Source organism: Thioalkalivibrio sp. ARh3 (assembly GCF_000377265.1).
Taxonomy (GTDB): domain Bacteria; phylum Pseudomonadota; class Gammaproteobacteria; order Ectothiorhodospirales; family Ectothiorhodospiraceae; genus Thioalkalivibrio; species Thioalkalivibrio thiocyanoxidans.
Map to the genome: position 1 here is coordinate 55,223 of NZ_KB897947.1, position 114,856 is coordinate 170,078.

The 114,856-nt window shown below is 65.7% G+C and carries 102 protein-coding genes, 1 tRNA gene and 1 pseudogene (2 of these 104 cut by a window edge); 59 read left to right on the forward strand and 45 right to left on the reverse strand.

The window, feature by feature from the left end:
* The 4 genes in view from rfaP to C995_RS13715 are tightly spaced (at most 3 nt apart) and all read left to right on the forward strand, a layout consistent with a single transcriptional unit that may run on beyond the window.
* Positions 1-721 carry the 3' portion of a lipopolysaccharide core heptose(I) kinase RfaP gene (rfaP, locus tag C995_RS0100300; RefSeq protein ID WP_018863019.1) on the forward strand. 137 nt of this gene lie to the left of the window's left edge, so only the last 721 of its 858 coding nucleotides appear in the window; its start codon lies off the left edge, out of view; it ends in the stop codon at positions 719-721.
* Positions 709-1,530 (forward strand): lipopolysaccharide kinase InaA family protein, encoded by an 822-nt coding sequence (locus tag C995_RS13705; RefSeq protein ID WP_081618853.1) that lies wholly within the window; start codon positions 709-711, stop codon positions 1,528-1,530. The genes rfaP and C995_RS13705 overlap by 13 nt, the downstream gene beginning before the upstream one ends.
* Before the next feature lie 2 nt (positions 1,531-1,532).
* Complete coding sequence (locus C995_RS13710; RefSeq protein WP_081618854.1) at positions 1,533-2,324, forward strand: lipopolysaccharide kinase InaA family protein; 792 nt, start codon at positions 1,533-1,535, stop codon at positions 2,322-2,324.
* A gap of 3 nt (positions 2,325-2,327) precedes the next feature.
* Positions 2,328-3,386 (forward strand): glycosyltransferase family 9 protein, encoded by a 1,059-nt coding sequence (locus tag C995_RS13715; protein WP_231362390.1) that lies wholly within the window; start codon positions 2,328-2,330, stop codon positions 3,384-3,386.
* Here C995_RS13715 and C995_RS0100320 read toward each other — a convergent pair.
* Positions 3,376-4,209 carry a hypothetical protein gene (locus C995_RS0100320; RefSeq protein ID WP_231362391.1) on the reverse strand — a complete coding sequence of 278 codons (834 nt, stop codon included), beginning with the start codon at positions 4,207-4,209 and terminating at the stop codon, positions 3,376-3,378. The genes C995_RS13715 and C995_RS0100320 overlap by 11 nt on opposite strands.
* Before the next feature lie 88 nt (positions 4,210-4,297).
* Here C995_RS0100320 and C995_RS0100325 point away from each other — a divergent pair, with 88 nt between their 5' ends.
* The 4 genes from C995_RS0100325 to C995_RS13725 all read left to right on the forward strand — a co-directional run bounded on the left by C995_RS0100325 (position 4,298) and on the right by C995_RS13725 (position 8,481).
* Positions 4,298-5,476, forward strand: a complete 1,179-nt coding sequence (locus C995_RS0100325; RefSeq protein ID WP_018863024.1) for a glycosyltransferase — start codon at positions 4,298-4,300, stop codon at positions 5,474-5,476.
* 38 nt (positions 5,477-5,514) lie between these two features.
* Positions 5,515-6,756 (forward strand): glycosyltransferase, encoded by a 1,242-nt coding sequence (locus C995_RS13720; RefSeq protein WP_156015464.1) that lies wholly within the window; start codon positions 5,515-5,517, stop codon positions 6,754-6,756.
* A gap of 165 nt (positions 6,757-6,921) precedes the next feature.
* Positions 6,922-7,599 (forward strand): sulfotransferase family protein, encoded by a 678-nt coding sequence (locus C995_RS0100340; protein WP_018863027.1) that lies wholly within the window; start codon positions 6,922-6,924, stop codon positions 7,597-7,599.
* 15 nt (positions 7,600-7,614) lie between these two features.
* Positions 7,615-8,481 carry a sulfotransferase family 2 domain-containing protein gene (locus tag C995_RS13725; RefSeq protein ID WP_081618855.1) on the forward strand — a complete coding sequence of 289 codons (867 nt, stop codon included), beginning with the start codon at positions 7,615-7,617 and terminating at the stop codon, positions 8,479-8,481.
* Here C995_RS13725 and C995_RS0100345 read toward each other — a convergent pair.
* Complete coding sequence (locus tag C995_RS0100345; protein WP_018863028.1) at positions 8,372-9,622, reverse strand: O-antigen ligase; 1,251 nt, start codon at positions 9,620-9,622, stop codon at positions 8,372-8,374. The genes C995_RS13725 and C995_RS0100345 overlap by 110 nt on opposite strands.
* A 35-nt stretch (positions 9,623-9,657) precedes the next feature.
* The gene (locus tag C995_RS0100350) at positions 9,658-10,497 is read right to left on the reverse strand and encodes a glycosyltransferase family 2 protein (protein ID WP_018863029.1); all 840 of its coding nucleotides are present in this window, start codon (positions 10,495-10,497) and stop codon (positions 9,658-9,660) included.
* Between the two features lie 233 nt (positions 10,498-10,730).
* Here C995_RS0100350 and msbA point away from each other — a divergent pair, with 233 nt between their 5' ends.
* The 3 genes from msbA (at position 10,731) to C995_RS0100365 (ending at position 14,722) form a co-directional block, all read left to right on the forward strand.
* Positions 10,731-12,515, forward strand: a complete 1,785-nt coding sequence (gene msbA / locus C995_RS0100355) for a lipid A export permease/ATP-binding protein MsbA (RefSeq protein ID WP_018863030.1) — start codon at positions 10,731-10,733, stop codon at positions 12,513-12,515.
* A 111-nt stretch (positions 12,516-12,626) separates the two neighbouring features.
* On the forward strand, positions 12,627-13,589 hold the full coding sequence (locus C995_RS0100360; RefSeq protein ID WP_026278860.1) for a lipid A biosynthesis acyltransferase: 963 nt from the start codon (positions 12,627-12,629) through the stop codon (positions 13,587-13,589).
* Positions 13,590-13,603: 14 nt separating this feature from the next.
* Complete coding sequence (locus C995_RS0100365) at positions 13,604-14,722, forward strand: glycosyltransferase family 9 protein (protein WP_018863032.1); 1,119 nt, start codon at positions 13,604-13,606, stop codon at positions 14,720-14,722.
* Here C995_RS0100365 and C995_RS0100370 read toward each other — a convergent pair.
* From C995_RS0100370 to glnE, 7 genes are all read right to left on the reverse strand, one after another.
* Positions 14,692-15,435, reverse strand: a complete 744-nt coding sequence (locus tag C995_RS0100370) for a 3-deoxy-D-manno-octulosonic acid kinase (RefSeq protein WP_018863033.1) — start codon at positions 15,433-15,435, stop codon at positions 14,692-14,694. The genes C995_RS0100365 and C995_RS0100370 overlap by 31 nt on opposite strands.
* 2 nt (positions 15,436-15,437) lie before the next feature.
* A complete protein-coding gene (locus C995_RS0100375; RefSeq protein WP_018863034.1) occupies positions 15,438-16,358 on the reverse strand; it encodes a Kdo hydroxylase family protein in 921 nt (306 codons plus the stop codon).
* Positions 16,359-16,414: 56 nt separating this feature from the next.
* The gene (gene rfaD, locus C995_RS0100380) at positions 16,415-17,368 is read right to left on the reverse strand and encodes an ADP-glyceromanno-heptose 6-epimerase (RefSeq protein ID WP_018863035.1); all 954 of its coding nucleotides are present in this window, start codon (positions 17,366-17,368) and stop codon (positions 16,415-16,417) included.
* 88 nt (positions 17,369-17,456) lie between these two features.
* The gene (hldE, locus tag C995_RS0100385) at positions 17,457-18,890 is read right to left on the reverse strand and encodes a bifunctional D-glycero-beta-D-manno-heptose-7-phosphate kinase/D-glycero-beta-D-manno-heptose 1-phosphate adenylyltransferase HldE (protein WP_018863036.1); all 1,434 of its coding nucleotides are present in this window, start codon (positions 18,888-18,890) and stop codon (positions 17,457-17,459) included.
* A gap of 76 nt (positions 18,891-18,966) precedes the next feature.
* Positions 18,967-19,194, reverse strand: a complete 228-nt coding sequence (locus C995_RS0100390) for a zinc-finger domain-containing protein (RefSeq protein ID WP_018863037.1) — start codon at positions 19,192-19,194, stop codon at positions 18,967-18,969.
* Between the two features lie 302 nt (positions 19,195-19,496).
* Positions 19,497-20,417 carry a branched-chain amino acid transaminase gene (locus C995_RS0100395; protein WP_018863038.1) on the reverse strand — a complete coding sequence of 307 codons (921 nt, stop codon included), beginning with the start codon at positions 20,415-20,417 and terminating at the stop codon, positions 19,497-19,499.
* A gap of 13 nt (positions 20,418-20,430) precedes the next feature.
* Positions 20,431-23,358: a bifunctional [glutamate--ammonia ligase]-adenylyl-L-tyrosine phosphorylase/[glutamate--ammonia-ligase] adenylyltransferase gene (gene glnE / locus C995_RS0100400; RefSeq protein ID WP_018863039.1), complete on the reverse strand. Its 2,928-nt coding sequence runs from the start codon at positions 23,356-23,358 to the stop codon at positions 20,431-20,433.
* Positions 23,359-23,506: 148 nt separating this feature from the next.
* Here glnE and C995_RS0100405 point away from each other — a divergent pair, with 148 nt between their 5' ends.
* The 5 genes from C995_RS0100405 (at position 23,507) to C995_RS0100425 (ending at position 33,591) form a co-directional block, all read left to right on the forward strand.
* Positions 23,507-24,544, forward strand: coding sequence for a Fe(3+) ABC transporter substrate-binding protein (locus tag C995_RS0100405; RefSeq protein WP_018863040.1), 1,038 nt, complete (start codon positions 23,507-23,509; stop codon positions 24,542-24,544).
* A 206-nt stretch (positions 24,545-24,750) separates the two neighbouring features.
* Complete coding sequence (locus C995_RS0100410) at positions 24,751-26,430, forward strand: iron ABC transporter permease (RefSeq protein ID WP_018863041.1); 1,680 nt, start codon at positions 24,751-24,753, stop codon at positions 26,428-26,430.
* A gap of 1 nt (position 26,431) precedes the next feature.
* Entirely contained in the window at positions 26,432-27,547 is a 1,116-nt protein-coding gene (locus tag C995_RS0100415; RefSeq protein WP_018863042.1) for an ABC transporter ATP-binding protein, read from the forward strand.
* Between the two features lie 111 nt (positions 27,548-27,658).
* On the forward strand, positions 27,659-29,446 hold the full coding sequence (locus C995_RS0100420) for an autotransporter assembly complex family protein (RefSeq protein ID WP_231362393.1): 1,788 nt from the start codon (positions 27,659-27,661) through the stop codon (positions 29,444-29,446).
* A complete protein-coding gene (locus C995_RS0100425; RefSeq protein WP_026278861.1) occupies positions 29,443-33,591 on the forward strand; it encodes a translocation/assembly module TamB domain-containing protein in 4,149 nt (1,382 codons plus the stop codon). The genes C995_RS0100420 and C995_RS0100425 overlap by 4 nt, the downstream gene beginning before the upstream one ends.
* 70 nt (positions 33,592-33,661) lie before the next feature.
* Here the strand turns inward: C995_RS0100425 and C995_RS0100430 are convergent, their stop codons facing one another.
* From C995_RS0100430 to C995_RS0100450, 5 genes are all read right to left on the reverse strand, one after another.
* Positions 33,662-34,162 carry a thioredoxin fold domain-containing protein gene (locus C995_RS0100430; protein WP_018863045.1) on the reverse strand — a complete coding sequence of 167 codons (501 nt, stop codon included), beginning with the start codon at positions 34,160-34,162 and terminating at the stop codon, positions 33,662-33,664.
* 187 nt (positions 34,163-34,349) lie between these two features.
* A complete protein-coding gene (locus tag C995_RS0100435) occupies positions 34,350-34,991 on the reverse strand; it encodes an OmpA family protein (RefSeq protein WP_026278862.1) in 642 nt (213 codons plus the stop codon).
* Between the two features lie 414 nt (positions 34,992-35,405).
* Positions 35,406-37,067 (reverse strand): chaperonin GroEL, encoded by a 1,662-nt coding sequence (gene groL / locus C995_RS0100440; protein ID WP_018863047.1) that lies wholly within the window; start codon positions 37,065-37,067, stop codon positions 35,406-35,408.
* A gap of 49 nt (positions 37,068-37,116) precedes the next feature.
* The gene (groES, locus tag C995_RS0100445) at positions 37,117-37,407 is read right to left on the reverse strand and encodes a co-chaperone GroES (protein WP_018863048.1); all 291 of its coding nucleotides are present in this window, start codon (positions 37,405-37,407) and stop codon (positions 37,117-37,119) included.
* 136 nt (positions 37,408-37,543) lie between these two features.
* A complete protein-coding gene (locus tag C995_RS0100450; protein ID WP_018863049.1) occupies positions 37,544-38,029 on the reverse strand; it encodes an FxsA family protein in 486 nt (161 codons plus the stop codon).
* A 191-nt stretch (positions 38,030-38,220) separates the two neighbouring features.
* Between C995_RS0100450 and C995_RS0100455 the strand changes: the two genes are divergently transcribed.
* The 6 genes from C995_RS0100455 to C995_RS0100480 are packed head-to-tail and all read left to right on the forward strand — an operon-like array spanning position 38,221 to position 44,332.
* Complete coding sequence (locus C995_RS0100455; RefSeq protein WP_018863050.1) at positions 38,221-38,775, forward strand: thioredoxin family protein; 555 nt, start codon at positions 38,221-38,223, stop codon at positions 38,773-38,775.
* 8 nt (positions 38,776-38,783) lie between these two features.
* On the forward strand, positions 38,784-40,178 hold the full coding sequence (locus C995_RS0100460; protein ID WP_038080499.1) for a TolC family protein: 1,395 nt from the start codon (positions 38,784-38,786) through the stop codon (positions 40,176-40,178).
* A gap of 39 nt (positions 40,179-40,217) precedes the next feature.
* Positions 40,218-41,045, forward strand: a complete 828-nt coding sequence (locus tag C995_RS0100465) for an efflux RND transporter periplasmic adaptor subunit (protein ID WP_018863052.1) — start codon at positions 40,218-40,220, stop codon at positions 41,043-41,045.
* A 16-nt stretch (positions 41,046-41,061) separates the two neighbouring features.
* Positions 41,062-41,406 (forward strand): divalent-cation tolerance protein CutA, encoded by a 345-nt coding sequence (cutA, locus tag C995_RS0100470; protein WP_018863053.1) that lies wholly within the window; start codon positions 41,062-41,064, stop codon positions 41,404-41,406.
* Entirely contained in the window at positions 41,394-43,769 is a 2,376-nt protein-coding gene (dsbD, locus tag C995_RS0100475; protein ID WP_018863054.1) for a protein-disulfide reductase DsbD, read from the forward strand. The genes cutA and dsbD overlap by 13 nt, the downstream gene beginning before the upstream one ends.
* A complete protein-coding gene (locus tag C995_RS0100480) occupies positions 43,766-44,332 on the forward strand; it encodes a peroxiredoxin (RefSeq protein WP_018863055.1) in 567 nt (188 codons plus the stop codon). The genes dsbD and C995_RS0100480 overlap by 4 nt, the downstream gene beginning before the upstream one ends.
* A gap of 10 nt (positions 44,333-44,342) precedes the next feature.
* On the opposite strand, the gene C995_RS0100485 is transcribed toward C995_RS0100480, so the two are convergent.
* On the reverse strand, positions 44,343-45,206 hold the full coding sequence (locus C995_RS0100485) for a PfkB family carbohydrate kinase (protein WP_018863056.1): 864 nt from the start codon (positions 45,204-45,206) through the stop codon (positions 44,343-44,345).
* A gap of 127 nt (positions 45,207-45,333) precedes the next feature.
* Here C995_RS0100485 and C995_RS0100490 point away from each other — a divergent pair, with 127 nt between their 5' ends.
* Positions 45,334-45,744 (forward strand): nuclear transport factor 2 family protein, encoded by a 411-nt coding sequence (locus C995_RS0100490; RefSeq protein ID WP_018863057.1) that lies wholly within the window; start codon positions 45,334-45,336, stop codon positions 45,742-45,744.
* Positions 45,744-46,181 (forward strand): nuclear transport factor 2 family protein, encoded by a 438-nt coding sequence (locus C995_RS0100495; protein ID WP_018863058.1) that lies wholly within the window; start codon positions 45,744-45,746, stop codon positions 46,179-46,181. The genes C995_RS0100490 and C995_RS0100495 overlap by 1 nt, the downstream gene beginning before the upstream one ends.
* A gap of 27 nt (positions 46,182-46,208) precedes the next feature.
* Here C995_RS0100495 and C995_RS0100500 read toward each other — a convergent pair whose 3' ends face one another.
* The 6 genes from C995_RS0100500 to C995_RS0100525 form a co-directional block, all read right to left on the reverse strand.
* Positions 46,209-46,751 carry a shikimate kinase gene (locus C995_RS0100500; RefSeq protein WP_018863059.1) on the reverse strand — a complete coding sequence of 181 codons (543 nt, stop codon included), beginning with the start codon at positions 46,749-46,751 and terminating at the stop codon, positions 46,209-46,211.
* Positions 46,752-46,858: 107 nt separating this feature from the next.
* Complete coding sequence (pilQ, locus tag C995_RS0100505) at positions 46,859-48,979, reverse strand: type IV pilus secretin PilQ (RefSeq protein WP_196800143.1); 2,121 nt, start codon at positions 48,977-48,979, stop codon at positions 46,859-46,861.
* A gap of 33 nt (positions 48,980-49,012) precedes the next feature.
* The gene (locus tag C995_RS0100510; RefSeq protein ID WP_018863061.1) at positions 49,013-49,555 is read right to left on the reverse strand and encodes a pilus assembly protein PilP; all 543 of its coding nucleotides are present in this window, start codon (positions 49,553-49,555) and stop codon (positions 49,013-49,015) included.
* The gene (locus tag C995_RS0100515; protein WP_018863062.1) at positions 49,555-50,136 is read right to left on the reverse strand and encodes a type 4a pilus biogenesis protein PilO; all 582 of its coding nucleotides are present in this window, start codon (positions 50,134-50,136) and stop codon (positions 49,555-49,557) included. The genes C995_RS0100510 and C995_RS0100515 overlap by 1 nt, the downstream gene beginning before the upstream one ends.
* The gene (locus C995_RS0100520) at positions 50,136-50,699 is read right to left on the reverse strand and encodes a PilN domain-containing protein (RefSeq protein ID WP_018863063.1); all 564 of its coding nucleotides are present in this window, start codon (positions 50,697-50,699) and stop codon (positions 50,136-50,138) included. The genes C995_RS0100515 and C995_RS0100520 overlap by 1 nt, the downstream gene beginning before the upstream one ends.
* Complete coding sequence (locus C995_RS0100525) at positions 50,696-51,763, reverse strand: pilus assembly protein PilM (protein WP_018863064.1); 1,068 nt, start codon at positions 51,761-51,763, stop codon at positions 50,696-50,698. The genes C995_RS0100520 and C995_RS0100525 overlap by 4 nt, the downstream gene beginning before the upstream one ends.
* 143 nt (positions 51,764-51,906) lie before the next feature.
* Between C995_RS0100525 and C995_RS0100530 the strand changes: the two genes are divergently transcribed.
* Positions 51,907-54,279: a penicillin-binding protein 1A gene (locus C995_RS0100530; RefSeq protein ID WP_018863065.1), complete on the forward strand. Its 2,373-nt coding sequence runs from the start codon at positions 51,907-51,909 to the stop codon at positions 54,277-54,279.
* On the forward strand, positions 54,279-54,908 hold the full coding sequence (locus C995_RS0100535) for a hypothetical protein (RefSeq protein WP_018863066.1): 630 nt from the start codon (positions 54,279-54,281) through the stop codon (positions 54,906-54,908). The genes C995_RS0100530 and C995_RS0100535 overlap by 1 nt, the downstream gene beginning before the upstream one ends.
* A 46-nt stretch (positions 54,909-54,954) precedes the next feature.
* Here C995_RS0100535 and hemE read toward each other — a convergent pair whose 3' ends face one another.
* The 4 genes from hemE to rpsU form a co-directional block, all read right to left on the reverse strand.
* A complete protein-coding gene (gene hemE / locus C995_RS0100540; protein WP_018863067.1) occupies positions 54,955-56,013 on the reverse strand; it encodes a uroporphyrinogen decarboxylase in 1,059 nt (352 codons plus the stop codon).
* An 8-nt stretch (positions 56,014-56,021) separates the two neighbouring features.
* Complete coding sequence (locus C995_RS0100545; RefSeq protein WP_018863068.1) at positions 56,022-57,425, reverse strand: FAD-dependent oxidoreductase; 1,404 nt, start codon at positions 57,423-57,425, stop codon at positions 56,022-56,024.
* A 390-nt stretch (positions 57,426-57,815) separates the two neighbouring features.
* A complete protein-coding gene (locus tag C995_RS0100550) occupies positions 57,816-58,259 on the reverse strand; it encodes a GatB/YqeY domain-containing protein (RefSeq protein WP_018863069.1) in 444 nt (147 codons plus the stop codon).
* 43 nt (positions 58,260-58,302) lie between these two features.
* A complete protein-coding gene (gene rpsU, locus C995_RS0100555; protein ID WP_012981683.1) occupies positions 58,303-58,518 on the reverse strand; it encodes a 30S ribosomal protein S21 in 216 nt (71 codons plus the stop codon).
* 176 nt (positions 58,519-58,694) lie between these two features.
* Between rpsU and aroB the strand changes: the two genes are divergently transcribed.
* From aroB to C995_RS0100590, 7 genes are all read left to right on the forward strand, one after another.
* Positions 58,695-59,819 carry a 3-dehydroquinate synthase gene (gene aroB, locus C995_RS0100560; protein WP_018863070.1) on the forward strand — a complete coding sequence of 375 codons (1,125 nt, stop codon included), beginning with the start codon at positions 58,695-58,697 and terminating at the stop codon, positions 59,817-59,819.
* A complete protein-coding gene (locus C995_RS0100565; protein WP_018863071.1) occupies positions 59,809-60,999 on the forward strand; it encodes a deoxyguanosinetriphosphate triphosphohydrolase in 1,191 nt (396 codons plus the stop codon). Before aroB ends, C995_RS0100565 begins: the two co-directional genes overlap by 11 nt.
* Positions 61,000-61,010: 11 nt before the next feature.
* Positions 61,011-62,861 carry an SPOR domain-containing protein gene (locus C995_RS0100570; protein WP_018863072.1) on the forward strand — a complete coding sequence of 617 codons (1,851 nt, stop codon included), beginning with the start codon at positions 61,011-61,013 and terminating at the stop codon, positions 62,859-62,861.
* 161 nt (positions 62,862-63,022) lie between these two features.
* Entirely contained in the window at positions 63,023-67,486 is a 4,464-nt protein-coding gene (gene gltB / locus C995_RS0100575) for a glutamate synthase large subunit (RefSeq protein WP_018863073.1), read from the forward strand.
* Between the two features lie 435 nt (positions 67,487-67,921).
* Positions 67,922-69,709 carry a DNA primase gene (gene dnaG / locus C995_RS0100580; protein ID WP_018863074.1) on the forward strand — a complete coding sequence of 596 codons (1,788 nt, stop codon included), beginning with the start codon at positions 67,922-67,924 and terminating at the stop codon, positions 69,707-69,709.
* A 199-nt stretch (positions 69,710-69,908) separates the two neighbouring features.
* The gene (rpoD, locus tag C995_RS0100585; protein WP_018863075.1) at positions 69,909-71,798 is read left to right on the forward strand and encodes an RNA polymerase sigma factor RpoD; all 1,890 of its coding nucleotides are present in this window, start codon (positions 69,909-69,911) and stop codon (positions 71,796-71,798) included.
* Between the two features lie 104 nt (positions 71,799-71,902).
* Positions 71,903-71,979, forward strand: a tRNA-Ile gene (locus C995_RS0100590).
* 175 nt (positions 71,980-72,154) lie between these two features.
* Here C995_RS0100590 and C995_RS0100595 read toward each other — a convergent pair.
* On the reverse strand, positions 72,155-72,583 hold the full coding sequence (locus tag C995_RS0100595; protein ID WP_018863076.1) for a hypothetical protein: 429 nt from the start codon (positions 72,581-72,583) through the stop codon (positions 72,155-72,157).
* 577 nt (positions 72,584-73,160) lie between these two features.
* Between C995_RS0100595 and ddaH the strand changes: the two genes are divergently transcribed.
* Entirely contained in the window at positions 73,161-73,973 is an 813-nt protein-coding gene (gene ddaH / locus C995_RS0100600) for a dimethylargininase (RefSeq protein WP_369771641.1), read from the forward strand.
* A 20-nt stretch (positions 73,974-73,993) separates the two neighbouring features.
* Here the strand turns inward: ddaH and C995_RS0100605 are convergent, their stop codons facing one another.
* The 6 genes from C995_RS0100605 to C995_RS0100630 all read right to left on the reverse strand — a co-directional run bounded on the left by C995_RS0100605 (position 73,994) and on the right by C995_RS0100630 (position 80,367).
* On the reverse strand, positions 73,994-74,695 hold the full coding sequence (locus C995_RS0100605; protein ID WP_018863078.1) for a hypothetical protein: 702 nt from the start codon (positions 74,693-74,695) through the stop codon (positions 73,994-73,996).
* Between the two features lie 19 nt (positions 74,696-74,714).
* A complete protein-coding gene (locus C995_RS0100610) occupies positions 74,715-76,850 on the reverse strand; it encodes an adenosylcobalamin-dependent ribonucleoside-diphosphate reductase (protein ID WP_018863079.1) in 2,136 nt (711 codons plus the stop codon).
* A 107-nt stretch (positions 76,851-76,957) separates the two neighbouring features.
* Complete coding sequence (locus tag C995_RS0100615) at positions 76,958-77,677, reverse strand: 2OG-Fe(II) oxygenase (RefSeq protein WP_018863080.1); 720 nt, start codon at positions 77,675-77,677, stop codon at positions 76,958-76,960.
* A 118-nt stretch (positions 77,678-77,795) separates the two neighbouring features.
* Complete coding sequence (locus C995_RS0100620) at positions 77,796-78,575, reverse strand: molybdopterin-binding protein (RefSeq protein WP_018863081.1); 780 nt, start codon at positions 78,573-78,575, stop codon at positions 77,796-77,798.
* A 6-nt stretch (positions 78,576-78,581) separates the two neighbouring features.
* The gene (gene hemH, locus C995_RS0100625; protein WP_018863082.1) at positions 78,582-79,676 is read right to left on the reverse strand and encodes a ferrochelatase; all 1,095 of its coding nucleotides are present in this window, start codon (positions 79,674-79,676) and stop codon (positions 78,582-78,584) included.
* 109 nt (positions 79,677-79,785) lie between these two features.
* On the reverse strand, positions 79,786-80,367 hold the full coding sequence (locus C995_RS0100630) for an HNH endonuclease (protein ID WP_018863083.1): 582 nt from the start codon (positions 80,365-80,367) through the stop codon (positions 79,786-79,788).
* Between the two features lie 392 nt (positions 80,368-80,759).
* On the opposite strand from C995_RS0100630, the gene C995_RS0100635 reads away from it, so the two are divergent.
* The 8 genes from C995_RS0100635 to C995_RS0100670 all read left to right on the forward strand — a co-directional run bounded on the left by C995_RS0100635 (position 80,760) and on the right by C995_RS0100670 (position 93,803).
* Positions 80,760-81,893 carry an NAD(P) transhydrogenase subunit alpha gene (locus tag C995_RS0100635; RefSeq protein WP_018863084.1) on the forward strand — a complete coding sequence of 378 codons (1,134 nt, stop codon included), beginning with the start codon at positions 80,760-80,762 and terminating at the stop codon, positions 81,891-81,893.
* Positions 81,890-82,201: an NAD(P) transhydrogenase subunit alpha gene (locus tag C995_RS0100640; protein ID WP_018863085.1), complete on the forward strand. Its 312-nt coding sequence runs from the start codon at positions 81,890-81,892 to the stop codon at positions 82,199-82,201. Before C995_RS0100635 ends, C995_RS0100640 begins: the two co-directional genes overlap by 4 nt.
* Positions 82,198-83,586, forward strand: coding sequence for an NAD(P)(+) transhydrogenase (Re/Si-specific) subunit beta (locus tag C995_RS0100645; RefSeq protein ID WP_018863086.1), 1,389 nt, complete (start codon positions 82,198-82,200; stop codon positions 83,584-83,586). The genes C995_RS0100640 and C995_RS0100645 overlap by 4 nt, the downstream gene beginning before the upstream one ends.
* Positions 83,587-83,963: 377 nt before the next feature.
* Positions 83,964-86,159, forward strand: coding sequence for a primosomal protein N' (locus tag C995_RS0100650; protein ID WP_018863087.1), 2,196 nt, complete (start codon positions 83,964-83,966; stop codon positions 86,157-86,159).
* A 75-nt stretch (positions 86,160-86,234) separates the two neighbouring features.
* A complete protein-coding gene (gene argS, locus C995_RS0100655; RefSeq protein WP_018863088.1) occupies positions 86,235-87,998 on the forward strand; it encodes an arginine--tRNA ligase in 1,764 nt (587 codons plus the stop codon).
* 3 nt (positions 87,999-88,001) lie between these two features.
* Positions 88,002-88,586, forward strand: coding sequence for an SPOR domain-containing protein (locus tag C995_RS0100660; RefSeq protein WP_018863089.1), 585 nt, complete (start codon positions 88,002-88,004; stop codon positions 88,584-88,586).
* Positions 88,586-92,521 carry an ATP-dependent RNA helicase HrpA gene (hrpA, locus tag C995_RS0100665; protein ID WP_018863090.1) on the forward strand — a complete coding sequence of 1,312 codons (3,936 nt, stop codon included), beginning with the start codon at positions 88,586-88,588 and terminating at the stop codon, positions 92,519-92,521. Before C995_RS0100660 ends, hrpA begins: the two co-directional genes overlap by 1 nt.
* A gap of 25 nt (positions 92,522-92,546) precedes the next feature.
* Positions 92,547-93,803: an FAD-dependent oxidoreductase gene (locus C995_RS0100670; protein ID WP_018863091.1), complete on the forward strand. Its 1,257-nt coding sequence runs from the start codon at positions 92,547-92,549 to the stop codon at positions 93,801-93,803.
* Positions 93,804-93,920: 117 nt separating this feature from the next.
* Here the strand turns inward: C995_RS0100670 and C995_RS0100675 are convergent, their stop codons facing one another.
* From C995_RS0100675 to C995_RS0100685, 3 genes are read right to left on the reverse strand one after another with little or no spacing between them, the layout of a single operon-like run.
* The gene (locus tag C995_RS0100675) at positions 93,921-95,243 is read right to left on the reverse strand and encodes a HAMP domain-containing sensor histidine kinase (protein WP_018863092.1); all 1,323 of its coding nucleotides are present in this window, start codon (positions 95,241-95,243) and stop codon (positions 93,921-93,923) included.
* A 40-nt stretch (positions 95,244-95,283) separates the two neighbouring features.
* Positions 95,284-96,000, reverse strand: a complete 717-nt coding sequence (locus C995_RS0100680; RefSeq protein ID WP_018863093.1) for a response regulator transcription factor — start codon at positions 95,998-96,000, stop codon at positions 95,284-95,286.
* Positions 95,997-96,323: a PepSY domain-containing protein gene (locus tag C995_RS0100685; RefSeq protein ID WP_018863094.1), complete on the reverse strand. Its 327-nt coding sequence runs from the start codon at positions 96,321-96,323 to the stop codon at positions 95,997-95,999. Before C995_RS0100685 ends, C995_RS0100680 begins: the two co-directional genes overlap by 4 nt.
* Positions 96,324-96,419: 96 nt before the next feature.
* On the opposite strand from C995_RS0100685, the gene C995_RS0100690 reads away from it, so the two are divergent.
* Positions 96,420-96,734: a DUF2288 domain-containing protein gene (locus tag C995_RS0100690; RefSeq protein ID WP_018863095.1), complete on the forward strand. Its 315-nt coding sequence runs from the start codon at positions 96,420-96,422 to the stop codon at positions 96,732-96,734.
* A gap of 7 nt (positions 96,735-96,741) precedes the next feature.
* Complete coding sequence (locus tag C995_RS0100695) at positions 96,742-97,134, forward strand: DUF3775 domain-containing protein (RefSeq protein WP_018863096.1); 393 nt, start codon at positions 96,742-96,744, stop codon at positions 97,132-97,134.
* Positions 97,135-97,167: 33 nt separating this feature from the next.
* On the opposite strand, the gene C995_RS0100700 is transcribed toward C995_RS0100695, so the two are convergent.
* Positions 97,168-97,479: a PilZ domain-containing protein gene (locus C995_RS0100700; protein WP_018863097.1), complete on the reverse strand. Its 312-nt coding sequence runs from the start codon at positions 97,477-97,479 to the stop codon at positions 97,168-97,170.
* Between the two features lie 226 nt (positions 97,480-97,705).
* On the opposite strand from C995_RS0100700, the gene C995_RS0100705 reads away from it, so the two are divergent.
* Together C995_RS0100705 and C995_RS0100710 are read left to right on the forward strand one after the other, a co-directional pair.
* Complete coding sequence (locus C995_RS0100705) at positions 97,706-98,020, forward strand: c-type cytochrome (RefSeq protein ID WP_018863098.1); 315 nt, start codon at positions 97,706-97,708, stop codon at positions 98,018-98,020.
* A 19-nt stretch (positions 98,021-98,039) separates the two neighbouring features.
* Positions 98,040-99,335 carry an NAD(P)/FAD-dependent oxidoreductase gene (locus C995_RS0100710; RefSeq protein ID WP_018863099.1) on the forward strand — a complete coding sequence of 432 codons (1,296 nt, stop codon included), beginning with the start codon at positions 98,040-98,042 and terminating at the stop codon, positions 99,333-99,335.
* Positions 99,336-99,413: 78 nt separating this feature from the next.
* Here the strand turns inward: C995_RS0100710 and C995_RS0100715 are convergent, their stop codons facing one another.
* Positions 99,414-99,614 carry a YdcH family protein gene (locus C995_RS0100715; RefSeq protein WP_018863100.1) on the reverse strand — a complete coding sequence of 67 codons (201 nt, stop codon included), beginning with the start codon at positions 99,612-99,614 and terminating at the stop codon, positions 99,414-99,416.
* A gap of 389 nt (positions 99,615-100,003) precedes the next feature.
* Between C995_RS0100715 and C995_RS0100720 the strand changes: the two genes are divergently transcribed.
* Entirely contained in the window at positions 100,004-100,774 is a 771-nt protein-coding gene (locus C995_RS0100720; protein ID WP_018863101.1) for a carboxylesterase, read from the forward strand.
* Positions 100,775-100,879: 105 nt separating this feature from the next.
* Here the strand turns inward: C995_RS0100720 and C995_RS0100725 are convergent, their stop codons facing one another.
* On the reverse strand, positions 100,880-101,620 hold the full coding sequence (locus C995_RS0100725; protein WP_018863102.1) for a ferredoxin--NADP reductase: 741 nt from the start codon (positions 101,618-101,620) through the stop codon (positions 100,880-100,882).
* A 149-nt stretch (positions 101,621-101,769) separates the two neighbouring features.
* Between C995_RS0100725 and C995_RS0100730 the strand changes: the two genes are divergently transcribed.
* Positions 101,770-102,351: a thioredoxin family protein gene (locus C995_RS0100730; RefSeq protein WP_018863103.1), complete on the forward strand. Its 582-nt coding sequence runs from the start codon at positions 101,770-101,772 to the stop codon at positions 102,349-102,351.
* 109 nt (positions 102,352-102,460) lie between these two features.
* Entirely contained in the window at positions 102,461-102,991 is a 531-nt protein-coding gene (locus tag C995_RS0100735; RefSeq protein ID WP_018863104.1) for a hypothetical protein, read from the forward strand.
* A gap of 94 nt (positions 102,992-103,085) precedes the next feature.
* On the opposite strand, the gene C995_RS0100740 is transcribed toward C995_RS0100735, so the two are convergent.
* On the reverse strand, positions 103,086-103,463 hold the full coding sequence (locus tag C995_RS0100740; RefSeq protein ID WP_018863105.1) for a hypothetical protein: 378 nt from the start codon (positions 103,461-103,463) through the stop codon (positions 103,086-103,088).
* Positions 103,464-103,819: 356 nt separating this feature from the next.
* Between C995_RS0100740 and C995_RS0100745 the strand changes: the two genes are divergently transcribed.
* A complete protein-coding gene (locus C995_RS0100745) occupies positions 103,820-104,026 on the forward strand; it encodes a hypothetical protein (RefSeq protein ID WP_018863106.1) in 207 nt (68 codons plus the stop codon).
* Between the two features lie 106 nt (positions 104,027-104,132).
* Here C995_RS0100745 and nadA read toward each other — a convergent pair whose 3' ends face one another.
* Positions 104,133-105,215 carry a quinolinate synthase NadA gene (gene nadA, locus C995_RS0100750; RefSeq protein ID WP_018863107.1) on the reverse strand — a complete coding sequence of 361 codons (1,083 nt, stop codon included), beginning with the start codon at positions 105,213-105,215 and terminating at the stop codon, positions 104,133-104,135.
* A gap of 134 nt (positions 105,216-105,349) precedes the next feature.
* On the opposite strand from nadA, the gene C995_RS0100755 reads away from it, so the two are divergent.
* Both C995_RS0100755 and C995_RS0100760 read left to right on the forward strand, forming a co-directional pair.
* On the forward strand, positions 105,350-105,781 hold the full coding sequence (locus C995_RS0100755) for a hypothetical protein (RefSeq protein WP_018863108.1): 432 nt from the start codon (positions 105,350-105,352) through the stop codon (positions 105,779-105,781).
* A complete protein-coding gene (locus C995_RS0100760; protein WP_018863109.1) occupies positions 105,778-106,317 on the forward strand; it encodes a protein disulfide oxidoreductase in 540 nt (179 codons plus the stop codon). The genes C995_RS0100755 and C995_RS0100760 overlap by 4 nt, the downstream gene beginning before the upstream one ends.
* 97 nt (positions 106,318-106,414) lie before the next feature.
* Here C995_RS0100760 and C995_RS0100765 read toward each other — a convergent pair whose 3' ends face one another.
* The 3 genes and pseudogenes from C995_RS0100765 to C995_RS0100770 form a co-directional block, all read right to left on the reverse strand.
* On the reverse strand, positions 106,415-106,714 hold the full coding sequence (locus C995_RS0100765; RefSeq protein WP_019592239.1) for a HigA family addiction module antitoxin: 300 nt from the start codon (positions 106,712-106,714) through the stop codon (positions 106,415-106,417).
* A gap of 364 nt (positions 106,715-107,078) precedes the next feature.
* A pseudogene (locus tag C995_RS13750) lies at positions 107,079-107,288 on the reverse strand (type II toxin-antitoxin system RelE/ParE family toxin); the annotation flags it as partial.
* 140 nt (positions 107,289-107,428) lie between these two features.
* On the reverse strand, positions 107,429-108,295 hold the full coding sequence (locus tag C995_RS0100770) for a formylglycine-generating enzyme family protein (RefSeq protein ID WP_018863111.1): 867 nt from the start codon (positions 108,293-108,295) through the stop codon (positions 107,429-107,431).
* Positions 108,296-108,458: 163 nt separating this feature from the next.
* Between C995_RS0100770 and C995_RS0100775 the strand changes: the two genes are divergently transcribed.
* Complete coding sequence (locus C995_RS0100775; protein WP_018863112.1) at positions 108,459-108,992, forward strand: Tfp pilus assembly protein FimT/FimU; 534 nt, start codon at positions 108,459-108,461, stop codon at positions 108,990-108,992.
* 32 nt (positions 108,993-109,024) lie between these two features.
* Here C995_RS0100775 and C995_RS0100780 read toward each other — a convergent pair whose 3' ends face one another.
* Positions 109,025-109,453, reverse strand: coding sequence for a type IV pilin protein (locus C995_RS0100780; protein WP_018863113.1), 429 nt, complete (start codon positions 109,451-109,453; stop codon positions 109,025-109,027).
* A 190-nt stretch (positions 109,454-109,643) separates the two neighbouring features.
* Between C995_RS0100780 and C995_RS0100785 the strand changes: the two genes are divergently transcribed.
* The 6 genes from C995_RS0100785 to C995_RS0100810 all read left to right on the forward strand — a co-directional run.
* A complete protein-coding gene (locus tag C995_RS0100785; RefSeq protein WP_018863114.1) occupies positions 109,644-110,195 on the forward strand; it encodes a Tfp pilus assembly protein FimT/FimU in 552 nt (183 codons plus the stop codon).
* Positions 110,189-110,974, forward strand: a complete 786-nt coding sequence (locus tag C995_RS0100790) for a prepilin-type N-terminal cleavage/methylation domain-containing protein (protein ID WP_081618856.1) — start codon at positions 110,189-110,191, stop codon at positions 110,972-110,974. Before C995_RS0100785 ends, C995_RS0100790 begins: the two co-directional genes overlap by 7 nt.
* Positions 110,961-112,199, forward strand: coding sequence for a PilX N-terminal domain-containing pilus assembly protein (locus C995_RS0100795; protein WP_018863116.1), 1,239 nt, complete (start codon positions 110,961-110,963; stop codon positions 112,197-112,199). Before C995_RS0100790 ends, C995_RS0100795 begins: the two co-directional genes overlap by 14 nt.
* Positions 112,200-112,248: 49 nt before the next feature.
* Positions 112,249-113,967, forward strand: coding sequence for a prepilin-type N-terminal cleavage/methylation domain-containing protein (locus C995_RS13665; RefSeq protein WP_018863117.1), 1,719 nt, complete (start codon positions 112,249-112,251; stop codon positions 113,965-113,967).
* A 368-nt stretch (positions 113,968-114,335) separates the two neighbouring features.
* A complete protein-coding gene (locus C995_RS0100805) occupies positions 114,336-114,647 on the forward strand; it encodes a nucleotidyltransferase family protein (RefSeq protein WP_018138981.1) in 312 nt (103 codons plus the stop codon).
* Positions 114,637-114,856, forward strand: the 5' portion of a protein-coding gene (locus C995_RS0100810) for a DUF86 domain-containing protein (protein ID WP_018875235.1). 128 nt of this gene lie beyond the right edge of the window; only the first 220 of its 348 coding nucleotides appear in the window; its start codon is at positions 114,637-114,639; the stop codon falls past the right edge of the window. Before C995_RS0100805 ends, C995_RS0100810 begins: the two co-directional genes overlap by 11 nt.

The window sequence follows — 114,856 nt, forward strand, 5'->3', positions numbered from 1 at the left end:
GCGCACGTTCCGTTTCGAACTGGGCGGGCAGCCCTACTTCGCCAAGGTGCACAACGGCATGCCGTGGCGACGCATCCTGCGCAAGCTGAGCCAGTTCCGCATCCCGGTGCTGGGCGCCGAACCCGAATGGCGTGCAATCCACCGACTGCGGAAGCTAGAGATCCCGACCACGCCACCGGTCGCATTCGGCATCCGGCGCGGACTGAACCCGGCACGGGAACGCTCGTTCGTGATTACCCGCGACCTGGGGCGCACCCGCACCCTGGAACAGGAATGCCTGAGCTGGCCCGAACAGCCACCGGCCTTCGCCTTTCGCCTGCAGTTGATCCGAGAGGTCGCCCGCATTGCCCGCACCCTACACGGGAGCGGCATGAATCACCGCGACTTCTACCTGTGCCACTTCCGACTCGACCTGAACACGGACGAGAACGCCATCCGGTCCGGCCGCATCCCGCCGCGCCTGCACCTGATGGATCTGCACCGCGTTCAGTTCCACGCCCGCCTGCCGGCCCGCGCGCAAATTAAGGATCTCGGAGGTCTGTACTTCTCCGCCATGGATATCGGCCTCAAGCCACGAGATATCCTCCGTTTCATGCGCCTCTATCATGGCACCAGACTCCGTGCCACCTTGCTGGAAAGACACACGCTCTGGGCTCGGGTGGCACAGCGAGCCCGAACGCAATACCGCAAGGAACACGGGCGCCTCCCATGTCACGGCTGATGCAATGGCTCGCAGGCATCGGGCGAGGCTCAAGCGTGAAAGGAGTCGCCCCTCTTGACGAAGACCTGAAGAACGCCGGCCTCACCCTCCTGGAAAACCAACCAAAGGCGGGCTGGACCGTCCTGGACAGCTCGGCGCAGGCCCGCGTCGCGCGCGGCCAGTGGCAAAGTCAGGCAGTTGTAATAAAGATCTTTCTTCCAAGGGGGCCATGGGAATGCGTCAAGTCCATCGGCCGGGGCAGTCGCGGCATGCGGGCCATTCGGCATGGGCGCCAAATGAGTGAAGATGGTTTCGATACACCACGCGCACTCGCCTATGGCTGGATCGGGGTGAACGAGTGCCTGGTAATGGAGGACATCAATGGGTCCAGCCTTTCACAGCTGATCACTTCCCGCCGCGGGGAACCGCTCCTGACCATTGCCGACCGTCATATTGTTCACCGACGACTCGCGGAAACTGTTGCTCAACTCCATGAGTCCGGATGGACCCATGGCGACCTCCGGCTTGGGAATGTCCTCGTGTCGCCCCCCTCCGCGACCGGGCGCTTCGTGTTCCTGGACAACGAAAGAAGCAAGAAACAGGGAAGACCATGTGACGGCCAGAAAAACCTGGTCCAACTCAACATGACTCATCCGTCATTTCTACCTCGAACCAGTCGTGTCCGATTTCTGAGCCACTATGCAACACAGCGCGGCATGGGGCGGGCCGCATTCCGCCGCCTTGCTATCCGGATTGCCCAGGCAACCGAGGCACGCCACCAGGAACGGCTTCGACGTGGTGGTTCAAAACCGCGTTTTTCAGCCAAATAGCAATGAACTCGAACAGCCAAAGCATTCGGCTCGCTTCCGGGTTTTGCGGTGCCGGCAATCCCGACCACCCTGTCGTGAAAGCGCTCCAGGCGGGGCACCCCGTACTCGACGGGGCTCGGCGCGAATGCCTGAAGGCCAATGCCCAGGCCGAGAGCGGGCTCCTTTTCTCGGACTTCTCGCCCGAACCTGTCTTTTACAAGCGGTATCCATCCCGATGGAGAAACCGAATTCTTGGGCATCTTGGCATTCACTCCCGTGCCCGCCGGGTTTGGGAATTCTCGACCTACCTGAAAGGACATAACGCACCGGTTGCCAAACCTCTGGCCTACCTGGACGGCATGGCGGAAAGCTGGTTCTTCTGCGAGGCCCTGCCCCAACACCCAAGCCTGAATCAATGGCTAGAAGACGATGCGCTCCCGGACGCGGCCATACTCAGTGAACAGGCCGCTCAAGCGATCGCCACGTTGCACAATGCGGGGGTTGTACACCGTGATTTCAAATGGGGAAACGTGCTGTTCTCAGCCACGGGAGACGTCATCATCGCTGACCTGGATGGCGCGCGGTTCCGTCACCCGCCGCGCCGAGCGGATCTCGCCCGCGACCTGGCCCGTTTCGTCGTTAACGGGCTCGAGGTTGGCCTGCCGCAAAGCTGGGCGCGGTCCTTCGTCGGCCGTTATTGCCAAATTCGCGGCATTCCCGTTGAACGCCTTCTGCCCGCGGTCGCCCGCTCCGTCACCCTCATTAGCAAACGGCACCAGAAGCGCTATCGTCGCCCCCCTGTCAGCCTGACCTGAACTTTGGACATCGAAGTGAAAAACCAAGATCGACTTGTACAACTCATGCTGGATCGGCACCTAGGAAATTTTCTCGTCGCCACACCGGTCCTCTCTGCTCTGGCACAGCACAAGAAGAGCCTCCTCGTCATTCATGAACCTCACGCCGAACTCGCGAAACGGATCCCAACCCTAAAGGGCCCAATCGCCACACTGCCCAGAGCGGGCAGCCCGGCAAGGGACTTCATCGGATTCATCAAGCTACTCCATACAATCCGCTCCTCAAGACCCACGATTGCCCTCGATTTCGGTGGCAGCGGTAGCGGGGGCTGGCTCGGAGCCATGAGTGGCGCCCCACGGCGCATCTGTCGAGACAGCGCGCCGTATGCTCGGCGCTTCAGTGAGCACGTAGCAAAGCCAGAGGGGATGGAACACCGCATCGAAATCTACGGCGCCATAGGGCGAGCTGTCGTCCCCGAACTGGAATGGGGATGGCCCACGCTTGAGCCACTGCCTTCGGACCACGCAAACCTTGAAGAGACCTTGCGTGCTCACGAGATAGACTCGGAGCGCCCTATGATCTGCCTGCATGTAGCCGGCGGGAAGGAATACAAGCACTGGCCGCTGCCGAAATATGCTCAGGTAATCGACACATTACACCGCGAAGGAAAACAGCCCATCCTGATCGGTGCGAGGCCTGACCGCGCAGCGTCGCAGGAGGTTCAGGCTCTGTGCGAGCACCCGCCGATCAACCTGGTGCAGAGACTCAGCATTGGAAGCCTCATCGCTCTGTTCGAGCGCGCGTCCCTTTTCATTGGCAACGACAGCGGCCCCATGCACATGGCCGCCGCCACGGGCACACCGATTGTTGCGCTGTTTGGACCGACGGATCCCGTCCGCTGGGGCCCTCTAACCAACCGGGCTCTGATCGTTCGCGGCACGAAACACATACCGCCGACACAAGGAAAGAAGACGTTTGCCGACGGCCGCCGAATGGACAGCATCCGGGTCGAAGACGTGGTAAGCGCCATTAGCCAGTCCGAGAAGCGCTTTGCGGAAAGGCCGGAGAGCCTCAGGTCCTAAGCCCAAGCGCATGGCCACCACTCGCCAGGTTCTCTTGTAGCGGATCTTGGACCGCGCGGCGGATCCCGGGGAGGTATTTTCGCTGGATCAACCTGGCTGCCCGCGGCCAAATCCGTGGAATCCGTGAGGCCTGAACAAGCCCGAGAGTGCAATACATTCTCTTGCGAAACGCCACGTCCCGAAAGGTGCGGCGCGGAATGCCAGCCAGCCGAGAGCTCTCGTCCCGAACCCCTTCCAGGAAGGCTCGCTGAGCTTCCACCGGATCCCCTTCATCGAGATGAACTAGCGGGTCCAGAAGCAAACGACGGTACAGGTACCCCAGCAGGCGGTGGCCGGCAAAAGTCCGACGCCAGAGGGGTTCAGCGAATGCGGCCGCATAATCCAGATGCATCGCGCGGCCGCAGCTGACATCGAAGAGCACATTGTCTAGATTGCGGTCCTTCATTCCCGCAACGAATGCCGCCGGAAGCGATTGCCCCAGACCATAAAACAGCTTCCCTCGTTCAAGGCCACCAGGCGCCCGATCGACAATGGCAGCGACCGAGCTTGCCGGGCTGTAAGGCATGGACACCCAGCCAGCATCGATCACCTGAACCGGGAGAGCGGGCACCTCCAGCGCGGAGAACACCTCACTAACGATGGCTTCCTTGTCAGCATCACCCGTCCTCTTGACCACCAGGATCTCCTGGCCAGCTCGCACCAGAAACACCTCGCGAACCAGACGCTCCACCTGAATAGTCGGGGTACAGAGTTGCTCGGACAGCCGATCGCGAACGTCAGATGGTAAACTCTGCATTCGACCCATTCGCGTTGACGATTGCACGTTCTCTCCCAAGACGACCTGGCTGCCACGGGACCCCCGCAAGAGCGCACACGGATTATAGCGGGCAACCAGGCCACTACATGATTTTATGACCGATACATCAGAAGAACGGCCCCTCGCCAACCAGCATATCCTCATCGTGCTGGAGAAAAAGGGCCATGTAGGTGCCAACGTCCGGGAGCACTTTCGCGTCTACCGCGAGGCAGGCGCCCGCCTCACTCTGTGCTTTTTGACCGGCGACGGCTCGGAGTACGAGTCTGACTGCCCGGATGACAGCGTTACCGGACTGCGTCTCAGCGACAAGGCAAGCAAACGGAACCGAATCGCAACCGCATGGCGCCTCGCACGAATCCTGCGAAGAGACCGGCCAGACGTAATGATTGGGGATCAGTACAAATGCGTCGCGAGTCTGCTACTTGCCAGCGTCATCGCTCGCCATGGTCGCCCGATCTACGCACTGCTGCGCGGATACTATGCAACGGATTCCAGAAGCCGTCAGCGCTACTACCAAGCCTTCCGCAAGCGCCTCACGGGCATACTGACCCTGACCGACGCGCAGAGAGATCGCTTCATCGCGAACATGCCATGGTATCCAAGAGATAGCATCTCCGTCGTCCATAACTATATCGACGCCAACCGCCTGCGCACGACAATGCTGTCCAGAACAGAGGCGCGCGCAAGACTCGGACTGGATCAAGACCAGTTCGTCTTCGGCTGTGTGGCGCGCTTTGACAGCTACAAACGCATCACTGATCTATTGAAAGCCTTTGCGAAGCTGCAAACACGAGACGCCGCTCAGGCCCGACTCGTCGTTATAGGGGACGGAAAAGAGCGTACAACCCTTCAGGCCGAGGCGCGCGATCTGGGTATTCACTCACGCACCCTGTTCACTGGATTTGTCGCCAACGCCAACCTCTACATGCGGGCCTTCGACGTATTCGTACTGCCATCCGAAGGCGACAACTTCGCCAGAGTCTTCCTCGAAGCGATGGCGGCCGAGATCCCCATCGTAGGAGTACGCGGGGGCGGAACACCCGAGGTCCTCGGAACGACTGGCTACCTCGCCCCTCCCCGCGATCCGACCGCGCTATCCGAGGTCCTCGACCAACTCATCCAACTTTCTCCGGACGAGCGACTCGCTACGGGGCGGAAGGGGCGGGAGGAGTCGGAGATCCGATTCACGCGCGACGGGCTCCGAAATCAGCTACTGGGCGCCCTGCGCGGAAGCGTGATGGAAGCCCGAGCGCTTCAGCCTAATGGCGCGTAGATGCCTGTCGATCACTTGTGCCTCCACTCGCTCCAGAGATGAAACTTCCTGAAAAAGGGCTGCAAGGGCCTGATCAAGACGCCGAGCGTGTCGGGATCGTATTTGCCCACATGCGCCACCTTTACGGCGCCGGGGGAGGACTCGAACGAAATCGCTGGAACCTCGCCAACGAGTTCCTCCGTATGGGCATCAAGGTGGACTTGCTTGTCTTGAATCCGGACGGGCTGGAACACCTTGCCGACCAACCCGATCTGCATACCATTCGTCTGCGGCGCGAACACCCAATAGCAACGCGCATCCGCGCGCTCAACAGCGCGCCCGACAGCTGGAAGGAATTACTCAAACCCGTGATCCTCCCGGCCAAAGGGGCCAAGCCGCTTCGCTATCTAAGAAGCGTCCAGCAATATATCGAAGGGTATCGCCCAGATCGGATAATCGGAGGAGGAACCCAGGAAAACCTGACACTTGCCATCGCTCGATCCGGAACAACGCACAAACCTCGCCTGACCCTGAGCGAACATAATCCTTTGTCGAACACGCTTACGACTGAAAAACATCGTCGACTCTGGCGCTGGCGGCACCTGCGCCCCCTGCTGCGCCGCATGTATTTGCAGGCCGACTCGCTCGTGGCGATTTCTGACGCAGTAGCCGATGATCTGGCGAGCACGCTCGATCTGCCAAGAGAACGCATCAAGACCGTCTACAACCCGGTAGTCACGGATGTCCTGTGGGAACGGATCCGCGAACCATTCGATCACCCTTGGTTCGCCGAAGGCTCCCCTCCAGTGATCCTGAGTGTCGGGCGGATGACCGCTCAGAAGGACCAGGCTACGCTCATCCAGGCATTCGCGGCCGCGCGAGAAACGCGCCCCCTCAGGTTAATGATCCTGGGTGACGGGCCAGAGCGCGCCAATCTGGAGAGATTGGCTGACGATCTCGGTATTCGACAGGATATCCACATGCCGGGGTTCGCCGCGAACCCGCTAAAGTATATGGTTCGGGCATCAGCCTTCGTGCTCACCTCGCGGTGGGAAGGTTTCGGTAACGTACTTGTCGAAGCGCTAGCAACTGGCTGCCCTGTTGTTGCCACCAACTGTCCAGGGGGACCCGCTGAAATCCTGGATCACGGTCGCTTCGGCACCATGGTGTCATCCGACCCGGTACAGATTTCAGAGGCCTTGCTGGCCACGATCGACGCCCCCCCCGATCGCTTACTCCTGAAAGAACGGGCCTCCCAGTTCACCTCCGCCCGGGCCGCAGCACAATACCTGTCCCCCTGATCGGCGACACCACGAACCTGATCGAGTTTATTTCCAACTGTTGCGCCAGATGAAGCAAAGGTACCGACCATGGGGTTGCGAACATATCTGAAAGTCCACGTGTCGCCTTTCTTTCTTCGCTATCCGTGTCGATACGGAACCACCAAGGTCGACACTCGAATTGCCGTGGACCGAGAACGGCGTTTCATCTATTTCCGCATACCCAAAGCGGCCAATTCCACTGTCAGCTATGCCATCAGCAATATCGAAACCGAAAACGGCGACAGCGCCGGAGCCTATAAATCCGGATACAATCGTGCGAGCTCATTGGGGCTCTTGGAGACCTACCGCCTTCACCAGCGGTTCTTCCTCTTTTCGGTTGTTCGAAACCCATATACCCGCGTAGCGTCAGCATATTTGGACAAAATCCAGGGGCAGAAGCGTCAAAGGGTCCCCGTCGCGAGAGCGCTGGGTCGCGCGAGCACCGCGCCAATCACCTTCAACGAGTTCTGCGCATACCTCGCGAAAGGCGGGTATCGCGACGACGTCCACTGGTTTCGCCAAACGGACCTGATTCCGTGCGGAATCGACCACCTGGACTACTTGGGCTCCGTCGAAACACTCACGAAGGATCTGAACGCCATCCGCACCCGACTCTCGCTTCCGCACCACGCCGAACGGTCTGACTGGGCACATGGAAGAACAGGAGCGTCATCTCGGATCTTCGAACTCTACGACAACGCTAGCCTGGAGTACGTCTCACAAACGTACAGAAAAGACTTCGAGACTCTCGGATACTCGAAAGCCCTCGACCACCATGCCGAACCGCCTTCACAAGCGCTAGAGCCCAAGTGGCAGCGATAAACAAAACGACACCACATGACGATCATCTCCCACCAGCACCGATTCATATTTCTACGAACTCGAAAAACCGCGAGCTCCAGCGTGTTTGCATCACTTGCCCGTTACGCGGGACCAAGCGATCTCATTGCGCATGTACCGGACGCCAGAAACAAATACGGGGTCTTGCCGAAAAACAACCTCCGTCCCTGGGCATCGTTATCCGTGAGCGACAAAATACGCGGCTGGCGCGCATGGTGCCTGGACCGAATCCGGCCACAAAATGATCGCCGCCCGAGGCTGGAGCGTTTTCTTGAAGTAATACCCGAACACATGACCGCGCAAGAGGTTCGGGATTTTCTGCCGCCATCGATGTGGGATAGCTACTACAAGTTCTGCTTCGAGCGTAATCCGTTCGACAGGGCTATCTCCCTTTGGGTCTGGCGACAGCACGTCAAAGGGACCCAATTCCCTTTCGACCGGTTCCTGGACGCTATGGAATCGGACCGCCGTGAGACACAGAAACGCTATGGCGCCTCCCATGGAAGCAACTGGCCGATCTACACCATCGAAAACGAGATCGTGATGGACCGGGTATATCGTTACGAAGAGCTCGGCCAGTCGTTGGACCATGCAGCGCAGATGATCGGCATCCCATTTGACGGCTGGCTTCCCAGTCTAAAAAAAGGCCATCGAAATACGAAGACCGGCCCTCTCCATGAATTTATTAGCCAAGAGCAGAGGCAGCGTCTGCGCCAAATCTTCGCGCGCGAGATAGAAGCGTTTGGCTATGATTTCAACGCCTGGGGTTCTGCAGAGCCCGCCGACGGCGAAGCTCATGACCAACAAGCAGCGCAAGAGGGAACCACAGACCTAGCCAAAAATGCGGGTTCACCTGATAAATGATCTCATGACCCGCAAATGACAGCAGAAAGACACCGGCAAAAAACGTCGATATGCCCAGGACTGCAGTGGCTCGCCCACAGAACTCACGACGCGACTGGTGAAAGGCCTCCCGGATGGCGACCAGGGCCAGCAGCAGCCAAGCGGCAACTCCGAGGATCCCCGCCACAAGCGTCGACATCAGCCAGATACTGTGCGGGCTGTAATATGTTCGGCCATCACCGCCCATGACGGCACGATCGAGGATGAGCCCCTCCCCGTACCAGGGATTCTGCATGATGCGTTCGACAACGGCCGACCAGACAGTGAAACGATTAGCATCCGCACGTTCGATGAAGCTTCGGAACCCAAAATCCATGACATGGGTTACGACTACAAACGCCCCCACCCCGAAGACGAGCCCCAACAGCACCTTCCAGTAGCGAAAATATGCAAGCTGGACGACCGCCCCGACCGAGAATCCGAGCAGTAGCGCACGGCTTTGCGCCAGGAGAATAAAAGCCAATCCGACTGCAACGCCGATCCAGCCCAGAATCCGCAGATACCCCTTGTCTCGATTCAAGGCGACGGCCAATCCGATTAGCGCCACCAGCAAGAAGCCGACGGAACCGCGATTCGGACTGTCGCGGTAAAAGACCATGTTGTTCAGTCGCGCCGAGGGGAACGGATGCTCCGCGTAGTAGCTCGCTATGGAATACACGAGAACAACGGCCGCTATGGGTATCAATACCAGCACCAGACGATCGAACCAGTCGTCTCGGGTCGCTACAACCCAAGCTGTCGCCGAGACAAAAATGAGGGTCAGAAGCGCATAGCGGACCTTGTCATAGACTTCGTCGGCGTCGACCAGACTTGGGTCACTCCACAACATCGAGGCCGAGAGCACCCCGACCCACAGGATCAGAAACTGGAAGACTCGAGAAGAGAGGAGGAGGCGCCAGTCCTGCCACCTCATGGCTAGCAGGAACGGCAGCACTATCAGGAGGTAGAGAACATCGCGATGAAAGCGGGTACTCCAGGCGGCAAGGAACCCCGCAAGGAATATAGCCAGCGCCCAGCCGAGCCACCGGGAATCCCTGACCCAGACGCGGAACCGGGCAAAAGACCAGAACCCGCGCCCCCGGAAGAGTGCGCCAGTATTCACTGCATCAGCCTCGCCCGATCAACGGGATTCTGTGCTCATCGATCAAGAGCTGTATTGGTTTGCAGCTCCTGCACCCAAGCCTCGTCAAACAGCGAATCACGTCGGGTCTCGAGCTTCTGCTGGTTCCGGCGATGGGTCTTCTCGGGGGAGACAGCAGCAGTGCCATGCCCAAGGTGGACGATGCGCGGCATCATGGTACGCACTGGAACAACTTTGGTCGGGTACCCCTTGTCCCAGAGCTGGGCGGAAATCGAGTAGCCACCACTCTGGTCGTAGAAACCCTTTTTGCCCTCAACACTGCGGAAAGTGAGTCCCTCGTCCAGCAGAATCTCGCGGCGATACATCGCACAGAAGTCCTTGGGATAGTGACCCTGCTTCCACACGTAGCGCTTCTTGCGCAGCCCAAGAGCGTACTTGATGTTGCTGCGGATCACGTGAAAGACACGCTTCTGGAACTCATAAATGGGGTTCTTCAGCTCCAGCTTCCATGTGCCCACGCCACCAAGGCGGGGATCATCCCCCATCGCCTTCAGGTATTCGTCCAGCCAGTCTTCGCGCTTTACAAACAGGTCCGTATGCATCGTGACCAGAAACTCGCCTGTGGCCTCTTTCAACGCGATATCGTGCGAGGTCCAGACGTTGTGCGGGAAATTGAACAGCCCCTCTTCCGGTCGTTCGATCAACCGGATCCATTCCAGCGAACGCAGGTACTCCAGGCTTTCGTCTTTCGAACCATTGTCGATGACGATGACCTCCACATCCTTGCCGCGCGTGTTTTTGCGGATCGAACGCAGGCACGGCTGCAGCAGAGGCAGCACCTGCCAGTGAGGAATCGAGATGCTGATACGACCGGGAACAATGGTATGGCTCGACATAAACTACTCCGGGTAGGCTGCGCACAAGCGCCCACATCAGGGGGCATGGCAGGTCAGGCGCGCATGCTACCATGCGGCCAGTATCGCGTCCCTGATCCTGGGGCGGATCCGGACGTCTGTTATCATGCGCACCATCTCGGCTTACTGACCCGGCTTGCGCTCCGCTTGCCCAGGTGTGCCGCACATCAATGCAGTGTCGCCAAGCCTAGCACCTAGCCTGCCAAGGAACCCAGATGGGCGCCCGCTCGATCGATCAGAACCCGAACCACCCGACCGCTGGCGAGTCCTGGCACCTCTACAAACGCATCTTTGCGTTCATCAAGCCCTACTGGCGCCTGGGCGTCCTGGCGATCACAGCGATGATCCTGGCCGCCGCCGGTCAGGCCGCGTTCGCCTGGATTATCCAGCCACTCGTTGACGGCACCTTTATCGAGCAAGACCCCGGCGCTCGCCTGTGGGTACCGGCTGCCCTGATCGGGATTTTCCTCTTTCACGGCTTGACCACCTTCGCTTCGGATTACAGCGTCGCCTGGATCGGGCGCAAGGTCGTAAAAGACATCCGCCAAGCGGTGTTCGAACATTATCTCCGTTTGCCATCGTCGTTTTTCGACCGGCACTCGCCCGGCACCCTGCTGGCCAAACTCACGTACAACGTGACGCAGATCAGCTCGGCCGCGTCCAAGGCAATCGTTGTCCTGATTCGGGACAGCTTCACCGTAATATTTCTTCTGGCCTACATGACCTACCTCAGCGGGTGGCTCGTGCTCATCGTCTTCACCGTGGCACCCATCGTCGGCCTGGTGATTACCGGTGCCAACCACAAATTCCGGAAGATCAGCCGCCGCATGCAGCAATCGACCGGGGATTACGCGCAAATCGCCGAAGACGGGATTCGAGGCCAGACGGAGGTCAAAATCTTCGGCGCGATGGACTATGAGGCCCGCCGCTTTGGTGATACCAACGAGCGTTTTCACCGTCAGGCCATGCGCCATAAGGCCGTACAGGCCGCCGCCCAGCCGTTATCGCAATTCGGCGCCATCATTGCCCTGGCCCTCATCGTCTACCTCGCAACCATGGATTTGGTGCTCGAGACGATTTCGCCTGGAGGGATGGTCTCGTTTGTCGTCGCCATGCTTCTGCTGCTACCTCCACTGAAGCGCATCGTGGGGGTCAATGCCGAGATCCAGAAAGCACTGGCCGCAGGCGAGAGCGTATTCGAGATCCTGGACACCCCTCCGGAGGCAGATCACGGGAAACGCCCCTTGCACCGCGCCACGGGACTGATCGAATTCGATCACGTGGGGTTTCAGTACCCGACGAGCCACCAACGAGTACTCCAGGATATCAACCTGGTTATCCAACCAGGCCAAACCGTGGCACTAGTAGGCCGCTCAGGCAGCGGCAAGACGACGCTGGCTCGGCTCTTGCCCCGGTTCTACGAGATTGATGAAGGTGAAATCCGCCTGGATGGACACCCGATTCAGGAATACCGCCTTCAGGATCTCCGGTCCCAAATAGCTGTCGTCAGCCAGCACGTGGTCCTGTTCAACGACACACTGGCACACAACATCGCCTATGGGATGAAGGAACCCCCCTCGGAAGAGCAGCTCCGAGAGGCGGCGCGAGCGGCCAATGCGCTCGATTTCATCGACAAGCTCCCAGATGGCTTTGACACGGTCGTTGGCGAAAACGGCATCATGCTGTCTGGCGGACAACGCCAGCGTGTCGCCATTGCGCGTGCGCTCCTGAAAAATGCACCCATTCTGATCCTTGACGAGGCCACGTCGGCACTGGACTCCGAATCGGAGCAAAAGATCCAGCTCGCACTGGAGACCCTGATGCGCGATCGCACCACTCTCGTGATCGCTCACCGCCTCTCGACCATTGAGGATGCCGATTGCATTGTGGTGGTAGATTCCGGGCGCATCACAGAAGCCGGCACCCACACCGAGCTGCTGGCCCGCAATGGAGCATACGCTGCATTGCACAAGGTTCAGTTCGAAGACGGAGAAGAGTAGCCCCGGTGAAGAAACATCCGCGCGGAACGTCACCTCATCCCTGCAACACACCAAGGGTCCGGATGCCCCTGATATACTGAGCGGCTCTGCCGGAAACTCCCACTTGATGCCATCCCTGTGAGCACTCACCTGGCACTTTTTTCCAACTGGGGCCACAGGCTCGGCGTAGGCCTGCTATGGCTTATCGCTCGTCTGCCCTCGCCGCTCGTGCTGCGTCTGGGCGAGGCGCTCGGGCCTGTTACCTATATGTTGGCACGCGAGCGACGGCTGATCATCCGTCGCAACCTCGAACTGTGCTTTCCTGAACTGGAGGCCCGCGAACGCGAGGCCTTGGTACGCTCCAACTTCCGTTATACCGGTCGTGGGTTTGCCGAACTGGCTCTGGCATGGTTCGGTGGACCACGCGTAGACAACATCCCACTGCGCGTCCGCGGACTGGAGCATCTGGAAGAAGCACAGGCTGACGGCTCGCCCGTGATCCTGCTCTCGGGTCATTTCACGCCAATCGAGATCGCCGGCCGCCTGCTGAGTCGGCAAGTCGACATGGCCGTGATCTACAAACCCATGGATCGTCGCCCCCAGGCGGATGCCACCATGCGGCAGGGAAGGGCCAGGATCGGGCCCGTACTGTCCAAAGATGACCTGCGCGGCATCGTGCGCAAGCTGCGCAGCGGACTGCCCGTATGGTACGCGGGCGATCAGAACTATCGCAGCCGCCAGAACGTATTTGCTCCGTTCTTCGGCATCCCTGCCGCCACCGTGACCGGGCTCCCGCGTCTTGCCCGAATGAGCAAAGCACGTGTCGTGCCGCTTTTCTATCACGCCCTGCCCGGACACGAGGGCTACGAAGTGGTGTTCGGTCCGAGGCTGGAGAACTACCCTTCCGGAGACGACCAAGCGGACGCCGCGCGTATGAACCAGATTATCGAGCAGGCCGTACGCGAGCACCCGGAGCAGTACTTCTGGGCACACCGCCGCTTCAAGAGCCAGCCCGACCCCGAGGTAGACATGTACCCCGGCGTCAAGGATCACCGCCGAGCCCGTCGCTCCGGGCGCCGCAAATCCCACAAGTGAGTTCGCCAGCCATCATGGCCCCCGTACTACCCCTGACCAGCCCACCCGAGTCCCTGTGCATCCTGCGCTTCTCGGCGCTGGGCGACGTGACTCACATGACACCGGTGGTCCGTACCCTGCAGCGCGAATGGCCGGACACCCGGCTGACCTGGGTCGTCGGGCGCGCCGAACACGCCCTGGTAGGCGACATCCCGGGTGTGGAGTTTCGGATCTTCGACAAGACCGCCGGCTGGGCCGGTTACCGCGAACTCTGGCGGCAACTGCACGGCGAGCGCTTCGACGTGCTGCTGCACAACCAGTTCGCCCTGCGCGCCAATATCGCCAGCCTGGGCATTCGGGCTAACCTGCGCCTGGGCTATGACCGCGCCCGTTCGCGCGATCTGCATGGTTTGTTCATCAACGCGCGCATCCCGCCGCACCCCGGTCAGCATGTGATCGACATCTATTTCAGCTTCATCGAGACGCTGGGGATCCGCCGTCGCCACATGATCTGGGACATTCCCGTACCCGAGGACGCCGCAGCGCGCGCCCGCGACGAGATTCCCGACGGTACCCCGACGCTGGTGATCAGCCCCTGCTCCAGTCACCCCCTGCGCAACTGGACCGCCGAGGGCTGCGCGCAGGTGGCCGACCACGCGTTTCGAACACACGGCTTGCAGGTACTGATCACCGGGGGACCTTCCGAGCTGGAGCGCCAGATGGGCGAGGCCGTCCTAGAGCACAGCCAGTTCTCTCACCGGAGCCTGGTCGGGGCCACATCGATCAAGGAGATGCTGGCCATCCTCGGCCGCGCGACCGCCGTGGTCAGCCCGGATTCGGGCCCAGCCCACATGGCGAACGCGATGGGTACCCCAGTGATCGGCCTCTACGCCTGCACCAACCCGGGCCGTGCTCGCCCCTACTACAGCGGACAGTGGTGCGTGGATCGTTACGATGAGGCCGCCCGACGGGAACTGGGCAAACCGGCCCGCGCGATCCGCTGGGGCACCAAGATCGAGCAACCCGGTGTAATGGAGCTGATCCGGCCCGGAGACGCAATCGAACGCCTGGATGCATTGATGGCAGCCGGCGCACCCCGCGCCCGGCCGCCGATGGCCGCGGCTCAGTCGCCCGAGAACGCGCCCGCCTCATAGCCGGCACGCAGGGCCACAAAGCAGGCATCGGTGTAGACCCAGCGGCTGCGAATCCGCAGGCGCTTCTCCAGGTCGCGGCGCAGCCGCTGCAGATTGGCCTCGCGCCAGTCCGGGTCCGTTCCGGCTCGATGCCGCCCACGATCCCAGTCGATGACGCTGACCCGTCCATCCGGGGCGATGAGGATGTTGCGGCTATTCAAGTCCGGATGCCAGTGCCCGGCATCGTGGAAGCGCCGGATGCAGGCGCCCACCGCCCGCCACGTAGCATCGGGAACCCCGTCCTCGCCAAGGTTCTCATCCAGTGAACGCGCCCCCGGTACCCGCACCGTAATCAGATCGGCCGCATACAGCGGCCCGGAACGCACCACGCGCCCGGCCACCGGGCGCGGCACGGGCAGTCCTTCATCATACAGCCGGGCCGTGTAGGTCCATTCGCGCCAGGGACGAGTCTCGGCGAGACCCTGCCACAGGTAACGATCGCCCAGAATGCGCGCAACAGTCCCGCCACGCATGTAGTGGCGCAGCACCCATTGCTCGTCGGGATCGAAGGGGCTGCGGAAGAACACCACACTGCCACGGCCACCGCCGCGGCCCGTCACCAGACCTCGACGCTCCAGCTCGCCGAAATCGAACCACCAAGATTCCGGGACGGCGGACAGAGCCGCGTCATGCAGCACGCGGACCCGCCCGCGACGCCAGTGGCGGGCCTCCACGCTCAGGCAGCCCGGCCGGCGGCCTCCAGCACTCCCCAGGGGGAACGCTCGGGCATATGACAGGCCTCGGGACGCACGTAGAAGGTGGCCACCAGCGCGTGCTGGCCGGACAGCGCCGCATGACTGACCTGGTCGGTCAGCACGCACCAGCTGTAATACGGCTCAAAGACCAGCTCGGTGCCACGCCCCGGGGCATTCTGGAATTCGTCGCTGTCCTTCATCCAGTTGTGCATGCGCCGCATCGCGCGATCGTAGGGCGAGGTATCACCGACCACTTCGAGCTGCGGCAGCTTGAGGGCCGACAGTGCACGCAGACTGCCCGTCCAGGCGCGCTCCGCCAGCCCCTGGCGCAAGCGCGGTGGAGGGGCAATGCCGGCGGCGGCGCCGAACTGGCGATAGAGCTCGCCGAACTCCTCGGCCACCCGCCAGATGCGCGCCTCTTCCGGGTTGATGTTGGTAAAGAAGCGCAGCGGCCGCCATCCGTGGGTGGCCCCGGCCGGGAAGGCGTCCACATGCAGAAGTTCGTTGTTGGAGTGCCGCTTGATCACCCGGCCCTTCTCCTGCACCGGACGGAAGTTGATCTTGCGCGGGCTCCAGCCGCTGGTGAATCCCGGTAGCAGATGCCCCAGGAACCCCTCCACCCGCTGGCCGTACTCGCGCAGGATACGACGCACGCGCTCGCCGGCATCACCTTCGTTCTTCAGGCCACTGATAAAGTCACCGTGCGGGTGGTAGCTGATGTTCTTCAGGCTGAGCAGACGTCCGACCTCGTCGCGCAGAAAGGCCAGGTCCTGCTCATCCGGCAGCGGCAGGCGCCCCGGCTCGAACAACAACACGCGCCCCTCCTCCAGCGAGCGCTCCAGGCGATCACCGGGGGTTTCGTACTCGTCCGCGCGGACGCGATGCAGGGGCTGGTCGCTCATGTTGCTGCTCCAAGGGAAACACTGACCAATGTACAAACTCGCGTTGGTACCCCAGGTCAGTCGGCCTGATCGGCCGCGACCGCATCAAGATAGGCGCGCACGCCGTCCTCGACATCGTGAAATTCCAGGTCGCAGCCGGCCGCGCGCAGCTGCGACAGATCGGCCTGGGTATAGCTCTGGTAACGGCCCTTCAGGTGATCCGGGAACGGGATGTATTCGATCTCGCCGCGGCCGAACCAGTCGATCGTCGCACGCGCCATGTCGTTGAAGGTCCGCGCGTGGCCGGTCCCGCAATTGTAGATCCCGTTGACCTCCGGATGTTCCAGCAACCACAGCTTCAGGTTCACGCAGTCGCGCACATCGACGAAGTCGCGGCGCTGTTCGCCATCGGCGTAACCATCACAACCCTCGAACAACCGGACCGTATTGCCCTCGCGCAGCTGGTTGCTGAAGTGATGGATCACGCTGGCCATCCCGCCCTTGTAGCCCTCGCGCGGGCCGTAGACATTGAAGTAGCGCAGCCCCACCACCTGGGCGGTCAGCTGATCCATGTGCCGGCGCAAATACTGGTCGAATGCGAGCTTGGAATAGCCGTATGCATTCAGCGGGCGCTCGTGAGCCGGGTCCTCACGGAAGGTGTCGTTACCGCCGTACACCGCAGCCGACGAGGCATAGATAAACGGGATGCGTCGATCCTGGCACCAGTGAAACAGCTCGCGGGTGTAGGCGAAGTTGTTACGCATGATGTAGCGCCCGTCCCACTCGGTCGTCGCCGAGCAGGCGCCCATGTGGAACACAGCCTCCACTGGCCCCAGGTGGGCGTCGCCCTCGACCAGGTCGCGGAAGTCTTCCTTGTCGTGATAGTCGGCGATGATGCAGTCGGTCAGGTTCAGCGCCTTCTGCCCATGGGTCAGGTTGTCGACCACAATGATGTCGGTGCGACCACGACGGTTGAGCTCCTTGACCAGATTGCTGCCGATGAATCCGGCACCGCCGGTAACAATAATCACGGGGACGACTCCTGAAAAAGGCTGGGGATGCGCCGCATTGTACGCGGCGCACGGAAGACGGGGAAAGCGAGGCGCAGGACGGTGGGCGTCAGGGCTCCGAGGGCTTGCGCATGCGGTCGATCATCGACGAGGTCGAGCACCCACCGAGGAAGTCGAGGATCTCCACGCGTCCGCCGTGTGCCACCACGGCATCGTGCCCGGCGATGTCCTTCGGGCGGTAGTCCCCGCCCTTCACCAGCCGATCCGGAAGGACCTCTCCGATCAGGCGCGCCGGGGTGTCCTCGGAGAACGGCACGACCCAGTCCACCGAGGCGAGCCCGGCGAGGACCGCCATGCGCTGCTCGACGGGGTTCACCGGGCGTCCCTCTCCCTTCAGGCGGCGTACCGAGTCATCGTCATTGACCGCCACAATCAGGCGATCGCCCAGACTGCGAGCACGTTCCAGATAGGCGACATGCCCGGCATGCAGCAGATCGAAACAGCCGTTGGTCATCACGATGCTCTCACCATGTACGCGAGCATCCGCCACGGCGTGCAGCAACTCTTCCTCGGTCAAAACCCCACGCCCGGTCTGTTCCTGATCCTGCAGGGCCCGCCGCAGCTCCGCCACACTGACCGTCGCGGTACCCAGCTTGGCCACCACGATACCGGCAGCAATATTGGCCAGGGCCATCGCCTGAGGCAGCTCCAGGCCGGTTGCGAGCCCGGCCGCCAGCGTCGCAATCACGGTATCGCCGGCACCCGTCACATCGAACACCTCCCGTGCCCGGGCCCCCAGATGCACCGGCACGGCGCCCGTGCGAATCAGGCTCATGCCGTCTTCGCCACGCGTCACCAGCAGCCCTTCGATCCCGCAGTCACGGGCAAGTGCCTCGCCGCGCGCGACCAGTTCGGCCTCGTCGGCGCAGCGCCCCACCACCGCCTCGAATTCGGTCAGATTGGGGGTGATCAGCGTGGCCCCACTGTAAAGGGAGAAGTCGCGGCCCTTGGGATCGACCAGCACGGGGACGCCGGCGGCGCGGGCGGCCTGGATCAGGGGTTGCGGGTCGCGCAGCGCGCCCTTGGCGTAGTCGGACAGGACCACGGCGCCGCAGTTGGCCAGCAGGGGCTCGACCTGCGGCAGCAGGTCGGCGGCGCGGGTGCCGGGGAAGCCGTCCTCGAAGTCGAGGCGGATCAGCTGCTGGTGGCGGCTGATCACGCGCAGCTTGGTGATGGTGGCCGCACCGGGCTGACGGCGGAAGTGACAGGCCACGCCCGACCCCTCCAGCAGGCCGGCCAGTTCGGCCGCGGCCTCGTCCTCGCCGGTCACACCGACCAGATCGGCGTGACCGCCCAGGGCGGCGAGATTCAGCGCGACGTTGCCGGCCCCGCCCGGGCGCTGTTCGATGTCGCGCACATGGACTACCGGGACCGGGGCCTCGGGCGAGATGCGGTCGGTGCCACCATGCCAGTAACGATCCAGCATCAGATCGCCGACCACCAGCACTCGGGCCTGATCGAACGGGGGCAGGGAGAGCTTCATCGGATGCGTACGCGGGAACGCCCGGGGCGGGCAGGATTCGCCCCGGCATGTGCGCCGGGGCGCGGGTGCCCGGTGCTCAGGCGTCGTCCTTCTTCAGGATGAACTGGGTGCCGCAGTACGGGCACTGAAAACGGCCGTCCGGGGTCTCGTCGATCGGCAGGAATACGCGCGGGTGCGAGGCCCACAGTGCCATCTTCGGCGTCGGGCAGTGCAGCGGCAGGTCTTTCTGGGTGACCGTGATCTCCGGCTGCGCGTTTGCGGTCTCGTACTGGTCCTGGTGATGAGCGGTATCGGGATTGACCATGGTTTTCGTCTCGCGTGTTGAGGAAACACTGATTAATGCACGCGCTCGCGCTCGAGTCGCTTTTGCGTGCGAACAAGGCGCGGTGACTGCCGTGCAGTCATTCTGCACAAGGGAACCGCAACGCCGTGCGCGCGCAAAAGCGGCCGAGCCCCGTCTTTCAATAGCTTGTGGGGGTTGGCACCCCAGGTTCCCCGATCCTGCGTTGCGCCGCTTGCGGGTAGAACCACTACCCGCTGCACGACGCGCCTTGTCTCGGAAAACCTGGGGTGCCAACGCGAGCGTGTGCATTAATCAGTGTTTCCCTAGAGGTAGGTCAGCCACCCGTCGTGCTGACGGTCGCGGCCCTGTACGACATCAAAATAGCGCGATTGCAGGCGTTCGGTAATCGGTCCGCGGGTGCCGGAGCCGATCGGGCGGTCGTCGACCTCGCGGATCGGGGTCACCTCGGCGGCGGTACCGGTGAAGAAGGCCTCGTCGGCGATGTAGACCTCGTCGCGCGTGATGCGCTTCTCCACTACGCGCAGGCCTTCCTCCTCGGCCAGGGTAATGACCGTGCGGCGGGTGATGCCGTCCAGCGCGGAGGTCAGATCCGGTGTGTAGAGCACACCGTCATGAACCAGGAAGATGTTCTCGCCACTGCCCTCGGCCACGTAACCCTCGGTATCCAGCAGCATGGCCTCGTCATAGCCGCAGCGGGTCGCCTCCTGCAGGGCCATCATCGAGTTCATGTAGTTGCCGTTGGCCTTGGCCTTGCACATGGTCACGTTCACATGGTGCCGGCTGTAGGACGAGGTGCGAATACGGATGCCCTTCTGGAGCCCCTCGTCGCCCAGATAGCTGCCCCAGTGCCAGGCCGCGACCATCGCGTGCACCTTCAGGTTGTCCGCGCGCAGGCCCATGCCCTCGGAACCGAGGAAACACATCGGGCGCAGGTAGGCGCTCTCCAGGCCGTTGTCGCGCACCGAGGCGATCTGCGCATCGTTCAGCTCGTCGGCCGAGTACGGGATGGTCATGCCGAGGATCTTGGCCGAGTTGAACAGGCGCCGGGTATGGTCCTGCAGCCGAAAGATCGCCGGACCGCGTTCGGTCTGGTAGGCGCGTACGCCCTCGAACACGCCCATGCCGTAGTGCAGGGTGTGGGTCAGTACGTGGGTCTGCGCCTCGCGCCAGGGCACCATCTGCCCGTCCAGCCAGATCACCCCGTCGCGGTCGGCCATCGACATGTCTTGTATCCCTCTAGGCGTTCTTGTTCGCGGCCGGCTCAGGCGCGCCGAACAGGTCATTCCAAGTTTCGATTACGCGGTCCCGCACCGCCAGCAGCTCGTCGTCCGGCTCCTCGACCCGGGCGTCCCGGCCCGCCAGCGTCAGACGGTGGATGCGGTTGCGCAAATCCCGATAGGCATCCGCCAGCGCCTCGCTCAAGTCCTCGCCGATCACGCCCTCGCGCCCGAGGGTCTCCAGCGTGCGGATCTTGTCCGGCCAGTCACAGACGGCGGGATGGTCGTGGGCGGATACCAAAACCCAGTATTGAACCATGAATTCGATATCAGTGATACCGCCCCGGTCGCGCTTGAGATGGAAGCCCTGGCCCTTTTTCGAGGCATGCTCTGTCAGCATGCGCTGGCGCATCTCGACGACCTCGGCACACAGGGCATCGGCGTCGCGCTTGCGCGTCAGCACCTCGCGGCGCAGGTCATCGAACCGTTCCCCCAGCTCGGCATCGCCGGCGACGAAGCGGGCGCGCACCAGTGCCTGATGCTCCCAGGTCCAGGCGGACTCGTCCTGATAACGCCGGAAGGCCCGAAGCCCGCTGACCAGCAGACCGGACGTGCCGCTCGGGCGCAGTCGCGTATCCACCTCGTACAGCCTGCCGGCGGCGGTAAACGCCCCCAGAAGGTGGACCACACGCTGCGCGACCCGCGCGAAGAATTCGGTGTTGTCGATCGACTTGGGCCCGGCAGTCTGCGCATCCTCGCCCTGGGAGTCATGCAGGAACACGACATCCAGGTCGGAGCCATAGCCCAGCTCGAAGCCGCCCAGCTTGCCGTAGCCGATCACCGCGAAACGCGCCGGACGCATGTCGGCACCCTCGCCACAGCGCGGCTCGCCGTGACGTTCGATCATCTTGTCCCAGGCCAGCTGGAGCACCCGTTCGAGCATCACCTCCGCCAGCCAGGTCAGGTGATCGGAAACCTTCATCAACGGCAGAAACCCCATGATGTCGGCCGCCGCCACGCGCAGCGTCTGCACCTGCTTGAACTGGCGCAGGCGGTCCAGCATCTGCTCGTGATCCTCGCCCGGGAACTGCGCAAGCTCGGCCTCCAGTTCCTCGCGCAGCCCGTCCCGGTCCGGCGGGGCATACAGGGCGCGCGGGTCGAGCAGCTCGTCCAGCAGGACGGGGAAGCGCGTCAGCTGCTCGCTGATCCAGGGACTGGCCGCGACCAGCTTGACCAGCTGTGACAGCGCCAGCGGATTCTCGACCAGCAACGACAGATACACCGAGCGCCGGGCGATCGTACGCACCATCTGCAGGGCGCGGGGCAGCACCGTGTCCGGGGCATCCATCTCGGCCAGGGCCCCAATCAGCAGCGGCATCAGGCGGTCCAGTCGCTGGCGCCCGGTGGTGCTCATCGCACGCACGCCGGGGCTGTCGCGCAGGTCCACCAGCCCTACCAGGGCCGCTCCGGGATCGTCGAAGCCGAGGGAGGACAGGGCCTCCCGTGCCACGTCATCGTCCAGCGAGCCCTGCCACAGGCGATGCGACTGCTGTTCGCGGTCCGCCTCGGGCGAGCTGTCCATGGACTCGGCGTCGTCACGCTGCGGGGCGGTAAACACCTGCTCGAAGTGCGCATGCACCCGGCGCTGCTCGCGTACCAGTGCCGCCTCGAACGTCACCTCGCTGTCGAATCCGAGTGACAGGGCAAGGCGGGTCCGGTCGCCAGTGGCACGCGGCAGCCGGTGCGTCTGCTGATCATTGAGCATCTGCAGGCGATTCTCGATCCGGCGCAGGAAGCGATAGCCGCGCTCCAGCTGGTCGACCGCGTAGGCCGGCAGCAGCTCGCGCTCGCGCAACACCTCCATCACCCCCAGCAGGTCCCGCCGCTGCAGGGCCTGGTCACGTCCGCCACGAATCAGCTGGAACGACTGGGCAATGAACTCGATCTCGCGGATCCCGCCCTCGCCGTGCTTCACGTCCTCGTAGCGCCCGCGCCGGGCGGACTCGTCGTTGATCATCTGCTTGAGCTCGCGCAGGTTCGCGAGCGTGCCGTAGTCCAGATAGCGGCGGTAGATGAACGGGCGCAGGCGCTTCATCAGCGCATCCCCCGCGGCCGCGTCCCCTGCCAGCGGGCGCGCCTTGATCAGGGCGTAGCGTTCCCATTCGCGGCCATGCGCCTGGTAGTAGTCCTCCATCGCATCGAAGTGCATCACCAGCGGGCCCGAGTCGCCGAACGGGCGCAGGCGCATGTCGACGCGATAGCAAAAGCCATCCGCGGTTACCTCGGACAGCGCCGCGATCAGGGCACGCCCCAGCTTCTGAAAGTAGGCACCGTTGTCCAGCACCCGTTCGCCATCGGTCTCGCCGGACTCGGCGTAGGCGAAGATCAGGTCGATATCGGAGGAGAAGTTGAGCTCGCCCCCGCCGAGCTTTCCCAGCCCCAGCACGACCAGCGACTGCGCCGCGCCGTTGGCCCCCCGCGGCTGCCCGTGGCGGCCCTGGTAGTGACGGTCGAGCCAGTCCAGTGCCCCCTGGATCAGGCCCTGGGCAAGACGGCTGAGGTCGTGCATCACCTCGTCCAGGTCCGCACGCCCCTCCAGGTCCCGCCAGGCGATGCGAATCATCTCGCGATGGCGGAGCTCGCGCAGCGCCTGCTTCAGTTGCTCTTCGCTGTCGACGTCCTGCAACGCGGTGCTCAGCATCGCGGCAAACGCGTCGTCGTCGCGCTCGGGCACGCGCCCCTCGTCATCCAGGGTATCGAGCAGATAGTCCGGATGCCGCCCCACCGTCTGGGCGAGGTAGTGGCTGAAGGCCAGCGGGCTGGCCGACTGGCCCGACAGGCTGCCGGGCCAGTCGGCCTTTTCGCCAAGGTCCTGCAACAGGTGCCCGACCTCCTCCTCCAGGAAGGGGGGCAGGGCTTCGGGGGTCTCGGGCAGGGGCTTGTCCATGGGCCAAGCTTAGGGAAACAGTGATCAATGTGCATACCGGCCCCCGAACGTGGCGCAAAGCACCAAGGCCGCGGCAGGGAATCGTTGACACGGATGCGAACACAAATAACAATCGTTCTCGTCTAATTAATCACATGGAAGATTCAGCATGTCGTTTCGCCCCCTTTCCTGGTTGGTGATGGCCGCTGCGGCCGTCGCCGTCTCCATGCCCCTGGTCGGCTGCAGCCCGGCCGACGAAGACGAAGTCAACCTCTACTCGGCGCGGCAGGAAAACCTGATCCAGCCCCTGCTCGAGCAGTTCACCGAGGAGACGGGCATCCAGGTCAATCTGGTGACCGGCAGCGCGGACAGCCTGCTGCAGCGCCTGCGTCACGAGGGGCGCAACTCGCCGGCCGATGTACTGATCACGGCCGACGCCGCCCGCCTGCACCAGGCGAAGCAGACGGGTGTGCTGCAGGCCATCGAATCCGATGTGCTCAACGAGAACATCCCCGAGCGCTACCGCGACCCGGAGGGCGAATGGTACGGCCTGTCGCTGCGCGCGCGCCCGATTCTCTATCACAAGGACCGGGTCGATCCGGAGGACCTGTCCACCTACGAGGCCCTGACCGACGAAAAATGGGAAGACCGCATTTGCGTGCGTTCCTCCGACAACGTCTACAACCAGTCGCTGGTGGCCGCGATGATCGCCACCGAGGGCGCGGAGGCCGCCGAGGCCTGGGCCGAGGGCATCGTGAACAACATGGCACGGCGCCCGCAGGGCGGCGACCGCGACCAGATTCGCGCGGTGGCGGATGGCGTGTGCGATATCGCCATCGCCAACACGTACTATCTTGGCCTGATGCTGGACGGCGACGGCCGCGATCGCCAGGTCGCCGAACAGATTGGCGTCTTCTGGCCCAACCAGGACGACCGCGGCACGCACGTCAATATCAGCGGTGCCGGTGTCACCGCCCACGCCCCGAATCGCGAGAACGCCATCCGGCTGCTCGAGTTTCTGACCTCGCAGGAGGCGCAGCAGTGGTACGCCGAGGCCAACCAGGAATACCCGATCCGGGACGACGTGCCGGCCAGCGAGATCCTGCAGGGCTTTGGCGAGTTCGAATCCGACGACATCGAGCTGCACCTTCTGGGTGACAACAACAGCGAGGCCGTGCGGATCATGGACCGCGTCCGCTGGCGCTGATGCCCTGAATTCACGAGCCCCCGGCCCTGGCCGGGGGCTCGTTGTTTATGCGAAGTCGGTAGCCCAGGAACGGTCTTGGTGGTATTCGAAACAAGAACCTTTATTATTCGCACTCCATGAGCGCCCAGCCCTCCAACCCAGCCGCGCCCGGTACGCGCACCACGTCCCGGGGCAGGCCGCGACTGTCGTTCAGCCCGTGGTCCGTGGTGGCGATCACGGTGGCGCTGGTGCTCGCGCTGCCGGTGCTGGTGATCTTCGGGCATGTATTCATTCCGGCGGGCGAGGTCTGGGAACACCTGCGCCAGACGGTACTGGCCGACTACGTCACCAACTCCCTGGCGCTGGTGGTCGGCGTCGGCATCGGGGTGCTGCTGATCGGCGTCCCGGTCGCCTGGCTGGTCAGCATGTGCGAGTTCCCCGGACGCGGGATCTTCCAGTGGGCGCTGATGCTGCCGCTGGCGATGCCGGCCTACATCATCGCCTACACCTATACCGGCATGCTGGACTTTTCCGGACCGGTGCAGAGCCTGATCCGCGACCTGACCGGGCTGGGCTACGGGGAGTACTTCTTCCCCGAGATCCGATCGCTCGGCGGGGCGATGGTCATGCTGATGCTGGTGCTCTATCCGTATGTGTACCTGCTCAGCCGCGCGGCCTTTCTGGAGCAGTCGGTGTGTGTTCTGGAGGTCTCGCGCACGCTGGGCCAAGGGCCGTTCGGCGGGTTCCGCCGCGTGGCCCTGCCACTGGCCCGCCCGGCGATCATCGCCGGGCTGACCCTTGCGCTGATGGAGGTGCTCGCGGACTACGGCACGGTCGCCTATTTCGGCATCAGCACCTTTACCACCGGGGTGTTCCGCACCTGGTACGGGCTGGGTGACCCGGCCGCCGCCGCGCAGCTCTCGGCGGTACTGCTGACCTTCGTGTTCATCCTCATCGTGCTGGAGCGCTGGTCGCGCGCGAAGGCGCGCTTCCACCACACCAGCCGCCGCTATTCCACCCTGCCGCGCTACCGCCTGCAGGGCTGGAAGGCCGCGGCGGCGTTCACCGCCTGCCTGCTGCCGGTGGTGCTGGGGTTCCTGCTGCCTGCCGCACAACTCTCGATCTGGGCGGTCCAGACCACCGACCACTGGATGAATGCCCGCTTCGCCGAGCTGGTGTTCAACACCTTCTGGCTGGCCGTGGCCGCGGCCGTGATCGCCGTTGTCCTGGCCCTGGTGCTGGCCTATGCCAAACGCATGCAGGGCGGGACCTTTACCAACCTGGCCGTACGCGTGGCGGGCATGGGCTACGCGATCCCCGGCACGGTCATTGCGATTGGCGTGATGATCCCGTTCGCCGCCTTCGACAACGCGCTGGACGGCTTCATGCGCGACACCTTCGGGCTGTCGACCGGGCTGCTGCTGTCCGGCACCGTGTTCGCCCTGCTGTTCGCCTACGCGGTGCGCTTCCTCGCGGTTTCCCTGCAGACCGTGGAGGCGGGCCTCGGCAAGATCCAGCCGAGCATGGACGACGCCGCGCGATCGCTGGGCATGCACCCGCTGCAGACGCTGACCCGCGTGCACCTGCCGATCATGCGCGGCACTCTGCTGACGGCGCTGTTGCTGGTCTTTGTCGATGTGCTCAAGGAACTGCCCGCCACGCTGATCCTGCGCCCGTTCGACTTCAACACCCTTGCGGTGCGTGCCTTCGAACTGGCGAGTGACGAGCGACTGGCCGAATCCTCCAGTGCCGCCCTGGCCATCGTGCTGGTCGGACTGGTTCCCGTTATCCTGCTGTCGATGACCATCGGCCGCTCGCGGCCCGGTCAGGGCGCGCCCAACCAGCGCCCGGCCCCCGAGACTGACAAGCCGCAAAAGCCGCTCCCCATGCCCGCCGGTACGACCTGACATGACACAAGCCGCCATATCCACCGCCGCGATCCAGGTGCCCCATACGCCGTTGCTGGAACTCGACGATATCGACATCGGCTACGACGGCAAGGCCGTGGTGCACGGGGTCTCGCTGGCCCTGCCCGAGGGGCAGATCGGGTGCCTGCTGGGCCCCTCCGGCTGCGGCAAGACCACGCTGCTGCGCGCGATCGCGGGATTCGAACCAGTGATGCGCGGGGCCATCCACCTGGGCGGGCGGGCCGTGAGCGAGCCCGGGCATACGGTGCCCCCGGAGCGCCGTGGCGTCGGCATGGTGTTTCAGGATTTTGCGCTGTTCCCGCACCTCAATGTCGCCGACAACATCGCCTTCGGTATCCGCGACTGGAGCCGCGACGCGCGCACCGATCGCGTCCAGACGCTGCTGAAGCTCGTGGGCCTGTCTGGCTACGGCGAGGCCTATCCGCACGCCCTGTCCGGCGGCCAGCAGCAGCGCATCGCACTGGCACGCGCCCTGGCGCCGAAGCCGGCACTCCTGCTGCTGGACGAGCCCTTCTCCAGCATGGACGTAGAGCTGCGCGGCGACCTGGCCCGCGAGGTGCGGCGCATCCTGCGCGCAGAGCGCACCACCGCGATCCTCGTGACCCACGACCAGCACGAGGCCTTCGCCTTTGCCGACCGCATCGCGGTGATCCACCAGGGCCGCATTGCCCAGTGGGATACCGCGTACAACCTCTACCATCGCCCGGCCGACCGTTTTGTCGCGGACTTCGTCGGCGAGGGCACACTGATCCCCGGAATGGTCTGCACCGAAGACCGAGTCGACACGGCCTTTGGCGAGATCCAGGGTTCGATGTCCGAACAGCTCCCGCCGGGGACCGCGGTGGACGTGCTGGTACGCCCGGACGATATCGCCATCGACAACGAACAGGGCACGGTGCGCACCGAGATCCTCGACAAGGCCTTCCGCGGGGCCGACTTCCTCTACACCCTGAAACTCCCCGACGGGATCAACGTGTTGTGCATGGCGCCCAGCCACGACAACTTCGTGATCGGCGAGCATGTGCGCCTGCGCCTGGATTTCACGCACCTGGTGGTGTTCTCGCGCGGGAGCGGAGTGGACTGCCCGAGCGCCTGAGCCTGGGGGAGACACGGACGCGGTCGTTGCCGGGAACTCACGTCCGCGGCAAGACACTGATAGGGACATCCCCTTTCCCGAAGCCCTGCGGCTACCCGCTATTATCGATCCATGACCCTTCTTCCTCGCCGGCATCCGTTTCCCCTGCTGCATGCGCACGCGGCTCGGCGGGCAAGCTGGATCGGGGTGCTCCTGGTGCTGCTGGCGTTTCCCCTGGCGGCCGACGAGGACGATGGCCCGGTACCGGGTCTGGTGCTGCAGGGCGGCACGGAGTTACAGCGCGAAAACATCCGCAACAGCCTCAACCTGGCGCGCCATCCCTGCGAGCTGCCCGGCTTTCGCGAGCGCCGCCTGCTGCGCGACTCTGAAGAACGCGCGCGCAACGCCCTGCGCGCCGTCGGCCACTACGACGCCGAACTGGACCTGAGTCTGGAGCGCGACGATGCCTGCTGGGACCTGCACCTGAGCTTCGAGCCGGGCCCGCCAACGACGGTCGAGACCATCGATATCCAGGTCACCGGCGAGGGGGTTGGCGATCTCGCCTTCGAGGCCGTGCTCAGCCAGACCGACATCCAGGAAGGCGATGTCCTGCGCCATGACCGCTATGACACCCTGCGCAATCGCATGACGCGGATTGCCGCGGATCGCGGCTATTTCGACGCGGACCTTCACACCCGCCGCCTGGAGGTCGACCGCGAGCACCGCACCGCGACCATCCGCCTGCACATGGACACGGGCGATCGCTACCGCATGGGGCGGGTTACACTGGACCAGGACATCCTGGCGCCGGAATTCGTCGAACGCATGATCCCGTTCGAGGAGGGCGACCCCTACAGCTCTTCACAGATCATCGCACTGCAGCGGAACCTGAACGACTCGGGGTATTTCTCCGGGGTACGGGTGCGTCCCCTGCGCGACGAGGCGGAGGACCGCCACGTTCCGATCGTGGCCGAGTTCGAGCCCCGTCGGCGGCACAACTACGAGGCCGGCATCGGTTACTCCACCGACATCGGCCCGCGCCTGCGCTTTCGTTTCGAGAACCGCTATGCCAACCAGCGCGGTCACCGCTATCACGCGGAGCTGGAGGCCTCCCCGGTACGCTCCGGTGTGGGCTTCAACTACGCGATCCCGCTGCGTGACCCGCTGCGCGAGCAGTTGAACCTGTTCACGAGCTACCGCACCGAGGACACCGATACCCAGCAGTCGGACCGCTTCCAGGTCGGGGCCAACCGCGTGCTGCAGCGAACCGGGGGCTGGCAGACCACCGAGGGCCTGCGCTACGAGCACGAGGACTACACCATCGGCGACGAGACGGATCGCAGCCGCCTGCTAATCCCGTCCTATCGGGTCAGCCGGATGGAGGCCGACGACCCGATGACTCCGCGTCGCGGCTACCGCTTCGACGTCACCGTCCAGGGGGCGCAGGAAGAGCTCCTGTCCAGCACCTCGTTCGCGCAGGTACTGGCCAGCGGCAAGTTCGTGCGCGCGATGGGTCCCGGACGCGTACTGGCCCGGGCGGATGCCGGGTTTACGGAGGTGGACTCGGTACGCGAATTGCCCAGCTCCCTGCGCTTCTTCGCCGGCGGGGATGCCAGCATCCGTGGCTACGGCTACCAGAAGGTCGGCCCGACCAACGAGGACGGTGACGTGATCGGCGGGCGCCACAAGGTGGTTGGCAGCCTGGAGTACGACATCCCGGTGCGCGGCAACTGGAGCGCTGCCGCCTTTGTGGACGCCGGCAACGTCGTCAACGATTGGACCGAATTCGACCCGGTCTACGGCGTCGGCATGGGCGTGCGATGGCGTTCTCCGGTGGGGCCGATCCGCGTCGACATCGCCCACGGCCCGGACTCGGACGACGACTTCCGCATCCACTTCTCCATGGGGCCGGACCTGTGAGGCGCGTGGGCAAGGCACTGCTGTGGCTGATCGGCGGGGTCCTGCTGCTCCTGATCCTCGCGGCGGGATCCGTGATCGCGCTGTTGGCCTCCGAGAGCGGTACGCGCTGGCTGGCCGAACAGGCCGAGCGGCACGCCCCGGTGGATCTGCGCATCGAACGAGTCCAGGGCACGCTGTTCACCGAGCTCGCAATCCACGGTCTCTACCTGTCCCTGCCGGACGGCCCCCGCATCGAACTGGACGAAGGTCGCCTGGGCATCGACGCCCGCGCGGGACTGCGCGGCGAGCTGCGGATCCCGGTCGTTCATGCGACCGGGCTGCTGATCGACCTGCCACCCGAGGCGATCGATGACGACGAGGAGCCCTTCGAACTGCCCGATGCGATCCGCCTCCCGCTGGCGGTGCAGCTGGAGGATGTCCTGCTGAGCGACCTGCGGGTGTACCGCGAAGGCACGCCCCTGGTCGCCATCACGCAGATCGCGGCCCGGGCGCGGGCCAGTGGCTCCCGGGTCGAACTCCAGCAGCTCGACCTGGACATGCCGGAGATCCGGGCGCAGTTGCAAGCGCGGGTCGAGACCGAAGATGACTACGCGGTGAACGCCGAGGGCACCTGGACCGCGCCCCTGCCGGACGCCGTGGCCGCAGGCCTCGATGCCAGCGAGGCACAGGGGCGACTGGAGCTGGACGGACACCTGCGAGAACGCCTGCGGCTGCATCATGTCCTGAGCGCTGGGGTGGATCTGACCCTGCAGGCCGAGGTGGTCAATGCGCTGGAGGACCCGCGCTTCGACGCCGAGATCACCTGGGCCCCGTTCGCCTACCGGCTCGCCCCGGACCAGGCCGCGCATGTCGCCACGGGCCGGCTCCATGCCTCCGGCAAACCCGACGACTGGTCGCTGGGCCTGGATGGCGGCGCCCGGCTGGACGACATGCCAGCAGTCGAACTCGTGCTGCAGGCCCATGGCGACCTGTCCATGGCCGAGATCGAGACACTGCGGCTGGATTCCGAGGCCGGACGGCTGGGGCTCGCCGGTCCCATCCGCTTCGACGAGGCCCTCGACTGGGATCTGCAACTGGCACTCGACGACCTCGACCCCGGCCCCCTGGGTCTGGAACTCGACGCGGGCCTGGAACGGCTGCGGGCCACCCTGCGGGGCCGCCTCCCACTGGACACCGAACAACCACCGCTCGCGGCACTGGAAGCGACCGTCGACATCGACGAGCTGCGGGGACGCTTCGAGGACCATGTCCTGACCGGGCAGCTGGGCCTGACCCTAGCGGACGGCACGGCCCGCCTGCGCGACAGCGAACTCAAGGTCGACGAAGACGCCCTGACGGCCACCCTGAACGGCCAGGTCGCGGGGCTGGAGGGTGATCTTTCGGACCCGGGGCACGCGCTGGATCTCGCACTGGATCTGGCACTGGAGGCCCCGGATCTCGCCCGCCTGCATGAGGAGCTGGAGGGCCACCTGGAACAGCTACGGCTGGCCGCCAGCGGTCACTTCGCCCCCGCCTCGGGACAGCTTCGGGCCCAGTTGAGACTGGACCCCCTGCGGGCCGAAAGCCATGGCATCGCCGTGACCGGCGACGGACGCATGGACCTGACCGAGACCGGAGCCCGGATCGATCGCCTGCGCCTGGCGATGGACGACGGCGGGAGTCTGGACCTGGCGGGGGACGTGGGCTGGGCCGAGGGTCTCGACTGGGACCTCGCGCTGCAGGCCGAGGCGCTGGACCCGGCCATCATCACACCCGAGGCGCCGGGGCATCTGGATCTCGCACTCACCACGCGCGGCCGGCAGGCCGAGGACGGCGTACTGCATCTGCAGGCCGAACTGGAACACCTGTCCGGTACCCTGCGCGAGCAGCCAGTCGAAGGGCGCGGCCGGGCCGAGCTGGAAGGCGACGCCCTGACCGTGGAACAACTGGAGCTGGCACTCGGCGCCAATACCCTGAGCGCTCAGGGCCACTGGACCGACGCGCTGGATTTCCGCCTGCGGGTGGATGCCCCGGAACTGCAGCAGCTATGGCCCGACCTCGCGGGACGCCTGAACCTGGATGCGCACGTAACCGGATCGCCGGACGCTCCTCGGGTGGCCGCCGAGGGCGACGGTGCCGGACTTCGGCTGGGGGACATCGCGCTGGGCCGGCTGGACCTGAGCGCCGAGGCCGGGCTGGCCGAGGATGCCCCCGCCCGGCTGGATCTGCGGCTCGAGGATCTGGAGCCGGCCACAGGGGTTCAGCTGGCCAGCGTGCGCCTCGGGGCCACGGGGACCATCGACGATCATCGCCTGGAGCTCGACGTGGACGGGCAGGAACTGGGTACGCTGGCACTGGCGCTGGCCGGCGGCTTCGATCTCGAGACCACGCACTGGAGCGGCCAAATGACCCGGCTGGACCTGACGCAGCCCCAGGCCGGCGACTGGTCATTGCCCGCCCCGGTCGCTCTGGAAGGGGGCCCGGAGTCCGCCCGCCTGGAGCGCCTGTGCCTGACCCGGGAAGGCGGGCGCGTGTGCGCGGACGGGCGCTGGGAGGCGGCGACTGGCGGCAACTTCAGTGCCTTGATGCAGGACCTCGAGCTTGGCTGGCTGGGCCCCCTGCTGCCACCGGAGCTGGGCATCGAGGGCCAGATCAATGCCGAGGCCAGCGGCCGTCTGGATGACCGGGGCCGCATCGAGGCCGATCTGGCCGTGCGCCCGACGGATGGGCGCCTGATGGTGCGCGACGAGGATGGCGAACTGCAGGATGTGCCCTATCGCGATGCCCATCTCGACGCGCGCGTACGCGACCGTGACGTGGATGTCGATTTTCGGCTCGGCTTTCTCGACGGCGGTATCGCACGGGCGGCTCTGGAACTGCGTCCGGATGGCGACGACATGCGGATCGACGGCGACTTCGAGGCGCGCCTGGATGACCTGTCCTGGATTGCGGCGGCAAGCCCCGACATCCAGCGCCTGCGCGGCGTGCTCGATGCCCGGCTGACCTTCGGCGGGCACCTGGACGCCCCGCTGGTCGAGGGCGCCGTGCGCTTTAGTGACGGGGGCGTGCTGATCCCGGAGGCCGGGATCGACATCCTGATCCCCCAGATGACCGCCAACGTCGTCTCCGCGGAGGAGATGACCCTGGACGGACGGCTCGAATCGGGCGATGGCGCGATCGATCTGACGGGTCGCGTCGACCTGGGCCGGGACGGCCCGCGGGCGGAGATGCAGATGCGTGGCGAAGACTTCCTCGCCGTGAACCGCGTCGATGCGGAAGCCACTATCACCCCCGACCTGGAACTGGTATTCACCCCCGAAGATGGCATCCGTGTGCGCGGCGAGGTACTGCTGCCGTGGGCTCGACTCCGTCCGCCGGATCTCCCCCCGGGCGCGATCCGGGTATCCGGTGACGAGATCATCCTCGGCGAGGAACTGGAAGAGGCACAGGCCCTGAAGACGGATATCCGCATCCGCATCCGTCTGGGCGATGACGTGCGCTTTGACGGTCACGGGCTCACCGCCCGCTTTGCCGGCGAGGTGGACGTGGAGGAGATCGCCGGGCGCCCGACCCAGCTGTTTGGCGAGATCCGCATCCCCGAGGGCCGCTTCGATGCCTACGGCCAGGACCTGCGGGTGGACCGGGGGGTGCTGCTGTTCCAGGGTCCCGCGGAAACACCGGAACTGGACCTGCGCGCCGTGCGTACGGTGCGCGAATACAACGTCACCGTCGGGCTCGAGATCGGCGGCACCCCGGACAACCTGCGTTCCAGGGTGTTTTCGGACCCGGCAATGGACGAGACCGAGGCCATGGCGTTCCTGCTGACCGGGCGGCCCCTGTCGGGTGCAACGGAGTCGGACGGCAACCTGATCGCCTCCGCGGCGGCGGCCTACGGCCTGGAGCAGGGTGCACTGATCACCCAGCGGATCGGGACCGAGCTGGGGCTGGACGAGGTGGCCATCGATACAGAGGGCGGCATCGAGGAGACGGCCCTGACCCTGGGGCTGTACCTGTCCCCGCGCCTGCTGCTGCGCTACTCGGTCGGCCTGTTCGACAACACCTCACGCGTACTGCTCAGCTATGAGCTAAGCCGACGCCTGACGCTGGAGACCTCCTCCGGCACCACCGAGCAGACCGTGGACCTGATCTATCGGATCGAGCGCTGAGCCCGGGCCAAGCTGCGGCGCACATCAGGGGCGTTGGGGCTGCGCGGGTCCCGGCCTGGTGCGTATCTGCCTAGCTCGATTCCCCGTTGTCACGCAGAGCCCGCTGGATGCGCTGGCGGATCTGGCTGCGATAGAGCTGCTCGTTGGGGATGCCAACCAGCGGCTCACCCACCGGCTTGCCTTCGGCGTCAAAGGCCACGATCGTCGGCACGACACGGGCCCCGTAGGCACGCCCCAGCTCGTGACCACGGCGCACCTCGCCATCGAAGTCCCGCACCTCTTCGCGGTCGAGCATGACCTTGCGGATATGGATGCCTTCGAAGTTCGCGTCCTCGCTCATCGGACCCAGGTGCTGGTTCTCTGCCCGATCGCAGTAGGGGCAGCTGTCGGAGGCGAACATGATCAGAGTCGGCTTGCCCTCCCCGTCCTGCACCAGAGACTGCAGGTCAGTGGCCCGTTCGATACCGTGCGCGGAGGCAGTACCGGACAGCCACAGCCCCCCGAGCATCAGAACCACTGCCAGGCCGGCCAGACGCATCCCCTTGCGCAGCTTGAGCGTATGCATCTTCATGATCGTTACGGTCCTCTTGATTTTGGACTCAGTCTAGGGCGGAAGGCTTAACCGAAGCTTAACGACCCCGAACCATGATCACCTGGCCGAAGCTCCGGTGCCCTTCACAAAAAAGGCCCCGCCGAGGCGGGGCCTTGGTCCCGGTCATCGGGCACGCCGATGGCCGGTTTCCGACAGGCGGAGGACCTTAGTCGACGCGCTGGCGCACGTCGGAGGTCACTTCCACGCGGCGGTTGGCCTCGCGGCCTTCGCGAGTGGCGTTGTCGGCGGTCGGACGTTCCTCACCGTGGCCCACGGTGCGGATGTCGTCTTCACGCACGCCCTCGCTGGCCAGGAAGTCGGCCACGGACTGGGCACGACGCTCAGACAGGCCCTGGTTGTACTCGGCCGGACCGATGGTGCAGGTATGACCTTCGACCAGCACCGAGCTGTACTCGGCGTCATCGGCGGTCAGGCTGCGGGCCAGCTCACGCAGGGCGTCGCGGCCTTCCGGACGCAGTTCGGCGCTGTCGAAGTCGAACAGGGCCTGGGCGCTCAGCGTGGTGGTTTCGAACTCCGGCTCGGGCTCGGGCTCGGGCTCGGGAGCCGGATCCGGCTCGGGGGCCTCGACGGTCTCTTCGATGTAACCGGCGCACTGCGAATGCTTCACGTTTTCCGGGGCCCAGGAGCGGGTGCGGACGCACTCGCCGGAGCGATCCATCACGACGTTGCCGCTACGGTCGGTGACATTGGCCGCCGGCGGTTCCTGAGCCATGGCCTGACTCGCGGTACCGATCAGCAGCGTGGCCACGGACGCGGCCAGAAGATTCTTAACCAGCTTGTGATTCATGTTCATAGCCTCCTTGTAAAAACAAACGACGACTGATCAGAGACAAGCGCGTTGCCGAACGGTTGACTCCCGACCGGAATCTGGAGCAGCGAGCGCCAAGCCCTCTACAGCAGCTTGATAGTGGCACATGCTTTCCGGTTTTGCACGCATTCCAGCCAAGAATTGTATCGGCATCACAACGTTGTCACATTAAGGAAACACCCGTCTGTGATCAGGCGACTCCCTTCTTTTGTCTGCGCAGGACCACTGCCAGCCGACAAGCACGCCATCCTCACGAAAAACCTTGTTCCCTTAAGGACACACAGATTGCTTGTGGGTTCCGGTCTACAAGAACAGCCTGGCTCAATCCAGACAAAAAGACCCCGCCGAAGCGGGGTCTCGCCTGTGTCGGGCAAAATACAAAGGCCGAGCGGCTTACATCATGCCGCCCATGCCTCCCATTCCGCCCATGCCACCCATGTCGTCCATGCCGCCGCCGGCACCGCCACCGTCGTCCTTCTTCGGCAGCTCGGCCACCATGGCCTCGGTGGTGATCAGCAGGGCGGCCACGGAAGCAGCGTTCTGCAGCGCCGAGCGGGTCACCTTGGTCGGATCCAGGATGCCCATGTCGATCATGTCGCCGAAGTCGCCGGTTGCCGCGTTGTAGCCGTAGTTGCCCTTGCCTTCCAGGACCTGATTCAGGACCACGGACGGCTCGTCACCGGAGTTGTAGACGATCTGGCGCAGCGGCTCTTCCATTGCGCGGCGGGCGATGTTGACGCCAGCGGTCTGCTCTTCGTTCTCGCCCTTGAGCTTGGTGATCGCGGCACAGGCACGCAGCAGGGCCACGCCACCACCGGGGACCACGCCTTCCTCGACCGCCGCACGGGTGGCGTGCAGGGCGTCCTCGACGCGGGCCTTCTTCTCCTTCATCTCGACCTCGGTCGCGGCGCCGACCTTGATCACCGCAACACCGCCGGCCAGCTTGGCCACGCGTTCCTGCAGCTTTTCCTTGTCGTAGTCGGAGGTCGCTTCCTCGATCTGGGCGCGGATCTGGTCGACGCGGGCCTTGATGTCCTTGTTCTGACCCATGCCGTCGATGATCGTGGTGTTTTCCTTGGTCACCTGCACCTTCTTGGCTCGACCCAGGTCTTCCACCGTGGTCTTCTCCAGCGACAGGCCGACCTCTTCGGAGATCACCTGGCCACCGGTCAGAACGGCGATGTCCTGCAGCATGGCCTTACGGCGGTCACCGAAGCCCGGGGCCTTCACCGCGGCGACCTTCACGATGCCGCGCATGGAGTTCACCACCAGCGTGGCCAGGGCCTCGCCCTCGATGTCCTCGGCGATGATCAGCAGCGGCTTGTTGGCCTTGGCCACGCCTTCCAGGATCGGCAGCAGATCACGGATGTTCGAGATCTTCTTGTCGAACAGCAGGATGTAGGCGTCGTCCAGCTCGGCGCTCATGCTCTGCTGGTTGTTGATGAAGTAGGGCGACAGGTAGCCGCGGTCGAACTGCATGCCTTCCACGACGTCCAGCTCGTTCTCCAGCGAGGAGCCTTCCTCGACGGTGATCACGCCTTCCTTGCCGACCTTGTCCATCGCGTCGGCAATGATCTCGCCGATCGCGACGTCGGAGTTGGCGGAGATCGAGCCCACCTGGGCGATCGCCTTGTGCTCGGTGCACGGCTTGGACAGCTTCTTCAGCTCTTCGGTCGCCGACTTGACGGCCTTGTCGATACCGCGCTTGAGATCCATCGGGTTCATGCCGGCGGTGACCGCCTTCATACCTTCGCGGACGATGGACTGGGCCAGCACGGTCGCGGTGGTGGTGCCGTCACCGGCGGCGTCGGAGGTCTGCGAGGAGACTTCCTTCACCAGCTGGGCACCCATGTTCTCGAACTTGTCTTCCAGTTCGATCTCCTTGGCCACGGACACGCCGTCCTTGGTCACGGTCGGGGCGCCGAAGGCCTTGTCGAGGACCACGTTGCGGCCCTTCGGGCCCAGGGTCACCTTCACGGCATTGGCCAGGGTATTCACGCCCTTCGCCATGCGGGTACGGGCGTCGTTGCCAAAACGGACTTCTTTTGCACTCATGTCTCGTTCTACTCCTGAAAATGTGGGGATAGGGGCGGATCGCCGGGGCTTAGCCCTCGATCACGGCCATGATGTCGTCTTCGCGCATCACCAGGACGTCTTCGCCTTCGACCTTGACCTCGGTGCCGGAATACTTGCCGAACAGCACCTTGTCGCCGGCCTTCACGTCCAGCGCGCGGACGTCGCCGTTTTCCAGGATCTTGCCGTTACCGACCGCAACCACCTCGCCGCGGATCGGCTTCTCGGCCGCCGAGTCCGGGATCACGATCCCGCCGGGGCTGGTGCGCTCTTCTTCCATACGCTTCACGATGACGCGATCGTGCAAAGGCCGCAGGTTCATGGTGCGAACTCCTTATATCGATGTTCTTAACAGGTTGGAGGATGTCGGGTAGGCGCCCTGTTAGCACCCACCCCGAACGAGTGCTAATAATAGGGACACACCAAGCCGAGTCAAGGGCTGCGAGGAGGGAGAAATCTCAGCGGTGGTCGTCGTGGTCCAGGCGCTCGTCGGGGGCAGACTCGTCACTGCCGTCGTGGCGACGAAACTCCCCCTCGATCGGGTCACCCGGCCCAGCCGCGCCGGAGCCCCTCGTCCGCGCCCGGATCATGCCCCGGCGCAGGATGCCCTCGGCCGCCCAGCGACGCAGGGGCGGCACCAGCAGCACAAAGCCGGCCGCATCGGTGAAAAACCCGGGCAGCAGCAACAGGACCGCCGCCGACATCAGCAGCCAGCCCTCGACCAGCCCACGCGCGGGCATCTCGCCGCGGGCCAGGCTCTGCTGCAGGCGCCGCCAGTGATAGAACCCCTGCAGACGAAACAGCAGAAGCCCCGCAGCGGCCGTCGCGACCACCAGCGCCACCGTGGCCAGCGCCCCGACGGCGTCACCCACCCAGGCGAAACCGAAGATCTCGAGCAATACCAGCCCGAGAAAAACGAACAACGGGAGGAAGGGGCTGCGCATGAATAACGGGTTCCAGAACAGGACGAGCAAGCCATTGGAACACGCCCCCACCCCCCTGTCGAACCCCCCCTCCCAGCGGTATGCCGCCACGCTCGGACTCGCTCTCGTTTTCCTTGCATTCAGGAGGGAATTGAGGGAGGCTTCTGCCCGTCTTGTTTGTGAACGACTTCAGAATTCCGGAGCCCAGCCGCATGACACCACGCCGTATCGTCACCCTGCTTCCCGCCCTGCTGGCTGCCCTGCTCCTGGTGCTCCCGGGGCTGGGCAGTGCCGGCGTGGAAGACCCGCGCGACCCTGACCATCACTTCTTCGATCCGACCTTTGGCGACTTCCAGGAAGAGCTGGATGAGGCCCGCGACGCCGGCAAGAAGGGCATCCTGCTGTTCTTCGAGATGGATGACTGCCCGTTCTGCCACCGCATGAAGAACCAGGTGCTGAACCAGCCGGAGGTGCAGGAATATTTCAAGGACCGGTTCAGCATCTTTGCCGTGGACGTCGAGGGCGCAATCGAGGTGGTGACGTTCGAGGGCGAGACCAAGACGATGCGGGACTTCGCGACCCGCGATTTCCGCGTGCGTGCCACACCGGTGTTCCAGTTCTTCAACCTGGACGGCGAGCCCATTGCCCGATTCACCGGGGCCACCCGGGATGTCGACGAGTTCCTGCTACTGGGCGAGTTCGTCGCCGAGGGGCATTACGAAGACGGAAACTTCACCCGCTTCCGCCGCGAACACGCCGGACGATAGGTAGCCCAATGCACCCAGGACATGCGACGCACCGGAACGGGCGGCGCCGAATCGCAGCGCCCATTCTGGCCAGCCTGATCACAACCGCCCTGCTACCTCTGCCAGTGATCACGGCCGCGCAGGACGTTCCGGCCGACGGGGTTGTCGATGCCGAACCGTTGCCCGAACCGCTGCGGCTGGAGAACGCGCTGAGCGCGGTCGACGCCCTTCATCCCCAGGTCCGGCGCGCCCGCGCGGAACGCGAGATCGCGGAACAGGAGCTCGCCGGGACCCAGGCCGAACGGGACGTGACCGTCAACGCGCGGCTGGAGGCCCGCTGGGTCGAGCCGAACGACCTCGCACCGGACCAGAGCCGCAACGACTCCCGTGCCGCCATTGTCGCGCGCAAGCTGCTGAGCGACTTCGGCCAGTCCAGTGCCCGCGAGGCCGCCGGCACCCAGCGCCTCGAGGCCGCCCGGGAGATGGAGACCCTGGCGCACGCGCGGCACGCGCTTCACGTGATGGACCGCTACTTCAACGTCCTGCTCGCCGACCTTGGCTTCGCCCGCGACACCGAGGCGATGGCGGCCGCGTTCGTCACCAAGGAGCGTGCGGAAGAACGCGCCGAGCGCGGGCAGGTATCGGACATCGAGGTCTTTCGCCTGGAGTCGGAGTACCAGACCCTGCGCGTGCAGCGCCAGCGCGCCCTGCAGAATCAGCGCCGCGCGCGCGACGAACTGGCCGAGGCCCTGAACCGGCCCGGCGAGCGCATCCGCACCGTACTCGCCCCCGCCCTGCCGCTGGATCTGCCGGACCTCCCGGATCTGGACGAACTGATGGCCGAGCTCGAAAGCGCCAATCCAACGCTCGCCGCCGAGCGCCTGCAGGTGGAGGCCGCCGCGCGCGGCGTGGACGCGGCACGCGCCCAGCGACGCCCGCGTCTGTATGCGGAGGCGGAGACGGGCTACTGGAACCGCGAGTTCGGTGGCGATCGCAACCCGTTTGCGGCGGGCCTCGTGCTGGAGATCCCGCTGTACGAGGGGCGTCGTCAGGACAGCCGGGTCGGGCATGCCGTCGCGGCGCGCCAGCGCGCCGAGGCCGATATGGGACAGACCCGGATCGAGGTCCGCAATCGCCTGCGCGAGCTCTATCACGAGGCCCAGGCCCTGCGCATGCAGCGCGACGAGGCCGAATGGCGCATGGACTATCGCCAGCTGTATATCGACCGCGCGCGCTACCTGTACGACATCGAGGACCAGGCCGATCTCGGCGACTCGATGGTGCAGCAAAGTGCCGCGGCCTACTTCAATGCCCAGACCGAACTCGAGCTGGCCATGGTCTACGAGCGCCTGGCCCTGCTGACCGGCCGTGACGACCTCAGCCCCTTTCGCCTGGCCGGGACGGCCATGGCGGAATCGGAGTAACAAATATGCGTCCAAAGGCGCCCCAAGGGAGAACACCCGATGTCCATTGATCGCCTGATGCCGGGCCGGCCCCGTCGCCGGCTGCTGCTCTCGGCCATCGCTTGCTGCACCCTGCTGTTGCTGATCCCCGCTGGATCGGCGGCCGAGGAAGACGGCACGCTGAAGGGTCAACTGGACTGGGGACAGACCTATCGCATTACGGCCCCGGTCGCCGGCAAGATCCAGTCAATCGAGGTCGGCCCGGGCGAGCACGTCGACCAGGACACCACCCTGTTCCGCCTGGATACCCGGCGCGTCGAGGCCGATCTGCGCGCGGCCCAGGCGGCGATCGATCGCCTGCAGCTGGAACTGGACGAGGCCGACCGGGAGGTCGAAAAGGCGGAGGACCTGTACGACCAGACCCTGATTGCCTTGCGCGAGGTGGAACTGGCCCGCATCGAACAGGCCACTGTGGCCGCGCGGCTGGCCGAGGCCCGCGCCCAGCGCGACCGTGCGCGTGCCGACCGCGACGATGCCTCCGTCCGCGCACCGGCCAGCGGCCGTGTCACGCGCATTGATGTCTCCCCCGGTCAGTTCGTGAACCCCGCGCTGGCGCCGGCGGTACTGGCGGTACTGGGGCACGGCGACACCATGCGCGCTCGCGCGCTGGTGGCGCCGGAGCGTGTCGCATCTCTCAGCGAGGGGCAGGCGGTCACCATTACCGTTGGCGACGACGAGTTTTCCGGCACGATCGACAGGATCGGCTGGGAACTTGTGAGCGACAACGAGGATCAGGGGTACCGGGTCGAGGCCGAATTCTCGCCAGGCGACGATGCCGTGCTGCGCCCCGGCCAGCCGGCCCGGATCGAACTTCGCACAGATTCCTGATGCCCAAGAACTGATCATGCCGGAGAAGGAAACCGACAACACGAACGTGCGCGCCTGGCTGGTGCTCACCACCCTGGACGACGCCGCCGAGGCGGAGAGTCTGGCGGGTGATCTGGTTCAACGCGGGCTTGCGGCCTGCGTGCACATCCTCCCTGCCGGACGCTCGGTTTATTTGTGGAAAGGGAATATCGAGACCGATCCCGAAGTCACATTGCTGATCAAGACCTCCGTCGATGCCCGCGATGACCTGCAGGCCCACCTGACGGAATACCACCCCTATGAAACGCCGGAGATCATTGCCGTGCCGATCACGCACGGATCCCCGGATTACCTGGACTGGATAACGCAATGCACCTCCTGAAACTGCGCAACTGGCTGGCGACCCTGCTGGTCGCATTCCTGCTGACCCCGGGGCTGGCACATGCCATCTTCGATGACGATCTGCTGGACCCGGATGACGCGTTCAGCCTGAGCGCCGAGGCCATTGATGCCGACACGATCCGCCTGACCTGGGAGATCGCGGACGGCTACTACATGTATCGCGAGCAGTTCGAGTTCGAGCCCGAGAGCGAAGGGCTGGAACTCGGCGAACCGGACATCCCGGACGGCGAGAAGAAGACCGACGAGTTCTTCGGCGAGGTCGAGACCTATCGCGACGAGGTCAGCATCGAGCTGCCCATCCTCGCGGCCGACAGCACCGAGATCGAACTGACCGCGCGCTCGCAGGGCTGTGCGGACATCGGCGTGTGCTACCCGCCGCACTTCCAGACGGTCTCGCTGGAGCTCCCGGGCCTGCCTGGCGAAAACGGCGAAGAGGCGGTCGAAGAGGAGGCCGCCGAAGACGAAGCGGTCGAAGAGGAACGCAGCGCCCTGGACGAGATGGGCGATCTGACCGGCGACCTGGGCGCGGCCGATGACCTGCTCGAACCGGAAGAGGCCTTTGCCGCTTCGCTCGAGGCGATCAGCCAGAATGCCGTGATCCTGCGCTTCGAGATCGCGGAGGACTACTACCTCTATCGCGACCAGCTCGATGTCCGCATCGCCGAGGGCGACGGTATCGAGCTGGGCCCCGTCAATCCGCCCGAGGGCGAAATGCACGAGGACGAGTTCTTCGGGGAAACCGAGATCTACCGCGACGAGGTGGAGATCCTGGTCCCGGTGCTGCGCGACGAGGACGACGTCTCCGAAATCACGCTGGCGATCGACTACCAGGGCTGCTGGGACGGGGGAGTGTGCTACCCCCCGCTGACCCAGGAGGTATCGGTCAGTTTCGCTGACGACCTGGCCGTCGAAGCCGACGAGGACGCACTGCCCGAGACCGGCGACGAGGCCCTGGACGAGATCGAGACCGCCCCGCCCGAAGAGGAGGTCGTCCCGGAGGAAGAAGATGAGGCCGCCCCTGTCACGCAGCAGGACCGCATCGCGGCCCAGCTGGCCGATGGCCAGATCTGGCTGGTGGCCCTGGCCTTCTTCGGCTTCGGGCTGCTGCTGACGTTCACCCCCTGCGTGTTCCCGATGATCCCGATCCTGTCGAACATCATCATCGGGCAGAAGAACCTGACCACGCGCAAGGCATTCCTGATCTCGCTGGTGTTCGTGCTGGCGATGGCGCTGACCTACACCATCGCCGGGGTCTTCGCCGGGCTGGCCGGGGCCAACCTGCAGGCCGCGTTCCAGAACCCCTGGATCATCGGCACCTTCGTCGCGATTTTCATCGCACTGGCGATGTCGATGTTCGGCTTCTACGAACTGCAGATGCCGGCCGGCGTGCAGAGCAAGCTGTCGCAGATCAGCAACCGCCAGGAAGGCGGCACCTACATGGGCGCCGGGATCATGGGCTTCCTCTCGGCCCTGATTGTCGGCCCGTGCGTAACCGCCCCGCTGATTGGCGCCCTGCTCTACATCAGCCACACCGGCGATGCGGTACTGGGCGGCATCGCCCTGTTCTCCCTGAGCATGGGCATGGGCGCCCCGCTGCTGGCGATCGGCACCTCGGCCGGCCGCCTGCTGCCGAAGGCCGGTCCGTGGATGGATACCATCAAGGCAGCATTCGGCGTCGGTCTGCTCGCGATCGGCATCTGGCTGCTGGAACGGGTGATCCCCGGCCAGGTGGCGATGTTCCTGTGGGCCACTCTGCTGATCGTCACCGCGATCTACATGGGCGCCCTGCGCTCGTTGCCGGAGGGCACCTCGGGCTGGTACAGCCTGTGGAAGGGGCTGGGCGTGGTGATCCTCATCTACGGCATCCTGCTGATGATCGGCGCGGCTACCGGCGGCAAGGACGTGTTCCGGCCGCTGGCCAGCCTGACCCAGCCCGCGGCTCCCCCCACGGCCGAGCAGGGCCCGACGGAGATGGAGTTCACCTACATCGACAGCCTTGAAGACCTCGAGCGCGAGGTCGACCGCGCGCGCGAAAACGGCCAGCCGGTGTTCGTGGACTTCTACGCCGACTGGTGCGTGGACTGCGTGCGGCTCGAACGCACCACGTTCCAGGACCAGCGCGTAATCAATGCCATGGCGGATGTACACCTGCTCAAGGCGGACGTGACCGACAACACCTCGGAGCACCGCGAGCTGATGCGCCACTTCAATCTCTTCGGGCCGCCGGCCATGATCTTCTACGACCAGGACGGCAACGAACTGCGCAACTATCGCAACGTGGGCTATCTGAACGCCGACCGCTTCCTGGCCCACGTCGAAAACGCAATCGGGGTAACGCCATGAAGCATCGTTCGCATCCGTTCGGCTGGGTCGCCCTCGTGGCGGCCAGCGCCCTTGTGCTGGCAGGCTGCGAGGAACCCACGCCCGAGATGGATACCGCCGGGGCCAACGGAAACGGGGCCACGGAAGCCGCCGCCGAGGATACCCAGGGTAACCGCCGCATCGACTTCACCCTGCCGGACCTCGAGGGCAACGAACGCCAGTTGAGCGAATGGGACGGCGACCTGGTCGTGCTGAATTTCTGGGCCACCTGGTGCCCACCGTGCAAGAAGGAAATGCCGCTGTTCCAGGAGACCTGGGAAGAACACCGCGACGATGGCTTCACCATCGTCGCGGTCGCCGTGGACGAACTCAGCGCGACCCAGCACTTCGTCGACGACTTCGGGATCGAATTTCCGATCCTGATCGGTCAGGACGAGGCCGTGGAAGTCGGTCGCGAGTACGGAAACCGCATCGGGGCGCTGCCCTACACGGTACTGATCGACCGCGACGGCATCATCCGCGACACCCATCGCGGCGAGGTCGAGGAAGAAGACCTGCAGGCCTGGCTGGACGATTACCTGTAAGAGCGCGGCGTCAGACGTCGCCGAGGCCATCGAATCCTGCCTGCTGGAGCTTGCGCTCCGCCAGGCGCACGGCCGCGACCAGCGCCTGCTCGGGGGGCTCACCCGAAACCAGCGCGTTAATCAGCCCGGCATTGAAAGTATCACCAGCGCCCACGCTGTCGACGACGCGCAAACCCGGGGTGGGGGCGCAGTACACCTGGTGGTTATCCTGGGCGAGCCAGGCACCCTCGGCCCCGGCCGTCACCGTGACAATACGCCCGGGGTAACGGCGCGCCAGCTCGGCCACAGCCTCTTCAGGGCGGGCGCCAACCCCCTCTGCCCAGCCCCGCGACAGCATAAGGACATCGGCCCACTCCAGACACGCCTCCAGCCCCGGACGTGGTTTCTCCAGTTCCAGCGAGATCGGCTGGTCCGTCACGGCTTCGCGGACCCGGGGCAGGATCTCGCTCAGGGTCCCCGGCTGGCGCCCCTCGAAATGCAACCAGTCATACTCCTCCCAGGCGATCCGGCGAAGCTCGGCCGCGCTCAGCTCGGGGAGGCCACGATGATGTACGATCGTGCGGCTGCCCGACGCGCGCGACCGCAGGATGTGCGATGTCGGGGTCGCGCCCGGAGACCGCGGACAGGCACCGATATCGAGGCCGGCGGCGACCAGCCGTTCGCGCAGCCAGACACCCGCCCGATCCTCCGCAAGAACGGCCGCTAGCGCGACGCGGTGACCGAACTGCGCAAGGATACGGGCGGTGTTGGTCGCGTTCCCCCCGGGCTGGGAGGAGCTGGCCAGCGCGCGAACCTCGTCGTCCTCGCACGGATAGCACTCGACGTCCAGGGTGTGATCAAGCGTTGCGATGCCCGTAGTCAGGATGCGCGCCATGGTTGCTCTCGTCATTCGACCGGGGGCGTATTGTGCTGGCCGCGACGCGCCGCGTCATCCGCGTCATCCGCGACATCCCTGCGACAGGCTGCGACAATGTGGCCTCACCCGAGCACGACGAGCGGTAATGGCTACCTTCCCCTCTCCGGAAAGCGCCGAAGCGGCGTTCTACGAGGCCTTTCAGGCCGGCGACCCTGACGCCATGCGCGAGATCTGGCAGGACAGCCCCGAGTGCGTCTGCATACACCCCGGGGGCGAACGCCTGTTGGGCACCGACGTCATCCTCGAGAGCTGGGATGACATCCTGCCGAACATGCGCGGCGTGGTAATCCAGCGCACCGAGCTGAACGTGATCGCGGGGCAGGACCTGGTGATCCACACCCTGCGCGAAAACCTGTACGTCAGTGGCGAACGCCGTGGCGTCATGCTGGCCACGAACGGTTTCCGGCTCGAAGGGGACAGCTGGCGGATGTTTCTGCACCACGCCAGCCCCGACCCGGATCCGCCACCGGCCCGGGATGCGGGGCGGATTCACTGATGGGAAGCACGAGTGACGAATGCATGGCGGCCTACTACAAGGCCTTTCGCGCCGCGGACATCGAACAGATGATGCGACTGTGGGCAGAACGTCCGGATATCGTCTGCGTCCACCCGGGCAGCCCGCGCGCTCACCGCGGGGTGGCCGAGGTGATGGAGAGCTGGCTGCTGGTATTCGCGCGCGAGCTGAATATCGGGATCGAGCCGCGCATCGTCGGGCGCCAGGAAACGGCCGATAGCCTGAGTCTCGTGATCGAGGAGGCGATTACCCGCCCTGGCGATGTGGCGGCCACCGGGACCATCCTGATCAGCCAGACCTGGCGCCGTAGCGAAGGGGGCTGGCGCCTGCAGTTTCACCACGCCTCGCACGGTCGCCGCGCCCCGCCCTCCCAGCAGGGAATGTTCGTGCCGGATGGGGGCGGCTCCACCCGGCACTGACGTGCAAGCGGTGCTGACGCCAGAAGTTCAGCCCTCGGAACGGGGCTGGCACAGATCCGGACGCTGGACCTTGAGGGCATCACAGACCCCGCGAACGGCATCGCGCACGCGTCGACCTCGTCCCTCCAGCGTCATACTCGAAACCTCCTGATACAGCGGATCACGGCGCTCGAACAACTCCTGCAGCTTGGCCCGCGGATCCGCCACCTCGTTCAGCAGCGGGCGCTTGCGATTGCGGCGCGTGCGCCGGAACTGCTCCTCCACCGGGACGCGCAGGTAGATCACGAAGTGTTGGCGCAAGAGGTCGCGGTTCTCCGGGCGCTCGACAATCCCGCCGCCCGTGGCGATCACCGCACCATCGCGCTCCAGCAGCGATTGCAGCATCGCAGACTCGCGCTTGCGAAAACCCGCCTCGCCCTCGAACTCGAAGATCGTGGGGATATCCACGCCGGTACGGCGCTGGATCTCCTGATCGGTATCGAAGAACGGCCGCCGCAACAGCCCGGCCAGCCCGCGCCCGATTGTGCTCTTGCCGGCCCCCATGGGCCCTACCAGGACAATGTTCTGCATGGCGGCAAGGCTACTGGCCCAGCCGGACAAAGAAAAGCCGGGGGCAAGCCCCCGGCTTTTTCGCACCTTGCTGCCGACTCATCCAGAGGCCGGTAGAGCGCCCGCGCCTAGTCGAGCACGCGCGGGGTCACGAAGATTAGCAGCTCCGCCTTGGTATTCTCCGTGGAGCGGTTGCGGAACAGGTTGCCCAGGAACGGGATATCCCCAAAGAACGGGACCTTCTCCAAAGACGCGCTGCTCGTAATTTCGTAAACGCCACCCAGAACCACCGTCTCGCCATTGCCGACGAATACCTGGGTCTGCACCTCGCGCTTGTTGATTCCCGGCACACCCAGGACCTCGCGTTGACTGGGCTCGTCCTTGGTCACGTTGATATCCAGGATCACGTTGCCGTTCGGGGTAATCTGCGGGGTCACCTCCGTGGACAACACTGCCTCGATGAACTGAGTGGAGGTCGCACCGGAGGCGGTAGCCTCCTGATACGGGATCTCCTCGCCCTGCCGGATTGAAGCCGTCTGGCCATTGGCGGTAATCACACGCGGACTGGAAATGATCTCGCCACGCCCTTCGACCTGCAGGGCCGACAGCTCCAGATCGAGCAGTACACCACTGCGCAAGATGCTGATCCCGGCCTGACCGGCATTGCCGGCAGCCGGCAACGAACTGTTCAGACGGTCGCCAATGGCGACGCCACCCAAATCACCGGTTGCCCGGCCACGGGCATCATCTGCGCCCTCAATCGAGCCCGCCCCGCCGACTTGGGTGCGGCGGTCACCACGCGTGCCACTGATGCCGAAACGGGCCCCCAGCTCGCGATTGAAGGTGTCTTCCGCAATCACGATGCGGGTCTCGATCAGCACCTGCTGCACGGGCACATCGAGGGTCTGCACCAGACGACGTACGTCCTCGATGCGACTCTGCGTGTCCTGCACCAGCAGCGTGTTGGTGCGGCTGTCGATGGTGATGCTGCCACGCTCGGACAGGAACTGGCCGGTCTCGTCACCGCGGATCAGCGAGGCGATCTGCTCCGCCTGAGCGAAATTGATCTGCACAAATTCGGTGCGCAGCGGTTCCAGTTCCTGGCGATCACGCTGTGCCTCCAGTTCCAGACGCTCGCGAGCCGCAATCTCGTCGCTCGGAGCGACGTAGATCACGTTGCCGTCCATGCGCTTATCGAGCCCGCGAGAGCGCAGGATGATGTCCAACGCCTGATCCCAGGGCACATTGTTCAGCCGCAGCGTCATGTTGCCGTCAACGGTATCGCTCACGACAATGTTGAGGTCGGTGAAATCGGCCAGCAGCTGCAGGACCGAGCGTACCTCGATGTCCTGGAAGTTCAGCGACAGGCGCTCGCCCTCGAACTGCTCTTCCTCGCGACGACGGGCCTCGCGCTCGGCTTCGGTAATCGGTGCCACCTCGAGCACGAAGCGACGGTCGCTTTGGTAGGAGAGAACCTCGTATTCCCCGTGCGCGTCGACTTCCATACGCACACGCTCGCGCTCGGCAACGGTATCGACGGTACGAACCGGTGTGGCGAAATCGAGCACGTCCAGACGCCGCTCGAGGGATTCGTCCACCCGGGCGCGCGGGAACGTCAGCTCGACCTTGCCCGCCTGCTCGCGCACGTTGACCTCGGCCCCCGAGCGCGAGAGGTCGATCTCGACTCGCCCCTCGCCCTCGGAGCCGCGGCGAAAATCGATGCCCGTGATCTCGACCGGGCGCGCGCTGCGCGTGGTCCGCTCGGTCGGCTCGCCGACTCGCTCGGCCACCTGCTCCACGTCGGCGTCAGCCTCGGAGACCCCGCGCCCCAGGGTCAGGATCAGGTTGTTACCGTCCACCCGAGTCTGATACTCGGAGGGCTGGGTAAGGTTCAGCACCACGCGGGTGCGGTCGCCCGACTCGACGGCGGTGGCGGTCAGCAACGGCCCGACGTTGAGATCCGTCTCGCGGCTGCGCAGTGCGTTCCCGGCGTCGGGGAGGTCCAGGGCGATCCGCGGCGGGGAGTCGATGGCGAAGGCGCGGACATCTTCAGGGGGCGTATCGGAGAAGCGCAGATTGACCTGCACCCGGTCACCACTGATGCTGGCCGCCCGAATCTCTTCCAGTTCGGTCGCCGCCACCCCCTGCGAAACCATGAACAGCAAACCCGCCATCACGGTGCCCGCCAGCGCGCGCATGGAAGAACCCATGTGTAATCCCCTGTAGTTGTTGCCGGTATAGCGGCCCATTCGGTTCATCATCGTTATCGCTCCCCCCGACCGCTAGTCGGCCAGCGCCACGGAGTTTTCGCGTTCCACGTACCCACCGAAGGCATCCGGGACCACCTCGACCAGCTTCACCCGGGTGGCGGTGATCTCGACGATCCGGCCGTGGTTCTCGCCCATGTAATTGCCAACGGTCACGCGCTGAATGCCCCGATCCGGCGTACGCACCAGGGCATATCGCACCTCGTCCTGTTCCAGCGAGCCCACCATCCGCAGCGAATCGAGCGGGAAGCTCTCGAGAAATTCACGCGGGCGATCGGGATCGATCTCGGCATCGCCGGGCTCGCCCTCGGCCACCGCCAGGTCGGGCTGCGCGATCACGGAGGAGTCGAACGGGGAGCGGGTATGTCCGGGGTACAGGAACGGCTCGTGCGGCTCCAGCGTCGGGATCGGATCGATGCCACTACCCGGGCGCTCGTTGACCTCCGCGACGTAGTGTTCCAGGTCGCTCTTGTCCGGGGCACAAGCCGACAGGACAAGTGTGCCCAGCAGGCCGAGTGCGAGTGCCGCTCCCAGGGATCGCTGTGCAGGGTTCCGCATCAGTGGTCCTCCAGGTAGCGGTAAGTGCGCGCGGTGGCGTCCATCAGCAGGTCGTCATCGTTATCGCCCCGACGGATGTGCATATCATGCATGGTCACCACACGCGGGAGGGCCGAGGTCCCGCTGACGAACTCGGCAAGCTCCTCGTAGTCGCCGCGTACCCGCAAGCGGATCGGGACCTCGGCGTAGAAGTCCCGGCGGTTTTCCCCACGCGGCTCGAACAGTTCGATCTCGAGCCCGGCCTGCAAACCGGTCTGTGAAATATCCACCAGCAAACTGGGAATCTCGGCGCTGCTGGGCAACAACTCCAGCAACGAGGCAAACATGCGTTCCATCTCCTCGAGCTGCTCCTCATAGGCCTCGAGGTTGGCGGCACGCTGTTGCTTCTCCTCGAACTCGGCGCGCAGCTGCTGCTCGCGATTCTCCGCGCGTTCCAGCTCGGTACGCTGCTCGCCAATGAAGAAGTAATAGGACAGCCCCAGGATGAGCAGTACGATCACAACGAGGATCAGCGCCTTGACACCCCCGGACGCCTCGCCAATGTTGTTGAGGTCGATTTCGTTGAGTTCCTTGATATTCATCAGGAATCCTCCTCGACATCCGCCGGCCGTGTCTGGGTGGCGTCGAGGCGGAAGTCACGCACCTGCAGGCGCCCTTCCTCGCGCCGCTCGATAATCTGCAGGTTGGAGTCAGCCAGCCAGGGCGAGGCGTCGATACGACGCATCAGAGCGGAGATCCGGGTATTGGATTCGGAACGCCCCGTCAGGCTGATGTGCTCGCCTTCCTGGCGCACCTCGTTGAGATAGGTACCATCCGGCAGCGTCTCGACCAGCTGATCGAACAGGTGCACGGCCTCCGGGCGGCGAGCCTGCAGCGTCTGGATGACCTCCATGCGCGCAATCAGGGCCTCGCGCTGTTCATCCAGGTCGCGGATGCGGGCAATCTTGCGGTCCAGCTCGCGGATCTCGCTCTCCAGCATCTGGTTGCGCGACTGCTGGTGATCGATCAGCGCGCTCATGAAGGTATGCCCGCCGAACGCCAGCAGTATCCCGACCACGACTGCGCCGCCCACGGCACCAAAGAATTGCTTGCGTCGCTGCTCGCGAGCCCTCTCGCGCCACGGGAGGAGATTGATGTGGATCATCCGGCGTACCCCCTGAGGGCCAGGCCACAGGCCGTAAGCAGCGCGGGGGCATCATTGGCGAAGCGCTGCTGATTCACACGGCGGGAAAGCGCCATCCCGCGAAACGGATTGGCAATCGATACCGGCGTCCCGGAGCTTTCCTCGAGCATCTCGTCGACACCCGCGATCGCCGCGCAACCGCCACCGAGCAGGATGTGGTCGATCGAATCCTGCGGGCGGGTCACGTAGAAGTACTGCAGCAGACGCTGGATCTGGTCCATCATCGTCTGCTTGAAGGGTTCGAGGATATTGCTGACATAGTCGGCCGGAAGGTCGCCGCTCATCTTGGCGGAACCGGCCTCCTGATAGTTCATGCTGTAGCGGCGCATGATCTCCTCGGTAAGCATACGCCCGCCGAAGTTCTGCTCGCGGGTGTAGACCACCCCCTCGGTCTGGCTGACGACATAGACCGCCGTCACCGAGGAACCGACGTCGACGATGGCGACGACAGGCTTGTTCTCGCGATCGGGAATCTGCTCCATCAGACGTCCGGAGGCGTGCTCGATCGCGTAGGCCTCGACATCGACCAGCTCGGGGGTCAGCTTGGCGGATTCGGCGATCGCCACGCGCGAGTCGACATTCTCGCGCCGCGAGGCGACGACCAGGACGTCGACCAGCTGGGGGTTCTTTTCGTTCTTGCCAAGGACCTGGAAGTCCAGATTGACCTCTTCGAGCGTGTAGGGGATGTACTGATCGGCCTCGACGAAGACCTGGCCCTCGAGCTCGGGGTCGCTGAGCGTGGCCGGCATCTGGATGGTCTTGGTGATGACCGCCGAGGATGGGACGGCCATTGCACAGTGCTTGAGCTTTGTGCCGGAGCGTTTGACCGCGCGCGCGAGCGCGTTCCCCACCGCCTCGGTGTCCTGGCAGACCTTGTCCACCATCACACCGTCCGGCAGTGGCTCCACCGCAAAGGCTTCGACCCGGTAGCCCTTACCCTGGCGGGCGAGCTCCAGCACCTTCACCGCGGCGGAACTGACATCCACACCCAGCAGTCCCTGCTTGCTCTTTCCGAGACTCAGCACACGTCCCCCTGTATACCCCGATGAAAGTAACTGGTAGCGTTACAATCAAGTATGCTAGCTCGTTCACAATATACACTGCGAAATCCGGGTTGCAAGTTGCTTTGAAAGCTACTTCTTACCTTGGCCCCACTTTTTTTACAGTCATGAAGCCGATTCTCAAGATTTTTGCGGCGTTACTGGCCCTGGTTCTGGCGGCCGGAATCGGCGTATCCGCGGCCATTGCGGCGCTCTACGTGCACTATGCCCCGACCCTCCCGGAGGCAGAGGCCGTACGTGATGTACGTCTGCAAACCCCGCTACAGGTCCGCACCGCCGATGGTCTGCTGATGGGCGAATTCGCAGAGGAACGCCGCATCCCGCTGCCAATCGACGAAATCCCCGAACGCGTCCGCCAGGCCTTTATCGCGGCCGAGGACGAGCGGTTCTACGATCATCCCGGGGTCGACATTGTTGGCCTGGCAAGAGCGGCGATCAACGAGATTTCCACGCGCGGCGACCGCAGTCAGGGGGGGTCCACGATCACCATGCAGCTGGCGCGCAATGTCTTTCTGACACGCGACCGTACCTATGAACGCAAGCTGCGCGAGATCTTCCTGGCCATTCGCATGGAACAGGAGATGACGAAGGACGAGATCCTCGAGCTGTACCTCAACAAGATTTACCTGGGCCAGCGCGCCTACGGGATCGAGGCAGCCGCACGGGTCTACTTCGACCGCTCGGTCGACGAGCTGGAGCTGGACGAGATCGCTGTCCTCGCGGCACTGCCCAAAGCCCCCTCCACGACCAACCCGGTCGCCAGCGCCCAGCGCGCCGAGATTCGTCGCAATTATGTGTTGCGGCGCATGCTGGATACCGGCGCGATCAGCGAGTCGGAATACGAGGAAGCAGTGGCCCGCCCGGTATCGTCCGAGCGGCACGTGGCCGCCACCGAGGTCGATGCCCACTGGGTGGCGGAGGCGGCCCGCCAGATTGTGTTTAACCTCTGGGGCGACGACGCCTACCGGCGCGGTCTGCAGGTGCATACCTCCATCGACTCCCGCTACCAGGAGGCCGCCAACCAGGCCTTGCGCGAGGGCCTGCTGCAATACGACGAACGCCACGGGTATCGCGGGCCGGAGGATCGACTGGGCGAGGAGAGCATGGCCGACGCCGAGTCGCGCATGCGCGCCCTGAAGGCGCGCGGCGTGCACGGGCGCCTGCTGTTCCCGGTGGTCGTCATGGAACGCGAAGGCGACGGCACGTTGCACGTCGACGGCGGCCAGATCGGCGAGCTCACCATCGCACCGCGCGACCAGGAATGGGCACGCAACCCCGAGTTCGAGGTGGGCGACGTGGTTCGCGTCCGCCCCTACACGGATGGGCGCTGGCGTCTGGCACAAAAACCGGAAGTAACCGGCGCAGTCATCGCCCAGTCGCCCGAGGATGGGGCCATTGTCGCCCTGGCCGGCGGTTTCGACTTCTTCGAGAACCGGTATGACCGCAGCACCCAGGCCCAGCGTCAGCCAGGCTCCGCGTTCAAGCCGCTGGTGTACGCGCTGGCGCTACAGGAAGGCTATCGCCCGGAAGGTATGCTGGTGGACGCGCCGATGGTCTTCGACGATCCCGCGCTGGGGGCCGAGTGGCGACCGCAGAACTACTCTCGCCAGTTCCAGGGCGAGATGAGCATGCGCGATGCCCTGGCCCAGTCGCGCAACCTGGCATCGATCCGCCTGCTCAACAGCCTCGGGCCGCAGCGCGTGCACGAACAATTGCCACGCTTCGGCCTGGACCCGGACCAGCACCCGAGCAACCTGTCAATGGTGCTCGGCACCGGCGGGGTTACACCCCTGCAACTGAACAATGCCTATAGCGTGTTCGCCTCCGGCGGCAAACTGCACAGCCCGTGGATGATCACGCGCATCGAGACGGGCGACGGCGAACTGCTCTACAAGGCCCCAACGGAGCGGGCCTGCCCCGACCCCTGCGAAAACCCGCCCGGCCAGGACCTGTACCTGAACGCCAGCGGGGGCCCGCTCCAGTACACCGACCCGGCACAGGTCCTGGAGCCGGGTGCCGCCTGGCAGATGAGCAACATGCTGGGGCACGTGATCACCGCCGGCACCGGGCGCCAGGCGCAGCAGCTGGGGCGCTCGGACCTGGCAGGCAAGACAGGCACCACCAACAGCTATCGCGATGCGTGGTTCTCGGGCTTCAACGCCGACATCGTGGCCACCGCCTGGGTCGGCTTCGACGACAACCGTGAACTGGGCCGGCGCGAGAGCGGTGGACGCACAGCGCTCCCGCTCTGGGTACGGTTCATGGACTCGGTCCTGACCGACGCGCCGGAGCGACCGGTCGAGCGGCCGGATGACCTGCAGCGTGTAGCCATCCTGCCCGACGGCCGTCGCGCACCAAGCGAGGAGACCCCGGGAGCCAACATCCAGTGGCTGATCCCGCAACAGGTTCCGGAGCGCGGCCAGGCACCCTCGGGTCCCAGCGGGGAGAACGGCCAGAGCCCACCCGAATCGGTGTTCTGATGAATCCTTCTCGTATACGTCAGGAACTGGCCCAGGAGGCCGCCAGGATCCTGTTGGACGATGGGGTCCGGGACTTTGCGCTGGCCAAGCGCAAGGCGGCCGAGCATCTGGGTGTCGATTCCCGCCACGAGATGCCGCGCAACAGCGAGATCCAGGCGGCCGCGATCGAGCGCAGTCGCCTGTTCGCAACCGACGACAGTCGTCAGGCCTATCGCGACCGCCTCGAGGCCGCTCGGATCGTGATGGAACGGCTGGCGGAGCTGGAACCGCGCCTGGTCGGGCCGCTACTGGACGGCATCGTCGAGCGCCAGCCACTGGTCAATCTGCACGCGTTTGCGGAGACGGTGGAGGAGGTCATCCTCGATCTGGGCGAACGCGGGATCCGGTGTCAGACCGGCGAACGCCGCTATCGCAGTCGCCAGGGGCGCGAACAGCGTGTGCCGTTTCTGAGCTTTCGCGGGCCACACGACACGGACATCGAACTGACCGTGTTCCCGCTGGACGGGCTGCGCCAGGCGCCGCCATCGCCGGTGGATGGCAAACCCATGCCCCGCGCCGGGCGCGCGGAGGTCGATCAGCTGCTGGCGGTCGCAAACGCTGACGCACCCGCGACCGCCAGCGCGCCCTGATCAGGCCGCCCTGATCAGGGCGCTCCAGGCTTGAGAATGCACTGAGTCAATCGCGCCGGTAGGAGGTCACGGTCTCGACCAGTGTCGCAACCCGATCCGGGTCGATGCCCGGATGAATCCCGTGCCCCAGGTTGAAGACATGCCCGGTATCGCGGTCGAACCCGTCCAGCACCCGCAGGGCCTCCTCCCGCACGACCGCATCCGGCGCGTACAGCACCGACGGATCCAGGTTGCCCTGCAGCGCCACGCGGTCGCCCACGCGGCGGCTCGCCTCGCCAATCTCGATCGTCCAGTCCAGCCCCAGCGCATCGGCGCCGGTCTCGACCTGCGCCTCGAGCCAGGCATCGCCACCCTTGGTGAACAGCGTGACCGGCACGCGGCGGCCGTCGTGGTCCCGGATCAGGCCATCGACGATGCGCTGCATGTAGGCCAGCGAGAACTCGCGATAGCCACGCGGCGTCAGCGAGCCGCCCCAGGTATCGAAGACCATCACGGCCTGCGCACCGGCGCGAATCTGCGCGTTCAGATATTCGGTGACCGAGGAGGCGACCTTCTGCAGGAGCGCATGCATCGCCTGCGGTTCGCCGTACATCAGCCGCTTGGTCTCGGCGAAGTCGCGCGAGCCCTGGCCCTCGACCATATAGGTGGCCAGCGTCCACGGACTGCCGGCAAAGCCGATCAGCGGCACCTCGCCATTCAGCTCGCGGCGGATCAGGCGCACCGCGTCCATTACGTAGCGCAACTCCTGCTCCGGATCCGGCACCGGCAGGTTCTCGATCGCCTCGAGCGAACGGATCGGGTCGCGGAAGCGCGGCCCCTCGCCGGTCTCGAAGTACAGTCCCAGCCCCATCGCATCCGGGATGGTGAGGATGTCCGAGAACAGGATCGCTGCATCCAGAGGGAAGCGGCGCAGCGGCTGCATCGTGACTTCGCAGGCCAGCTCCGGGTTCTGACACAGGTTCATGAAGCTGCCGGCCTGGGCGCGGGTCTCGCGGTACTCCGGCAGGTAGCGTCCGGCCTGGCGCATGATCCAGATCGGTGGGCGGTCCACGGGCTCGCGCAGTAGCGCGCGCAGCAGGCGGTCATTCTTCAGGGGCTGGGACATCGAAGAGCTCAAACGCCGAGATATTCAAGAATGCCTTCGGCGGCCTCGCGGCCCTCGAAGACAGCGGTCACAACCAGGTCCGAACCGCGCACCATGTCGCCGCCGGCGAAGACCTTCGGGTTGCCGGTCTGGAAGGCGTGGTCGCCGACGGCCTGCACGCGGCCGCCCTCGTCCACGCCGATCTTGTATTCGGCGAACCAGTCGGCTGGGGAAGGACGGAAACCAAACGCGATCAGCACACGGTCGGCCGGGATCACATGCTCGGAGCCCGGCACCGGCTCCGGCCGACGGCGGCCGCGCTCGTCCGGCGCGCCCATCTGGGTGCGCACCACCTTCACGCCCTCGACCTTGCCGTCGCCGACGATCTCGACCGGCTGCACGTTGAACTCGAACTGGACGCCCTCTTCGCGGGCATGCACCACTTCCTTGCGCGAACCCGGCATGTTTTCCTCGTCGCGGCGATAGGCGCAGGTCACGGAGGCTGCGCCCTGTCGGATCGAGGTGCGATTGCAGTCCATCGCAGTGTCGCCACCGCCGAGGACCACCACACGCTGACCGGTCACGTCGATAAAGCCGTCTTCATCGTGTTCCCAGCCCATCACCTGGCGGATGTTGGAGATCAGGAACGGCAGCGCCGGATACACCCCCGGCAGGTCCTCGCCCGGGAAACCACCCTGCATCGCGGTGTATGTCCCCATGCCGAGGAACACGGCGTCGTATTCCTCCAGCAGGGTATCCATATGGACGTCGCGGCCGATCTCGGTGTTCAGGCGAAACTCCACGCCCATGCCCTCGAGGACCTCGCGGCGGGTGCGGATCACCTGCTTTTCGAGCTTGAACGGCGGGATGCCGAAGGTCAGCAGACCGCCGATCTCCGGGTAGCGGTCATAGACCACCGCCTGCACGCCGTTGCGCGCCAGGATATCGGCGCACCCCAAACCGGCCGGGCCGGCGCCGATTACGGCTACACGCTTGTCGGTCGGGGTGACATCGGACAGGTCCGGGCGCCAGCCGGCCTTCAGGGCCTCGTCGGTGATGTACTTCTCGACCGAGCCGATGGTGACCGCGCCGAAACCGTCGTTCAGCGTGCAGGCGCCCTCGCACAGGCGGTCCTGCGGGCAGACTCGGCCGCAGACCTCGGGCAGGGAGTTGGTCTTGTGCGAAAGCTCGGCGGCGGCGAACAGGTTGCCCTCTTCCACCAGCTTCAGCCAGTTCGGGATGAAGTTGTGGACCGGGCATTTCCATTCGCAGTACGGATTGCCACACGCCAGGCAGCGGCCCGCCTGCTGACCCGCGGTCGCCGGATCGAACTGACCGATGATCTCGCCGAACTCGTGGATACGGATCTCGGCAGGGGTCTTCTGAGGGTCCTGGCGCGGCAGGTCCAGGAACTGCATCGGATTGGAAGCCATGGATCACTCGCTCCGACGGGAACCGGCGGCATGACGCCACGGGGTTCAACCGTTCATGCGTTCAGGAAAGGAACGTTTCGCTCAACCAAGCGTAACGGTCAAGAAATCTCCAGGGTAACGCGGGTGAATGTACGCATTCGCGCTCGAGTCGATTTTGCCTGCTGACAAGGCGCGGTGAGCGCGGTGTAGCCGAGCTACATAAGCGAGCCGCAACGCCGTCAGCAGGCAAAATCGGCCGAGCCCCTTCGCCCAATAAAATGGTGGGGGTTGGAGCTGCCTGTTCCCCGATACAGCGTTGCGCCACTTGCGGGTAGAACCACTACCCGCTGCACGACGCGCCTTGTCTCGGGAAACCGGCAGCACCAACGCGAATGCGTACATTCACCCGCGTTACCCTAGCGCTGCACGGACCTTCTGGCTGACAACGCCCATGTCCGCGCGGCCGAAGACCCGGGGCTTGAGCACGCCCATTACCTTGCCCATGTCGCTGGGACCGGCGGCGCCGGTTTCGGCAATCGCCTCGCCAATCATCTGCTCCAGCTCGGCGTCGCCCAGCGGCTCGGGCATGTACGCCTCGATCACCGTGATCTCGGCGGCCTCGCGCTCGGCCAGGTCCTCGCGGCCACCCTTGCGGTACTGGTCGATGGAGTCGCGACGCTGCTTGAGCATCCGGTTGAGGATGGCCAGCACCGCGTCGTCGTCGGCCTCGCGCCGCTCGTCGACCTCGAACTGCGAGACCTCGGCCTGGATCAGGCGCAGCGCCGCAAGGCGTTCCTTCTCCCGGGCCCGCATGGCCTGCTTCACGTCATCCTGCAACCGGGCCTTGAGCGACATTGGAAGGGTCCTCGATCCGGGCCTGACGCCCGAAAGGCGATTCTTAGTACAGACGCACCCGACGGGTCATGTCGCGGGAATTCTTCTTCAGCTGGCGCTTCACCGCTGCGGCGGCCTTGCGCTTGCGCTCGGTGGTCGGCTTCTCGTAGTACTCGCGGCGGCGGACTTCCGCGACCACGCCGGCCTTCTCACAGGTGCGCTTGAAACGGCGCAGGGCAACCTCGAAGGGCTCATTCTCGCGAACTCGTACGTGCGGCATACAATCTCCGGATGCGAATGCTGATTCGTCTACCAAAACAAAAACGCCACCCGAAACACTCCGGGCAGCCATGCAGAACTCCCTATGGTAATCCAACCGGCGCCATTTGCAAAAGTCCGTGAAGCGATACCCATCCTGACCGCGCACGCGCTTACGCCCAAAGCGGCACGCACGCTATGATGCCCCTGATGAACGCACCCGGCACGCAAAACCTGAACGTCGAGCTGGGCGAGCGCAGCTACCCCATCCGGATCGGACCGGGCCAGCTCGCCGCCGCCGACACCCTGCGCCCGGCGCTCGAGGGCCGCCGCGTGGCGGTGGTGACGAACACCACCGTGGGTCCGCTGTACGGCGAGTCCCTGCGCGAAACGCTCGGCCAGTGCGGGATCGCTGGCGAGCCCCTCTGGATCGAGCTGCCCGATGGCGAGGCCCACAAGACCCTGGCCACGGTGGAATCGATCATCACCCGCCTGCTGGAGGCCCGGCTCGACCGCGGCAGCCGCATCGTCGCGCTGGGCGGAGGCGTGGTCGGCGATATTGCGGGATTCGCCGCGGCGATCTACCAGCGCGGGATCGATTTCGTCCAGGTCCCGACCACCCTGCTGGCCCAGGTCGACTCCTCGGTGGGCGGCAAGACCGGGGTCAACCACCCGCTGGGCAAGAACATGATCGGCGCCTTCCACCAGCCGCGCGCGGTGCTGATCGACACCGACACCCTGAAGACGCTGCCCGAGCGCGAGCTGCAGGCGGGACTGGCCGAGGTCATCAAGTACGGACTGATCCGCGACGCCGAGTTCTTCGCCTGGCTGGAGGCCCACATCGACGACCTGCGCGCCCTGGAGCCCGAGGCGCTGGCCCGGGCCATCCACCGCTCCTGCGCCTGCAAGGCCGAGATCGTCGCCGCCGACGAACGCGAAGGCGGCATCCGCGCCCTGCTGAATCTGGGCCATACCTTCGGCCACGCGATCGAGGCCGGCATGGGCTATGGCGAATGGCTGCACGGCGAGGCCGTGGGCACGGGTATGGCGATGGCCGCACGCATGTCGGAACGCATGGGCTGGCTGAGCCCGGCCGAGCGCGAACGCGCCGAGGCCCTGATCCAGCGCGCCGGCCTGGCACTGGATCCGCCAGACCACATGACCGCCGAGCGCTTCCGCGAGCTGATGGCGATCGACAAGAAGGTCGCCAGCGGCCGTCTGCGTCTGGTGCTGTTACGGGGGATCGGCCAGGCCGAACTCACCGACCAGTTCGACGTGTCGGCGCTGGACGCGACCCTGCACGAGGGCACCCGTGTCGCCTGAGGCCCTGGCCACCACACCCCGGGTCGACCGGGCCTCCGGGCTCGCGGCGTACGCCGCCGACCCCGCGGCCTCGCGCGGCCGGAACCACCCGGAAGCGCCGCCACGCCACCGCAGCGATTTCCAGCGCGATCGCGACCGCATCGTGCACTCCAGCGCGTTTCGCCGCCTGGAATACAAGACCCAGGTCTTCATCAGCCACGAGGGCGACCTGTTCCGCAACCGCCTGACCCACTCGCTGGAGGTCGCGCAGATCGGTCGCTCGATCGCCCGTGCCCTGCGCCTGAACGAGGACCTGGTCGAGGCCATCGCCCTGGCGCACGACCTCGGCCACACCCCGTTCGGCCATGCCGGCCAGCATGCCCTGAACGACTGCATGAAGGCGTACGGCGGCTTCGAGCACAACCTGCAGTCGCTGCGCATCGTCGACCTGCTGGAGCGCCACTACGCGGAATTCGACGGCCTGAACCTGACCTTCGAGACACGCGAGGGCATCCTCAAGCACTGCTCGCCGCAACGGGCGCTGGAATTGGGCGCAATCGGGCGGCGATTTCTCGAGAAGCAGCAGCCCTCGCTGGAGGCGCAGCTCGCCAACGTGGCCGACGAGATCGCCTACAACAACCACGATGTCGACGACGGCCTGCGCTCCGGACTGCTCGACATGGACCAGCTGACCGAGGTGAGCCTGTTCCGCGAATGCCTGGAGGCAGTGCACGCACGCTACCCGGGCCTTGAGCCGCGACGGGTTCAGCACGAAACCGTTCGCCGCATGATCGACGCCCTGGTCTCCGACCTGATCGAGACCAGCCAGGCCGCGATTGATGATCAGCGGGTGCAAAGCCCGGACGATGTCCGCCAGGCTGACCAGTCCCTGATCCGCTTCAGCCCGGAGATGGCGGACCAGGCGCACGAGCTGAAGGTCTTCCTGCGCGAGAACCTGTACCACCACCATCAGGTGCACGCGGTGATGCACAAGGCACGCCAGCTGATTCAGGACCTGTTCGCCGCGTTCGACTCCGAGCCGCGGCTGATGCCGGAACGCTTCCAGCGGCACGCCGAACAACTGGCGGGCACCGACCCGCATGCGCCGCAGCGCGCGATTGCCGACTACATCGCGGGCATGACCGACCGCCACGCCATCCGTGAACACCACCGCCTGTTCGATCTGGGCACGCTGACCTGAGACTGAGACCCATGGCGCTTTCCGACCAATGCCTGAAACAGCTCGGCCTGCACACGGCGCCGTTCGACGAGACGCCCGACGAACATTTCATCTACACCGATCCGCTGCTGGACGGCCTGCTGGAATCGGCGCGCGCCGCCCTCGATGCCCCGGGCGCCATCGTGATCATGACCGGCGAGAACGGTTCCGGGCGCAGCCTGCAGTTGATGCGCCTGCTGGCCATGCTGCCAGAACCCTTCGAACTGATCGCCTTTCGCGCGCGCATCAACACCCAGTTCGAGTCGGTCGATCACACCATTCGCAGTTACCTGCGCTCGCAGAACGCGGACGACCCCGATCGACCCCTGACCGAATTGCTGGCCGAACGCGTGGCGATCGGCATGGACCCGGTAATCGCGATGGACGACGCCCATCTGGTGGGCACCGACATCGTGAACAACCTGATGCGCATGCGCAGCGAGGTACTCGAGTCCCAGGGCCGCGCACCGCGCATCGTGCTGGTGGGCTCCGGCGGCCTGCTCCGCCGCCGCCTGTACCTGCCGGACCCCTCCGACGAAGACCAGGTCACGCGCGTCAACCTGCGTGCCTTCAATCTGGAGCAGACAGCCGCGTACCTGCGTCACCGTCTGCAGGCGGCAGGCCTCGACGATCCGGAGCGCCTGCTCGACCAGGACACGATCCACCACCTGCAGACCACCAGCCAGGGCCTGCCCGGCAACCTGAACCGCGAAGCCAACCAGGTCCTGGAACGCCATTGCCGCAGTGAGCGCCATGCAGCCAGTGCGGCCGGCGCATCCACGGCACCGGGCGCCACCGCTTCCGGCATCGCGCTGGGTGACGAGGCCGAACGCGAGGATGAACCGTCGCCCACGGCATCGGAGGCCACGGGCGTCACCCTCGACTCCGACGCCGACCTCGATCGCGACAGCGGCCCGATGCTGCGGGCCCAGCGCGACGAAGACGAGTTCACCCCGGCCGCCGAGGCCCTCGCACAAACCGACAGCGATGACGAGCCGGAACGACCACCGGAATCCGAGTACGAACTGGACGAACCCAAGGGGGAGCAGCGCACCGCCCCCTTCTGGAATCAGCGATGGTTCGTGCCGGCGGTCGCGGCCACGGTCGCGATCGGTATCGCCGCCCCTGTCGCCCTGCAGCTGATGGACGGCCGCGAAACCGAGGCGGAACAGGAGGTCGTCGAACTCCCGCTACCCGAAACCAGGCCCCCGGCATCCCCGGGGGAGGACGACCAGGTCGCCCCCGACCCGCTGGAGCATACCGACGACACGCTGACCGGCCCGGACGTCGAGCCCCTGCCTGGCCGGGAACCCCCGAGCGGTGACCCAATCGCCGGCATCGAGGCCGAACCAGCCGCGGAACCTGAGCCACAACCCGAGCCCGCGCCGGAACCCGAGCCTGAACCCGAGCCTGAACCCGAGCCTGAACCCGAGCCTGAACCCGAGCCTGAACCGGAGCCAGAACCGGAGCCAGAACCAGAGCCAGAGCCCGAGCCGAAACCGGAGACGACAACCGAGGCCCTGGCCGACGAGGATGGTGACAGCGAGCGCCTGCGCGGCGACCTGGAGTGGCTCGGCAACCAGTCCTCCGATGCGTTCACCATCCAGCTGATCGCGGCCCCGGACATGTCTACTGCCCGCGGCTATGCGGATCGCCACAACCTGGGCGGCATCCGCTACATCCCCACGCGGGTCAACGATCGCGACTTTGTGGTCGTGCTGGCCGGTTCGTTTAGCAATCGCGACGCCGCCGAAGGCGCAGCATCCGACCTGCCCGAGGCGGTCCGCAACGAGGGTCCCTGGATCCGCTCCATCGGCTCGGTTCAGGGGGTCGCCCGGGAGTAGGTCCCCACCCGGACGCACCCCAACCCGCGCCGCCCCGTGCCTATTTGACCGGGTCCGGTTTGCCGGGAGAATGACGGTTCGGCTATATTCCTGCGCCCTTTTTTCGTGTTCTTTCCCAGCCTGACGGCCCGCCCCTGGTGCGCCGTGACCGGAGTTCACCGATGCGACAGAACCAACTGAACGGCACCCTCTACCGTCCCGAATTCGAGCGCGACAACTGCGGCTTCGGCCTGATCGCGCACATGGACGGCATCGCCAGCCACTGGGTGGTGGACACCGCAATCAAGGCCCTGGAACGCATGACCCACCGCGGCGCGATTGCCGCCGACGGCAAGACCGGCGACGGCTGCGGGCTGCTGATGAAGACCCCCGAGGCCTTTCTGCGCACCCTGGCCTCGGAGTCGAACATCGAGCTGGCCGAGCGCTTCGCCGCCGGCATCGTGTTCATCAATCCTGAAAAGATCGCCGAGACGCGTGCCACCGTGGAGGGCGCAATCGAGCGCGGCCCGCTGAAACTTGCCGGCTGGCGCGAGGTGCCGATCAACGCGGAAGACGCCTGCGGGGCCGAGGCCCTGAAGAGCCAGCCGCACATCCTGCAGGTGTTCATCAATGCCCCGGCCGACATGGACGGCGATGACTTCGAGCGCGCGCTGTTCGTGGTGCGCCGCCGCGCCGAGATCGCGATGGGCGACGACCCGGTGTTCTACGTGCCCAGCCTGTCCGCACGTGTGGTCTCCTACAAGGGCCTGGTGATGCCCGAGAACCTGCCGGTGCTCTACCGCGACCTGCAGCGCCCGGAGCTCGAGACCTCGATCTGCGTGTTCCACCAGCGCTTCTCCACCAACACCTTCCCGCAGTGGGGCCTGGCGCAGCCGTTCCGCTTCCTCGCCCACAACGGCGAGATCAACACCGTACAGGGCAACCGCAACTGGGCGGTCGCGCGGCAACACAAGTTTGCCACCGAGAAGCTGCCGGAGCTGGCCGAGCTGGAGCCGCTGGTCAACCTGGAAGGCTCCGACTCGCAGAGCCTGGACAACATGCTGGAGGTCCTGCTGGCCGGCGGCATGGACCTGTTCCGCGCGATGCGCCTGCTGGTTCCGCCGGCGTGGCAGAACGTCGCGCACATGGACTCCGACCTGCGCGCCTTCTACGAGTACAACTCCATGCACATGGAGCCCTGGGACGGCCCGGCGGGGATCGTGCTGACCGACGGCCGCTACGCCGCCTGCACCCTGGACCGCAACGGCCTGCGCCCGGCGCGCTACGTGATCACCAAGGACCGCCACATCACGCTGGCCTCCGAGATCGGCGTGTACGACTACGCCCCCGAGGACGTGGTCGCCAAGGGCCGACTGAAGCCCGGGCAGATGCTGGCCGTGGATACCGAGTCCGGCGAGCTGCTGCACCCCGAGGACATCGACCAGATCAACCGCAAACGGCAGCCCTACCGCCAGTGGCTGCGGGCACAAGTGCACCCGCTGAAGAGCCAGCTGGACGACAACCAGCTGTTCTCCGGCGAGCCGATGCCGGCCGAGCGCCTGGAGACCTACGAGAAGCTGTTCGACGTGACCTTCGAAGAGCGCGACCAGATCCTGCGCGTGCTGGCCGAGGCCGGCCAGGAGGCCGTGGGCTCGATGGGCGACGACACCCCGTTCGCGGTGCTCTCCCGCCACACCCGCTCGCTGTACGACTACTTCCGCCAGCAGTTTGCCCAGGTCACCAACCCGGCGATCGACCCGCTGCGCGAGAGCATCGTGATGTCGCTGGAGACGTGCTTCGGCCGCGAGCAGAACCTGTTCGAGGAGACCCCGGACCACGCCCACCGCCTGGTATCCGACTCCCCGGTACTGTCCGAGGCCAAGTTCCGCGAGCTGTGCAACCAGACCGAGGACGCCTTCCGTGTCGAGCGCATGGACCTGAACTACGACGTCCACGCGCACTCGCTGGAAGACGCCCTGAAGACCCTGACCGAGCGCGCGGTCGACGCCGTGCGCGAAGGCGCCGTGGTGCTGGTGCTGTCCGATCGCGGCATCGACCCGGAACGCCGCCCGATCCCGGCCGCACTGGCCGTGGGCGCGGTGCATCACGCCCTGATCCGCGCCAAGCTGCGCACCGACGCGAACATCGTCGCCGAGACCGCCACCGTGCGCGACCCGCACCACTTCGCGGTCCTGCTCGGCTATGGCGCCACCGCGATCTATCCGTACCTGGCCTACTCCGCCCTGCACGGCATGTGCCAGTCCGGCGAGATCCCGAACGCGGACCCGCTGACGCTGGCGCAGAACTACCGCAAGGGCATCAACAAGGGCCTGTTCAAGATCCTGTCGAAGATGGGCATCTCCACCATCGCCAGCTACCGCGGCGCGCAGCTGTTCGAGATCGTCGGCCTGTCCGACGAGGTCGTGGACACCTGCTTCACCGGAACCACCAGCCGCATCAAGGGCACCCGCTTCGCCGATATCGAGGCGGACCTGGAGACGCTGTCCAAACGCGCCTGGAACCCGCGCAAGAGCGCCGGCCAGGGCGGCCTGCTGAAGTATGTCCACGGAGGCGAGTACCACGCCTACAACCCGGACGTGATCCAGACCCTGCACCGCGCGGTACAGTCCGGCGACTACGGCGTGTACCAGGAGTACGCGGACCTGGTGAACGAGCGCCCGGTGACCGTACTGCGCGACCTGCTGAAGGTGCGCGATGACATCGAGCCGATCGCGCTGGACGAGGTCGAGTCCGAGGCCGAGATCCTGCCGCGCTTCGACTCCGCCGGCATGAGCCTGGGCGCGCTGTCGCCGGAGGCCCACGAGGCCCTCGCCACGGGGATGAACCGCCTGGGCGGGCGCTCCAACTCCGGCGAGGGCGGCGAGGCCGTCTCCCGCTACGGCACCGAGCGCATGTCCAAGATCAAGCAGGTGGCCTCCGGCCGTTTCGGCGTGACCCCGCACTACCTGGTCAACGCCGAGGTGCTACAGATCAAGGTCGCCCAGGGCGCGAAGCCCGGCGAGGGCGGCCAGCTGCCGGGCCACAAGGTCAACAAGATGATCGCGGAGCTGCGCTACTCCAATCCGGGCGTGGCCCTGATCTCGCCGCCGCCGCACCACGACATCTACTCCATCGAGGACCTGGCGCAGCTGATCTTCGACCTCAAGCAGGTCAACCCGGATGCGCTGGTCTCGGTGAAGCTGGTCTCCGAGGCCGGGGTCGGCACGATCGCCGCCGGCGTGGCCAAGGCCTACGCCGACCTGATCACCATCTCCGGCTATGACGGCGGCACCGGCGCCAGCCCGCTGACCTCGGTGAAGTACGCCGGCACCCCGTGGGAACTGGGCCTGACCGAGACCCACGCGACCCTGCGCGGCAACGACCTGCGCGACAAGGTTCGCCTACAGACCGACGGCGGCCTGAAGACCGGCCTCGACGTGATCAAGGCGGCGATCCTGGGCGCCGAGAGCTTCGGCTTCGGCACCGGCCCGATGGTCGCGCTGGGCTGCAAGTACCTGCGTATCTGTCACCTGAACAACTGCGCAACGGGTGTCGCCACGCAGGACAAGGTGCTGCGCATGAACCACTTCATCGGGCTGCCCGAAATGGTCATGCACTACTTCCAGTTCGTCGCCCGCGAGACCCGCGAGTGGATGGCGAAGCTGGGCGTGCGCAGCCTGACGGATCTGATCGGCCGTACCGATCTGCTGGAGATCCTGCCGGGCGAGACGCCGAAGCAGCAGCACCTGGACCTGAACGGCCTGCTGGCCAGCGGCGACCTCGCCGACAAGCCGCGCTTCTGCAAGGAGCCGAAGAACGAGCCGTTCGACAAGGGCGAGCTGGCGGAAAAGATGGTCGCCGAGATGCTCGAGGCGATCGAGAACAAGGCCGGTGGCGAGTACCGTTTCGACGTCGCCAATACCGACCGCTCGATCGGCGCGCGCCTGTCCGGCGAGATCGCCAAGCGCCACGGCAACCAGGGCATGTCCGATGCCCCGATCACCGTGCGCATGAGAGGCACGGCAGGGCAGAGCTTCGGTGTCTGGAACGCCGGCGGCCTGCACCTGTACCTGGAAGGCGATGCCAACGACTACGTCGGCAAGGGCATGACCGGCGGCAAGCTGGTCATCCGTCCGCCGGAGGGCTCCAGCTTCGCCAGCCAGGACACCACCATCATGGGCAACACCTGCCTGTACGGCGCGACCGGCGGCAAGCTGTTCGCGGCCGGCCAGGGGGGCGAACGCTTCGGCGTACGCAATTCCGGCGCAATCGCGGTGGTGGAAGGCATCGGCGACCACGGCTGCGAGTACATGACCGGCGGCGTGATGGTGGTGCTGGGCAACACAGGCGTCAATTTCGGCGCAGGCATGACCGGCGGCTTCGCGTTCGTGCTGGACCGGGAGAACGACTTCCCGGACCGCATCAACAACGAGCTGATCGACCTTCACCGCCTCGACACCGAGGACATGGAGGCGCACCGCAACTACCTCGAGGAACTCATCACCGAGTTCGTGCACGAGACGGACAGCGCCTGGGGCCGCGAAATCCTGGAACGTTTCGACGACTACCAGGGCTCCTTCTGGCTGGTGAAGCCCAAGGCCTCCGAACTCCGGGGCCTGCTGGCCAACCTGCGCCAGGCCGCCTGAGCCGCCACAGCCGGCGGTACTGCGATTCGGGCCCCTCACGGGGCCCGTTTTGTTTGCAGTACCGAGAACCCATCATTGCGAGCGCAGCGAAACAATCGCTTGATGCTGTGTTCTGGTGGCAGTTTCTGGAGATTGCTTCGCTGCGCTCGCAATGACATGGCAGCACCCTGACACCATCCCGCGATCGGAGGCTGACGGATACCGATTGCTTCGTCGCCCAAGGCTCCTCGCAATGACAGGGAGATAGAAAGCAGCGTCATCGCGAGGAGCGAAGCGACGTGGCGATCTCCATGGGCAACCCCGGCATCCGCCCCGGAGACCTCCGGGGCTCGCCGCGTCGGCTGCAACATCCCGCAATGACATGTTGCGGCCCGACGCTGGGCTATCATGCGAACCTGACGACGAGCACACCCCCGAGGAATACCCGGCGACACCATGGCAGGCCTCATTCCACAGGCATTCATCGACGAGTTGCTCGAACGCAGCGATATCGTCGAGGTGATCCAGCGCCGCGTGAGCCTGAAGAAGGCCGGGCGCGAGTTCGCCGCCTGCTGCCCGTTCCACGGCGAGAAGACGCCGTCGTTCTACGTCTCTCCGCAAAAGCAGTTCTACCACTGCTTCGGCTGCGGGGCGCACGGCACGGCCATCAGCTTCCTGATGGAGTACGAGAACCTGAGCTTCCCCGAGGCGGTCGAGCAACTGGCCGAGCAGGCCGGACTGGAGGTCCCGCGCGAGGCTGGAGCGGACGACAAGCGCGAGGCCCACGCGCCGCTGTACGAGGCCCTGAACGCGGCCGCCGACTACTACGTGCAGCAGCTGCGCCAGACGCCGAAGGCGGTCGAATACCTGAAAAACCGCGGCATCGACGGCACCACCGCCCGCGACTACCAGATCGGCTGGGCCCCGCCCTCGGGCCTGATCGAGGCACTCAAGCCACGCTTCACCCCGCAACAGCTGGTGGAAGCCGGCCTGGCCGCGCGGCGCGACGACGGCGGCATCCGCGAGCGCTTCCGCGCGCGCATCATGTTCCCGATCCGCGACCGGCGCGGGCGCATCACCGGCTTCGGCGGGCGTCTGATCGAGGACGGCGAGCCGAAGTACCTGAATAGCCCGGAGAGCGAGGTCTTCCACAAGGGGCAGACCATCTACGGCCTGTTCGAGGCGCGCAAGGCCGGCACCCGGCTGGATGACATTGTGGTGGTCGAGGGCTACATGGACGTGGTCGGGCTGGCGCGCGCCGGTTTTCGTCGCGCGGTGGCCTGCATGGGGACCGCCCTGACCCGTGCCCACCTGGACAGCCTGTTCCGCCAGGTCTCGCGCATCACCCTGTGCTTCGACGGCGACGCCGCGGGCCGCCGCGCGGCCTGGCGGTCACTGGCCGAGGCCCTGCCCGCGATCCAGGGCCTGCGCGAGGTGCGCGTGCTGTTCCTGCCCGAGGGCGACGACCCCGACAGCCTGGTCCTGCGCGACGGCCTCACGGGCTGGGAACAGCGCCTGGAGGGTGCCCTGCCGCTATCCGAGACGCTCGTCCGGTTGTTGCGCGAGGAACACCCGACCGATACCGCCGAGGGACGCACCCGCTTCGCGCACGCCGCGATGAAGCTGGTCGCCACCACCCGTGACCCCCTTTTCCGCGACCAGCTGGTCGAACGTGTCGCCCAGGAAACCCACCTGAGCCCGGAGCGGCTGGGCGAGCAACTGCGCGAGGCGGAAGACGGGAACGCCCGCGCGACGGGCCCGGCCTCGGCACCCACGGACATCCCCGAGACACCATCCGCCGAGCCGGCGGGCACCACCGCGCAGGAGACGCCCTCCGCCCTTTGGGGGGCGCTGCTTGCGCGAATCCTGCAGCACCCGGAGCTCGAATGGTCTCAGTCCGAGCTGGCCGAACTCACGGCGTTTGCGGGAACTGCCGCGCAAACCCTGGGCAAGCTGCTGGAGGCCCTGCACGAGCGTCCCGGCTGCAGCAGTGCCCATCTGCTGGAACGCTTCCGTGACGATCGCCACTTCAACCGCCTGCAGGCCCTGGCCGCGCGGGAGCTTGGGGATGGCGATCCGAAGGTCACCCAACAGGTGGCCATGGACTGTGCCCGCCAGCTCCTGCTCCAGCAGGCGCGCACGCGAATTCGTGAACTCACTCGCGCAGGCGGCGGGCTCGCTACGGAACAACGCGAGGAGCTCGCGCGTCTTAGTGAATTACTGCAGAAGAGAAACCCCGGTTAGATTCCCCCGAAATGCGCCCCTCGAAGGGCGTAACCCATTGAAATCGGCTAGCCTGCCCCCAGCTTTACTGTCGGGATTTCCGCAACCGGCAGAGGGTTTGGCGGGCGAATCCCGGCAATATAAGAATCTTCTGCTACAATGCAGGATTGATTTTTCTACGACCCATTCAGCGACCCAGGCACCTCGGAGTACGACGTCAATGAACCGTGAAGAGCAACAATCCCAGCTCAAGGAACTGATTGCCAAGGGCAAGGAGCAGGGATACCTCACGTATACCGAGGTTAACGACCACCTGCCCGACTCGATCATCGACTCCGACCAGGTCGAGGACATCATTGCGATGATCAACGACATGGGCATCGCGGTGCACGAGCAGGCCCCGGACGCCGACAGCCTGCTGCTGTCCGACGGCTCCGTCTCCGCCGACGAGGATGCCGAGGAGGCCGTGGCCGCCCTGGCCGCGGCCGACAGCGACTTCGGTCGCACCACCGACCCCGTGCGCATGTACATGCGCGAGATGGGCACGGTCGAGCTGCTGACCCGCGAGGGCGAGATCCGCATCGCCAAGCGCATCGAAGAGGGCCTGATGCAGGTGCTGTTCGCGCTCGCCCACCACCCGGGCGCGATCGAACACCTGATTCGCGAGTACGACCAGATCGTCGAGAACAACGGCCGCCTGACCGATCTCGTGGTCTCCTTCATCGACCCGCAGAACCCGCTGGACGGCGAAGCCGTGGCGCGCGGGCTGGTCTCCCCGGAAGACGCCCAGAAGGCGGAAGAGGCCCAGAAGGCCGCGGCCGCCGAGGCCTCGCCGGAACTGGACGCGATCGTGGAAGAGGTCGAGGACGCCGAGGAAGAAGACGCCGAACCGGTAGACACCGGTCCCGACCCGGAAGAGGCGCGCGAGCGCTTCAACAAGCTGCGCAAGCTGCACGCCAAGGCCCACAAGGCCTTCGAGAAGGGCGACCGCAAGGCCTATGCCACCGCGCGCGAGGCCACCGCCAAGTACTTCATGGAGTTCAAGCTGGTGCCGCGCATGGTGGACCAGCTGACCACCAAGCTGCACGGCACCATCGACCGCATCCGCAGCCATGAGCGTCGCATCATGGAGCTGGCCGTGAACCAGGCGCAGATGCCGCGCAAGGCGTTCATCGACAGCTTCCCGAAGAACGAGACCAATCCCGACTGGATCAAGGAAGCCTGCAAGGCCAAGGGCAAGTACACCACCGCCCTGGCCGAGCACGAGGAAGAGATCGTGCGCCTGCAGAAGAAGCTCGCCGAGATCGAACACGAGGCCAGCCTGAACATCTCCGAGATCAAGGAGATCAATCGCCGCATGTCCATCGGCGAGGCCAAGGCCCGCCGCGCGAAGAAGGAAATGGTCGAGGCCAACCTGCGCCTGGTGATCTCCATCGCCAAGAAGTACACCAACCGCGGGCTGCAGTTCCTCGACCTGATCCAGGAAGGCAACATCGGCCTGATGAAGGCGGTGGACAAGTTCGAATACCGTCGTGGCTACAAGTTCTCGACCTACGCCACCTGGTGGATCCGACAGGCCATCACCCGCTCCATCGCGGACCAGGCCCGGACCATCCGCATCCCGGTGCACATGATCGAGACCATCAACAAGCTCAACCGCGTCTCCCGCCAGATGCTGCAGGAGATGGGCCGCGAGGCCACCCCGGAAGAGCTGGCCGAACGCATGGAGATGCCCGAGGACAAGATCCGCAAGGTGCTGAAGATCTCCAAGGAACCGATCTCCATGGAGACTCCGATCGGCGACGACGAAGACTCCCACCTGGGCGACTTCATCGAAGACGAAAAGGTCGCCTCGCCGTCGGACTCCGCAGCGCGCGAGAGCCTGTCCGAGGCCACCCGCGAGATCCTGTCCACGCTGACCCCGCGCGAGGCCAAGGTCCTGCGCATGCGCTTCGGCATCGACATGAACACCGACCACACCCTCGAGGAAGTCGGCAAGCAGTTCGACGTCACCCGCGAGCGCATCCGCCAGATCGAGGCCAAGGCCCTGCGCAAGCTGCGTCACCCGACCCGCGCCGAACTGCTGCGCACCTACACCGACGCCGAGTAACCGGCGTCCCGGCCGAACGGCCGGAGCCTGACCTGCCGATGCGGCGCCATCTCTCCCTTTCCGGGTAGAATGGCGCCGCAGTCGTTTGTACCCTCCCCGATTACGGGCCTGTAGCTCAGTTGGTTAGAGCAGGGGACTCATAATCCCTTGGTCGTCGGTTCGAGTCCGACCGGGCCCACCACTCGCTTGCGCTCCTGCTGGGCGGGTCGGACTATTCCAGTCGCGCGCCTGCCGGCGCACGCCGTTCCGGCCTCGCGAAGACAGGCTTCGCGCCGCTGCGCGGCCGGCCTCCACCCAACCGGGCCCGCCAATCCAGTCCTTGCTGGCAGCACGAGGCCATTCCAGGGCCGTTGCGTTCAGGCCGCCTCGGCGGTGATGTGGCCGCGCTGGAGGTCGACGGTGATCCGTTGGCCCTCAATGACCGTCGCACAGGCCAGCAGGAAGATCTCTACGAACTCGTTTCGCTCCTCCTCCGGCATCTCCGAGGAGGTGCTGGACGCATTAAAGGTGCCGAACATGGTGTCGTGGGCGCCGGCCGAATACAGGATCAGTCGCTGCATGGCGGCCTGGTCGTCCGGCGATGGCGCAGCGGTATCCAGGACCGGCTCGTCCAGCTTCTGCTTGATGGTGGAATAGAGATGAAACAGATATTCCGCCGCGCTCTCACGGCCCCGCCGATCCTGCAGGGTGAAGTCGGCGGAGACGGCCTGACCACTGCGGGCACGCAGCACGATATGCTTCGGCTCTGGCTGATCGTCGGCATACGGGTTCAGTATATGGGCCACGAGGTCTCCCGCAGGGTGTGGACGAATGGCCGGCCAGAGTACGAGACCGCCTGCGAGATTTCCACGACGCCCCCTCCAGCCGTGTAGCTATCCACTGTGGTGCATGCAGAAATGTAGACAGACCTCTACGCGGCCGGCCTCATTCCAACCCGGCGCACCAGCTGTGGCGCACCCGTTCACGCACCTCGACGGAGGCACTTGAAGGGACGCACCCGTGCTGGCACGTTTCAAGTCGAAAGCGTGTTCGTGCCGATTCTGGCCACTAGGGAAACACTGATTAATGTACACCCTCGCGTTGGCGCTCCAGGTTTTCCGAGACAAGGCGCGTCGTGCAGCGGGTAGTGGTTCTACCCGCAAGCGGCGCAACGCAGGATCGGGGAACCTGGGGTGCCAACCCCACAACTTAATGAACGAAGGGGCTCGGCCGCCCGTTTTTTGTAACAACGGGCGCGCGCACGGCGTTGCGGTTCCCTTGTGCAGGATGACTGCACGGCGGTCACCGCGCCTTGTTCGCACACAAAAGCGACTCGAGCTCGAGGGTGTACATTAATCAGTGTTTCCCTAGAGGAGTACCACAATGGCGAAATCCGTTTTGATGTGTCGCCCGGAGTATTTCGCCATCCACTATGAGATCAACCCCTGGATGGACCTTGAGTGCCCCGTGTGTCCGGAGACCGCGACCCGGCAATGGGAGGCGCTTTATCAACTGTATACGGAGACCCTCGGCTGGGACGTAAACCTGATCCCGCCCGTCGAGGGGTTTCCGGACATGGTCTTCACGGCCAACGGCGCGCTCGTCGTGGGTGACAAGGTGGCGCTGCCCACCTTTCGGCATCCAGAGCGTCAGGGCGAGACCTGGTGGTTCGAAAGCTGGTTTCGCGAACAGGGATTCACGGCGCTCTACCAGCCCCGCCACGACTTCGAAGGCGAAGGCGACGCGCTGATCTGGAACGACACGCTCTTCGCCGGCTACCCCTGGCGCAGCGATCAGGCGGCGCACGCCGAGCTCGCGTCGTTTCTGGATGTGGAAGTCGTCAGCCTGCAGCTAACCGATGCCCGCTTCTACCACCTCGACACGGCTTTCACCGTGGTCGATCGCCAATCCGTTGCCCTCTATCCGCCCGCCTTTACCCAAGAGAGCCTGGAGGCGGTACGGCATCGTGTGCCCAATGTGATCGAGGCGAACGAAGCCGATGCGCTGGCCTACGGCCTTAACGCGGTTAGTGACGGCGAGCGAATCGTCCTGAGCGACCGGGCCACTGGCATCGCCGAACGCTACCGACAGCGCGGCATGGAGGTGCATCGGGTCGCGATCGACGAATTTCAGAAATCCGGTGGCGGCATGAAGTGCATGACACTGGACCTCAGGGGGAGACTGCAGGGCCGATAACCGAGATTCCATTCCTCGCCCTAGCACTTCGAATAACCGCAGTCGCGGCAGGTGGGACAGCCGTCGATGAGCTCGAGCGGGCCGTCGCACTGTGGGCAGGGCGCAGCGCCTGTGGCCCCCAGGCGCGGGGCTTCCAGAATGGCGGCGGCTTCCGGGATTCGGTCCCTGTCGCGACAGGCGGCGACCAGTTCGCGGAGCGGGCGGGGGTGGCCGTCCGGGTCGAGGAAGCCGCGGCGCTGGAGGATACGTTGCAGGGCGTGGGCGATCGCGGCGACCTCGGAGGGGTGGTACAGCGGTTTGCCGTATTCGTTCTCGCCGCAGCGGACCGGGCCGCGGTCCCAGGTGACCTTGCGCAGATCGCGCAGGGCGCGGGCGGCGTAGCCGCCACGGGCCGCCAGCGACAGGCTGCGCATGGTCGCGGAGATCCACTGGTAGGACTCGGAGTGCTGTCCGGTGGGCAGGAAGAACTCGATCGGGCGCTCGATAGTGACGCGCTCGCCACTGACCGTGCCGGAGACGGCCACGAAGCTGACCACCAGATAGACCGTCTGCGGCCCGTCCTGGGTCCAGTAGCGCACCTTCTCGGTAACCGACTCGAGCTCGCCCTCGGGGCGCGACGGGATGCGCTTGCCCAAGGGGTGATCGTCGCCGCCGGACGCGCCCTCGCCCTGCGGGGCATCCGAGCGGCGAAAGGCGATGATGGGCTGGTCGATCCGGTGCATCGTGTCCTCCCCGACGGCGTCAGACGTCGTCGTAGTAGCCCTCGTCCAGCGCGGCGAAGAGATTCGCGGCGGTGTGGATCTGGCCTTCGTATTCGACCTCTTCGTCGCCGCGCAGGGTCAGTTCCCGGCCGTCCGCCAGGGTGAAGGTGTACCAGGTGCTGCGCAGGCGTTCGGGGTCCACCAGCACGCCCATCTGCGCCTGTGGGTTGGGCCGGTAGGTGGTGCAACCCTTGAGACCAGCGCGCCAGGCCTGCAGGTAGACCTGCAGGAAGTCCTCGAACGGGATATCGGTCGGGACGTTGAGCGTCTTGGAGATGGCCGAGTCCACCCACGGCTGGGCGGCGGCCTGCATGCGGATGTGGGCATCCACACTGACCTGGTCCGCGGTGATCGCGTTGGCGGGGAGATCCCCCGGCCCCGCGTCGGCATCGACCCGGGCGCGGTAGGCCAGCAGCTCAAACGAGTAGCAGTCCACCGCCTCGCGGGTGCGCCGCCCGGGGCGGCGGAAGTTGCGCGTGGTGTGGTGCAGAAAGGTCGGCTCGATGCCATTGCTCGCGTTGTTGGCGACCGAGAAGCTGATGGTCCCGGTGGGCGCGATGGAGGTCGCGTGGGTAAAGCGCGCGCCCCCCTCGGCCAGCGCCACGACCAGCGCCGGGTCCTCCTCGGCGATGCGCTGCATGTAGGGGCTGAAGCGCGCGTGCAACTCCCGCCCCTTCAGCACATCGCCGACCTGATAGCCGGCCTCGGCCAGCGCCGGCTGGCGCCGGAGCATGTCCGCGGTCAGCGTGAAGTCCTCGTCCATGATCGGCGCCGGGCCCTTCTCGCGCGCAAGCTCCAGCCCGGCCCGCCAGCTCTCCAGCGCCAGGCGGCGACAGACCTCTGCGGTGAAGTCGGCGGCCGGCTCCGAGCCGTAGGTCTCACCCAGCATCGCCAGGGCCGACCCGAGCCCGAGGATGCCCATACCGTGGCGGCGCTTGCGCAGCATCTCGGCGCGCTGTTCCGGCAGCGGCAGCCCGGAGATGTCCGCGACGTTGTCCAGCATGCGCGTGAACACGCGTACCACCCGTTCGAAGCGCACCCAGTCGAAGGCGGCGTCTGCGGTGAACGGCGCGGATACGAACCGGGTCAGGTTCACCGAGCCCAGCAGGCAGGCCCCGTCCGGCGGCAGCGGCTCCTCGCCGCAGGGGTTGGTGGCGCGGATCACCTCGTCGAACCAGGCGTTGTTCTGGCGGTTGACCTGATCGATCAGGATGACGCCGGGTTCGCCGACGTCATAGGTGCTGCGCATCAGGGTGTCCCACAGCTCGCGGGCGCGCACACGGCGGTAGACACGGCAGGCGACCCGGCCCTGGTCGTCGACGCGGTAGCCGTCCTCGACCACCGGCCAGTCGCGATAGACGAGATCGGATGCGGGCACCCGGTCCTGCTCGACGGGCAGCAGCGGGAAGGCCAGCGCCCATTCGTCGTCGCGCTCCACGGCCTCCAGAAAGGCATCGCGCACCAGCACGGACAGGTTGAACTGCGTCAGCCGCCCCTTGCGGCGCTTGGCGAGGATGAAGCGCTCGATATCCGGGTGGCCGATATCGAGCGTCGCCATCTGCGCCCCGCGGCGGCCGCCGGCCGCGCCGATGGTGCGGCAGGTCTGGTCGAAGATCTGCATGAACGCGACCGGGCCGTTGGTCGGCGCGCCGGCGCCCGCGACCAGTGCACCCTTCGGACGCAGGGTGCTGAAGTCGTAGCCAATGCCGGCCCCGGCCTTGAGCGTCAGGCCGGCGGCGGTATTGGCATCCAGGATGGCTTGCAGCGAATCCCGGATCGTGCGCGAGACGGTGCAGTTGATCAGCGTGGTCTGCGGCTTGTGCACCTCGGCCCCGGCGTTGGCCAGGATGCGCCCGGCCGGGATGGCGCCATTGTCCAACGCCCATCGGAACTCGCGCTCGATCGACGCGCGCTTGTCCGGCGCCTCGACCGCGGCGAGGGCCCCGGCGACACGGTCGAACATCGCCTCGACCGAGGCATCCACCGGCTCGCCCTGGGTGTCATGCAACTGATAGCGCTCGGCCCAGATCGAAGCCGAGGAGGCCTGCAACGGCACGTCCGTGGACGTGTCCTGAAGTGAGGTCGCCTTGTCCTGCCTTTGCCGGCTCTTGCCCATACTGGCCCGCCGCGTTGCGCTCGATCGAAGGGCGCTGAGGCCCTTCCCCGATCATGGGCGCCGGCGTCGCAGGCTGCAAGAACGTACCGCGGCCGGTTTCAGGAGCGTCAGAAGCGGTCGAGACCCGCAAGCGGGTTGGAGAGCTCGCGCACGCGCATCCAGGAGGCGATGCTCGCGCGCCAACGGCGGGTGGGGAGCACTGCGTGCGGCACGGTCTGACTGAGGAACATCACCAGCGTGCCGGCCGTCGGCTGGATGCGCTGGCCTTCGCGGTCCGCATCGTCATAGATCGCGAGCTGGCCGCCGTCCCGCTCGTTCCAGCCGCGGTTCAGGTAGAACACCAGCGACAGCCGGCGGCAGTTGCCGGCCTGGAAGGCATCCACATGCCGGGCGTAATGAGTGCCGGGCGGGTACAGGGCAAAGTGCGATTCGGTCTCGAACAGGCCCGGGATCAACGTCCGGCCCACCTGCAGCCGGATCGCGTCCAGGCGCTCCATGAACGCCTGCTGGGCCGGGCTGGCGCCATCCAGCCAGTGGATCCAGTCGCCGCGGGTGGCCCGATCGCGATGGCGCTCGCCACCCCGACCAATCCGCGCCTGCGCCAGCTGCGCGGCATCGCGCAGGGCGTAGACCTCGTCGTGCAGGGCATCGACCGTGCCCGCCGGCAGGAAGTCGGGCCAGACGCACCGCTGATCGCGCATCAGCGTATCCAGCCAGCCCTCCGGCTCGCAGGCCTCGGGAACCCGGGATTCGATGACGGCCGGCGCGCGGGCCGGGAGCCTCTCGGCAGGGTCCAGCCACTCGGGGCCGGGAACGGGCAGATTCACGTGCGGGGTCTTCCATTCGGGCCGCGAACGCGGCACGCAGGCAAGTGCCTGCCCAATGCAATATACCGGGAAAGCAGGGGCGCGCAAGCCCCCAATGGCGCTGCGCGACACCACCCTGTCAGTGGCTCAGAAAGCCCCCGGAAATCAGCTGTTGGCGCAGCGCGGCCTGGCCCTCGGTTACGCGGGCGCGGGGGCCGCGCAGGCCCAGCTCGACCTGCGGGGCCTGGCGGTCCATCCGGGGCAGGCAGGAGATGCGCAGATCGGGGAATGCCGCCTCCATGGCCTCCAGCACCGGGACCAGGCGGCTCTCGGTCACGTTCTCGAGCACCAGGACCTCCTCGATCGAGCCGGCGGCGGCATCACGCCCGGGGAATCGCTGGTCCAGCACCCAGCGCACCATCGGTTCGGCCATGACCGGGAATCCGGGCACGCAGTGATGACGCTGGCAGCTGAGCCCCGGGATGCCGTTGACCGGATTCGGGATCAGGCTGGCCCCTTCCGGCAGTTCGGCCATGCGCACGCGGTGCGGCCAGGCCTCCGCGCCAAAGCGTTCCTCGAGGATGGACATAAAGTCCGGGTGCGGCTGCAGAGGAAGCCCAAGCGCCTCGGCGAGGCAGGCGCGGGTGCGATCGTCCGGCGTGGCGCCGATGCCGCCAAAGCTGAAGACCTCCGCCCCGGTCGCCAGCGTCTCGCGAAAGGTCTGCGTCAAACGACCGGCGTGGTCCCCGACAATGCGGACCCAGGCCAGCTCCAATCCCTTCTCCGCCAGGGCCGCGGTGAGGTGTTCCTGGTGCCGGTCACGGCGCTTCCCGCTGAGCAGTTCATCGCCGATGATCACGGCACCGATCTCGGTCTCTCCGGGTGCCTCGACTTGTCCGGGCGCGGTGGGCTCGTCCATCGCGGCCTACTGCTGCGCGCCCAGGGCCAGCGCCCGTTCGCGGGCGGCGGCGCGGGCCTCGGGGGCATTATCCGGATCGTTCAGCCACGGGGCGATGTGCTGGCGGGCCAGTCCGGCCAGGAAGTCGAGGTGGTCGGCCCGATCGTTCAGCGCCGGGATGTAGTGGAAGCGTTCGCCGCCGGCCTTGAGGAAGATCTCACGGTTCTCGTCACCGATCTCCTCGATGGTTTCCAGGCAGTCGGCCGAGAAACCGGGGCAGATCACGTCCACCGAACGCACGCCCTCCTTGGGAAGCGCTTTCATCGTCTTGTCGGTATAGGGCTTCAGCCACTCCTCGCGGCCGAAACGCGACTGGAAGGTCACCTGCCACTGGTCGTCGTTCAGACCCAGCCTGGCGGCCAGTTTCTGGCCGGTGGCATGGCAAAGGCAGTGGTACGGGTCGCCCTTGAGCAGATAGCGCTTCGGGATGCCGTGGAACGACATCACCAGGCGGTCCGCCCGGCCGTGCGCATTCCAGTGCTCGCGCACGCTGCTGGCCAGGGCTTCGATGTAGCCGGACTCGGCGTCGTAGGAGGCGACGAACTGCAGATCCGGGACCCAGCGCCAGCCCTTCAGAACATCCGCCACCGCATCGAAGGTGGAGCCGGTGGTGCTCCCCGAATACTGGGGATAAAGGGGCAGCACGATCACGCGGCGAACACCCTGGCGGCGCAGCTCGTCCAGGCCCGCCTCGATCGACGGGTTGCCATAGCGCATGCCCAACGCGACCGGGACCTCCTCGCCGGCCTGCTCGGCCAGACGGGTGCGTACACCCTCGGCCTGACGCCGCGAGATGGCCAGCAGCGGCGAGCCGTCGTCGGTCCAGACGGTGGCGTACTTGGCGGCCGAGCGCTTCGGGCGGATGTTCAAGATGATGCCGTTGAGGATCAGCCACCACAGCGGGCGCGGGAACTCGACCACGCGCGGGTCCCAGAGGAATTCCTTCAGATAACGCTTGAGCGCCGGGGCCGTGGGCTCGTCCGGCGTACCGAGGTTGGTCAGCAGTACGCCCGCCTTGCGTGGCTGGCCATGGCGGTAGTCCGCCTCTCCGAAGTACTTCATGGTGCTCCCTGCGGCAATAGAGAGTGGATGACTCCTGTCGGAGTCACGCGGGTCAGGTTGGTTCCCTGCCAAGGATAGCGCGAGCGGCGCGCGGGGCGCGCGGGTGCGGTCAGCCGAGGCGGCCGCGCAGGGGGCTGGTTCGGGGGAAATGCGCCAGCAGGAACTCCATCTGGTCGGCCAGCACCCGCTTGCCTTTCAGGTAGATATATTCCGCGTGCGTGGGCGTGAACGGGATCGCCAGCAACTGCATGCCGGCCTGCTCGGGGGTATGCCCGGCCTTGTGGTTGTTGCAGCGCTTGCAGGCGGTGACCACATTGTTCCAGGTATCCGCCCCGTTCTGGCTGATCGGGGTCACATGGTCGCGCGAGAGATCGCGCTCGTAGAAGTGCTGTCCGCAGTACAGGCACAGATGCGCGTCACGACGGAACAGCGTGGTGTTGTTGAGCGGCGGGATGTAGTGATTGAAGCGGGACTGGCGGGTGCCGAAGGTAGCGATAATCGAGTTGACCTCGACCCGGGATCGCAACCCGGTGCGGGCGTTGATGCCGCCACGCACGCGATACAGCAGACTCCCGCAGGCGTAGGCGACCTGCTCGGTGTAATAGAGGCGCACGGCCTGTTCCAGGCCGATCCATTCCAGTGGCATGCCCGCAGCGTCCGTACGCAGGACCTGATGCTCGGTCGGCAACATGACCTCGTCCCGTCTCCAAGGAAACACGGATTTGCTCACGCGGAAATTGAGCAGGCTCGACGCACCAGGCGTGAGCAAATCCATGCCCCCTTCGCCGAAGTCGACCGCTTGCGCGGCACGGGATCGCACAGAACTTGCTTGACAATAAACAGGCCGACCGTTCAACGCAATTACAGGGGCATGAATGCCGGTTTGAGCGGCCCGATTCTGGTTTGGAAGTCGTGACAAATCGGCAGGCTGTTTAAGCGCGAAGGCGATTCCGCTACACTTGCTGGCCGTTTTTTCCGCCGAATGGGCCACAAAAGCCTTGTTCGGCGTCCTTATTACCACCCGCGAGCGCGGCCGAACGTCCCGGAGGGATTGCGGGAACGCTTGGCCCGGGGAGAGAGCGCATGGCAATCAAATTATCCGTTCCCAAGGAGAGTGCCAGCGGCGAGCGCCGCGTGGCCCTGGATCCGACGGTGGCGGCCAAGTTCGCCCAGTTGGGCGTCACCGTGCAGCTGGAGAAGGGGGCCGGCACCAACGCCCATTTCCCGGATGACTCTTACGAGTCGGCCACCGTGGTCGACACCGAGACGGCCTACGGCCAGTCGGACCTGATGGTCCGCGTGGCGCCGCCAACGGTGGAAGAGGTCAATCAGCTGCCGGAAGGCTCAACCGTCGTCAGCCTGTTCCACGCCCACCGCAACCCGGACGTGGTCAAGGCGATGCAGGAACGCAAGATTCTGAGCTTCGCGATGGAACTGATCCCGCGCATCTCGCGCGCCCAGAGCATGGACGTGCTGTCCTCGCAGGCGGCCGTAGTCGGCTACAAGGGCGCGATCATGGGCTCGGATCTGTCCTGCCGCTTCTTCCCGATGCTGACCACCGCGGCCGGCACCATCCGCCCGGCCAAGGTCATCGTGATCGGCGCCGGCGTGGCCGGGCTGCAGGCGATCGCCACGGCCAAGCGCCTGGGCGCGATGGTCGAGGCCTACGACGTGCGCTCCGCGACCAAGGAGCAGGTCGAGTCGCTGGGGGCGAAGTTCCTGGATCTTGGCGTCTCGGCCGAGGGTGAAGGCGGCTATGCCCGCGAACTGACCGCGGAAGAGAAGAAGCAGCAGCAGGACGCCCTGGGCGAGTTCATCGCCAAGGCGGACGTGCTGATCACCACGGCCGCGATCCCGGGCCGCGAGTCCCCGAAACTGATCCCGAAAGACATGGTCGAGGGCATGAAGCCGGGCGCGGTCATCATCGACCTGGCGGCCGAAGGTGGCGGCAACTGCGAACTGTCCAAGCCGGGCAAGACCAGCCGGAGCAAGGGCGTGATCATCCACGCCCCGCTGAACGTGCCCTCGCAGGTTCCGCTGCATGCCTCCGAGATGTACGCCAAGAACCTGCTCAATTTCCTCACGCCGATGATCGCCGAGGGCGGCGAGTTCAAGCCGGACTGGGAAGACGAGGTCATCGCCAAGAGCGTACTGACCCGCGACGGCGAGATCGTGCACGAGGCCACCCGTGAGGCCCTGAAGGGAGCGCAATCATGATCATCGAAGGCTTTATCGCGCTGTACATCTTCATGCTCGCGGCCTTCACCGGCTACGAGATCATCTCCAAGGTGCCGGTCATCCTGCATACCCCGCTGATGTCCGGTTCCAATTTCGTCCACGGCATCGTGCTGGTCGGGACCATGGTCGCGCTGGGCCATGCCCAGACGCCGCTGGAACAGGCGATCGGCTTTGTCGCCGTGATCCTGGCCGCGGGCAACGCCGTGGGTGGCTATGTCGTCACCGAACGCATGCTGGAGATGTTCAAGACCAGCAAGAAGGACGACAAGAAGGGAGATAACGCATGAGCCTGATCATCAACCTCGCCTACTTCGCGGCGGCGGTGCTGTTCATCGTCGGCCTCAAGCAGATGTCCTCCCCGACCACCGCGCGTCCGGGGATCATCTGGGCCGGCGTGGGCATGGTGATCGCCACGCTCGTGACCTTCGTGCATCCGGAGATCTCCGGCGGCGTGAACTACACCCTGATCATCCTGGGTATCGCCATTGGTGGTGCGCTGGCCTGGTGGAGTGGCAAGAAGGTCGCGATGACCGACATGCCGCAGATGATCGCGCTGTACAACGGCATGGGCGGCGGCGCCGCGGCCGGTATCGGTGCGATCTACCTGCTGCAGGCCACCCCGGAAACGGTCACCAACACCGGCCTGGCGATCGCCGTGACCGGCTCGCTGATCGGCTCGGTGGCCTTCTCCGGCTCGCTGGTGGCCTACGCCAAGCTCGAAGGCCTGATGAAGAAGACCTTTACCTTCGGCGGCCAGCAGATCGTGAACATCGCGATCTTCGCGATCACCGTGCTGCTGGGCTTCATGATGGCCACCGGTGGCGGCGAGATCGGCTCGTTCAGCCTGCTGCTGTTCTTCGTCCTGGCGCTGGCCTTTGGCGTGCTGATGACCCTGCCGATCGGCGGCGCCGACATGCCGGTGGTCATCTCGCTGTACAACGCCCTGACCGGCCTCGCGGTCGGTCTGAAGGGTATCGTCCTCGACAACCCGGCCCTGATGATCGCCGGTATCGTGGTCGGTGCGGCCGGTACGCTGCTCACACAGCTGATGGCCAAGGCGATGAACCGCCCGATCAAGAACATCCTGTTCAGCCAGTTCGGCGGCTCCTCCGGCGGTGCCGAGGAAGAGATCGAAGGCACGATGAAGGAGATCCAGGCCAACGACGCCGGGATCATGATGGCCTACGCCGAGAAGGTCATTATCGTGCCGGGCTACGGCATGGCGGTGGCGCAGGCGCAGCACAAGATCTGGGAGTTCACCCAGCTGCTGCAGAAGCGCGGCGTGGACGTGAAATTCGCGATCCACCCGGTCGCGGGCCGCATGCCCGGGCACATGAACGTGCTGCTGGCCGAGGCCGGCGTGCCCTACGACATCATCTTCGATCTCGACGAGATCAACGAGGAGTTCAAGACCGCGGATGTCGCGATGGTGATCGGCGCGAACGACGTCGTGAACCCGGTGGCCCGGACCAATCCGGAGTCGCCGATCTACGGCATGCCGATTCTGAACGCCGACCAGGCCCACAACGTCATCTGCGTGAAGCGCGGCAGGGGCGCCGGGTTCTCGGGCATCGAGAACCACCTGTTCTATGCCGACAACAACCAGATGCTGTACGGCGACGGCCAGAAGGTGGCCGCCGAACTGGTGGCCTCGGTCAAGGCCCTCGGCTAGTCTTGGGTCGGGCCTGGCGCCCGTCCCTCGCTTGCGAGCCCGGCCCCGTTTTCAACGCGGCCGGGCTTTTTTGTGCGCACCCTCCCGGGAGACCAATATCGGAGCAACCCCTGTACACCCCCTGTACACGATACCCACAGGCGCAAGGAAACGATGGCAATTAGGTGACACAACGGCCAACCGATATCACCAAAGAAACGCAAGCCACTGATAACACGATAAAAATGGCTTTGGTCGCTTTTTAGCCATTCTGACACGACCCAAGCAGCAACAGGCATTTAGTGGCTTTCACCCCATTTCCTCCACAGAGTTGTCCACAGGTTTTGTGGATAACGATCACACTCTTGCACCCACGCGGACTGGCGTAGACTAGTCGAATGCCCGAGACCGGAATTGCCCAGGTCGTACTCGACCGACCGCTGGACCGCCTGTTTGACTACCGGATCCCCGCCGGGACCGACCTGAGGGCCGGACAAAGGGTCCGTGTACCCTTCGGGCGCAGCGAGGCGATCGGCATCGTCGTCGCACTCGCGGACCAAAGCGACGTGCCCGAGAACAAGCTGCGCGAAGCATTGGGTTCACCCGATGCGGGGCCCATCCTGACACCCACGGTGCTGGAGCTCCTGCGCTTCGGGGCCCGCTACTATCACCACCCGCTGGGCGAGGCTGTGCTGGGCGCGCTGCCACCGGGCCTGCGACGGGGTCACCCGCTGCCCGGCCTGACCCCCGAGCCCCTCTGGCGGCTCACCCCGGAAGGCCACGCGGCGCTCGCGGAAGGGCAGGTACGGGGCCGCCGCCAGCTCGCCATCCTGCGCGCCCTGCCCGCGCTCGGGGCCGCGCTGGACCGGACGACGCTGGCCACCACGGCCGCACTGCAGATCACCGCGAAGGACCTGCGACAGCTCGAGGCACGCGGCTGGCTGGAACAGACGCGTGCCGATCCCGGTGAACCCGCGCCCCCCACCAGTACTGAATACACCCTGACCCCCGAGCAGGAGGTGGCCACCGCGGCGTTGACGCCGGACGCCCCCCGCCCGATGCTGCTGGAGGGCGTCACCGGAAGCGGCAAGACCGAGGTCTATCTGCGCATGGCCGCCGATGCAGCCGCGCGTGGCCGTCAGGTCCTGTTCCTGATCCCGGAAATCGCGCTGACGCCGCAGCTTGCCGGGCGCATCCAGCAACGTTTTCCGGGACAGGTGGCACTGCTGCACTCCGGCCTGGCCGAGGGCGAACGCCTGCGCGCCTGGGAGGCGGCCCGGCAGGGCGAGCGCCGCATCGTGGTCGGGACTCGTTCGGCCCTGTTCGTCCCGCTGCCCGAGCCGGGCCTGATCATCGTCGACGAGGAACACGACAGCGCGTTCAAGCAGCAGGACGGCTTTCGCTACAGCGCGCGGGACCTGGCGGTCAAGCGTGGCCAGCTGGAACAAGTCCCGGTCGTGCTCGGCTCGGCGACGCCCACCCTGGAGACCCTGCACGCCGCGCGCCAGGGCCGTTACACCCATGTGCATCTGCGCACCCGGCCGGACGGCACGCAACCACCCGGTGTGGAGACCATCGACACCCGCGTGCACAGCCCGGACGAGGGCCTGACCGCTCCACTGCTGGATGCGATGCAGCAGACCCTGGCCGAGGGCCAGCAGTGCTTTGTCCTGCTCAACCGGCGCGGCTTTGCCCGGGTGCTGACCTGCGAGGCTTGCGGCTGGGTCGCCGACTGCCCGGACTGCGATGCCCACCTGACCGTGCATGCCCATGATCGCCGCGCGATCTGCCACCTGTGCGGGCACCAGGAGCCCCGCGCCGAACACTGCCCGGAATGCGGCGAGACCCTGGCCCACCGCGGGCTGGGTACCCAGCGCCTGGAACAGGCGCTGGCTCGGCACTTCCCGCAGACACCAATCATCCGCCTGGACCGCGACAGCGTGCGTCACAAGGGGGCCCTGGAGGCCGCACTGGATCGCATCCGGCAGCTGGATGCCGCAATCGTCGTCGGCACCCAGATGCTCGCCAAGGGGCACGATTTCCCGCGCGTCGGACTGGTCGGCGTGGTCGACGTCGATCAGGGGCTGTTCAGCGTGGACCTGCGTGCCACCGAGCACACCCTGCAACTGATCGTGCAAGCCGCCGGGCGCGCGGGCCGGGGCGACGGGGGCGGGCGGGTACTGCTGCAGACCGGCCACCCCGATCACCCCCTGATGCGGGGGCTGGATGCCGGTAACTACCCGGCGATGCTGGAGCCGCTGCTGGCCGAACGCGAGGCGGCCGGGCTGCCGCCGTACGGGCACCTGGCCCTGGTCCGCGTCGAGGCCGCCGAGGCCGCGGCGGCGCATCGCCACGCGGAGACCATCGCGGGACACCTGCTCGCGACGCGGCACGGGGACCTGCGCGTGCTGGGTCCGGCGCCCGCCCCGCGCCACCGCGTGAACCGGCGTTTCCGCGAGCAGATCCTGCTGCGCGCAGCCGAGCGTCAGGCCCTGCACCGGACGCTCGCGCAGGCGCGGCATTCCTGGCAGACCGAGGATCTGCCGCGCGGGGTTCGCATCGCGATCGACGTGGACCCGGTCTCGCTCGCCTGAACCCCGCATCCAGCGGGCACTGGCACCGGATTCTGGTTAGAATGCGGGCCTTTTGAGACGACGGACCCGGTTCCCTTGAAAGACGCCCTTACCCAGGCCCTCGCGGCCGCCCTGGAGACCCTGGTGGCCGATGGCCGCGTACCCGCCGATCACGGTGTCGAGGTGCAGGTGACGCGTGCCCGCGACCGCGAGCACGGCGACTTTGCCAGCAACCTGGCGATGCAGCTCGCACGCCCGGCGAAGACCAAGCCCCGCGACCTGGCCGAGGCCCTGTGCGCCGCGATGCCCGAGGTGCCCGGCCTGGCCGGTACCGAGATCGCCGGCCCCGGCTTCATCAACTTCCGCCTCGCCGCAGATGCCCGCACTCAGGTGCTGGGCCGCATCGCCACCCAGAGCGCCGACTTTGGCCGCTCGAGCGTGGGCAACGGCCGCCCGGTGCAGGTGGAGTTCGTCTCCGCCAACCCCACCGGCCCGCTGCATGTCGGCCACGGCCGCGGCGCGGCCTTCGGTGCCACCGTCGCCGACCTGCTGGATTTCTGCGGCTTCGACGTCACCCGCGAGTACTACGTGAACGACGCCGGGCGGCAGATGAACATCCTCGCCGCCAGCGTCTGGCTGCGCTATCTGGAACAGCACGGCGTGCAGGTCCCGTTCCCGGCCAACGGCTACCAGGGCGACTACATCTACCCGGTCGCCGAGGCCCTGACCGCGCAGATCGGCGAACAGGCGTTGCATCCGGCCGAGGCCGTGACCCGCGACCTGCCGCCGGACGAACCGGCCGGCGGCGACAAGGAGGTCTACATCGACGCGGTGATCGCACGCGCCCGCGAACTGCTGGGCCCGGAGCTGTACCGCACGGTATTCGACTGCGGCCTGAACGCGATCCTCGAAGACATCCGCGACGACCTGCGCGAGTTCGGGGTCGAATACCAGTGCTGGTTCTCCGAGCGCAGCCTGGCCGACTCCGGCGCGATCGATGCCGCGGTACAGGATCTCGAGGCACACGGCGCGCTGTACGAGCAGGACGGGGCGCTGTGGTTCCGCTCTTCCGACTACGGCGACGACAAGGACCGCGTGGTGCGCCGCGAGAACGGCGACTACACCTACTTCGCCTCCGACATCGCCTATCATCGCGAGAAGTTCCAGCGTGGCTTCGAGCGCGTGATCAACATCTGGGGCGCCGACCACCACGGCTACGTCCCGCGCGTGCGCGCCGCCCTGCAGGCCCTGGGCCTGGAGGCCGACCGCCTCGACGTGCTGCTGGTGCAGTTCGCGATCCTCTACCGCGGGGGCGAGCGCCTGCCGATGTCCACCCGCGCCGGGCAGTTCGTCACCCTGCGCGAACTGCGCGACGAGGTCGGATCGGATGCCGCACGCTTCTTCTATGTGCAGCGCCGTTGCGACCAGCACCTGGACTTCGACCTGGACCTGGCCAAGTCGCAGTCCAACGACAACCCGATGTACTACATCCAGTACGCCCATGCGCGCATCGCCAGCGTGCTGCGTACCGCCGCCGAGCGCGGCCATACCGCCAGCGCGCTGGACGACGCCGGGCTGTCCGCACGCCTGACCGAGCCGCAGGAAGACGACCTGCTGGATCGGCTCGACCGCTTCCCCGAGGTGATCGCGGCAGCCGCCGAGGCCTGCGAGCCGCACCAGATCGCCCAGTACCTGCGCGAGCTGGCCGCCGGCTTCCATACCTACTACAACGCCGTGCCATTCCTGAATGCCGAGGACGCCAACGTCATCGGCGCGCGCCTGGCGCTGCTGACCGGCATCAAGCAGGTGCTGCACAATGGGCTGCGCCTGCTCGGCGTCACCGCCCCCGAACGGATGTAGCCCATGGCCCAGGCCCGCCGCAAGCGCCGCAAGACGACCCCCGCCCGCGCCTCGCGACCGATCCCGGGCTGGGCCTGGATGTTCGCTGGCCTGCTGATCGGGCTGGGGATCGCCGCCGTACTCTACCTCCAGGGAGCCGATCGCTCGCCCGACATCGGCGCCCTGTTCGGCGAACCGGAGACCCCGGCCGAGCGTGCACCCGCGGCGGAGCCGGAGCGCCTGCCCACCGATGACGAGCCGCGGTTTCGCTACTACGAGCTGCTGCCCGAAGACGAGGTCCGCGTCCCCGGTGCCGAGCGCGAAGTCCCGCAAGATCAGGTGGTCCCGCCCCCGGCCTCCCCGGCCGAGGGCGATCCGGTGATCCTGCAGATCGGGTCGTTCCGGCGGTTCGAACAGGCCGACGAGATGAAGGCCCGCATCTCCCTGCTGGGCCTGAGCCCGCAGGTGCACGAGGTCCAGATCGAGGGCGAGACCTGGCACCGCGTCTTTGTCGGCCCCTTCACCCAGGAGGACGACGTCAACCGCGCCCTGGACCGCCTGCGCTCGGAGAACATCGAGGCCCTGCGCCTGCGTCACCGGGACGGTTGATGGCCACGGCCGGCCCGGACCTGGACGCGCTGGCGAGGACCGTGGAGGCCCTGCCGCAGGGCAACGAACGCCGCGAACTGGGCGAACTGCTGCGCCGGGCCCGCCAGCGGCACAAACGCGGCCAGCCCTGTGACCGGCTCGTCTCCACCCTGACCAAACGCCTTGCGCGCGCCGAACAGGGCGCCGCCGAACGCGAACGCCTGCGCCCGCAGCCCACCTACGCCGGCGACCTGCCGATCCACGCCGAACGCGAGCGCATTGTCGCCGCGATCCGCGAACACCCGGTGCTGGTGCTGTGCGGCGAGACCGGCTCCGGCAAGACCACCCAGCTGCCCAAGCTGTGCCTGGAGGCCGGGCGCGGCGAGGCCGGGCTGATCGGCCACACCCAGCCGCGCCGCATCGCCGCACGCTCGGTCGCCAGCCGCATCGCCGAGGAGCTGGGCACCACACTGGGAGGCGATGCGACCTCCACCGTCGGCTTCAAGGTGCGCTTCTCCGACCAGACCGGGCCGAACAACTGGGTCAAACTGATGACCGACGGCATGCTGCTGGCGGAGCTGGCGCATGACCCGGAGCTGCGCGCCTACGACACCCTGATCGTCGACGAGGCGCACGAGCGCAGCCTGAACATCGACTTCCTGATGGGCGTGCTCAAGCGCCTGTCGAAGAAGCGCCCGGAACTGCGCATCATTATCACCTCCGCGACGCTGGACCCGGAGCGGCTGTCGGCGTTCTTCGACGACGCGCCGATCCTGACCGTGTCCGGACGCACCTACCCGGTGGAGCTGCGCTACCGCCCGATCGAGCCGGAAGACGCGGCCGAGGACAAGGGCGGGGACGAAGCCCCCGGCCGTGGCGAGCGCGACCTGTTCGACGGCATCCGCGACGCGGTCGCCGAATGCGAGCGTGCCGGCCCCGGCGACATCCTGGTGTTCCTGCCCGGCGAGCGCGAGATCCGCGACGCCCACAAGGCCCTGCGCGGCCAGGTGCGCGCCGACACCGAGGTCCTGGCGCTGTACGCGCGCCTGTCCGCGCGCGAGCAGTCGCGGGTCTTCCAGTCCCACGCCGGCCGGCGCATCGTGCTGGCCACCAACGTCGCCGAGACCGCGCTGACCGTCCCCGGCATCCGCTTCGTGATCGACTCGGGGCTGGCCCGCGTCTCGCGCTACTCCTGGCGCTCGCGGGTCCAGCGCCTGAGCCTGGAGCCGATCTCGCAGGCCGCCTGCGACCAGCGCGCCGGGCGCTGCGGGCGATTGGGCCCCGGTATCTGCATCCGGCTGTTCGCGGAGGACGACTACAACCTGCGCCCGCCGTTCACCGACCCGGAGATCCAGCGCTCCAACCTTGCCTCGGTGATCCTGCAGATGGCCGCGCTGAAGCTCGGCCAGCCGCGCCAGTTCCCGTTCGTGGACCCGCCCGACCCGCGCCTGGTCAAGGACGGCTACCGCCTGCTGGAGGAGCTGGGCGCGGTGGATGCGCGCGGGCGCATCACCCCGCGCGGCCGCCAGCTGGCGCGCATGCCCATCGACCCGCGCCACGGCGCAATGCTGCTGGCCGGGGCCGACCACGGCTGCGTGACCGAGACCGCGACCATCGCCGCCTTCCTGTCGCTGCAGGACCCGCGCGAACGCCCGGCGGAGGCCACGCAGGCCGCGGACCAGACCCATCGCGAGTTCCAGGTCGAGGGCTCCGACTTCATGGGCATGCTGCGATTGTGGGAGGCCTGGCACACCGCGCGCGAGGACCTTGGCTCGAATGCGCTCAAGCGCTGGTGCCGCGAACACTTCCTGAACTTCCTGCGCATGCGCGAGTGGCAGGAGCTGCGCGTACAGCTGCTGCGCCAGGCCCGCGAGATGAACCTGAAGCCGAACCACCCGCCGGCCGACGCCGAGCCCGTACACCGCGCGCTGCTGACCGGGCTGGTCAGCCAGATCGGGCAGAAGACCGAGCGTGGCGACTACCTGGGCGCGCGCAACCGCCGCTTCCAGATCCATCCCGGGTCGGTCCTGGCGAAGAAGAAGCCCGCCTGGGTGATGAGCGCGGAGATCGCCGAAACCACCCGCGTCTATGCCCGCGACAACGCCCGCATCGAGCCCGACTGGATCCTGGCCGCGGCGCCGCATCTGCTCAAGCACCACATCTTCGAACCGCACTTCCAGCGTCGCAGCGGGCGGGTCGGGGCCTTCGACCGCATCACCCTGTACGGCCTGGTCGTCGCACCGAAAAAACCGGTGGACTTCGCCAGGCACGACCCGGCCGAGGCGCGGCGTATCCTGATTCGCGAGGGCCTGGTCGGCGGCGAGCTGCGCACCCGCTCGAAGGGGGTGCAGGCCAACCGCGAGGCGGTGGCCGAGATCGCCGAGCAGGAGGCACGCGGACGCCGGCGCGACCTGCTGGTGGAAGAGGATCGACTGTTCGACTTCTATGACACCCGCCTGCCGTCGGAGATCACCGACGGTACGAGCTTCGAGACCTGGGCGCGCAAGACCGAGAAGCGGGACCCCGACGCCCTGCGGATCGACCGCGCGGAGCTCCTGAACGAGCCGGACACCACGCTCCCGCAAGGGGCCTATCCCGACCACTTGGAGGTCGAGGGCCTGCGCCTGCCGCTGGCCTACCGCTTCGAACCCGGCCAGCCGGACGACGGCGTGACCGTGACCATCCCGATCGCGGCGCTGAACGCGGTGCCCGACTGGCTGGGCGACTGGCTGGTGCCGGGGCTGCTGGAAGATCGCGTGACCGGCCTCTTGCGCAGCCTCCCCAAGGGCCTGCGCCGCCAGTTCGTGCCCGCGCCGGACTTCGCGCAGGCGGCGCTGGCGCGCATCGAACACCGCCAGGGCCCGCTGATCCCGGCGCTGGCCGAGGCCCTGCGCGCGATGACCGGCACCGAGATCCCGCTGGATGCCTGGCGCCCGGAGAACCTGGAGCCACACCTGGTGATGCGCTTCCGCATCCTCGACCCGGAAGGCCAGGAGCAGGCCAGCGGCCGTGACCTGGCCGCGCTGAAGCGCCGGCTGGGCGACAGCGCCGAGGCCCACTTCGACGCCAGCCGCCCGGACGAGATCACCCGCGAGGGGATCACCGAGTGGGACTTCGGCGCACTGCCGGAGAGTGTGGAGTTCGACCACCAGGGGGCGCAGCTGCGCGCCTTCCCGATCCTGGTCGATCGCGGCGACGCCGTCTCGCTGGAGCTGGAACCGGACCCGGCCCGGGCCACGCGCGCCCACCGTGCGGGCCTGCGTCGGCTGTTCCTGCTGGGCGCGCGCAAGACCGCCCGCGACCTGCGCCGCCAGCTCCCGGAGATCGAGCGCGCCTGCCTGAACTACTCGACGCTGGGCAGCTGCGAGGCCCTGCGCGACCAGATCCTGGAGGCCGCGGCCGACCGCGTGTTCCTGGCCGAGCCCTGGCCACGCGATGCCGAGGCCTTTCAAGAACGCCTGGAGGCCAGCCTGCCCGACTTCTCGCCGACGGTGATGGAGCTCTCGCGCCTGGCCGCCGAGATCCTGCGCCACTGGCATGATCTGCGCACCCGGCTGCAGGGGGATCTGCCGCTGTCCTGGATCGAGGCGGCACGCGACATCCGCGGGCAGCTCGAAGCACTGGTCCCGGCCGATTTCCTGCTGCGCACCCCGCACGACGTGCTGCCCGAGCTGCCACGCTACCTGCAGGCGATCGACAAGCGCCTGGAACGCCTGACCCAGGCCCCGGACAAGGACCGCGCCCGGCGCGTGGCGGTCGAGCCACTGTGGCAGCAGGCACAGGAGCTGATCGCGCGGGCGCCGGACCACCCCGACGTGCTCGCCTTTCGCTACCGCATCGAGGAGTTTCGCGTCTCGCAGTTCGCCCAGGAATTGGGCACCCGCGAGAAGGTGTCACCGAAGCGGCTGGAACGCGAATACACCGACGTGATCCAACGACTGGCAAGCGGCCAATAAGCAATCTGGACAGAGGAAGCAACGGATGCGCGTAGTCGTGATCGGGGCCGGTGTAATCGGCGTGACCTCTGCCTGGTACCTGCAGGAGGCCGGGGCCGAGGTCGTGCTGGTGGATGCCGGCCCTGCCCCCGCGACCGGCTGCAGCCAGGCCAACGGCGGCATGCTGCACGCAAGCCACGCCGAGCCCTGGAACACCCCCGGCGTCGGCCTGGACCTGCTGCGCTTTCTCGGTCGCACGGAGTCACCGCTCCTGCTGCGCCCGCGCGCGCTGCCGGGGCTGGCCGGGTGGGGCCTGCGTTTTCTCTGGAACAGCCGCCGTTCGCTGTTCGAGCAGCACACCCGCCTGAATGCCCGGCTGGCCGCGTTCTCGCTCCGGGAGATCGACCGCCTGCAGCGGGAACTGGCGAGCGAGGGGCTGGACTTCGACTTTCGCCGCTGCGGCATCCTGAAGCTGTTCCAGGACCCGGCCAGCCAGGCCCACAACCGCGCCGCCAGCGAGGCGATGACTGATGAGGACGTGCGCTTCGAGGACTGGGACGTGGAGCGCATCATCGCGGAGGAGCCGGCGCTGGCCCCGGTGCGCGACCGCCTGTGCGGCGGGCTGTTCTTCCCTGGGGATGCGATCGGCGACGCCGCCCGCTTCACCGAGCAACTGCTCGCGATCGGCCAGCGCCGGGGCATCCGCTATTACCCGAACGTCACCGTCCGACGCCTGCGCACCCACCGCGGCCGGATCGACGCGGTGGAGACCTCCGAAGGGCCGATCGCGGCGGCGGCCTGCGTGGTGGCCAACGGCTACCACGCCCCGGACCTGCTACGCCCGCTGGGACTGCATCTCCCCGTCGCCCCGGTGAAGGGCTATTCGCTGACCCTGCCGATGGACGCCGACTGCCGCCTGAACCTGCCGCTGATCGATGACGCCAACAAGGTGGTGATGACCCCGCTGGGGGAGCGCCTGCGCCTGGCCGGCACCGCCGAGTTCGCCGGCCGCGACCGCCACCTGAATGCCGAACGCGCAGCCAATGTCCTCGATCAGTGCCGGCGCACGCTGACTGGCCTGCCCGCAACCTTCGACTGGGAGACGATGGCGCCCTGGACCGGGCTGCGCCCGATGAGTGCCCGTGGCACGCCGGTCCTGGGGCCCACCGTCATCGAGGGCCTGCACCTGAATACCGGGTCCGGCCATCTGGGCTGGACGTTTGCGTGCGGGGCGGCGGCACTCGTGCGTGCAGGGGTGCTGGGCGAATCGCCGTCTCTATCCATGGAAGACCTGAGGCTCTGATCTCGGCCCGGGGCGATGCGTTTCGCTGCGCTCAACACATCCTACAGCCCTTCCTGTCTGTCGTAGGATGCGTTGAGCGCAGCGAAACGCATCATCCGGCACGACAGGCCACCCCGTTTACGATGCCGGGAACACCATGCGGATGCGGGCCCCGTGCAGTTCCGGGGCCTGCTCGATATACAGCTCGCCACCGTGGTCCTGCACCAGGGCCTGGATAATGCTTAGCCCCAGCCCCTGACCGGCCTCGCCATCGCTGCGCACATCCGCTCGTTCACCCCGCTCCAGCACGCGGGCACGATCCCCCGGCGCGATCCCGGACCCGTCATCGTCGATGGTCAGGGTCACCGCCTCCGCTGTGCACTGCGTCGAGATCCATACCCGGCTGGTCGCGTGGCGGATTGCGTTATCCAGGGTGTTGCCCAGGAGCTCGAAGATGGCACCAGGCTCCATGCGCAGGGCACAACCCGGCTCGAGGTAACTGTCCAGATCCACCCCCTGCTGGCTGGCAAGCCGCCCGAGCGCCTGACAGGTTCGTTCGATGATGGGGTTCAAAGGCTCGGGCGCCTGGAAGGGCGCGGGACCCAGGCGCTGCGCCTGGCTGAGTTGGTGCTGCACGATCGCCTGCAGTCGGTCGACCTGGCGGCGCATGTCTTCCGGGTCGGGGTTCTGGCTTTCCAGGTTGAGGCGCAGCGCGGAGATCGGGGTTTTCAGACTGTGCGCCAGGTCGGCCAGGGCATTCTGCTGGCGAGTCAAACGTGCACGCTCGAACTCGATCAGGTCGTTGATACTCCCGGTCAGGGCCTGCACTTCGGTCGGATAAGGGCCCTCCAATCGCCCATAGTCCCCGTGACGCAGCGCCTCCAGGTCACCCTGCACGCGGCGGAGCGGCCACAGCCCCCAGAACCACAGCGCCAGCCCGAGCGCGACGATCAGCGAAATCGTCATGGTCATCAGCCCCTGCCAGAGGCTGACGCGATACTGCTCGACCTGCTCCTCGAATGCCTCGCGGTCCTCCAGTATCTGGAAGGTCAGTCCGACCTGGCCGCCGTCCAGCTCCCACTGCACGGGCAGGCTGAAGGCAAAGAAGTCATCCTCCGACCAGTCACGCAGGGAGACCCCCACCGCAGAGGGGGAACGCCAGAGCGTGCGCCCGTCCGGGCCGAGGATGCGGGCGTAGAGGCCACTGGCGGGCAGTTGCAGCCGACTCTCGGGCAGCATCTCGGGGACGCGTACCTCGTTGCGCCCGACGACCTCGACCAGCCCCATCAGCAGCAGTACCTGGGCCTCCAGGCGAGTCTCGACGGCATCTGCCGCGTTGTCGCGAAAGGCCGCCTCCAACACCCAGGCCGTGAGCAGGGAAAACACCAGTACGGTGACCCCAGCGACCAGCGCCAGGCGCAGGGTCAGGCTGCTGCGGATTTGGCGCAGAGGGCGTCTCATGGGGTTCCGAACACGGGACTGGCGTGGACCGTGCGCAATATCAGGCGCCGCGGGTGGAACCAGACGACGTCTCGGTATCCGCCTCGCGGGCGAAGCGGTAGCCCCGACCGCGCAGGGTCTCGATCAGTCCGAGGCTGCCGTCCGGATCGAGTTTGCGGCGCAGGCGCCCGATCAGCACCTCGATCACGTTGCTCTCGCGGTCCTCGTCATGCTCGTAGAGATAGTCCGCCAGCGTCTCCTTGCTGAGCACCCGCCCGGGCTGGCGCACCAGGGTCAGCAGCAGGCGGTACTCGAAGGTGGTGAGGGAAACCAGCTCGCCATGGAGGCGGACGTCATCGGTGGCCGTGTCGATCACCAGCGGCCCGAATTCCAGCCGTTCCCGGCCGGCCTGCAGGCTGCGCCGCGCCAGGGCGCGCAGGCGTGCCACCAGCTCCTGGATGTGGAAGGGCTTGGTCAGGTAGTCGTCGGCCCCGGCCTCGAGCCCCTCGACCTTGTCCTGCCAGCGGTCGCGTGCCGTAAGGATCAGGATGGGCAGTTGCGGCTTCACCTCACGGGCCTTGCGAATGACGTCGAGGCCATCCATGCCGGGCAGCCCCAGGTCCACCACCGCGATGTCGCAGTGGTACTCGGTCAGCAGGTAAAGGCCGGTGTCGCCGTCCGAGGCGGTATCCACACGGCAGCCGTTGTTCTCCATCTCCTCGGCGATCTGGCTGCGCAGAGCCAGATCGTCCTCGATCACCACCACGCGCAGATTCATGGGTCGAGCTCCGCCCCCTCCTCGATCTTGATCGTTCGTACCTGCTGACTGTCGGTCAGGATACGCACGATAAACACGCGATTCCCGTACTCGGTCAAATCTTCGCGTGCGGAAAGGACCCGGCCCGGGTAGTTGGCCTCGACGCGTGACACGGCCTCGTCCAGTGTCCAGACGGCCGCACGCGGGTCTTCGGTGATGAACTGGGCCTGAGCCGCGAAAGGCACCATCAGGGCCGCCAGCAGAAGCCCGAGCACACCCGCGCCGCCGATGATTCGGCGTCTCCGGCCACCGCCTTTGGCAACGGTCTCCGGTCCGGGGCGCATAGCGGTAGTCTCCGTGATGGTGTGGGCGAACAAACTCTTGCAGCTACAAGGCTATAGGCCTAGCCTGAACGTTATCTGAAACTGGATGTTCCCGTCATGACTCAAGCCCCTGCCTCCTCCGAACCCGAGGTACCCCTGGAGGAAGAAGCCGGCCCCCTGCGCTGGGACGAACTGATGCCACATTTCGCCCGTGGCGTGGTGATTCGCGTGGCCCCCGAGCTGGACCTGATCGAGGTGGCGCGCGCATTTCGCGACGATGCCACGCATCAGGTCAGCGAATGGCTGGCCAGTGATCAGGTCGCACGCGCGACGGATGACGACGCGCGGCGCTGGGCGGCGAACAACCCCGTCTTTACCGCCATCGTCGCCGCCCCCTGGGTACTCGCCCAGGAGCGCAGCACGGCGCACTGACCCGGCCATGGCCTCCCCCCTGGGCATCGAGGACGACACCCTGGCCCGCCTGATCCAGGCGGCGCGGGAGTTCCACGCCAAGGAGGAGGTCGTGTTCCCCGACTCGAACCCCGACACCTCGGACGATGACTGGGCCATGCAGGTCCTGGCGGATCACGCCGGTGACCTGACGCTGCGCGAGCTGGAAGGCACCCTGAGCGGGCTCGGACCGGAATACCAGGCGGAGTTGCAGGCGCTCAGTGCGCTAGGGCGTGGCGACTACGAGGCCGAAGAATGGGAAAGCGCGCTAGAGGATGCCCGCGACGACTGGAGCCCGGACACGGCCCATCGCCTGATTGCCAATCCGATGATTGCGGACGAATGGGAGGCCGGCCTGGAACAGATGCAGGCCGCCGAGTAGGGAACCGTTGCCCCCGCCCGACGGGAGAAGCAATCACGTCCCCAGTGCGGAGGGGTCGAACTGTACTGCGACCCCGTCTTCCATCACACGGACGATCCGGGCCCGTACCCGTGGCGGCTCGCCACCATCCCCGAGCAGACCGAATACCTGCAGCATGAGCTCATCGTCCGGGTTCAACTCCTTCAGGAGGCTGATCCCGGACTGCCCCCGATCCTCCCAGGCCAGAAAAGCCCCGCCACCGGAGATATCATTCGTCGTAAGTCTGACCTGGCTCCCGTCACGGCATTCCGCCACCACCTCGACGGTCATCGGGATGCGCGGATGGCGCCGACGTTCCCCTGTCATGGCCTGTCTCCTGCTGCAGATGCCTTCTCAAGGCATCGAAAAGATAGATAGGTTGTGCTATATCCCACACAATGATCGTTCCATCACACGATCAGGTGCAACTCCAGGCCAACGAACCTGGAAGTACGGCCCAGCCCGGCAAATGCACCGGGTGCGAGGAGTCAGGCAGTACGCAGAAGACTGTCGCCTACCAGAAAGCCACTTTGAGACGGAGGAGTCCGTTACCATGAAGCAATCACGTTTGTTCGTGGCGGGGCTTGTGGCCTCGCTGGCGATGGTTGGTACCACATCCCAGGCAATCGCCGACAATGACGAAATCACCCGTGGCCAGTTGATGGCCGCTTCCTGCAAGGCCTGCCACAACGCCGCTGGCGCCGAGAAGGGCGTGCCCGATCTGGGCCGAATCTCGCCAGAGGTCATCCAGAGCCAGATGCGCGCATTCCGCGATGGCGACCGTGACGCGACCATCATGGATCGTCACGCCAAGGGCTACACGGACGAAGAGATCGAAGCGATGTCGGTCTACTTCGCGCGCTTCTGATCACGGGGGGATTACAACAATGCACAATTTTACTCGACGCCACTTCCTGAAGGCCTTCGGGATTACCAGTGCAGCTGCACTGACCGGTATCGGTTGCGCACCGCACGCAGCCCGCAACGGGGCCAAGGCCCATGTGGTCGTGGTCGGGGGAGGCTCCGGCGGGGCCACCGCGGCACGCTACCTCAAGCAGTTCTCGCCGGACATGATGGTCACGCTGGTCGAACCCAATGCCACCTACGTCACCTGCTACGGCAGTAACTGGGTGATCGGCGGGTTCGAGAGCATGGATTCGATCACGCACGGCTACCACAACCTGCGCGACCGCGACGGCATCGACGTGATCGAGGACAAGGTCGTCGGCGTGGACGCTGACAACCGCACCGTGCGCCTCGAAAGCGGCGACAGCCTGCAGTACGACAAGCTGGTCATGTCCCCGGGGATCGACTTCAAGTACGACGACATGCCCGGCATTGAAGAGGCCGACGCGGAAAAGATCCCGCACGCCTGGAAGGCTGGCGAGCAGACCGAGATGCTGCGCTCGCAGCTGCTGGAGATGCCGAACGGCGGCGTGTTCGTGATGGTCGCCCCGCCGAACCCGTTCCGCTGCCCGCCGGGGCCGTACGAGCGCGTCTCGCTGATCGCGCATTACCTGAAGGAGCACAAACCGCGCTCCAAGATCATCGTGCTCGACGCCAAGGACAACTTCTCCAAGCAGGGCCTGTTCGAAGAAGGCTGGGAGATGCACTACGGCGACATGATCGAGTGGCGTGCTGCATCGGATGGTGGCCTGGTCGAGGAAATCGACGTCGGCGAGATGACCGCCCGGGCCGACGCCGGCTTCGAGCGTGTCCGCGCGGACGTGATGAACTTCATCCCGGCACAGCGTGCTGGCCAGATCGCCCACGACGTCGGCCTGACCAACGACGAAGGCTGGGTCCCGGTGGACCAGCGGACCTTCAAGTCGGAGATGGACGACAACATCTACGTGCTGGGGGATGCCAGCGTGGCGGGCGCCATGCCGAAGTCCGGCCACTCGGCCAACAACCAGGGCAAGATCGTCGCCGCGGCGATCGTGCGCGAGTTGATGGACCAGGAGCCGATCGATCCCTCCTCGGCCAACACCTGCTACAGCCTGATCACCCCGGAACACGGGATCAGCGTGGCGGCCGTGTACAAGTACCAGGATGGGGCACAGGCTGGCGTCGAAGGGGCCGGCGGTGTCAGCCCCTCGGGCGAGACCTCGAGCTTCCGCGAGCGTGAGGCCGCGTTCACCCGGGCCTGGTACGCCGGGATCACCCAGGATATCTGGGGCTAGACCCGCTTACGGCTGCAAAGCAGCAAACGATGGACGGAAACGGCGCCTGCGGGCGCCGTTTTCTTTTTCGGCGATGAGTCAGGCGTTCAGGTCGGGGATCAGGCGACTGCGCAGCCGCTGGATGGCGTCTCTCAGCTGGAGCTTGCGCTTTTTTAGCCGCTGGATCGCGAAGGCATCCGGCGCAGGCTGCTCGTGCATCACCGCGATCGCGGAATCCAGCGCCCGATGCTCGGACTCAAGCTCCGCCAGTCGTGCACGAATCTGACTCTCCGTCTCCAACAGCCCCTCCTTAAGGAAACACTGATTAATGTACGCGCTCGCGCTCGAGTCGCTTTTGCGCGCGAACAAGGCGCGGTGACTGCCGTGCAGTCATTCTGCACAAGGGAGCCGCAACGCCGTTCCCGCGCCCGTTTTCGATAACAACGGGCGGCCGAGCCCCTGCTTTCAATGGCTTGTGGGGTTGGCACCCCAGGTTCCCCGATCCGGCGTTGCGGCCCTTGCCGGTAGAACCACTACCGGCTGCGCACCGCGCCTTGTCTCGGAAAACCTGGGGTACCAACGCGAGCGTGTACATTAGTCAGTGTTTCCTTAATTGTTTGTGCGGGTCACGAGATACATTCAGCTCGCGTATCATCGCAGACCCACCCCGCCCGGACCATCCCGCGCCCATGGCCATCCGCAACACCAGCCTGCCCATCGACACCCCGCGTGGCATCCAGCTGAACGGCGTTCTGGTAGAGCCCAGCGAAGGCCCGCTACTGGGCCAGGCCTGCATTGCACACTGCTTCGCCTGTTCCAAGGACTTTCCCGCGACCGTGCGCCTGGCGCGCGCCCTGGCGGAGGAGGGGATCGCCACGCTGCGCTTCGACTTCGCCGGGCTGGGCGACTCCGACGGACGCTTTCGCGACAGCACGCTCGACACCTATTGCGAGGACCTGAACGCGGCGCTGGACGCATTGCAGCAGGCAACCGGCGAGCCCACTGACCTCCTGATCGGTCACAGCTTCGGCGGGGCCATGGCCATCCATGTCGGCAGCCAGCGCGAAGAACTGGGCGGCATTGTCACCATCGCCGCCCCCAGCCGGCCCGGCCATGTCGCGCATCTGTTCGGTGACATCGCTGCGACCATCCAGCGCGAAGGCTTCGCGCGCGTCAATATCGGCGGCCGCCCGGTCGAGATCGGGCAGCCCTTCCTGGACTCGATCGAAGAACCGACACTGGACGGCGCGCTGGAGCGCATGACGCAGCCGCTACTGCTGCTGCATGCCCCCGGAGACACCGTGGTCAGCGTCGATCATGCCCGCAAGATCTTCCAGCAGGCCCACCACCCCAAGAGCTTTGTCGCCCTGCACCAGACCGACCACTTGCTCTCGCGCCCCGAGCACACCCGCTATGTCGCCGGACTGATCCACGCCTGGGCCGCCAACCTGCTGGATTAACCTCGGCGCACGACACGACTTGTAGGAGGCCAGCCCCCTGGCCGATCGGACGCAGGCAAAACCCCATCGGCCAGAGGGCTGGCCTCCTACACCATGAGCGAGGCTCTACCAGTAGTTCTCGGTGGTGATCTGCCCCGGCTTGCGGCGGCGGTTCTTCTCCAGCCCGCGCTCGCGGAGGATGGCGGCGGTATCCTTCACCATTGCCGGGTTGCCGCACAGCATCAACTGCGAGTGCTCCGGCGCGATCTTGAGGCCGGCGTGATGCTCCAGGCGACCCTCGGCAATCGCGGCCGGGATACGGCCCTCGAGCCCGCCCGGGCAGGGTTCGCGGCTGACGAAGGGGATGTACTGGAACTGTTTCGGGTCGCGCTCCTGGAACTGCCGGATCGTGTCCTGGTAGGTCAGTTCCTCCGCCTTGCGCACGGCGTGGATTAGTCGGATGTTCTCGAAACGCTGCCACGGCGTGTCGGTCTTCAGCATCGACAGGAAGGGCCCCAGCGCGGTACCGGTGGACAGCAGCCACAGATCGCGACTGTCCGGCAGCTCGTCCAGCGTGAAGAACCCCGTGGCGCGCGGCATCAGTTCCACCGTGTCCCCGGGCTCCAGCTGCACCAGCCGGTTGGACAAGGGGCCCTCGGGCACCGTGATCAGGTAGAAGTCCAGCGGGGTCTCGTCCGGGGCATTCACATAGGAATAAGGGCGCGCGACTGGCTCGCCGTCAATCTCCAGGCGCAGCCGATTGAACTGCCCGGCCTTGAACGGCTCCACATCCGCCTCTACCCGCAGCGAGAAGAGGCGGTCCGTCCATTGTTTGCGCTCCTGCACGGTCCCCGTGACCCAGCCCATATTCCCGACTCCATGACTCAAGTATTATCCAGACTGGCGCCGCGTCCGGATGGTTTCAAGCTGTCCTTCGGGCGATGCGGATTAATCCGCCCCGCCCCAATCCGTATAATCGGCGCCCGAATCCCCCATCACAGGTTAACGGAGCAACCATGGCCCGCACCCCCTCGCAGATGATTGAACTGGGCACCGAGGCCCCGAACTTTTCCCTGCCGGACGTCGTCTCCGGCGACACCATCAGCCTCGACAGTTTTCCCGACGCGAAAGGCTACATGATCGCCTTTATCTGCAATCACTGCCCGTTCGTGCAACTGATCCGCCACGAGTTCGCGCGCTACGGCCGCGAATACTCGGACAAGGGCATTGCGGTGATCGCGATCAACTCCAACGACATCCAGGCGGTACCGGACGATGCCCCGGACAAGATGCGCGACGACGCCCGCCGCTTCGGCTACAAGTTCCCCTACTGCCTGGACGAGGACCAGTCCGTAGCCAAGGCCTACCACGCGGCCTGCACCCCGGACCTCTACCTGTTCGACGCCGACCGCAAGCTGTTCTATCGCGGCCAGTTCGACGAGACCCGCCCCGGCTCCGACACCCCGGTCACCGGGCGTGACCTGCGCGCCGCCAGCGATGCCCTGCTGGCGGGCCAGCCCGCCCCCGACCCGCAGCACCCAAGCCTCGGCTGCAACATCAAATGGCGCCCGGGCAACGAACCGGACTATTACGGCTGACGCACCCGCCGGGGCGGGCCGGCCGAAGCGACCGTACGGGAGCGGGCTTGCCCGCGCGGCGGGCGCGCCCGCCGTATACTGAACACACACCCCGAACCATGGCCACCGCATGCCGCCCAGCAACGTGATCGACGGCCCGCGGGTCGCCACCTGGCGCTGCCCCTCCTGCCAGGAGGCGGTCCCGCGCCTGCTGCCCAATGGCGAGAGCAACCGCATCCCGATCCCGCCAGCGCGCATGGCGCTGCCGGACAACACCGTACGCCAGGCCTGCGAACGCGTGCAGGGGCTGCGTGCACCGGAGATCTGCTTTGCCTGCGGCCAGGCCTACCAGGAGCTGCTCGGCACGCTGGTACGCCCGCCGGCCGAGTTGGGCGACGCCCGTGGCGAGCCCGGGCTTAATGACACCGGCATCATCGGGGCCCTGCTGCCGATCGCCGACCAGGGCACACAGATCCTGATCTTCAACGTGGTCAGCGAAGAACTGCGCTGCACCGAGATCGAGCGCCTGGCCACCTTCAACCCCGACCGCCTGACCTACCCCGGTTCGCGCGGCGCGATCGCCCCGCGCATCTGGGCCCTCTACGAGGACCACCTGGCCCAGCTGCACGCCCGGGCGCCCGTCCCGTACCACCCCGAATAGCACTTGTCATCGCGAGGCGCGCAGCGCCGTGGCGATCTTTCGGGGCACCCCCGGGCACTCACATCAACGCGGCGTCTCGACAACACGCGATCCGTTACGCGTGACCGCCTTCCCCGTCATCGTCCCCGGCAGCATCCACACGCGCCAGCATGCGCATACCACCCACCATGCAGCGCAGCGCCTCCAGGGTCTGCAAGTCGAAATCGGCCCCGGTCTCGCCGGGCAGCTGCCAGTACTTCGGCCGGCAGTTCGCGGGACGATGTGCCGGCATGGCGCGGGCCGCAGCCGTGTCGACCGCCACCAGCAGATCGGCCCAGGCCAGATCGGCGTCCGTCACCTCGGCCATCGCGCGCGCCGGGCGCACCTCGATCCAGTCCTCGAACTCGGCCGCCGCGGCCAGCTCTGCCACGCGCGCAGCGCGTCCATCCGGCCGTTCCGCCGCCACCAGCAGGCGCGCACGGCGCTTATACATCTCCACTCCCCAGGGAAACACTGATCAATGTACACGCTCGCGCTCGAGTCGCTTTTGCGTGCGAACAAGGCGCGGTGACCGCCGTGCAGTCATTCTGCACAAGGGAACCGCAACGCCGTGCGCGCACAAAAGCGGCCGAGCCCCTTCGGGGTTGGTACCCCAGGTTCCCCGATCCGGCGTTGCGCCGCTTGCGGGTAGAACCACTACCCGCTGCACGGCGCGCCTTGTCTCGGAAAACCTGGGGTGCCAACGCGAGTGTGTACATTAATCAGTGCTTCCCTAGCAGGTGCTTTTGAATGGCACCGCAGGCCACCGTCAGGCTATAAGCCAATTGATCGAAACGGAGAACGGACGCCATGGCCCACCTCGACTGGTCGCAGTACCCGACAAATGAACTCAAGCTCGTCTACAGCACGCTGCACGCGCAGCTGACGCTGGCGCCCGAGCTGATGGATTCCGACCTGATGGCCGACCTGCAGACCCACCTGCAAAAGGCCGCCAAGGCCGACGGCGTGGATGTCTCCACCCACTCCCAGTGGGCCGCCTGGCTGAACGACCGCTAGCCCCACACACCCCACCGTGGGAGCCTGTTTGCAGGCGAAGCCCCTGCCCGCGTCCGACTCTGGCAGCCGCATTCGCCTGCAAGCAGGCTCCTGCAGGGACGCCGCGTCAGGCGTCGCCTTCGGTGGCCTTGCGGTGTTCGGCGGCGAAGTCGAGCATGCGCTGCGTGGCCACCAGGGCCTTCTGACGCGCGGTCTCGTCGACGAAGATCTCGTTCTTCGCCGGTTCCGCCGTGTCTTCCAGCGTCTCGGCCAGCGAGACCAGGTCGTTCATCGCCATCCACGGGCAGTGGGCGCAGCTGGTACAGGTGGCGCTGTGGCCGCCGGTGGGGGCCTCGATCAGGGTCTTGCCCGGGGCCGCCTGCTGCATCTTGTAGAAGATGCCCTTGTCCGTGGCAACGATGAATTCCTGCTCCGGGCGGTTCTTGACCGCCGCGATCAGCTGGCTGGTGGAGCCCACCACGTCGGCCTGATGGATGACCTCGCGCGGGGACTCCGGATGCACCAGCACCGCCGCGCCGGGATGGCGGCCGCGCAGATCCTCCAGCGCCCAGGAGCGGAATTCGTCGTGCACCACGCAGGAGCCGTCCCACAGCACCATGTCGGCACCGGTGGTGCGGCGGATATAGTCGCCCAGGTGCTTGTCCGGGGCCCACAGGACCTTCTTGCCCTGGTCGCGCAGATGCTCGACCAGCGGCACGGCGATGCTGGAGGTGACGACGTAGTCGGCCTGTGCCTTTACGTCCACCGAGGTGTTGGAGTACACGACCACGGTGTGGTCCGGATACTGGGCGCGGAATTTCGCGAACTCGTCGGCCGGACAGCCGAGATCCAGCGAACACTCGGCCTCCAGCGTCGGCATCAGCACACGCTTTTCGGGGCTCAGGATCTTGGCCGTCTCGCCCATGAAGCGCACCCCGGCCACCACCAGCGTCTCGGCCGGATGTTCCTTGCCGAAGCGGGCCATCTCCAGCGAATCGGACACGCAGCCGCCGGTCTCGTCTGCCAGACGCTGGAGGGACTCGTCGACGTAGTAATGCGCCACCAGCACCGCGTTGCGCTCGATCAGCAGGCGCTTGATACGACGCACCAACTCGTCGCGCTGGGCATCGGTCAGCGCATGCAGCGAGGCCGTCACGTGATCCGTGCGCGGAACCTGGAAGATCGGAATTTCGGCCACCGGTGCAGTCATGGGTCCTCTCACCCCGGCATACGGGGTAGATTATCGTTAACTAATAGTACGACAGGCTCGCGGGCGCTGTCGTTCCTACACATTGTGGGGGCGTCCCCGCGCATCCCAACCCGGGCGCCTATAATGCGCCGGCCATGACCGACCTGAAGCAGCAATACAAGGCGATGACATTCGAGGAGCGCATGGACCTCGCCCTGTCCGCGAACCTCGAGGCGCACTGGCGACCGCTGCTGGTGCGCGACCAGCACGCCCAGGTGAAGGCCTACTTCTCCCGCCGCATGGACCTCACACCCGAGGAGGTCGCCCTGCTGCTGGCCGACCCCAACCAGACCGTGCGCCTGAACTGCGCCAAGCGGCCCGATCTGACGCCGGAACAGGTCGAGGCCTGCGTGAACGACCGCGACCCGAACCTGCGCTACTTCGTCGCGCGCAATCCACTGCTGACAGACGCCCAGCGGGAACAACTGATGGATGACGAGGACGAACTGGTGCGCATCGCGGTGCGCAAGGGCCCGAAAAAACGCGGGACCCGCGCCCGCCCCGGACAGGCCGAGATGATCCGTTGACCGAGACCCGCCCCGAAAAACCGAAACGCCCGAAGCCCTCCCGGCGCCGCCGCGCCCTGAGCTGGGGCATCCAGATCGGGATCGCGCTGGTGATCTTCCTGGCCGTGCGTGCCTGGATGGCGCGCGACATGGTCGAGGGCCCGGCGCCCGAGTTCGAGGCACAGCTACTGGATGGCACGCCAGTAACGCTCGCGGACTACGCGGACGAGCCCATGCTGCTGCACTTCTGGGCCAGCTGGTGCCCGATCTGCCGCCTGGAGGAAGGCGAGATCGTGCGCCTGTCGCAGAGCCACCCGGTACTCACGGTGGCCATGCAGTCCGGCACGCCGGAAGAGGTACTGGAGCACCTGAACGAACGCGAGCGCCAACTGGCCGTGATCAACGACCCGCAGGGCGAGCTCGCTTCGCAGTACAACGTCCGTGGCGTACCCGCGACCTTCATCATCAACCCGGATGGCGAGATCGTCTTCCGCAAGCAGGGCTACGCCCCGCCCCTGGAGCTGCGCCTGCGCCTCTGGCTCGCTCGTTGGCTGTAGGGAAAACTGAGCAGTCTCACGTCGAGACGGTGCAATTCGCTGCGCTCAGCGCACCCCACGCCGACCTCATGTCCACCCGCGCCCTCGCTGCCGCCACTCAAGCCGCCCGCGGCTCAATTTCACGACGCACGCGTTCCGAAAGTTCGAGTTGCGCCTGCCTCAGTTCATACTCGAGCTGGAGGTTCAGCCAGAAACGCTCGGAAGTGCCGAAATAACGCGCCAGCCTCATGGCCGTGTCAGCCGAAATGCCACGACGCTCGCGCACAATGTCGTTCATGCGCGTCGTCGGAACATGCAATGCCCCAGCAAGCGCGTTCACACTGAGATCCAACGGGGCAAGAAACTCCTCGCGCAGGACCTCGCCTGGATGGATGGGTCGCATACCGCTTGTGCTCATGGTCTAACCTCCCTCCGGAACCCTTCAGTGGTAATCGACGATCTCCACATCCTCGGGACCTTCGTCCGTCCACCGGAAACAGATGCGCCACCAGGGAAACACTGATCAATGTACGCACTCGCGTTGGTGCCCTCTGTTTTCCGAAACAAGGCGCGGCGCGTAGCGCCGTAGCCATTCTACGGCCAAGCGGCGCAACGCAGGATCGGGGAACAGGGGGCACCAACCCCACAGGGGCTCGGCCGCTTTTGCGCGCGCACTGCGTTGCGGCTCCCTTGTGCAGAATGACTGCACGGCAGTCACCGCGCCTTGTTCGCACGCAAAAGCGACTCGAGCGCGAGTGCGTACATTGATCAGTGTTTCCCAAGGCGTTGATTCGGATGCTGTGCTGCCCTTCGCGGTCGCCAGACAGGGCCTCCAGCCGGTTCCCCGGCGGAGACCGCAAATCCTGCAGTGTCTCCGCCGCTTGAAGCTGAATCAGCTTGCGCTCCACGATTGGTCGAACGTTCGACCAACGCCGACTCCTGCCCGTTTCGAACAGCGCCCGGGTTTCCCTACACCGAAAGCTTCTGATCATGGAAACAGAATATAACGCTTAACGGTAAACGGCAAACTAATGGTGCAGTTCGCTGCGCTCAGTGCATCCTACGCTTCACACCCCAACCGTAGGATGCGTTGAGCAAAGCGAAACGCATCGCGCTCAGGCAACCTGAGCGCCTAATCGTCCAGCTCCCGCAGGACGCGGAAGCCGAGATTGGTATCCATCTCGTCGATGTTGCGGCGGCGCCGGGCGGCGCTTCGGGTATTTACGGCCGGGTCGAACCACGAGCCACCCTTGGCCACGACCCATTCGTTGTCCGGGTCGCGACGGTATACGCCATCGCGCGGCAGGCTGGCGTGGTCATCATGCCAGGGGGTGGAGGTGAACTCCTGCACGTTGCCATGCATGTCGTACAGCCCCCAAAGGTTCGGCTGGAAGCTGCCGACATCCAGAGGACGGGACAGCGGGAAGCAGGCCGGGATGTACCACCTGCGGCGCTGGCGACGCTCCTCGTAGGGGAACAGGGAGTTGAAGTGCACATCGCGGCAGCCAACCGCCTCGCCGAAGGCAAAAGGCGTGCGCGTGCCGGCCCGGCAGGCGTATTCCCACTCGGCTTCGGTGGGCAGGCGATAGCGCTTGCCGGTCTCCTCACTCAGCCATTCGAGATATTGCTGGATCGACGCGGGCTTGATGTTGAAGATTGGCGTGCGCGGCGTCCTTGGCCACACCAGCCAGTCCCAGGTATCCCAGCCCGTCGCCTCGGCAAAGGCATCCCACTCCTCGCGCGTAACGGCAAAGCGACCCAGGGCAAAGGGCTTCTCCAGCACCACATAGCGCCGCGGCGACTCGTGCTCCTTATGTCCGTACTCCGAGGCGTCCGAACCGATCTCGCACTCGCCCGCCGGAATCACCTGCAACTCGGGCGTCAGCGCACCCGAACGCGCCTCGTCACGGAACGTGATATCCAGCCGCGCCTTGCGCGCCGCCCGCTGCTGCAGGTCCAGCAGATCCGCCTGCTCCATCGCCTGAACACTCTTCGCCATTGGCTCCTTCCAACCCGTACTTGAACCGTATAGGGCGCCCGCCGAGGGCGCGCGCCCATTCTATAGGCAACATCCGCCTGGGGCCGTTCCCCGAGAAGTACTGGTGGGAGGCGTCAAGGTAGTCTAGGCTCGGGCTTGCACGCGATCTCAGGGAGGAGAAGCGATGCGCCACCAAGGCCTCACGGCCATCGAACTGATGGTCACTATTGGCGTGCTCGCCATACTGACCATGCTGGCCGCCCCGGCCTTCAGCCAGATGCTCGAGCGCCAGCGCGTCATCGGCGCCACCAATAGCCTGCTCAACGCCATGCACCTGGCGCGAAGCGAGGCGCTCAAGCGCAACGAACGCGTCACCCTGTGCCCGTCCAGCGACGGCGAGACCTGCCGTGATAACGGCGTCTGGGCAGATGGCTGGATCTGGTTTGCGGATCGAGGAAGCACGGGAAACAGAGCCGCCGAAGATCCGCTGATCGGGCATGCTGCCCCGAACTTGGAAAACGTCCAGGTCAGCGGCAATTCACCGGTTCGGGACTACGTCTCGTACCTGCCCCGAGGCACGACCCAGCGCACCAATGGAGCCCTTCAGATGGGGAGCTTCACCGTATGCGGCCGCGCCGAGGAGGGACGGCGCGTGATCGTCAGCAGCATCGGGCGGCCGCGGAGTGAGCTGCATTCAGGCTGCCAGGCCGAACCATAATCCGGTTCAGGCAGCCTGCTCGACAGCCCGGCTCACCAGCATTCCTCCTCCCCTGGAGTCCCACCACGCTCGGCCGATCCGCCGGTAACTGTGAGGGTGATCGTCTGACACCTTGAGTCATTGGTTTGACGCCCCTGAGGAGTGGCTACCGCTTGGTAACCGGTGCCGCTCGGTGAGCCACTGCCATCAGGGCCGGTGATACTCAGGGTGTAATTCTCATTGCTGAAATCTCCCGACCCTCCCAGCTCGCTCATGGTGGCGTATGTATCGCTGTTGGCCCGCCATCTCTCCTGCTCTAGCTGGATCCGGAGCAGCGCATCGTGCGCATCGGCACGCTGTGACTTGAGGATGTAGTTCTGGTACGAGGGATAGGCGATCGCCGCGAGGATTCCGATCACCACCACCACGATCATCACCTCGATAAGCGTAAATCCGGCCATCCGGCGTTTTGTCTGGTCCATCCCGATCTCTCCCTCTAGGAACAGCTATACGGCTACCCCCGATTCCACCACAAGCCGAGCCACTCGCCCCCTTCCAGATCGACGAAGGGTCTCTTTCGCCCCGTGAGCGGTAGCCGTGCGCCATGCCCAACATACCCCAAACCGTATAATGGGAGTCGACACCTTCCGGCACTCCGAACAGGACCCGTGCATGGCCGCAACCTCCCGACAGTCCGGATTCACCCTGATCGAGCTGATGATCACCATCGCCGTCCTGGTGATCCTGATCACACTGGCCGTCCCCGCCTTCAACCTAGCCGAGCAACGGCGCGTAATCGGCGCAACCGAGAGCGCCCTCGACCAGATTCAGACTGCGCGCTCCGAGGCCATCAAGCAGGGGCGCGACATCTGGTTCGTCAGCCAGACTGATGGGAATGAGTGGTGCCATGGCATCTCGCAGGCGGCCGGTTGTAACTGCTTCGAGCCGGCGGGCGCTGGGGATGCGTGCGAGATTACAATGGCCGGCGGCGACTCTCCCGTCCTGCGCACAACGCATTCCGACAAATTCCGAAATATCTCGATGGCAGGAGGCCAGGAACTCCGATTCGATCATGTCCGCGGCACCGTATCTGGCGGCGACCCGGAAGACATGGTTTTCACCTCCAGTCCCAATAGCTTCGGCATGGAAGTGCGGATCAACCTGATTGGCCGGCCGAGCGCATGCGGCGTCGGGCGCGCGATGGGAGCTTATAGCCAATGCTGAACCATAAGCGCACAAGGAGCTTCGCTCATTCGAGCCGGGCGCCACGACAGCATTGTGATGGCTTCACACTGATCGAACTCATGATCGGGATCCTCGTTGGCACGATCGTGATCGCCGCTGTAATTGCTCTTTACGTCACCGCCATTCGAGGGGCCATTGCGGTAACACAGGAAACGCGGGTCACCCAGGAAACGCGCATTGCGATGGACCTGATGGTCAACGACATCCGGCGCGCCGGATATGCATTTCCGCATCCGAACCGTATCGATGAAGACCCGGACACTGGCCTCCCACTCAACCCCTTCATGAGCGCTGACCTGAATATCGGCATCCACGGCGGGAGTTGCCTCATGCTGAGCTACGACCCCACGTTCCGATATCCACCTGACCCCTCCAGCATGAGCAGAGACCTGTCAGACCTGGATGCAGCCGAAGTCCAGTATGTATTCGGCTACCGCCTAAACGGGAATGCCATTCAATTGCTGACGAACGAGTCGCAAACCACGAGCACCGGGAACTGCCCCGACCGTCCGTGGGCAAGCCTTACTGACCCCAATACCACCAACGTGACCTCTCTCGAATTCGACCTCGAGACCTTCTGCCTGAACACGACAGACGATGATGCCGATTGCGCAACCGCCAGCAGTGGAGACGTCCTGATCGAGAAACGCCGCGTGAACATCACGCTGACAGCCGAACACGCTCAGAACCCAGATACACGCATCCAGCTCGAGGAGAGTGTCGCGGTGCGAAATGACCACGTCTATGCCGCAGAGTGACACACGGGACAAACTGATGAGCTCACGCCACACGCACCCAGGCCGCCTTGGCCGTCAACGCCAAAGCGGCCTGGCGACACTTCTGATCACCGTGGTCATCCTGGTGGCGATCACGCTCATGGTGATCTTCGCGGCCCAGACGGCAATCCTGGACCAGCGAATGTCCGCCAACGAGCTTCGAATGAAGCACGCGGCAAGCGCTGCCCAGGCGGGCGTAGAGTTCGCGACGGCGCGCCTTAATAGCGGCCAGGGGTTACCTTCCGGGCCAATCACTCATGCCTTCGATGGTGACGACGAAAACAACGCCTCTTTCCGCGCTACATTCTTGGCGCCCGACGACGAGATTGAGGCCTGCCCGGAAGACCCAGCCGACTTTCCCGGGGTGTCGGCAGAAAATACCCGCGAAGCCGTTGTTTTCTCCTGTGGCTGGAGTGACGACTTGTCCGCGCGCAAAGGTATATCGGTTGCCATGCAGGCCAGTCCCTCGCTGGCCGACCCACCCACCAACCCGCTGACATCACTCTCCGGCGTTGACACAAATGGTGCGGCGAGGGTCTTCAACTACTTCAACAACCTCACCATCTGGACTGGCAACGCGGTGGATGTCACCGGCAACCCGGGTACCACTTATGTCCGAAATCAATCGGCCACGCCACCGACAGATATCGGGCGCGTCACTGATGACATGAGAAACCCCGACATTAGCGAGTTCTATACCAGGACTACCGACAGAAACGTGCTCGGTCCGGATGTCGTCGATGCCGACCTAACGCTCGACAGCCTGAAAGCTCGAGGCGGTGACGCCTATTTCGAGAATTTCATGGGTGCGACCCGCGAGGATTACAAGAGCCAGTCCACGGTGATCGACGACTTCGATCAACTGGACGGGATGGAGGGGCAGGCCATCTGGCTGGATAGCACCGATGCCTCACTCGGCGGCAACCTGACGATTGGGAGCCGTGATGAGCCGGTGGTTCTGGTCGCACCTGGCGACCTTACAATTTCAGGGAACGTCGACATCTATGGCGTGCTGTATGTAGCCGGCGACCTGCGAGGTAGCGGGACGCTCAACAACTTCGGCGCTGCAATCATCGAAGGAACGACCCGAATCGGCGGCAGCCCCTACTTTATTTTCGATCCCGAGAGCGCGTTCGGCGCGGGCAATGTGGGCGCCCGGGGTGTAGTCAGCGGAACCTGGCGCGACTGGGCACATGAACAGCCCTGACAAACGACTAGCGACGCCAGGATCTACTGCCAATAAGTGGGACAAAAAGATGCACAACAGCAGCCCGAACATCACTACACAGCGCGGAATCACCCTGATCGAGGCCCTGATCGCACTGGCTGTTATCTCCCTGGGCATCCTGGCAATTGCCAAGCTGTACGGGGACCTCATTTTCAGCACCGCCGACAGCAAGGCACGCACCGAGGCAGTCCAGCTCGCCGAGGGAGAGATCGAACGCCTCCGCAGCGCGATGAACCGCGGTGACTTTGAATTGCTCGCGGATGCTGGCCCACAGCCCCGGACCGGAACCAACGCGGAATTCACGATAACGCCATCCGTTGGTTGGGACGATGACACCGAGCAAAATCGCCTGGATGTTCAGATGCGCGTCGAGTGGACCGATGCCCGAGGCGATCCACAGAGCGTCAACATATCCAGCAGCGTCGCATGGATGGACCCCCGGCTGACGACCAACATCGCCAAGGGTCGCCTCTCCGAAGGCGAAGACCCCATCGCACGCCCCACCGGCCGCGCTACCACCGGCGATGACGGACGGGGTGTACTCGACACCGGGCTGGATGACGCCGACCTGGCCCCGGAAGATCGCGAACGGCTCCTGGACCTTGCCGATCGCATTGATGTCGATCTCCACGAGGAAGAAGGAGTCTTTCAAGTCGTCCGTGATGGAGAAGCCCTGTTGACGACCAGGAACGCCGCGCTCGGATCAATCAGTGGCCGTGTGTTTCTGGAAGGCGGTGAAGATGATACCGCGGAAGTCTGGCGCGTCCTTTCCTCGGATGCTGCGTTCTGCGACACGGAGTTCGGCAGCAACAGCCGAGCCTTCGGGGACAAAGCACTACCTTACTTCAACTACGTCTGTTTTTTCGGGCAGGGTTGGTTCGGAAACATCGGAATTCTTCGCGAAGAATCGGAATTGGAATCGGGCATATGCCTAGGGGATCCTGAAGGTGAAGGTGACCTGGAGTATGGAGACTGGGACTCGGCTGACTTTCAGCGCAGCGCGATCCGGCGCTACCGGGGTTTTATCGAGGGGTCTGACGGCCAGGTCACCGGCAGCGAAGGGCTTGGAGACGGAAACAATCCTCTCTTCATGGAACGGCACGATTTTCTTCGGGTATCGCTACGGGGCAACATCAAGACATGCGACGCCAAGATTGATGACCTTCCCACTCAGTTTTCCTCGGAGTTCTCCGGATCCATTTTCGGCATCGCGGAGCACGCCAACCCCGGGCGTAATGTCTGCCTGAGAGGACCTGGCCTGTGCATGGATGACGGCGACGTCGGTCCACGAACTGAAACAGCGGATGTCATCCTCCGCTTCCAGTCTGAAGACTCTGGGCTCGGGGTCGAAGAAATCATGGAACAGCTGTTGTATGAAGGCCCCGGCGGCGGCGGGCAGGACGAAGATGCGCCGATGCAGTGCGCACCCTCCGACGAGTGGTTAGAGGAGGGGGGAATTGCCGAAGTGGCCTGCGAGGTGGATGTGCCAGAAGGCGCGTCTTCTTGGCGCGCGGACTTGGAACTAATCCCCAACGAAGATAACGCCAACGAGGTCTATGCTTGCAACGGCTCGGAAGAAGCAGAGCTAGAAATCGGGCAACATGGCAGTGTAAGCTTCAGTCGCCAAGGCAACCAGATTGACGGAACCACCATTGAATTCAGGAGAATTCCCGACGTAGGGGAGATCATCTTCCCCTCTCCGGAGGCAGACATCGACGTCATCGAGCTTTGCATCACTCCAAACTGAGGGGAGTTAAGTGGGGCAGGTCTATTTCTCCCCTTCGAACCCCGGCTTCGCGCCGGGGTTTCTTGTGGTCTGCGAGAGGGGGCAGAGCTTGTCTTTTGCCTGAGACCCCGCAAGAAGCAAGCTGCCTTTACATACGGAAAAGCGCCCGGCGGATGATCCGACCGGGCGCTTCTTTTTGCCTGGCCCACTGGCGGGGCGTTGGCGTCCGCCTTATGCCGAGGCGGCGCGGGCGGCCTTCTTGCGTTCGCGCGCGTGGGGTCAGAGCTCGCCTTTTGCCCCCGGATTGGTCGCCCCCAGAGCTCTCAAATTGTTCGACGGCTGCGCTTGGGGCGTGACTGTCGTATCGTATTCCGGAAGGAGGCTCGGGCATGCATCCATTGATTGAACAACATCGCAGCGCCCTCGAATCGGTATGCCGTGACTTCGGCGTCTCGCGGCTCGACGTTTTCGGATCTGCAGCTCGCGGCGAAGATTTCGACCCTGAACGTTCGGACGTGGATTTCCTCGTGGAATTCGGGCCGGATCAGACCAGATTGTCCCTGGAACACTTCCTCGGTCTGCGCAGAGAGTTGAGCGACATTCTTGGACGGCCCGTGGACCTGGTGACGCCGGAAAGCGTGAGCAATCCGTATGTCCTCGCGGATATCGAGCGAACCCGGGAAGCGGTCCATGCGGCGTGATCCGCGTGCTTACGTTTGGGATGCACGTGAAGCCGCGAGACGCGTGGCGGAATTCGTGGAGGACGCAAACGAAGATGGCTACATGGCCAGCGACCTGATGCGCTCCGCCGTTGAGCGGCAGCTGGAGATTCTGGGCGAGGCGCTGGGGCAGCTGGAAAAGGCGGATCCCGATCTGGCCCGACAGATTCCACAGTTGAGGGCGGCCGTGG

Excerpts from the sequence above, each read along its gene's own strand:
- C995_RS13705 (WP_081618853.1), top strand. The coding sequence starts at position 709 with ATGTCACGGCTGATGCAATGGCTCGCAGGCATCGGGCGAGGCTCAAGC.
- C995_RS13710 (WP_081618854.1), top strand. The coding sequence starts at position 1,533 with ATGAACTCGAACAGCCAAAGCATTCGGCTCGCTTCCGGGTTTTGCGGT.
- C995_RS0100325 (WP_018863024.1), top strand. The coding sequence starts at position 4,298 with ATGACCGATACATCAGAAGAACGGCCCCTCGCCAACCAGCATATCCTC.
- C995_RS13720 (WP_156015464.1), top strand. The coding sequence starts at position 5,515 with ATGAAACTTCCTGAAAAAGGGCTGCAAGGGCCTGATCAAGACGCCGAG.
- C995_RS13725 (WP_081618855.1), top strand. The coding sequence starts at position 7,615 with ATGACGATCATCTCCCACCAGCACCGATTCATATTTCTACGAACTCGA.
- C995_RS0100350 (WP_018863029.1), bottom strand. The coding sequence starts at position 10,497 with ATGTCGAGCCATACCATTGTTCCCGGTCGTATCAGCATCTCGATTCCT.
- msbA (WP_018863030.1), top strand. The coding sequence starts at position 10,731 with ATGGGCGCCCGCTCGATCGATCAGAACCCGAACCACCCGACCGCTGGC.
- C995_RS0100365 (WP_018863032.1), top strand. The coding sequence starts at position 13,604 with ATGGCCCCCGTACTACCCCTGACCAGCCCACCCGAGTCCCTGTGCATC.
- C995_RS0100375 (WP_018863034.1), bottom strand. The coding sequence starts at position 16,358 with ATGAGCGACCAGCCCCTGCATCGCGTCCGCGCGGACGAGTACGAAACC.
- hldE (WP_018863036.1), bottom strand. The coding sequence starts at position 18,890 with ATGAAGCTCTCCCTGCCCCCGTTCGATCAGGCCCGAGTGCTGGTGGTC.
- C995_RS0100390 (WP_018863037.1), bottom strand. The coding sequence starts at position 19,194 with ATGGTCAATCCCGATACCGCTCATCACCAGGACCAGTACGAGACCGCA.
- C995_RS0100395 (WP_018863038.1), bottom strand. The coding sequence starts at position 20,417 with ATGTCGATGGCCGACCGCGACGGGGTGATCTGGCTGGACGGGCAGATG.
- glnE (WP_018863039.1), bottom strand. The coding sequence starts at position 23,358 with ATGGACAAGCCCCTGCCCGAGACCCCCGAAGCCCTGCCCCCCTTCCTG.
- C995_RS0100405 (WP_018863040.1), top strand. The coding sequence starts at position 23,507 with ATGTCGTTTCGCCCCCTTTCCTGGTTGGTGATGGCCGCTGCGGCCGTC.
- C995_RS0100415 (WP_018863042.1), top strand. The coding sequence starts at position 26,432 with ATGACACAAGCCGCCATATCCACCGCCGCGATCCAGGTGCCCCATACG.
- C995_RS0100420 (WP_231362393.1), top strand. The coding sequence starts at position 27,659 with ATGACCCTTCTTCCTCGCCGGCATCCGTTTCCCCTGCTGCATGCGCAC.
- C995_RS0100430 (WP_018863045.1), bottom strand. The coding sequence starts at position 34,162 with ATGAAGATGCATACGCTCAAGCTGCGCAAGGGGATGCGTCTGGCCGGC.
- C995_RS0100435 (WP_026278862.1), bottom strand. The coding sequence starts at position 34,991 with ATGAATCACAAGCTGGTTAAGAATCTTCTGGCCGCGTCCGTGGCCACG.
- groL (WP_018863047.1), bottom strand. The coding sequence starts at position 37,067 with ATGAGTGCAAAAGAAGTCCGTTTTGGCAACGACGCCCGTACCCGCATG.
- groES (WP_018863048.1), bottom strand. The coding sequence starts at position 37,407 with ATGAACCTGCGGCCTTTGCACGATCGCGTCATCGTGAAGCGTATGGAA.
- C995_RS0100450 (WP_018863049.1), bottom strand. The coding sequence starts at position 38,029 with ATGCGCAGCCCCTTCCTCCCGTTGTTCGTTTTTCTCGGGCTGGTATTG.
- C995_RS0100455 (WP_018863050.1), top strand. The coding sequence starts at position 38,221 with ATGACACCACGCCGTATCGTCACCCTGCTTCCCGCCCTGCTGGCTGCC.
- C995_RS0100460 (WP_038080499.1), top strand. The coding sequence starts at position 38,784 with ATGCACCCAGGACATGCGACGCACCGGAACGGGCGGCGCCGAATCGCA.
- C995_RS0100465 (WP_018863052.1), top strand. The coding sequence starts at position 40,218 with ATGTCCATTGATCGCCTGATGCCGGGCCGGCCCCGTCGCCGGCTGCTG.
- cutA (WP_018863053.1), top strand. The coding sequence starts at position 41,062 with ATGCCGGAGAAGGAAACCGACAACACGAACGTGCGCGCCTGGCTGGTG.
- dsbD (WP_018863054.1), top strand. The coding sequence starts at position 41,394 with ATGCACCTCCTGAAACTGCGCAACTGGCTGGCGACCCTGCTGGTCGCA.
- C995_RS0100480 (WP_018863055.1), top strand. The coding sequence starts at position 43,766 with ATGAAGCATCGTTCGCATCCGTTCGGCTGGGTCGCCCTCGTGGCGGCC.
- C995_RS0100485 (WP_018863056.1), bottom strand. The coding sequence starts at position 45,206 with ATGGCGCGCATCCTGACTACGGGCATCGCAACGCTTGATCACACCCTG.
- C995_RS0100490 (WP_018863057.1), top strand. The coding sequence starts at position 45,334 with ATGGCTACCTTCCCCTCTCCGGAAAGCGCCGAAGCGGCGTTCTACGAG.
- C995_RS0100495 (WP_018863058.1), top strand. The coding sequence starts at position 45,744 with ATGGGAAGCACGAGTGACGAATGCATGGCGGCCTACTACAAGGCCTTT.
- C995_RS0100500 (WP_018863059.1), bottom strand. The coding sequence starts at position 46,751 with ATGCAGAACATTGTCCTGGTAGGGCCCATGGGGGCCGGCAAGAGCACA.
- pilQ (WP_196800143.1), bottom strand. The coding sequence starts at position 48,979 with ATGGGCCGCTATACCGGCAACAACTACAGGGGATTACACATGGGTTCT.
- C995_RS0100510 (WP_018863061.1), bottom strand. The coding sequence starts at position 49,555 with ATGCGGAACCCTGCACAGCGATCCCTGGGAGCGGCACTCGCACTCGGC.
- C995_RS0100515 (WP_018863062.1), bottom strand. The coding sequence starts at position 50,136 with ATGAATATCAAGGAACTCAACGAAATCGACCTCAACAACATTGGCGAG.
- C995_RS0100520 (WP_018863063.1), bottom strand. The coding sequence starts at position 50,699 with ATGATCCACATCAATCTCCTCCCGTGGCGCGAGAGGGCTCGCGAGCAG.
- C995_RS0100530 (WP_018863065.1), top strand. The coding sequence starts at position 51,907 with ATGAAGCCGATTCTCAAGATTTTTGCGGCGTTACTGGCCCTGGTTCTG.
- C995_RS0100535 (WP_018863066.1), top strand. The coding sequence starts at position 54,279 with ATGAATCCTTCTCGTATACGTCAGGAACTGGCCCAGGAGGCCGCCAGG.
- hemE (WP_018863067.1), bottom strand. The coding sequence starts at position 56,013 with ATGTCCCAGCCCCTGAAGAATGACCGCCTGCTGCGCGCGCTACTGCGC.
- C995_RS0100545 (WP_018863068.1), bottom strand. The coding sequence starts at position 57,425 with ATGGCTTCCAATCCGATGCAGTTCCTGGACCTGCCGCGCCAGGACCCT.
- C995_RS0100550 (WP_018863069.1), bottom strand. The coding sequence starts at position 58,259 with ATGTCGCTCAAGGCCCGGTTGCAGGATGACGTGAAGCAGGCCATGCGG.
- rpsU (WP_012981683.1), bottom strand. The coding sequence starts at position 58,518 with ATGCCGCACGTACGAGTTCGCGAGAATGAGCCCTTCGAGGTTGCCCTG.
- aroB (WP_018863070.1), top strand. The coding sequence starts at position 58,695 with ATGATGCCCCTGATGAACGCACCCGGCACGCAAAACCTGAACGTCGAG.
- C995_RS0100570 (WP_018863072.1), top strand. The coding sequence starts at position 61,011 with ATGGCGCTTTCCGACCAATGCCTGAAACAGCTCGGCCTGCACACGGCG.
- gltB (WP_018863073.1), top strand. The coding sequence starts at position 63,023 with ATGCGACAGAACCAACTGAACGGCACCCTCTACCGTCCCGAATTCGAG.
- dnaG (WP_018863074.1), top strand. The coding sequence starts at position 67,922 with ATGGCAGGCCTCATTCCACAGGCATTCATCGACGAGTTGCTCGAACGC.
- rpoD (WP_018863075.1), top strand. The coding sequence starts at position 69,909 with ATGAACCGTGAAGAGCAACAATCCCAGCTCAAGGAACTGATTGCCAAG.
- ddaH (WP_369771641.1), top strand. The coding sequence starts at position 73,161 with ATGGCGAAATCCGTTTTGATGTGTCGCCCGGAGTATTTCGCCATCCAC.
- C995_RS0100605 (WP_018863078.1), bottom strand. The coding sequence starts at position 74,695 with ATGCACCGGATCGACCAGCCCATCATCGCCTTTCGCCGCTCGGATGCC.
- C995_RS0100610 (WP_018863079.1), bottom strand. The coding sequence starts at position 76,850 with ATGGGCAAGAGCCGGCAAAGGCAGGACAAGGCGACCTCACTTCAGGAC.
- C995_RS0100620 (WP_018863081.1), bottom strand. The coding sequence starts at position 78,575 with ATGGACGAGCCCACCGCGCCCGGACAAGTCGAGGCACCCGGAGAGACC.
- hemH (WP_018863082.1), bottom strand. The coding sequence starts at position 79,676 with ATGAAGTACTTCGGAGAGGCGGACTACCGCCATGGCCAGCCACGCAAG.
- C995_RS0100630 (WP_018863083.1), bottom strand. The coding sequence starts at position 80,367 with ATGTTGCCGACCGAGCATCAGGTCCTGCGTACGGACGCTGCGGGCATG.
- C995_RS0100635 (WP_018863084.1), top strand. The coding sequence starts at position 80,760 with ATGGCAATCAAATTATCCGTTCCCAAGGAGAGTGCCAGCGGCGAGCGC.
- C995_RS0100640 (WP_018863085.1), top strand. The coding sequence starts at position 81,890 with ATGATCATCGAAGGCTTTATCGCGCTGTACATCTTCATGCTCGCGGCC.
- C995_RS0100645 (WP_018863086.1), top strand. The coding sequence starts at position 82,198 with ATGAGCCTGATCATCAACCTCGCCTACTTCGCGGCGGCGGTGCTGTTC.
- C995_RS0100650 (WP_018863087.1), top strand. The coding sequence starts at position 83,964 with ATGCCCGAGACCGGAATTGCCCAGGTCGTACTCGACCGACCGCTGGAC.
- C995_RS0100660 (WP_018863089.1), top strand. The coding sequence starts at position 88,002 with ATGGCCCAGGCCCGCCGCAAGCGCCGCAAGACGACCCCCGCCCGCGCC.
- hrpA (WP_018863090.1), top strand. The coding sequence starts at position 88,586 with ATGGCCACGGCCGGCCCGGACCTGGACGCGCTGGCGAGGACCGTGGAG.
- C995_RS0100670 (WP_018863091.1), top strand. The coding sequence starts at position 92,547 with ATGCGCGTAGTCGTGATCGGGGCCGGTGTAATCGGCGTGACCTCTGCC.
- C995_RS0100675 (WP_018863092.1), bottom strand. The coding sequence starts at position 95,243 with ATGAGACGCCCTCTGCGCCAAATCCGCAGCAGCCTGACCCTGCGCCTG.
- C995_RS0100680 (WP_018863093.1), bottom strand. The coding sequence starts at position 96,000 with ATGAATCTGCGCGTGGTGGTGATCGAGGACGATCTGGCTCTGCGCAGC.
- C995_RS0100685 (WP_018863094.1), bottom strand. The coding sequence starts at position 96,323 with ATGCGCCCCGGACCGGAGACCGTTGCCAAAGGCGGTGGCCGGAGACGC.
- C995_RS0100690 (WP_018863095.1), top strand. The coding sequence starts at position 96,420 with ATGACTCAAGCCCCTGCCTCCTCCGAACCCGAGGTACCCCTGGAGGAA.
- C995_RS0100695 (WP_018863096.1), top strand. The coding sequence starts at position 96,742 with ATGGCCTCCCCCCTGGGCATCGAGGACGACACCCTGGCCCGCCTGATC.
- C995_RS0100700 (WP_018863097.1), bottom strand. The coding sequence starts at position 97,479 with ATGACAGGGGAACGTCGGCGCCATCCGCGCATCCCGATGACCGTCGAG.
- C995_RS0100705 (WP_018863098.1), top strand. The coding sequence starts at position 97,706 with ATGAAGCAATCACGTTTGTTCGTGGCGGGGCTTGTGGCCTCGCTGGCG.
- C995_RS0100710 (WP_018863099.1), top strand. The coding sequence starts at position 98,040 with ATGCACAATTTTACTCGACGCCACTTCCTGAAGGCCTTCGGGATTACC.
- C995_RS0100720 (WP_018863101.1), top strand. The coding sequence starts at position 100,004 with ATGGCCATCCGCAACACCAGCCTGCCCATCGACACCCCGCGTGGCATC.
- C995_RS0100725 (WP_018863102.1), bottom strand. The coding sequence starts at position 101,620 with ATGGGCTGGGTCACGGGGACCGTGCAGGAGCGCAAACAATGGACGGAC.
- C995_RS0100730 (WP_018863103.1), top strand. The coding sequence starts at position 101,770 with ATGGCCCGCACCCCCTCGCAGATGATTGAACTGGGCACCGAGGCCCCG.
- C995_RS0100735 (WP_018863104.1), top strand. The coding sequence starts at position 102,461 with ATGCCGCCCAGCAACGTGATCGACGGCCCGCGGGTCGCCACCTGGCGC.
- C995_RS0100740 (WP_018863105.1), bottom strand. The coding sequence starts at position 103,463 with ATGTATAAGCGCCGTGCGCGCCTGCTGGTGGCGGCGGAACGGCCGGAT.
- C995_RS0100745 (WP_018863106.1), top strand. The coding sequence starts at position 103,820 with ATGGCCCACCTCGACTGGTCGCAGTACCCGACAAATGAACTCAAGCTC.
- nadA (WP_018863107.1), bottom strand. The coding sequence starts at position 105,215 with ATGACTGCACCGGTGGCCGAAATTCCGATCTTCCAGGTTCCGCGCACG.
- C995_RS0100755 (WP_018863108.1), top strand. The coding sequence starts at position 105,350 with ATGACCGACCTGAAGCAGCAATACAAGGCGATGACATTCGAGGAGCGC.
- C995_RS0100765 (WP_019592239.1), bottom strand. The coding sequence starts at position 106,714 with ATGAGCACAAGCGGTATGCGACCCATCCATCCAGGCGAGGTCCTGCGC.
- C995_RS0100770 (WP_018863111.1), bottom strand. The coding sequence starts at position 108,295 with ATGGCGAAGAGTGTTCAGGCGATGGAGCAGGCGGATCTGCTGGACCTG.
- C995_RS0100775 (WP_018863112.1), top strand. The coding sequence starts at position 108,459 with ATGCGCCACCAAGGCCTCACGGCCATCGAACTGATGGTCACTATTGGC.
- C995_RS0100780 (WP_018863113.1), bottom strand. The coding sequence starts at position 109,453 with ATGGACCAGACAAAACGCCGGATGGCCGGATTTACGCTTATCGAGGTG.
- C995_RS0100785 (WP_018863114.1), top strand. The coding sequence starts at position 109,644 with ATGGCCGCAACCTCCCGACAGTCCGGATTCACCCTGATCGAGCTGATG.
- C995_RS0100790 (WP_081618856.1), top strand. The coding sequence starts at position 110,189 with ATGCTGAACCATAAGCGCACAAGGAGCTTCGCTCATTCGAGCCGGGCG.
- C995_RS0100795 (WP_018863116.1), top strand. The coding sequence starts at position 110,961 with ATGCCGCAGAGTGACACACGGGACAAACTGATGAGCTCACGCCACACG.
- C995_RS13665 (WP_018863117.1), top strand. The coding sequence starts at position 112,249 with ATGCACAACAGCAGCCCGAACATCACTACACAGCGCGGAATCACCCTG.
- C995_RS0100805 (WP_018138981.1), top strand. The coding sequence starts at position 114,336 with ATGCATCCATTGATTGAACAACATCGCAGCGCCCTCGAATCGGTATGC.